Source organism: Streptomyces viridosporus T7A, assembly GCF_008704515.1.
GTDB classification, from domain to species: domain Bacteria; phylum Actinomycetota; class Actinomycetes; order Streptomycetales; family Streptomycetaceae; genus Streptomyces; species Streptomyces viridosporus.
The window spans coordinates 1,375,793-1,488,669 of record NZ_CP023700.1; the positions used below are offsets into that span (position 1 = coordinate 1,375,793).

A 112,877-nucleotide genomic window follows, 5' to 3' on the forward strand; every position below is an offset into this window, starting at 1 on the left:
TCGCGACCGGCTTCAGGGCAGGACCCCCGCGCAGGAGCGCTCTCGCACATCCGCTTGAAGGAAGCCCCGCGCTCTCACGCCCTCACGACGTCACAGCGTGAAGACACAACGGATTCAGGCCCGGTTTCAACTATTGACCTCGCTCCAAGTATTGACACGTGCATTACATGGACTTTACGTTCCGGCCATCTGAGAGCGCTCTCAGCCCTCCTCCCGCAATGACCCGAGGTGCCCCATGCCATCCCCCCACACCAGACCGGCAGTGGTCCTGCTTCTGGCCTGCGCCCTCGCCGTCGTCGGCCTGGGCCCGGCCGCCGCACCGGCGGCCGCCGCCACCGTCCCCGTAGGCTCCGGCAGCTACTCCGACACCCGGCCCCCCGGTACGTCGGGCCCCACCACCAACACCGGAACACCGGTCACGCCCAAGCTGACCGCCGCCGCCCGCAACCGGCCCGTGCCCACCAACGACTGGTGGTCCTCCCTCGCCTTCCAGCGCTACGGCGACAACCCGTACTCGACCCCCATGTACGGGCACCCCCTCACCTACCAGGCCACGGCCGGCGGACTCGACGTCGGCTACCCCACGTCCCCCGCGATCGTCGGTGACGGCCGCCAGTACGAGTACGCCCACAAGCGCGACCTCACCATCGGACTGACCGGCCTCGACTCACCCGACACCAAGGCCGACGACTGGTCCGACTGGACGGTCACCCCCCAGTGGTCCGACGGCGCCCGTACCCTGCGCACCACCATCGGCCACGGCTCCCCGTTCGTGTACGCCGAGGGATCCGGCGGGAACGCCCAGGTCACCACCGCCGGCGCGCCCACCGTCTTCGCCGACCAGGGCAACGTCCTCGGCATCACCGTCGCCGGGCACCACTACGCCCTCTTCGCGCCGACCGGCAGCGACTGGAACGTCGCCGGCTCCACCGTCACCGCGGCCCTCGGCTCCAAGGACTACTTCTCCGTCGCCGTGCTGCCCTCCACCGGCGCGCTGGCGACCTTCAAGAAGTACGCCTACAGCTTCGTCACCGACTCCAAGGTCACCTGGAACTACACCGGGGGCACCGTCCGGGCCACCTACACGCTGACCACCGAGGCGAAGGAAGGCACCGAGCGCGGCACGCTCCAGGCGCTCTACCGCCACCAGTGGCTGCACACCACCGACCCCCTCACCTCCTACACCTACGTCTCACCGCGCGGCACCATGAAGGTCCGCGAGTCGGCCTCCTTCACCACGAGCCAGAAGGCAGCGGCGGTGCTGCCCGCGCCGCCCAGGTCGAACGGCGTGGACGCCGCCAGGCTGCGCGGGTACCTGAACGAGGTCGTGAACGCCGCCGACCCCTTCTCCGGAGCCTCCGACACCTACTGGACCGGCAAGGCCCTCGGCCGCCTGGCCCAGCTCGTCCCGGTGGCCGACCAGATCGGCGAGACCGGCACCCGGGACCGGCTTCTCGCTCTGATGAAGGGCAAGCTCCAGGACTGGTTCACGGCGGGAGGCGCGAACGGGTTCAGCTACGACAAGGACTGGAAGACGCTCACCGGCTACCCCGCCTCCTACGGCAGCGACACCGAGCTGAACGACCACCACTTCCACTACGGTTACTTCGTCTACGCGGCGGCGATCATCGCCCAGTACGACCCGGGGTGGGCCGCCGAGTCCGCCTGGGGCGGCATGGTCAGGACCCTCGTACGGGACACCGCCAACCCCAGCCGCACCGACACCGCCTTCCCCTTCCTGCGCGGCTTCGACGTCTACGCGGGCCACAGCTGGGCCTCCGGCCACCAGGGCTTCGCGGCCGGCAACAACCAGGAGTCCTCCTCCGAGTCCACCAACCTCAGCGCGGCCCTCGTCCTGTGGGGTTCCGCCACCGGCGACACCTCGCTGCGCGACCTCGGCACCTTCCTGCTGACCACCGAGGCGGAGTCGATCGCCCAGTACTGGTTCGACGCCGACGAGCAGGTCTTCCCCTCCTCCTTCCGTCACGACACGGCCGGCATGGTGTGGGGCAGCGGCGCCGCCTACGCCACCTGGTGGACCGCCAACCCCGAGGAGATCCACGGCATCAACGTCCTGCCCGTGACCGGCGGATCGCTCCACCTCGGTGGCGAGAAGGCCGCGATCCGGCGCAACATCGCGGAGATGGAGCGGGAGAACGGCGGCCCGGCCGTCGAATGGCGCGACATCCTCTGGGAGTTCCAGTCCTTCGCCGACCCGGCCGCGGCCAAGGCGAAGTGGGACGCGGGCCACGCCGGCTACACGCCGGAGCAGGGGGAGTCGAAGGCGCACACCTACCACTGGATCAACACCCTCGACGCCCTCGGCGCCCCGGACGCCACCGTGACCGGTGACATTCCCGCCTCCGCCGTCTTCACCAAGGGAACGACCCGGACCTACGCGGCCCACAACCACGGGTCGACGGCCCGCACCGTCACCTTCTCCGACGGCAAGACCCTCTCCGTGCCGGCCCGTTCCACCGCGACCGGCACCGGAACCGGTTCAGGAGAGCCCGACCCCGACCCCGACCCGCCGACCGGCAACACCTTCCAGCTGCGCAGCGGTGGCGCCCTGACCACGGCGACCGGCGGCACGGCGGGCAGTGACACCATCGCCTCCGCCGACGGCGCCAACCACGACGGCACCCCGTACCGGCCCCTCGTCTACGAGGCCCGCGGCGTCAACGGCACGCTCGCCCCGGGCGCGCAGACCGCCTTCCGGCTCCAGGTGGACGCGGGCAGCACGGTCGGGCTCGGCCAGCAGGCCCGGATCAGCTACGACTTCACCGGCGACGGCACCTTCGACCGGACCGAGACGTACCGCTACTTCGCGACCGACCCGGTCACCGGATGGGAGGAGTACACCCAGGCACGCGGTCTCCAGGCGTCCACGGGCGCACCGGGCGATCTGAACGGCGGCACCGTACGCCTCGAGGTGTGGAGCGCCATCGGCAACGGAGCCTCGAAGCTTCAGACGGGCACGGACAGGTCCGTGCTGGTGATCCCCTACAGCTGAACCGGCAGGAACCCACGGCGGCGGGCACCGGCGGCATACCGGCGCCCGCCGCACCGGCGTGGCCGGGGACGGCCGGTGCGACCGCCGCTCGGGCCCGGGAAGCGGATCGGCGGCGGTGAACGTACGGCCGGGAACCTGCGGATGAACGGCCGCCCATGCGTCGCGGTGGCACGCGCTCATCCCGTCCAGTGACCGCCGGCCACACCGGAACCGCACGCTCGCGCAGTCCGGGGCGGCATCGAGGTCGCCGAAAGCAGGGCGTCCCGCACTTCTCCCTCCCGGGCGGTTCGGACGTCCACCGTCCGGGCATCGACCTGCGCGGGGAGGGCGATCCCGGCGCCGGCCATCCCGTGGTCGAGGGCGACGGCCCCGGCGCCTGCGACAGGCTCGCACGCCGCGCGCTGGAGTGACACGGCACGCTGCGCCGCACAGCCTTCCGTCCGTGTGCGGCGTCACCACCGCCCGCTGCGGCCAAACCGGCCCTTTCGTGCCCTGTGACCTGCATGGAAGGGGTTCGGACGGGGCAAGCGGTCTGCCTGGGACGGGGAGGATGCCATGACGATGACGGAGCAGCCGGTCGAACGGGTGGGAGAGGACGCCACCTGCTGCGCGCGCCACGACGACCGCGGTCCGGGGCCCGGGGGCGAAGCTCCGGAAACACCGCGTGAGCGGGTCAACCGCCGCTGGAACGAGGTCCTGCAGGAGACCCGGGTCACCCAGACGGGCGTGCAGATCCTCTTCGGGTTCCTGCTCAGTGTGGCGTTCACCCCGCTGTTCCGGGAGCTGGAGACGTTCGACCGCGTCGTCTACGTCATCACCGTGGTGCTCGGCGCGGCGGCCACCGGGTCGCTCATAGCGCCCGTCTCCCTCCACCGCCTCCTGTCCGGCCAGCGCATGAAGGACGAGATAGTGGAGGCCGCCTGCCGCTTGATGCGGTGCGGCATGGTCCTCCTCGCGCTGACCATCGGCTGCACGCTCCTGCTGATCCTCCGTGTCGTGGTGCCCGGCGTCCTCGCCGAAGCACTCGCCGCCGGGGTCATGCTGTGGTTCGGTCTGTGCTGGTACGCGCTGCCGCTGTACCTGCGCCGCCGCGCCGCCCGACGCGCGAGCGCCGGGCGGTGCACAGCGCACCCGGGGCGCGAGACGGGCGAGGCACCGTGAGCGGATGACGGCAGCGGGTCGCAGCGCCGCGGACACGACCGGCCCGGTGCGCCGAACGGAACGCTCCTGGCCCGCAGGGCCGCGGTTCACCCGTCACCGGTCTCGGTGTCGGTCCGCAGCACGCCCAGGCGCCCCACGCCGTCGGTGACGGCCACCCACCACCGTCGCCGACCGTCCGGTGCGTCGCCCGTCGTCGGCTCGGCGAGCAGATCCACGCGCTGGTACGCCTGACCGGGCAAGGTCCCCTGGCCGGTGAACTCCTGCCTACCGGTCCCGGCGTCCGGGCCGTCGCCCGTGATCCTGCGCAGCACCGTCTCGCGGATGTCGACGACGAAGACGGCCGTGTCGTACGCCCCGGCACCGGCGGCGTACTCGGCGATGAGGTCCGGCAGTTGTTCGAGCGTGGCGGTGTGGCCGGCCTGCATCAGCCGTACCAACGCCGGCGTTGCCCTGCCTCTGTCAGCCACGACCCACATCCAGCGGGGAGCGACCGTCCCGGCCGGCCGGGCACAGAACGAACGAGGGGCTGCGCATCCGGCGCGGATTCACTCCGCCGCTGTCGGCCCGGACCGCACCGGCAGACGACAAGCGTTCCCTGGGGACAGGACGTACAGCGCTCCTCCGGACATCACCGGCTCCACGGTGGCCGTGGGGCATGTGGGGCGGGGAACGGGGTAACCGGGCGGCGACCCCGCCCCGGATCTCGTGGCGGCGCGGAAGGAGAATTCCTGATGTTGATGGCCCACCCTGCAGTGCTGCGGGATCTGATCGAGCAGTACGAGGCCCTGGTGGCTCTGGACGCCTCCGAGGCGGACAGCGCGCGGGGGCGGCAGCGGATGGAGGACGTCGCCTACACCCTGTGCGTCTCCACCGGCACCCGCGACATCGACGCGGCCCTGATCGCGGCCCGTCACCAGTTGCCCGGCGCCCGGCCCCAGGACGACTCTCTCCTGAGCGGCAACTGACCCCTCCCGAGCCGCACCCGTACGCGTGCCCGTGCCTCCGGACCGAACAGAACGGACGAAGACGTGAAGACCGCTGGAAGAGCTGCCGCGCCGATCTACGACCGCTTGATAGCCGAACGCGGCGACGTCGTCGCGGCGGCCGCGCTCACTGCGGAGGAGACCCGCCGTGAGGTCGCCGAAGTCCTGGACTTCGGCTTTTCGAGCACGGGCGGCGAGACGGGCGAGGACGAGTAGCGTCGGCTGCCCCGGGACGGGCGGAGCCCCCCCCCGCGGCGGTGGACGCCCCGCGCGGCACCGGCCGTATCGACGCGGGCAGACGACGGGGGGCGGCCGTGGCCACGAACCGCTGTGTCACGGCGTACGGCTCGGCGTCGCCCCGGAAGAACGCAACCGGGGCTCTCCACGCTTCTCGGGTTCTCGGCGGCCGATCACCGTGATCATGCCGCGGCCCTGGTCGATCGCCGACCGGGGCCCGTGCTTCCCCGGCCGAGGGCGCGAGGACGGCTCGCAGGCGCGCACGCCGCCCTCCGTCCGGCGCCCGCCCGGAGCGAGTGACGTCCTCGGTGACGCGATCGCACCGCTCGGGCGGTGTGTGCCGTACGGATTCGCGGTGCCGGGTGCCGTCGGCACCGCGAGGGCCGGGCCGTACCGCTGCCCCGGCGTCTCGTCTCCCGTGCGCGGTCCGGGCCGCACAGGAGCCGTCCGGGTCATTCGTTCTCGAACACGGCCTTCTGGACGTCGTTCGGGCCGTCGAACTCGTCCGCGGGGGCGTCGACGAGCTTCTTGACGAGGGTGTCGTCCGCACCGTTGTCCTTGGCCAGCGTGACCAGGTCGTCGCGGCTGGCAGGGTACTCGGCGCCCTTGAGCGCCTTCTGCAGGTCGATCGGGCTGATGCTCGCCATGGTGGTCTCCTCGCTGTGCTGGGGATTCTCCGGTGGGGCCCGTCGTACCGGGCCGGTAGACAGGTACATCGTGTCCACAGCGGAGGGGGCGGCGCATGTCGGCCCGCCCGCCCCAGCGCCCCGGCGAAGCGGGCGACACCGCCCGCAGCACGGGCCGGCCCCGGTTCCGCGGAGGCCCCGGCCCGCCCGGAGTTGCCCGGGGTTGCACGGAGCCGTGACGGCCGGTCGCACGCTGCGGGTCCCGCGTGATCACTCAGGGGCCACCGAGGCAGCGCACGGTCACCGGGCGGGCACGCCTCCACGCGTGCGGCAACCCGGTCCGGCTCCCCGCACCGACATCCAAGACGACGCGGGAGCGAGGGGGCCCGTGCTTGGCCGACTGGGAGCAGCCACCTCGGCACGGCGCATTCGCTCCGCGTCGTCCGGGAGCGCACCGGACGTGTCGCACCGGTGCGCCGGTGGAAACCCGGAGGTGTCGCGGCGCCCGGTTGATGGCACCCGGTGGTGCACGAAGCGAGGACCCGCGACCGCACCTTGATCCGAGGAGGCCAGGTGGCCCGTACGCCTTCCGGCGACGACGTGAATGCCGACGTCCACGACAGGCTGCGCGTGGAGGTCGCGAAACGGGCGGATCTCCTGTGGGAGGCCGCCCTCGAGTTGCACGCCCACCCCGAGCACGCCTTCTCCGAGCACCGGGCCGCGGCGCTGCTGACCGGCGCGCTGGAGAGTGCCGGTTTCGAGGTCGAGCGCGGGGCGGCCGGGATGCCCACCGCGTTCACCGCCCGCTCGGGTCACGGCCGTCCCGCCGTGGCCCTGCTGCTGGAGTACGACGCCTTGCCGGGCCTCGGCCACGCCTGCGGGCACAACCTCATCGCAGCCGCCGGTCTGGGAGCGGCGCTCGCGCTGAACGCGGTGCTGGACGCCTCGACCGGGCGGGTCCTGGCGGTCGGGACGCCGGCCGAGGAGGGCGGGGGCGGAAAGGTCCTGGAGGTGGAGGCCGGCGTGTTCGACGACGTCGACGCCGCGCTGATGTTCCACCCGGGCGTGTACGACTGGACGCGGGCGCCGCTGACCGCGCAGGTGCAGTACCGGGTGGCCTTCCACGGCCGCGCCGCGCACCCCACCGGCAACCCGACCGAGGGCGTCGACGCTCTCCTGGCGCTGGTCGAGCTGTTCAACGTCCTGACCGCCCTGGGCAGGCGTCTGCCGGCAGCCTCCCACATCCAGGGGATCGTCACCGACGGGGGCAAGGCCACCAACATCGTCCCGGAGTACGCGGAGGGGCTGTTCGGCCTGCGCGCGGCAACCACCGAGGCGCTGGAGGACCTGACCGGGCAGTTGCGCGCCGGCGCCGAGGGCGTCGCCCACGCCACGGGCACCAGGGTCGAGGTGGAGCGCGCCACGCTCCGCTACGAGCACTTCCGTGACAGCGGCCCGCTGTCCGAGACGTTCGCCGGGCACCTGTCCGGGGCGGGGATCGAGTTGACGCCGCCTGCGCCGGGCGTCTACTTGGGATCGTCGGACATCGGCAACGTCAGTACACGCGTGCCCGCCATCCACCCCTTCGTCGCCATCATGGACGAGGGGTCCGACCACACCCCCGAGTTCGCCGCGGCAGCCGCCTCCCCCCGGGCCCGCGACGTACTCGTCGCCGTCACCGGCGCGCTGGCCTGCACGGCCGCGGACCTGCTCCTCGACGCGGACCTGCGCGAGGAGGCGTGGAGACTGCACCGGGAGACGGGACGCTGAGCCGTGTTCCGTGGTCAGCACCGCACCAGCACGGGAATCGGCACGACACCTTGACCCCATGACGGCAGCGCGCACTTCGGACAGGCTCCCTGGCGGCCCTGTCGAAGCCCTCGTGGAGGCCCATGCCCGGCCTCCACAGTGCCCGCGCGCAGGGCGGAGAACATCGGTCACTACGTGATCACGGCGCTCGCCCTCGTGCACGCCAACACCGCCGCCGACGTCTCGAAGCAGACCGCGCTCAACGCGGTGCTCATCGCCTCGGCCGTCCACTTCGCCGCCATCCCGGCCCGGGGCGCGCTGTCGGACCGGATCGGCCGCCGCCCCGCGTACCTGATCGGCGCGGTCGGCGTGGGGCTGTGGGTGCGCCCCTTCTTCTCCCCGATCGACACCGGCAGTTTCGGGAACCTGCTCCTCGCGGTGACCGTGGGTCTGGTGCTGCACGGGGCGGTGTACGCGCCGCAGGACCCCCGTACGCGCGGGCGTACGGGGGTCAGTGCGGTGCGGGCGGTGTCCCCGCCGACAACCGGTGCAGGCGCAGGGCGAGCTGGATCTCCAGCGCCCGGGCGGGGCTCTGCCAGTCGCCGCCGAGGAGGCGGCCGATGCGCTCCAGGCGCTGGGCGACGGTGTTCACGTGGACGTGCAGGTCGTCCTTGGTGCGGGCGGGGCTCATGCCGCTGGCGAAGTACGCGTCGAGGGTGCGCAGCAGCTCGGTGCCGCGTCGTTCGTCGTACGCCACGACCTGGCCGATGGTGCGGTCGACGAAGCCCGCGATGTCCTGCTCCCCCGCCAGCAGCAGCCCCAGGAAGCCGAGGTCCTCGGCGGCGGCGCCGTCACCGGAGCGGCCCAGCCGCCGCAGGGCGTCGAGGCAGCGCCGGGCCTCCGCGTAGGCCGCCGCCACGGTGTCGGGGCGGTCGGTGAGCCGCTCCACCGGGGCGGACGCGCCGACGGTGACCGGTTCGTGGACGGCCGTGCCCAGGTGCCGGGCGGTGCGGCGGGCCAGGTCGGTGGCGGTGTCCCCGGGGGTGAGGGGCAGCAGCAGGACGGTGCCGCCGTCGCGTGCGGCGGCGAGGCCCTGCCGGGTGGCCGCGAGGTGCGAGGCCGCGGCCCACAGGCGTCTGCGGGCGTCCGCCTCCTGGTCGGCGTCGGCGGCGCCGCCCTCCAGCCGGGCCGCGAGCACCGCGTGGGTGGCGTCGAGGTCGGCCTGCAGCCGGGCCGCGCGCTCGCGCAGCAGGCGCGGGTCGCGGTCGCGGGCGTCGAGCAGGTCGTCGAGCAGCTCGCCGCGGACGCGCTGCTCGGCCTCGGCGGCGGAGCGGCGGGCGAGCAGCAGCAGTGAGGTGACCATGGCCGCGCGCTCCAGGGTCCGCTGGTCGACGGGGTCGAGGCCGGGGTGGCCACGCAGGACGAGGGCGCCGAGGAGTTCGTCCCCGGCGGCCACGGCGGCGATCCAGTCGTCCCCGTGCCGCACCGCGTGCCCTTCGGCCCGCGAGGACTCCAGGGCCCGGGCGGGCGCCGCGGCGGCCTCGGTGAACTCGACCGTGCCGTCCAGGACCTGGGAGACGGCGGCGGCGACGTCGTGCACCCCGCCACCGCGCAGGACCAGCTCGGCCAGCCGGTCGTGGACGTCCGAGGCGCGCTCGATGACCCCGCTGCGGTCCTGGATGATCTCGTTGGCGCGTTCCAGGTCGGCGAGGGCCGAGCGGGTCTCGGCGAGCAGGTTGGCGGTGTCGATGGCGGCCGCGGCGAGGGCGGCGAAGGAACCGAGCAGGGCGATCTGCTCCCGTTCGAAGAGCCGGGCCCGCCGGTCGGCGGCGAACAGGACGCCGATGACGTGGTGCCCGAGCATCAGGGGCACCCCGAGGATGGCCACGAGCCCCTCGTCCCGCACGCCGGTGTCGATGGTGCGGGTGTGCTGGAAGCGGCCGTCGCGGAAGTAGTCGTCGGTGACGTAGGGGCGGGCGGTCTGGGCGACCAGGCCGCCGAGCCCCTCCCCCATGCCGAGGCGCAGCTGCTGGAAGCGGGCGGCGACCGAGCCCTCGGTGACCCGCATGTAGGTGTCGCCCCTGGCCGGGTCGTTCAGGCTGAGGTAGGCGACGTCGGTGCCCAGCAGCGAGCGGGCGCGCTGCACGATCGCCTGGAGCACGGCGTCCAGGTCGCGCAGTCCGGCGAGGTCGTGGGCGGTCTCGAAGAGCGCGGACAGCTCGGCCTCCCTGCGGCGCCGGCCCTCCAGCTCCGAGCGCACGCGCAGGGCGAGCAGCTTGGCCTGCTCGAGCGCGGCGATGCGCTCGGCGGGCTGCCTTTCGGCCCGGGCGAGCAGCACCGGCTGCTCGTAGGTCTCGGCGGGCGCGCCCCGGGCGAGCAGTTCCAGGAACGGGGTCTCGACGCCGGCGGGCGCGGGGCGGGCGCCGGAGCGTGCCCGGCCGGACGTCGCGGCACCGGGGACGGCATGCTCGGCGGACTGCACGTGATCACGGGACATGCTCACAGGATTCCTCATCCCACGGCCGCTCCGGCAGGCCTGTGGACGACGCGGCCGGGGCCGTCGTCCCACGCCTCAGTGGGCGGTCCAGCCTCCGTCCAGGACCAGCGACGTGCCGGTCACGAAGGACGCCTGCGGGCCGCACAGGTAGGCCACCGCCTCGGCGACCTCCTCCGGCTCGATGAGCCGTTTGACGGCGCTGTCCTGCAGCAGCACCTCGGACAGGACGCGTTCCTCGGGGATGCCGTGCGTGCGGGCCTGGTCGGCGATCTGCCGCTCGACCAGAGGGGTGCGCACATAAGCGGGGTTCACACAGTTCGAGGTGACACCGTGGGGTGCGCCTTCGAGGGCGGCGGTCTTGGACAGTCCCTCCAGGCCGTGTTTGGCGGCCACATAGGCGGACTTGTAGGCCGAGGCGCGCAGGCCGTGCACCGAGGACACGTTGACGATGCGGCCCCACCCCTGGCCGTACATGTGGGGCAGGGCTCCGCGGATGAGCCGGAACGGCGCCTCCAGCATCACGGTGAGCACCGTGTGGAAGGCGTCGGGCGGGAACTCCTCGATGGGGCGGACGAGCTGCAGCCCGGCATTGTTGACCAGCACGTCCGTGCCGACGGCGGCGAGTTCGGCGGCGTCCAGGTCGGTGAGGTCGAGGACGTGCGGCTCGACCGCGCCGGCGAGGCCGTGTGCCTCCTCGGCGAGTGCCTCCAGCCCTCCGGCGTCCCGGTCGACGGCTCTCACCTTGGCCCCGGCGTCCGCGAGCCGCAGCGCGCAGGCGCGGCCGATGCCGCCGGCGGCACCGGTGACGAGGGCGGTGCGACCGCCGAGGTCGAGCGGGGAAGGGTGGGGGGCCGGGAAGGCAGGGGGCGCGGTCATGGCTCGAGCCTAGGCAGCGCCCGTCCCCCACCACATATGGTCAGGCCCTACAGTTCAGCCGATTTCAGTGGGGTCGAACCATGTGGGTGCATCCGCCATGGCTTGTTTGATCCGGAAGCGGCCGAACTCGTCCAGCTCCGGCAGCGCGTCCACGGCGAACCAGCCGACGTCCAGCGACTCGTCGTCGTTGACCCGCGCCGTCCCGCCGACGGCCCGGCAGCGGAAGGTGATGTCCATGTACTGGCAGATGTCGCCGTTGCCGTACGTCACCGGCTCCAGCGCCTGGACCAGTACGACCCGCTCGGCGACACAGCGCACCGCGGTCTCCTCCTCGACCTCCCGCACCGCACAGGCCGCCGGCTGCTCCCCCGGGTCGGGGATGCCGCCGATCACCGACCACCGGCGGGTGTCGGACCGTCGGTTCAGCAGCACTCTGCCCTCGTCGTCGAAGACGATCGCGGTGACCCCGGGGAGCCACAGCAGCTGGTGACCGGCAAAGGCGCGCAGGGTGCGGATGAAGTCAGGAGTAGCCATGCCCCGACCCTAACCGCCCGGTCAGGGCCCTCCCCGGCACTTCGGGAGGTGTGCGGCAGGCGTACTACCGCACGCCACCGGCGCGTCGCCCGCGCACACCGGCGCCGACGGCCCAGCCGAGTCCGCCCGCGGCGACGAGCACCAGGGCGGCCTCCGGGAGGACGCCGAGACGGGTGGCGGGGGTCTGCGAGGAGCGCAGCGGCACCTCCTGCACCAGGGAGTCGGCGACGAACATGCCGGTCCTCTGCGTGATCCGTCCGTCCGGCATGATGATCGCGCTGACGCCGCTGGTCACCGGGACGGTGACGGCGCGGCTGTGCTCGACGGCACGGACGCGGGACATGGCGAGCTGCTGGTGGGTCATCTCGCTGCGGCCGAAGGTGGCGTTGTTGCTGGGCACGGAGATCATCTGGGCGCCGGCGGTGACCGTGTCGCGCACGGCCCAGTCGAAGGCGGCCTCGTAGCAGGTGACCAGGCCGACCCCGGCGCCGCCCATGCGGAAGACGCCCGGCTCGTCGCCCCGGCTGAAGTCCTGGCGGACCATCGACGTCCAGTCCTCGTTGATCGCCCCGACGAGCGAGCGCAGCGGGAGGTACTCGCCGAACGGCTGGATCTGCCGCTTGTCGTAGGTGTCGACCGGACCCTTCACCGGGTCCCACAGGATCTGCTCGTTGAGCAGCCTGCCGTCCCTGCCGACCACGCCGCCGACCGAGACGGGGGCGCCGATCGCCTTGGCCGCGCGGTCGATGACGGAGCGCGCGTCGGCGTTGGCGAAGGGGTCGATGTCGGAGGAGTTCTCCGGCCACAGCACGATGTCCGGCCGTGCGGCCCGGCCGGCCTCCACCTCGGCGGCCAGACGCTCCGTCTCGCGTGCGTGGTAGTCGAGGACGGCGCGCCGCTGGGAGTTGAAGTCGAGGCCCAGCCGCGGCACGTTGCCCTGGATGACCGCGACGGTCACGGTGCCGTTCTCGGCCCGGTCGCCGACCAGCGGCCGGGCGGCCACCGCCGCCACCACCGGGACGGCGACGCAGAGCGCGCCGCCGACGGCCGCGGCCCGCCGCACGGTGCCGGTGCGCCGTGCCCGCAGGGACAGCCGCACGACCTCGTACAGGCCGAAGCCGCACAGCACGACGGCGAAGCCGAGCACGGGGGTGCCGCCGAGCGCGGCGAGCGGCAGGAAGACACCGTCCGCCTGGCCGAACGCGATCTTGCCCCAGGGGAACCCGTGGAACGGCGCACGCGCGCGCACCGCCTCCCCGGCGGTCCACAGCGCGGCCGCCCACACGGGCCACCCGGGCAGCTTCGACACCGCGGCGACGCCCGCGCCGACCAGCGCGACGAAGACCGCCTCGATCACCACGAGGGCGAGCCACGGTCCGGGGCCCACCTCCACGCCGGTCCACACCAGCAGCGGCAGCAGGAAGCCGAGGCCGAAGAGGTAGCCGAGGCCGAGCCCCGTCCTCCAGCCGCGTCCGCGCAGCGCCCAGCCGAAGACGGCGAAGGCGGGCAGGGCCAGCCACCACAGGGTGCGCGGCGGGAAGCTGACGTAGAGGAGCAGGCCGGAGAGTGCGGCCGCGGCGGCCGGGAGGAGGCGGACGAGTCGCCTGCCCCGCGCCGTGGGCGCGGTCTGCGGCGGCGACGGGTCCGACTCACCGACGGATGTTGCGGTGACGGTCACTCCGGGAGTCTACGGGGAGTGACATCGGGGCCGACAGCTCGGCCGCCCGGAGCCGGCACGCTCAGGGCGGCGGGCGGCGCGGCGCGCGCCGGATCGTTTCCGCGGGAGGTGTCCCGGCACATCCCGCGGAAACGGCCGCCGGCCGTCGCGGTGTGCCGGCGCCTCCGCCGTGCGGCCGGGCGCGGCGCCGGCGGCCGGGGTCCGCCGCGGGCCGGTGGCGGCCGGCCCCCGCGCGGTTCAGCGCGGCGCGCCCGGCCGGTGCGGACGGAGCCGGTCGCGGATGACGCGCACCGCCGCCTCCGCGTCGTCCACGGTGACCGTGAAGGTGTGTCCGTCCCACAGCCGCAGCACGACGCCCTCACCGCGGCGCACGACGACCGCCGTGCCCTTCTCGGGCCGCCAGCGGTAACCCCAGCCTCCCCAGTGACGCGGGGTGACGTGCGGGGCGAACTCCGCGCCGGCCACCTGGGAGAGCGGGATGCGCCGGCGCGGCACGCCGATGTGGCCGCAGCGCACCTCCAGGTGGTCCTCGTCCACCCGCAGCGCGACGTGCACGAAGGCGAGGGTCCCGAACAGGACGAGCAGCCCGGCGGCGATGCACCCGACGACGGCCATGACCAGGGGCGCGATGCCGGTCGTCCAGGCGGAGTCGACGGCCAGCGTGATGCCGAGCGCCAGGCAGGCGGCGCCGATCAGCGCCAGCAGCCACTGGTAGCGGTTGGTCGCGCGACCGGTCCAGACCTCGGAGCGAGGGGCGTGCTTGCCGTGGCGGTGGTCCCTCATACGTTCGAGGTTACTCAGGATTCGTTCCGCAGGGGCCGCGTGGCACAGCGTCACTGGGCCGACCGGGCGGGCGGCGGCCCGGCCCCCGCCCGCAGGCCCTGCCCGCGGACGCCCCGTCCGCCGGCGGCCCGGTGCCGGTTCACCCGGTGGTGGTGACCTGCCGGAGCAGCCGGCCCTCCGCGTAGGTGAGGGCGGGCCTGGGGAGCGCGCCCTCGCGTCCGCTCAACAGGACCGTCAGGGTGCCGCCCGCCGGGGCTCCGGGGGCGGGCCGCTCACCGATGCGGCGCAGGGCCTGGGCGGCCACCGCCCCGGCGGAGCCGTACAGGGCGATCGGCGGGCCGGCGGGGCGCTGCACGGCGGCCCGGATGCGCTCGGCGACCAGTTCGTAGTGGGTGCAGCCCAGGACGACGGCCGTCACGTCCTTCGGGGTGAGCGCGGCGGCCGCCGCGACGGCGGCGCCGATCGCCCTCTCGTCGGCCCGCTCCACGGCCTCGGCGAGTCCCCAGCACGGCACCTCGGCGACGGCCACGCCGTCGGCGAAGTCCTGGATCAGGTCCTTCTGGTAGGGGCTGCCGGTCGTGGCCGGGGTGGCCCAGATGGCCAGCGGTCCGCCGCCGGCCGCGGCGGGCTTGATCGCCGGGACGGTGCCGATGACCGGCAGGTCCGGTTCGAGGCGGGCGCGCAGGGCGGTGAGCGCGTGCACGGTCGCGGTGTTGCAGCCGACGATCAGCGCGTCGGGCCGGTGCGCGGCGGCCGCCTCGGCGACGGCCAGGGCGCGCCCGGTCAGGTCCTCGGGCGTCCTGGGTCCCCACGGCATGCCGTCGGGGTCGAGGGAGAGGACGAGATCGGCGTCGGGGCGCAGGCGCCGTACCTCGGCGGTGGCCGCCAGCAGGCCGATTCCGGAGTCCATGAGCGCGATCTTCACCCGGCCACGATAGACGATGAGCCGCTCCGGGCCGCTCCCGTGGGGCAGACTGCGCACGTGAGCGCCGTTGTGTGGACCGCCGCCGGATCACTCGCCGCCTGGCTGTGGCTGTTGCTCTGCCGGGGCTTCTTCTGGCGCACCGACGTACGGCTCCCGCCCTCGCGCGACCCGGGGACGTGGCCGTCGGTGTGCGTGGTCGTCCCCGCGCGGGACGAGGCGGCGGTGCTGCCCGCGAGCCTGCCGTCCCTGCTCGCCCAGGAGTACCCGGGGCGGGCCGAGGTCTTCCTCGTCGACGACGGCAGCACCGACGGCACCGGAGAGCTCGCGCGCGAGCTCGCGCGCCGGTCCGGCGGGCTGCCGCTCACCGTGGGTTCCCCGGGCGAGCCGCCCGCCGGCTGGACCGGCAAGCTGTGGGCGGTGCGGCACGGCATCGCCCTGGCACGCGCGCGCGACCCCGAGTACCTGCTGCTGACCGACGCCGACATCGCGCACGCCCCGGACGGTCTGCGCCGGTTGGTGGCGGCGGCGCGGACCGGGGGGTACGACGTCGTGTCGCAGATGGCCCGGCTGCGGGTGGAGAGCCTCTGGGAGAGGCTGGTCGTGCCGGCCTTCGTCTACTTCTTCGCGCAGCTCTACCCGTTCCGCCGGATCGGGAAGGACGGGACGCGGACGGCCGCCGCGGCCGGCGGCTGTGTGCTGATGCGCGCCGAGACGGCCGGGCGGGCGCGGATCCCGGACGCCATCCGGCACGCCGTCATCGACGACGTGGCCCTGGCGCGGGCGGTCAAGCGCGCCGGCGGACGCGTCTGGCTGGGGCTGGCGGACCGGGTGGACAGCGTGCGTCCCTACCCGCGGCTGCGCGACCTGTGGCGCATGGTGGCGCGCAGCGCGTACGCGCAGTTGCGGCACAGCCCGGTGGTGCTGGCCGGTACGGTCGCCGGGCTGGTCCTGGTGTACCTGGTGCCGCCCGTGGCGGTGGTCGTGGGGGCGGGGGCCGGGAGCCCGGTCGCGGCGGCCCTCGGTGCGGGGGCCTGGCTCGTGATGGCGGGGACGTACGTCCCGATGCTCCGCCATTACCGGCAGCCGCTGTGGCTCGCTCCCCTGCTGCCGTTCACCGCGTTCCTGTACCTGCTGATGACGGTCGACTCCGCGGTGCGGCACCACCGGGGGCGCGGTGCGGCCTGGAAGGGCCGCACCTACGCCCGTCCGGACACCGTGCCCGACGAGGGCTGACCGGGCGGTTCCCCGCGGCTCACTTCCGGCCCGGCGTCCAGTTCATGCCCCAGCCGTAGGCGTGGTCGACGGTGCGCTGCGGGCTCACGCCCCGTTCGGGCACCAGGTAGCGGGCCTCGCGCTGGACGACGAGGTCACCGCCGCCGGTGTTGGTGATCAGGGCGAGCGCGCACACCGTGGAGGGGACGGTGCACTCGTCGAGCGAGAAGTCGATCGGGGCGCCGTGCTGCGGCTGCAGGGTGACCGTGGCGTTCAGGTCGGCGAAGGAGCGGGCGCCCTCGTAGATGGTGACGAAGACGAGGATGCGCCGGAAGAGGTGCTTGTGGTCGAGGCTGACGGTGAGGTTCTCGCCGGTCGCCACGGCGCCGGTGCGGTCGTCTCCGTCCAGGTGGATGAACGGGGGCTGGTGCAGGGACCCGAAGGCGTTGCCGAGGGCCTGGACGACTCCCTTCCTGCCGTCGGTGAGTTCGTACAGGGCGCACAGGTCGAGGTCCAGGTCGGAGTGCATGGCGGCCGGGCGGCCCAGCTTGGCGGCCCAGCCGGAGAACTGCTTGCGCACCTGCCAGTTGAGGTTCACGTGCAGGGTCCCCGAGGTGCCGCCCTGCTTGGTCAGCGAGACCGCGGGGGCCGCCTTGGTGAGCGTCACCTTGGTCAGCCGGACGGGGGCCGGCGCGGAAGGCGCCGCGGGCTGCGGCGGGGCGACCGGACGGATCGCCGGGGAGGGGGGCGGGGCCACCGGGGGCGGGGGCGCGGCGACCGGGGGCGCCGCGGCCGCCGGAGGGGCGGGAGCGGTGTGCTGCGGCTCGTCCACGGTGATGCCGTAGTCGGTGGCCAGGCCCTCGAGGCCGCTGCTGTAGCCCTGGCCGACGGCGCGGAACTTCCAGGCGCCCTGGCGCCGGTAGAACTCGCCGAGCACGAACGCCGTTTCGGTGGTCGCCCCGGTGCTGTCGAAGCGGGCCGCCGCGGCGCCGCTCGCGGCGTCCTTGACCTCGATGTACAGGTCCGGGACCCGTCCGAAGGCGCCGCCGTCGGAGGAGGCGGCCACGATCACGGTCTCGATGCCGGGTTCCACGCGGGCGAGGTCGACGAGCAGGGTGTCGGTGACCCGGCCGCCCGCGGTGCGCTTGCCCTCGTGGCGGACGGCGCCGGAGGAGTGGGCGGGCTGGTTGTAGAAGACGAAGTCGCCGTCGGAGCGGACCTTTCCGCCGACCAGCAGGAGCGCCGAGGCGTCCGCGTCGGGTACGCCGGGGCCGGACCGCCAGCCCAGTTCCACCCGGAGCGCCGTGGTCGGCACCGGTGTGTTCGATCCTTTCGGCATTGACATGTCCGCCCCCATCGCAGGTCGCCGCGCCGAGCAGCCGTGTCCCGGCATCCGTCGGGTTCTCGTCCGCCCAACCTATGCCCCGCGGGCGGGGAACTCCCACGGGGATGCGCGAGGACCGCTGGTCAACCAGCGGTAACCCGCCCGGAACTCGGCCTTTACACGAAATCCGACCGGCGGATTGACCGTTTCCCCCAAGTTCGCTCGTATTGGGGATGCCAGGACACGGCGGGCACGGAAAACAACCCTCTTATCGGTCTCCCCAACCAGCACATCGTGGGCTTAACTTATGTGCCATGACCTCCCCCCGCTCCACTTATGGTGGCGGCTACTACTCCGCCTCCTTCCCGGACACCCCGATCTACGACTCGCTCGTGGCCGAGCGAGGCACTCCGCAGATCGCCCCGATCCGGGTCCCCTCCGCGTACGAGGCACCGGCCAGTCATCTGCCCGCGCTCCCCTCGGCGTTGCCCGCCCTCCCGGCGGCCCCGTCCCAGCCCTCCTACGGATACCCGCAGCCGCCGCAGCCGGCTCCGCTCCAGCAGGCGCCCGCGGCGTACATCCCGCAGCAGGCCACCGCGCCGCGCGGCTACCCCGGGCCCCAGCCGCAGCCGCCGCGTCCGGCCGCTCCCGGCGCGGGCTACGAGGCGATGCGCCCCGCGGCCCCCCGGCCCGGTCCGGCCCCGTACCAGGATCCGTACCAGAACCAGCAGCAGTACCGGGGGTACTGAGTCGGCCATGGGGCCGTCGGCGCCGTCCGGCACGATGGCCCCATGGGGAACGCGCGTCTGCACTCGATCCACATTCATCCGGTCAAGGCCTTCCGGAGCCTGCCACTCCGGGAGGTCGTCGTGGAGCCCTGGGGGCCGGCCGGAGACCGGCGCTGGATGCTGGTCGACGACGGGGGAAAGGTCGTCACACAGCGCCGCCGACCGCGCCTCGCACTGGCCGTCGCCGAACTCCTGCCCGGCGGCGGCGTCCGGCTGTCCGCACCGGGGGCGGAGCCGGTGACGGTGTCCGTCCCCCGGCCCGGCAGGACGGTCCCGGTGGTGCTCTTCCGCGACAGGTTCGAGGCGGTTCCGGCCGAGGACGACGCCGTGCACGCCTGGTGCAGCGCCTACCTCGGCACCGACGTGCGCCTCGTGCACCTGGACGATCCGGCCACGCGCCGGCCGGTCGACCCGCAGTACGCACGGCCGGGCGAGACCGTCACCCTCGCGGACGGCTACCCGCTGCTGCTCACCACGACCGCTTCGCTCGACCGCCTCAACTCCCTGATCGCCCGGGGCGACCACCCGGCCGAGGGTCCGCTGCCGATGGCCCGCTTCCGGCCGAACGTGGTCGTCGAGGGCACCTCCCCCTGGGAGGAGGACACCTGGACGCACGTCACCGTCGGCGAGGTCGCCTTCCGGGTCGCGAAGCCCTGCGGCCGGTGCGTGGTGACGACCACCGACCAGGGGACCGCCCGGCGCGGGAGGGAACCGCTGCACACGCTGGCCGCCCATCGGAAGACCGACGGCGAACTCCTCTTCGGACAGAACCTGGTGCCCCTCTCCACCGGCACGATCCGCGTCGGCGACCCCGTGGAGGTCCTGGCGTAGCCGGTGCCGTCCGCACGGACGGGAACCGGCATCCGGGCCCGCGCGTTGGCCTCTCATGAGAGGTTCGTGAGAAACCGGGCGGGTGACCGGGGGGTGGACGGTGCGGGCGATCGGCGGACTCTGGCGCTGGCGGCACAACCCGCTGTGCCGCAGGACCGACCTGGCCGAGGCCTGGGTGGCGCTCGCGGCGCTGCTGCTCGCCCTCGTCGCCGCCCCGGTGGCCGGCTGCCTCGTCGGCGGCACCACCCACACCGCGTTGCAGCGGTCCGTCCGCGCCCAGCAGCAGACCCGGCACCCGGTGCAGGCCACGGTGGTGCGCACCCTGCCCCCGTCCCCGCTGGAGATCGCCCCGGAGACCGCCTCCGGCCAGGAGCCGCGCAGCCGGGTCCTGGCCCGCTGGACCGCGCCGGACGGCACCGGGCGGAGCGGGCCGGTGCCGACGCTGCTGAAGGACCCGCGGCCGGGCGACCGCTTCGGGATATGGACCGACGGTCAGGGACGCCTCACGCCCCGCCCGCTGGACACCGCGACGGCGACGACGCACGCCGTGCTCGCCGGGTCGGGCGCGGCCCTGGCGGCCGCGGCCCTGGTCGAGGGCGGCAGACGGCTGATCGTCCGGTGGATGGTGCGCCGCCGGTACGCCGGTTGGGACCGGGCGTGGGAGAAGGCGGGCCCGGACTGGGGCAGGACGGGCACCGGCAACTGACCGCGTTCCGACTCCGGTCAACCGCGCGTCCGCGCGCACGCTACGGTGGTCCGGCCGAACCGATCGGCGACGGACCGGGCGCGAGCCGCGGGGTCGGCTGCGGCGTCCGGCGGGCGAACGAGCCACAGGCACGACGAGGTGGGGGCACGGCTACACCATGGCACAGGGCACGGTCCAGGTGACGCACACCGGCACATCGAGGTGGCGCCGCCGCACGGGTGAGTACGCATCGCTCGCCGCCGCCCTGGAGGCCGCGGCCGACGGCGACGTCCTCACCGTCACTCCCGGCACCTACCGGGAGAACCTCGTCATACAGCGGGCGGTGACCCTGCGCGGCCCCGAGGGCTCCCCCGGATCGGTGCGCATCGCGCCCGCGGACGGCGTCCCGCTGACCGTGCGCGCCTCGGCGGTGGTGCAGGACCTGCACGTGGAGGGCCAGGACGCCGCCGCCCCGGCGATACTCCTCGAGGAGGGCACCCCGGAGCTGCGCGACGTCCGCGTGGTCACCCGCTCCGCGGCCGGCATCGAGGTGCGCGGCGGTGCCCGGCCCACGGTGCGCCGCTGCACGGTCGACAACCCGGCGGGCGTCGGCATCGCCGTGCTGGACGGCGGGGGCGGGGTCTTCGAGGAGTGCGAGGTGGTCTCCGCGGGGCAGGCCGGCGTGGCCGTGCACGGTGGCGGCCACCCCCGGCTCGAGCGCTGCCGGGTGCACCACGCCTCGGGCTCGGGGCTCACCGCGACCGGGGAGAACTCGGCGCTGGAGGCGGTGGGGTGCGAGGTCTACGAGGTGCGGGGCAGCGGTGTCCAGGTGACGAACCGCGCCACCGCCCATCTCACCGACTGCGAGGTGCACCGCACCACCGGCGACGGCGTCACCCTCGACACGGACGCGGTGCTGACGCTGGCCGACTGCCGGATCCACGACATCCCGGAGAACGCGGTCGACCTGCGGTCCCGGTCGGTGCTCACGCTGACCCGCACCAGCGTGCGGCAGTTCGGCCGCAACGGCCTGTCGGTGTGGGACCCGGGCACGCGCGTGGACGCCAACCAGTGCGAGATCTTCGACAGCACCGGCGACTACCCGGCGGTGTGGGTGAGCGACGGCGCCACCGCCGTACTGGACTCCTGCCGGGTGCACGACGTGCCGGACGCGCTGTTCGTCCTCGACCGCGGTTCGCGCGCGGACGTGGTCGACAGCGATCTGTCGCAGGTGCGCAACACGGCGGTGTCGGTGAGCGACGGCGCCACCGCGCAGCTCGACGACTGCCGGATCCACCAGGCGGCGACCGGCGCCTGGTTCCGGGACCACGGCAGCGGCGGCACGCTCAACAACTGCACCCTGGACGGCACGCAGACCGGCGTGATCGTCACCAAGGGCGCCGACCCGACCGTCGAGCGCTGCACGATCGACTCCCCGGCCGAGGCCGGCGTCTACGTCTCGGCCGGTGGCCGCGGCACCTTCCTCGGCTGCCGGGTCACCGGCAGCGGCGGCTACGGCTTCCACGTGATCGACGGCAGCCGTACCACGCTCAGGAAGTGCCGCACCGAGCGCTGCGCGCGCGGCGGTTACGAGTTCGCCGAGAGCGGCGCGGACGCGGCCCCCGGCGCGGGCGGCCCGGTCGTCGAGGACTGCACGAGCGACGAGAGCGGGAGCCTGCGGACCCCGGCTCCGGAACCGGAGCCGGTCGTGCAGACGGCGGACGGCTCCCCGGGTCTGCTGGGCCCGGTTCCCGATCAGCGCGCCGCATCCGCACCGTCCGCGCCGCCGGCCCCGGCCCCCGAGCCGGAGCGGGAGGCGCGCGCCTCGCAGGACGTCCTCGGCGAACTCGACGCGCTGGTGGGCCTGGAGAGCGTCAAGCGCGAGGTCCGGGCCCTCATCGACATGATCGAGGTGGGCCGGCGCCGGCAGCGGGCGGGGCTGAAGGCGGCCTCGGTCAAGCGGCACCTGGTGTTCACGGGTTCTCCCGGCACCGGCAAGACCACCGTCGCCCGCCTGTACGGCGAGATCCTCGCCTCGCTCGACGTGCTGGAGAAGGGGCACCTGGTCGAGGTGTCCCGGGTCGACCTGGTCGGCGAGCACATCGGCTCCACGGCGATCCGCACCCAGGAGGCGTTCGAGAAGGCCCGCGGCGGTGTGCTGTTCATAGACGAGGCGTACGCGCTCTCCCCCGAGGACGCCGGGCGCGACTTCGGCAAGGAGGCCATCGACACCCTGGTGAAGCTGATGGAGGACCACCGGGACGCGGTGGTGGTGATCGTCGCCGGCTACACGGCCGAGATGGAGCGGTTCCTCTCGGTCAACCCGGGGGTGGCGTCCCGTTTCTCACGGACGATCACCTTCGGCGACTACGGCCCCGGGGAACTGCTGCGGATCGTGGAGCAGCAGGCCGAGGAGCACGAGTACCGGCTGGCACCGGGTGCGGGCGAGGCACTGCTGAAGTACTTCGCGGAGATCCCCAAGGGGCCCGCGTTCGGCAACGGGCGCACCGCGCGGCAGACGTTCGAGGCGATGGTCGAGCGGCACGCGAGCCGTGTCGCCCAGCTCGACGAGCCGACCACCGACGACCTGACCCTCCTCTACGCCGAGGACCTGCCCGCACTGCCCTGAGCACCGCCGCCGCTACGCCGAGGGCACGGGGGGACCGGCCGGGCCGCCGCCGGGGTCCGCCGTGTGCCGCGGCGCCGGTACGTCCGGCCGCAGCCGGGCGAGCAGCCGCCGGCGCTCCTCGGCGAACGCCGGGTCCGCCTGGTAGTCGGAGTGGCCCAGGATCGGCGCGGGCAGCGGATGGGCTTCGGTGCGGCCGTAGGCGAGGGGGTCCCTGAGCGGGGCGCGGTCCACCTCGGGGCCGTGGTCGCCGGGCAGCCGCACCGGGCCGCCGATGGGGTCGGTGGGCCGGTACAGGTTGCGCCAGCAGTCGACCTCCCGGTGCAGGGAGTCGAGCGCGGCCGGACCGAAGTGGGCCGGGAACCAGCGGCCGTACAGCCGCTCCAGCGGGGAGCCGTAGGTCAGCAGGGCGACGCGTCCGCGGATGGACGGCGGGAGCTGCCAGGCCGCCGCGGCGGCGAGGACGCTGCCCTGGGAGTGGCCGGAGATCACCAGCCGTCCGCCGGTGGACCGCGTCCAGGTGGCGATCCGCCAGGTCAGGTCGGGCACCGCGCGCTCGGCGTAGCAGGGCGGCGCGAAGGGGTGGGCGGCGCGCGGCCAGAAGGTGCCGACGTCCCACAGGATGCCGATGGTGCGCCGCGCGGAGGCGTCCTTGTAGGCGCGCCGGCCGCAGGCGACGAGGAGGACGAAGCCCAGCCCGATCAGCCAGGAGCCCAGCGCCTGCGCGGTCTCGGCGGCGCCGTGGACGACGGCGTACGAGTCCCGGGCCGCCGCGCCGGGCGTCCGGTCGGTGAGCGTGGCGCCGGCGAGGGCGCCGGCGCCCAGCAGCAGGGTGGTGGCGGAGACGACGGCGACGATGCGCGGCGCGCGGTCGGTGAGGGCGGCCATGGTGCGGGCGGTGACGATGCGGCGGGTGCGGCCGGTGTCCCCCGTCTCGCCGGGGTACTCGCGTTCCACGGCGGCGCGCTCGGCCCGCGCGATGCGCCAGGCGCGCCGGGCCAGCCAGCCGCACAGCACCAGCAGCAGCGCCAGCAGCGGCGGGATCACGGACGCCTGCCAGGTCAGCAGTACCGGCGGCCCGGGGATCGACGTCCCGGTGCCGTCCAGCCAGTCGGACATCCGCTGGGACACGCCGCCGGACATCACCCCGCCGAGCGCGCAGGCGAGCATGGCGACCGCCGGTCCGGCCAGGCCCCGCATCGCGGCGCGCCGGTCGGGGGCGGAGCGGTACAGGACGCGGGCGACCCCGGCGAGGACGACCACCAGGAGGCCCTGGACCAGGACGAGGGCGCCGAAGGCCGGGTCGCCGGGCAGCCGGCCCGCCGACTCCCACCCGTCGCGCTCCCACCCGGCGTACAGGAGGGTCAGCGCGAGCAGCACGAGGGCGGCGAGGGGCAGGCCGCGCACCAGGCCCGCGTCGAGCGCGTCGTCCAGGCGGCGGTCGGTGCGGCCCCGGCGGCACACCACCCACACCACCGCGCACGCCCCGGCCACCAGCGCCACCCCCAGGAGCACGCCGAGCACGCCGAGCACGCCCGGGACGGCGGGGCCGCCAGGCCCGCGGTCGTACCGGGCGGCGGCGGAGCCGACCGCGGCGGCGACCGTCAGCAGTCCGGCGGCGGTGTGCGCGGCGCGCAGTCGCGCGACCAGGCGCCGGCCGTACCAGAAGCCGGGCCGGCCCAGCGCGGTGCGTCCGCCGGCCTCCTCGGGTTCCGGGTCGTGGGTCATCGGCTGCTGGGACTCGTAGGCGTTCCAGGTGCGCAGGGACAGGTACCACAGCAGGCCGGTCAGGGCGGTGGGCACCAGGGCGGCGAGGGCGAGCCTGCGGCCCGGAAGGCTCCACCAGCCGCCGTCGGAGACCTCGGGCGAGAGGAAGCCGAGCCAGGAGTGCCGCTCGGCGCACGCGCGCGTGCCCGCGCACTGCCAGGCGGCCAGGTCGAGGGCGACCTCGCAGGCGGCCGCGACGAGCAGCACCGTCAGGCTCAGCCCGGCCAGCCGGACCAGCAGCCCGTACAGCCGGACCGTGCGGGTACGGCCCCGGCTGGAGGGGCGCATCCAGTGGGCGAGGTTGACCACCATGAAGGGCAGCAGCAACAGCCACAGGGCACGGGTGCCGTTCCCGGAGGTGAGGTTGCACCAGACGTAGGCCTCGGGGACGGGCCCGTCGCGGCGGTCGTCGGGCCGCCGCTCCGCGTCGGCGTCGTCGGCGCGCCGGAACACGGCGGCGATGTCGTCACCGGTGATCCGGACCGTGCGTGGATCGTCGAGCATCTCCTCGGGGGTGGTGCCGCCCACCCCGTGGACCAGGAGTTCCAGGGCGGCCCCGGACGGGCCGGGCCGTGCGGAGGTGCCGTCGCTGCTCTCGGCCGGTCCCTGTGCTCCCGGTTCTCTCGATTCCTGCGGTTCTCGCGGTTCCCGCGGTTCTCTCGTACGTTCCACTGCTGCGCACTTCCCCCGGTGACACGTCGTCGGCTCCGTCCGTGCGGGCACAGGATCTCCCCCCGCCGGAACGGCTCACACCTCTCGTCACGGAATCTCCCCGGTCCGTGCGACGGGCAAGCAACTTACGCGACATTGCTGACATGCGCGCGACGATTCACCGGAGGCGCCGCCCCGGGTCCCGGCATGCGAGGATGGGACGCCCGCGCACCGGCGACGCGCTCGTCACGACGATTGCGCGGGGCGGCGTGTCGGACGGCTTTGAGGCGAAAGGACCGGAGCGTACGTGAGCGAGAATCAGAACCTCCTCGCGGAGCAGCGGCGCGCCCTGATCCTCGACGAGGTCCGGCGCCGGGGCGGAGTCCGGGTCAACGAGCTGACCCGCAAGCTCGGCGTGTCGGACATGACCGTCCGCCGCGACCTCGACGCGCTGGCCCGGCAGGGCGTGCTGGAGAAGGTGCACGGCGGGGCGGTCCCCCTGGTGGAGGCGAGCACGCACGAACCCGGTTTCGAGGCCAAGTCGGGCCTGGAACTGAGCGCCAAGGAGGACATCGCGCGGGCGGCGGCCGAACTGGTGTCCCCGGGCGCGGCGATCGCGCTCTCGGGCGGTACGACGACGTTCGCGCTGGCGCACCAGCTGCTCGACGTCCCCGATCTGACGGTGGTCACCAACTCGGTGCGGGTGGCCGATGTCTTCCACGCGGCACAGCGCACCTCGGGCCCCCGGCAGGGGGCGGCCACGGTGGTGCTGACCGGCGGGGTGCGCACCCCGTCCGACTCCCTGGTGGGGCCGGTGGCCGACCAGGCGATCGCGACGCTCCACTTCGATCTGCTGTTCCTCGGGGTGCACGGGATATCCGTCGAGGCGGGCCTGTCGACGCCGAACCTCGCGGAGGCCGAGACCAACCGCCGGCTGGTGCAGTCGGCGAGGCGCGTGGTGGTGGTCGCCGACCACACCAAGTGGGGCACGGTGGGGCTGAGTTCGTTCGCGTCCCTGGATCAGGTCGACACCCTCGTGACCGACTCCGGGCTGCCGGACGGGGCACGCGCGGAGATCGCGGAGCACCTGCGGCGGCTGGTGGTGGCGGGCGGGCCCGAGGAGCCCGACGAGGAGCCCGACGGGGAGTCCGCGGACGCCTGACGGGCCGCCGTCCGGGGTGTACGCTGCTCGGCCCGCCGCAACTCCGGCTTTCGTCAAGGGAGTCGTGCCCATGGCTCACCGTCTGCGTCCCGTGGGGCCCGGCTTCGTCCGGGCCGCGCCCGTCCGTCCGGTCTTCGCCCGGGAGATCTCCGCCGCGCCGGAGCCGGTCTTCCGCGCGCTGGCCGAGGACGTGACCGGCTGGAGCGAGTGGTTCGGGGCCGTCACGCCGGCCCGCCCCCTCGACGGCGGCGCGGGGCGCGAGATCCGGTTGAGGGGCGGCACCCGCTTCCGCGAGACGATCCTCGCGGCGGAGGAACCCCAGGTGTACGCCTACCGCGTCGACGTGACCAACGCGCCCGGCGCACGCGCCCTGGCGGAGGAGTGGCGGCTGGAGCCCGCCGGGACGGGCACGCGGGTGCGGTGGACGTTCGCCGCCGACGGGACGGCACCGTTCCGCCTCGCGCTCAGGGCGGCGCGACCGGGGCTCGGGCGGGCGTTCCGCTCCGCGGTGACCTCGTTGGACCGGCGGCTCACGCGGTAGGGCCGCTCCGCCGCCCCTCGACGCGGGACCGGCCGTCCTCCGGATCGGCCGGCACCGCGTAAGGGAACGCTCCGGGGTCCGGGGCCCCGGACCGTGCTGCCGGTCGGCGCGCCGTGCGCCCGGAGCGACCGGGCGGCCGGCCCCTTCGCCGAAATCGCGGCCGCCCGTGCGGCGGCCGCCGCGCCCGGCGCCGGAACCCGGCCGTCAGTCGGGCCAGACCCCCGTCCGCAGCAGCGAATCGATCGCCGCCGTGTAGGGCGCGAGGTCCAGGCCCTGCTCGGCCAGCCAGGCGTCCGAGTAGTACTTGTCGAGGTAGCGGTCCCCCGGGTCGCACAGCAGCGTCACCACGCTCCCCCGCCGTCCGTCGGCCACCATCTCCGAGACGATCTTCAGCGCGCTCCACAGGCCGGTGCCGGTCGAGCCGCCCGCCCTGCGGCCGATGACCCGCTCCAGGGCCCGCACGGCGGCCACACTGGCCGCGTCGGGCACCTTCATCATCCGGTCGACGGCGCCGGGCACGAAGCTCGGCTCCATGCGGGGCCGTCCGATGCCCTCGATGCGGGAACCGCTGTCGCAGGTGACGTCCGGATCGCCGGTGGTCCAGCCCTCGAAGAAGCACGAGTTCTCCGGATCGGCGACACAGATGCGGGTGTCGTGCTGCATGTAGTGCACATAGCGCGCGAGGGTCGCCGAGGTGCCGCCGGTGCCGGCCGTGGCGACGATCCAGGCGGGCTCCGGGAACCGCTCCAGCCTCAGCTGCCGGAAGATCGATTCGGCTATGTTGTTGTTGCCGCGCCAGTCCGTGGCCCGTTCGGCGTAGGTGAACTGGTCCATGTAGTGGCCGCCGGTCTCCGCCGCGAGGGCTGCGGACGCCTCGTACATCGTGCGGGGGTCGTCCACGAAGTGGCACCGTCCGCCGTGGAACTCGATCAGGCGGCACTTCTCGGCGCTCGTCGTGCGCGGCATGACGGCGATGAAGGGCACGCCGATCAGCTTCGCGAAGTACGCCTCGGAGACGGCCGTGGAACCGCTGGACGCCTCGATCACCGGCCGGTCCGGACGGATCCAGCCATTGCAGAGCCCGTAGAGGAAGAGGGAGCGGGCCAGCCGGTGCTTGAGGCTGCCGGTGGGATGGGTCGACTCGTCCTTCAGGTAAAGGTCGATGCCCCACCGCTCGGGCAGGGGGAAGCGCAGCAGGTGGGTGTCGGCCGAGCGGTTGGCGTCGGCCTGGACCCTGCGCACGGCTTCTTTCAGCCAGGCGCGGTAGGCGGGGTCGCTGCGGTCGACATCGAGGGTGGTGCCGGTCAGGGCGGATGGTGAAGTGCTCACGACGGGGCTCCTTACGCTGAGCGCCGACGGCGTCTCGCGCGGCCGGTGCACCGATCATAGGCACCCTCCGCACCGCTTCCCACCTGCATAAACGCTTCTTTGAGCGACTCAAAGGCACCCCTGGGGCACAGGGGGCGCGGGGGCGCGGGGACAAAGGGGCGCGAGTGCTCCGGGCGCCCCTGGGAACGAGGACGCGCGCACTGGTGCTCGACGGCGGGCGGGGGCAGACTGCAGCGGCGGGAGCAGGGCCCCGTACCGGGGCACACTGAATCTGGACACGGGCCGGCCCGCGGAGCACGGTCCGGCACACCGACGCGCAAGGGGGCGGGCGGCATGACGGAGCCGGAGTTCACGGCCACGGGCGTGCGGATCGGCAAGCGGCTGCGGTCGCTCACCCGGGCCGGCCAGGTCCGGATCAGCGACGGCAGGCTGGAGTTGCTCACCAGCTACGGCAGCGAGATCGACAGCGCGCCGGTGCAGGCGGTACGCGCCTCCCGGCCCTGGTTCGCGCCCGAGGACCGGGCGTTGGCGGACCTCAACGGCAAGCGGTACCTGCTGACCCTGGGCGACCACGATCCCGCGCCGGGTGAACCCGGTCCGCCCGCGGCCCGCCGTTTCATCGAGGCCGTCCGCCGGGCGTCGGGGCGTGGCGCCTGAGATGTCCGTGACTTGCGTCACTTCACCTCGTGCGTCACGCTGGTCTCACGTCACTCTGGGTTTACCGGCGATAACGCTGCGAACCAGCCCGCCGGCCACGACAGCGGGCGGCAGCGTCACGCAGGCGCCCTGCTGGATCCGTACTCCGTGTTCTTCCGGACCTCACGTCGGGGAGTCGCAGCCGTGATCAGTCATCCGAGCAGGCACTGCGCGGTGGAGCTCCAAGCCCTGCCGTCGCGGATCGGCCAGGTCCGCAGAATCGTATCTGCGCAGTTGCGCTACTGGCACATGGATCCCCTGATAGACCGGGCCTCGCTCGGTGTGACGGAGTTGCTGTCCAACGTCCACCGACATGCCCGGCCCGACAAGACGTGCACCGTCGAGATGGAGCTGCTGCTCGACCGGCTCAAGGTCTCGGTGCGCGACCGCGACCCGCGTCTGCCGGTCGTGGAGGACGCCGGCCTGCTCGCCACCTGCGGGCGGGGGTTGGCCATGGTGGCCGCGATGAGCGAGAGCTGGGGCGCGCTGCCGGAGGGCGACTCCGGCAAGGTCGTGTGGTTCACCCTGCCGACGCCCTCCGCGACCGTCCCGACGGTCTGGGACCGGTATCCGCGGCTCGCGGCCGGCGAGCGTGCCGACCACCGGTTCACGCAGGTGGCGCTCGTCGAGCCCGCCGAGGACCACCGGCCCGAACCCGCTCCCGCCCGGTCCGTCGTCGCCGGCTGACCGGGCGGTCGCGCCGTTCCCGGCCCGGCGGGCCGGCCGTCTCCGAAGTGCGCCAGGGTCCGCACGGCCGGTCAACTCCTCGGGTGCGACGCCTCGTTGCTCGTGTGCGGCGCCGTGCGTGTGCGGCGCCGTCTCGTGCGTCGCTTCCGCGGGTCGCTCCGGAGAGGGCCCGCCGTCGTCGTGCGGCCGGCGGCGGTGCGCGTGCCTCCCGAAAAGGACGCGGGCGGACCGACGGCCGCTTCCGGAGTCCCGGCCGGGCCGGCGGTGGTCAGGTGGCCGCCTGATCGCTGTCCTTCAGGGCGCCCCAGCCGTGCCAGCGGTCGACCTCGATCCAGGCGCTGACCCGGGCCCGCTTCCGTTCCGGGTAGGCGTCGCCGGTGTAGTGCCGGGAGAGGCGGTCGATGTCGGTCAGACCGTCGTCGTCGTGCAGATCGACGACGCGGCCGATCAGGGTGACGTGGGTGTACCAGTCGTCCCCGGCCAGGACGGTGAGGGTGACGCGCGGGTCGCGGCGCAGGTGCTTCAGACGTACCCGGCCCTCGTCGAGGCTGATCAGCGCGCGGCCGTCCTCCCACAAGTACCAGGTGGGGGTGGAGACGGGCGCGCCGTCGGAGCGGACCGTGGCCATGACGCAGGGGTTGGGGCGGCGCAGCAGGGCGTCGGCCTCGGGGGGCAGTGGGGGCTTGGACACGGCGGTCTCCTCCGGGTGCCTTCGGGGGTGGGGGTCCCGCACGCCGCGTGCGGGGGGCTCAGGGGGTGGGCTCGTCGAAACTGGCGTAGTAGGCGGCGGCCATGTCCTCGTCGCCGTGGCCCCGGGCGGCGGCCCGCTCCAGGCGTGCGGCAGTCGCGGCGGCCACGTCCAGGCGGGCGCCGTGCTGCTCGCCCGCCCGCATGATCAGACGGGCGTCCTTGGCGGCGGTGGTCACGGCGAACTGGGCCGGGGACAGCCGCCCGTCGAGGATCAGTCCGGCCTTGGCCCGCAGGTAGCCCATGTCGAGCGGGCCGCCGGCGATGAGGTCGAAGAAGCCGTCCGGTGCGACGTCGAGCGCCTCGGCGAGGGCGAGGGTCTCGCCGGCGGCGGCGGTGACCGCCAGCACCCAGCTGTTGGCGACCAGCTTCAGGCGGGTCGCGCTGCCCGCCGCCCCGTCCTCCCCGGTCCACACGGTGCGTGCGCCGACCGCGTCGAACACCGGCGTCACCCGGTCCCGGCCCTCGGCGGGACCGGCGGCGAGCACGGTCAACCGCCCTTCCTCGGCGGGCTGCCGGGTACCCAGGACCGGGGCGTCGTAGAAGTGCAGGCCGTGCTCGCGGGCGAAGCCGGCCAGTTCGGCGACGCTCTCGATCCCGGCGGTCGTGGACTGCGCCCAGACCGTCCCCCGGCGCAGGGCGGGAGCGGCCCCGCGCATCGTCTCCAGGGTGGCGGGGCCGTCGTACAGCATGGTCAGCACGGCGTCGGCGGACTCGACCGCCTCGGCGGGTGTGCCGGCGACGTGCACGCCGTCGGCGGCGAGCGGGTCGGCCTTGGCGCGGGTGCGGTTCCAGGCGCGGACGGTGTGCCCGGCACGGGCGAGGTTGCGGGCCATCGCCGCGCCCATGATGCCGGTGCCCAGGACGCTCACGGTGAGCTTGTCGGTCATGACGTCGGCTTCCTGTCCGTCGGGCCGCCTTCTGCGGTCGGTGCTCGTGGATCATTGTGCGCCGTCGGTCGTGGCGCGGGGGCCGGTTGCGGACCGACCCGCCGGGCCGGGTGCCCACTTCCCCGGAAGCGACGCGGGCGGGCCCGTCCGGCCGGGCCCGTCGGGCGGGCCGCTACGCCAGTGCCGCCAGCGGATCGTCCAGCACCGGCTGCCAGGCCAGCTCGGCGGCGCCGACCAGGCTGTTGTGGTCCAGGGTGCAGGCGAGGATCGGGACACCGCCGCTGCGGCCCCACAGACTGCGGTCGGCGACGACGGCGCGGAGCCGGTCGGGGTCGGCCTCCAGGAGGGTGCGGTGCAGGCCGCCCAGGATGATCCGGTCGGGGTTGAGGATGTTGACCAGGCCGGCCAGCCCGAAGCCGAGGCGGTCGATGAGGGCCTCGACGGCCGCGCGGACGGCCGGGTCGGCGTACTGTCCGCGGATCAGGTCGTCGGCCTGCTTCAGCAGGGACATCTCGGGGCCCGGGGCGCGTCCCGCCGCGGTGAGGAGGGCCAGCGGGTCCGTCTCCACGTCCAGGCAGCCGTGGCTGCCGCAGTGGCAGGGGCGGCCCTCGGGGTTGACGGCGAGGTGGCCGACCTCCAGGGCGAGGCCCGAACTGCCCGAGTGCAGGCGGCCGTCGAGCACCAGCGCGCCGCCCACACCGCGGTGGCCGGTGGCCACGCACAGCAGGTCGCGGGAGCCGCGCCCGGCGCCGTGCCGGTGTTCGGCCAGGGCGGCGAGGTTGATGTCGTTGGCCGCGAAGGCGGGTCCGGGAAGGCCGGCCGCCCGCACCTGCTCGGTGAAGATCTCCCTTACCGGTGCGCCCGCGGGCCAGGCCAGGTGCAGCGGGTTGAGGGCCAGCCCCTCCGGCTCGGTCACCGCCGACGGCACCGCGAGGCCGGCGCCCACGCACCGCCGTCCGGTCTCCCGCAGCAGCTCCGCACCGGCCGCGACGACGGAGCCCAGCACTTTCGCCGGGTCGGCGTCGACCGCCTCGCAGCCGGGCGCCGTGGCCACGATACGGCCGCCGAGCCCGACCAGGGCCGCCCGGAAGCCGTCGGCGTGCACCTGCGCGGCGAGCGCGACGGGCCCGTCCTCGGCGATCGAGAGCCGGTGCGAGGGGCGCCCCTGCGAACCGGCCGCGGCGCCGGGACGGGCGTCCACCCGGATCAGCCCGAGCGCCTCCAGCTCGGCGGCGACCGCTCCGGCCGTGGCCCGGGTCACCCCGAGCTCGGCGGTGAGGACCGCCCGGGTCGGCGCGCGTCCGGTGTGCACGAGCTCCAGCGCGGGGCCGAGCGCGCCGCGTCCCCGGTCCAGCCGCGTCCTCGAGGTGGTCCCTTTCCCCGCCGGCCGGGGGTCCGCCTTCCCGCTCATGAGGGCGAGTCTCCCATGATCCGCCCCCGGCGCCGACTGCAGCCCGTTCCCCCTCGGAGTGATGTCCGGCCGCCCGATCCCGCCCCAACTCCCCCGGTGCCGCGCCCGGGTGCGCCTTCGGGACCTCGTGGTGGGCGGCCCGGCCCGCCGGGTGGGCGCCGGGAAAGGTCGCGCCGGGGCCCCGTCGGCAGGCGTCGGACGGTTCGCGCGGTCCCCGGGCGTCCGGCCGGGTCCGGCACGTGCACCGCGCCGGGCGCCACCTGCGTACGGGTACGGGGGGACGGCCCGGCGTCCCCGCCCCCTCCTGTTCCTGCCCGACACGCCCTGAGCTGCGGCTCGGCTAGCCTGGTCGCACGATGAACGACCGTATGACGACTCCGTGGGGCGAGCCGGTGCTGACCCGCTTCCCCGAGGACCCGCGCGAGAGGCTGCGCGCCTGGGACGCCGCCGACACCTACCTCCTGGGGCACCTCGCCGAGCGGCAGGTCCCGCTGTCCGGCACGGTCGTGGTCGTCGGGGACCGCTGGGGCGCGCTGGTCACGGCGCTCGCGGCGCACCGGCCGACGCAGATCACCGACTCGTGGCTCGGACAGGAGGCGACCCGCGCGAACCTGGCCCGCAACGGCGTCGAGCCGGGCACGGTCCGGCTGCTCACCACGCAGGACCCCCCGCCGGCCCGGGTGGACGTGCTGCTGGTGCGCGTGCCGAAGAGCCTGGCGCTGCTGGAGGACCAGCTGCTGCGGCTGGCCCCCGCGGTGCACGAGGGCACGGTCGTCGTCGGCACGGGCATGGTGAAGGAGATCCACACCTCGACGCTGAACCTCTTCGAGCGGATCCTCGGTCCGACCCGGACCTCGCTCGCCGAGCGGAAGGCCCGGCTGATCTTCTGCACGCCGGATCCCGCGCTGGAGCGTCCCGCCAACCCGTGGCCGTACCGCTACACCCTGCCCGACGGCATCGGCCCGGTCTCCCACCGGCCCGTCGTCAACCACGCGGGCGTCTTCTGCGCCGACCGCCTCGACATCGGCACCCGGTTCTTCCTGCGGCACCTGCCCGCCGGCCGGAACGGCGGCCGGGTGGTGGACCTGGGCTGCGGCAACGGCGTGGTCGGTACGTCGGCGGCGCTGGCCGACCCGCGGGCCGAGGTGCTGTTCGTGGACGAGTCCTTCCAGGCGGTGGCGTCCGCCCGGGCCACCTACCGGGCCAACGACGTCCCCGGGCACGCCGAGTTCCGGGTCGGCGACGGCCTGGCGGGCGTACCGGCCGGCAGCGTCGACCTCGTGCTCAACAACCCGCCCTTCCACTCCCACCAGGCGACCACCGACGCCACGGCCTGGCGCATGTTCACCGGCGCCCGGCGCGCCCTGCGCCCCGGCGGCGAGCTGTGGGTGATCGGCAACCGGCACCTGGGGTACCACCTGAAGCTGCGCCGGCTGTTCGGGAACAGCGAAGTGGTCGCGTCCGACCCGAAGTTCGTGGTGCTGAAGGCCGTGAAGCGCTCGAAGCGCTAGGGGGTCGTTCGGATCAGGCCGGCTCGCGGACCGCTCGGGGGGCCGCGGGGGCCGGGCCGAGTGCCTCGATGATCGCCGCCACCGTCCGGACCATCGCCTCCCGGCCCACCGTCAGGTAGCCGCGGGAGTCGACCGCCTCGGGGTGGGCGGCGAGGAATTCCCTGATCGCACCGGTCATGGCGATGTTCAGGGCCGTGCCGACGTTGACCTTGGCGATGCCGCCCGTGACCGCCGCGGCGAGCTCCTCGTCCGGCAGGCCCGAGGAGCCGTGCAGGACGAGGGGGACGTCGAGGGCCGTACTCAGGCGCTTGAGGAGGGCGCGGTCGAGGGCGGCCGTGCGGGTGGTCATGGCGTGGGTGGTGCCGACGGCGACGGCCAGCGCGTCCACGCCGGAGTCGGCGACGAAGGCGCGGGCCTGGTCGGGGTCGGTGCGGGCGCCGGGGGCGTGGGCGTCCAGCGGGGGCTCTCCGTCCTTGCCGCCGATCTGCCCCAGCTCCGCCTCGATCCAGAGGCCGTGGGCGTGGGCCCATTCGGCGGCGGCCCGGGTCGCGGCGAGGTTCTCGGCGTAGGGCAGCCGGGCCGCGTCGTACATCACGGAGCCGAAGCCGGCGTCCGGCGCCTGGCGCAGCAGGGCGTCGCTCCGTACGTGGTCGAGGTGCAGGGCGACGGGGACGGCGGCGCGTTCGGCGGCGGCGACGGCGGCGCGGGCGAGCGGCAGCAGGCGGCCGTAGCGGAACCTGACGGCGTTCTCGCTGACCTGCAGCACGACGGGGGCGTGCACCGCTTCCGCGCCGGCGATGACGGCCTCGACGTGTTCGAGGGTGATGACGTTGAACGAGGCGACCGCCGAGCGGTGCGCGGTGGCACGGGTGACGAGCTCACCGGTGGACGTGAGGGGCACGGCCTGTCCTTTCCGACGGTGTCAGGGCTCGAGGACGACCGAGCGGGTGAGGTGGCGGGGGCGGTCGGGGTCGAGGCCGCGGGCCGCGGCGACGGCGACCGCGAGGCGCTGGACCCGGACGAGTTCGGCGAGCGGGTCGAGGGTGCCCTCGATCCACCGTCCGCCGGTGTCCCGGACCTGCCGGGCCAGGCCGTCGGGGGCCGGTCCGAGCATCCAGGTCGCCGTTCCCCGTGTGGTGATGCTGATGGGACCGTGCCGGTACTCCATCGCCGGGTAGGACTCCGTCCACGCCAGTGCGGCCTCGCGCATCTTCAGCCCGGCCTCGTGGGCCAGGCCGACGGTCCAGCCGCGGCCGAGGAAGGTGAACTGGGCGCAGTCCACGAGCCCTTCGGGCAGGGGTGCTTCGAGGGCCGTCCGCGCGTCCTCGACGACCGCTTCGGTGTGCAGGCCCAGGTGGGCGCGGAGCAGGGTGAGGGCGGTGGTCGCGAACCGGGTCTGGACGACGGAGCGTTCGTCCGCGTGGTCGAGGACGACCGGCTCGTCGGCCAGCGACATCACGGGTGTGGCCGGGTCGGCGGTGACCGCCGTGGTGCGGGTGGTGCCCTTCAACCGCCCGAGCAGGTCCAGTACTTCGGTGGTGGTGCCGGAGCGGGACAGGGCGACGACCCGGTCGTAGGCCCGTCCGTGCGGGAACTCCGAGGCGGCGAAGGCGTCGGTCTCTCCCTGGCCCGCCGTCTCGCGCAGGGCCGCGATCGCCTGGGCCATGAAGTACGAGGTGCCGCAGCCGACGACCGCGACCCGCTCGCCGGGGGCCGGCAGCGCCGGGGCGTGCTCCGCGGCCTGCGCCGCGGCACGGCTCCAGCACTCGGGCTGGCTGGTGAGTTCGTCCTCGACATGGGTCATGTCGCACCCCCGGCGGCTCGGTGATTGTTGTTGCAAGATAGAGCGATCTTTCGCGCAGAATCAAGCACACGGGGAGGAGAGGAGGGGTGCGTTAGGGTCGCCGGAGGACGGGGAACGGCCGGGAACGGGAGGGCGGATGTCGCGGGACGCCCGCTGGAAGGCGCTGCTGGAGCTGCTCGTCGAGCGCGGCCGGCTGGACGTCGAGGAGGTGGCCGCCGAGCTGTCGGTGTCGGCGGCCACGATCCGGCGCGACTTCGACCAGCTCGCCGAGCAGCAGATGCTGGTGCGCACCCGGGGCGGCGCGGTCGTGCACGGGGTGTCGTACGAGCTGCCGCTGCGCTACAAGACGGCGCGCCGCGCTTCGGAGAAGCAGCGCATCGCGAAGGCGGTGGCGGACCTCGTCGCGCCGGGCGAGGCGGTCGGGCTGACCGGCGGTACGACCACCACGGAGGTGGCGCGGGCGCTGGCCGTGCGCGGTGATCTCGGCTCCGGTTCGCCCGCGCTGACCGTGGTGACGAACGCGCTCAACATCGCGAACGAGCTCGCGGTACGGCCGCAGTTCAAGATCGTGGTGACCGGCGGGGTGGCGCGGGCCCAGTCGTACGAGCTCATCGGTCCGCTCGCGGACGGGGTGCTGGACCAGATCACCCTCGATGCGGCGGTGCTCGGCGTCGTCGCCTTCGACGTCGCGCACGGCGCCGCGGCCCACGACGAGGCGGAGGCCGCGATCAACCGGCTGCTGTGCGAGCGCGCCGAGCGGGTGATCGTGGCCGCCGACTCCAGCAAGCTCGGCCGGCGGGCGTTCGCCCGGATCTGCGCGACCGAGTCGGTGGGCACGCTGGTGACGGACGCGTCGGCGGACTCCGGGACGGTGCGCCGGTTCGAGGAGGCGGGGGTGCGGGTCGTCGTGGCCTGATCCGCCGTACCGTCTCCGGCGGCCGGCGGGGCGTGGGGTGCCTAAGCTGGCAGGGGGCGAGTGCGCCGGGCCGAGGAGGCTGCGATGAACGGTACGGCCGGGGAGCGGGGCGCGTCCGGGAAGGGGCGGTACGTGCCGATCGCCGACCACGGGCTGATCGGCGATCTGCGCACCGTGGCGCTGGTGGGGACCGACGGCACCATCGACTGGTACTGCTGCCCGGCCTTCGACGCGCCGAGCGTCTTCGCGGCGGTCCTCGACGCCGAGCGCGGCGGGTGCTTCGAGATGGCGGCGGCCGTGCCGGCGCGCACCAAACAGTTCTACTTCCCCGACACCAACGTCCTGATCACCCGGTTCTTCACCGAGGACGGCGTCGGCGAGGTGCAGGACTTCATGCCGGTCGTCGAGGAGACGGGCTCGGAGGGCCGGCACCGGCTGATCCGGCGGGTGCTGTGCGTGCGCGGCTCCGTGCCGTTCCGGACGCGGGTGGCGCCGCGGTTCCACTACGGCACCCGGCCGCACACCGTGCGGATCACCGGTGACCTGGCGGTCTTCGACAGCGAGGGGATGTCGCTGGCCCTCACCGCGACCGTCCCCCTGGAGGGCGCGGGCCCGGACGTGCGGGCCGACTTCAAGCTGACCGAGGGCGAGACGGCGGTGTTCGCGCTGGACCGGGTCGGCGGTGACGTGCCCCCGGGCCGGTGCCCGTGCGGCGAGGCGGAGGAGCAGTTCGGCGCGACGGTGCGGTACTGGCGGCACTGGCTGTCCTCCTCCCGCTACCGGGGCCGCTGGCGGGAGATGGTGCACCGCTCCGCCCTCACCCTGAAGCTGCTCACCTACGCGCCGACCGGGGCGATCGTGGCGGCGCCGACGACCAGTCTGCCCGAGGAGATCGGCGGGGAACGCAACTGGGACTACCGGTACGTGTGGGTGCGCGACGCGGCGTTCTGCGTGTACGCGCTGCTGCGGCTGGGCTTCACCGAGGAGGCCGAGGCGTTCATGGGGTTCGTCTCCCGGCACATCAGCCCGGGCCGCAAGACCCCCTCCGGCCCCCTGCAGATCATGTACGGCATCGACGGCCGCACCGACCTCCCGGAATCCGAACTCGGCCACCTGGAGGGGCACCAGGGCTCCGCGCCGGTACGCATCGGCAACGCCGCGGCCGACCAGTTGCAACTCGACATCTACGGGGCGCTGATCGACTCCGTCTACCTGTACGACAAGTGGGCCGAGCCCGTCTCCAGCGAGCAGTGGGACCACGTGTGCGCGCTGGTGGACTGGGTGTGCGCGCACTGGGACCAGCCCGACGAGGGGATCTGGGAGACCCGCGGCGGGCGGAAGAACTTCCTGTACTCGCGGCTGATGTGCTGGGTGGCGATCGAGCGGGCCATCCGCATGGCCAACCGGCGCGGCCTGCCCGCCGACCTGCCGCGCTGGCAGGCGATCCGCGACACCGTCTACCGGTGGATCATGAGCCGCGGCTGGTCCGAGGCGCGCCGGGCCTTCGTGCAGCACGAGGGCGGGGACGTGCTGGACGCGGCGGTGCTGATGATGCCGCTGGCGAAGTTCATCGCGCCGACCGACCCGAAGTGGCTGTCCACGCTCGACTCGCTCACCGAGGACCTGGTGTCCGACTCGCTGGTCTACCGCTACGACCCGCAGACGAGCCCCGACGGACTGCACGGCGACGAGGGGACGTTCTCCATCTGCTCGTTCTGGTACGTCGAGGCGCTGACCCGGGCCGGGCGGCTCGACGAGGCGTCCCTGGCCTTCGAGAAGATGCTCACGTACGCCAACCATCTGGGCCTGTACGCCGAGGAGATCAGCCGCAGCGGGGAGCAGCAGGGCAACTTCCCGCAGGCGTTCACGCATCTCTCCCTGATCAGCGCCGCGTTCACCCTCGACCGCGCCCTGGGCTGAGGCTCGTCGCGGGCCGGGGCTTCAGTGTGAAGTCGGCGTCGTGCTCGCGGCGGCACCCGGTGACGGGCCGGCCCTCTTCGTCCCGGACGGTGAAGCGCAGGTCGGTGCGGTCCGCGGCGGTGACGTGCGGGGTCTTCAGTTCGAGGGCGTAGCCGTCCTCGGAGATCCGGAGCCCGCCGACGGAGGGGTCCCGTGCTCGGCGCGGCCGCCGTCCCCCGCGGTCGCCGACGGTGACGGAACGTGTGGCTCCTCGTGTGCGGGCGCCCGGTCCGCGACCACCGGGTCGAAGCCCCGGCCGATGCCGTAGGCCGTGCCGAAGGTGGCGGCCAGGGCGGCCGCGAACGCGGTGATCCTCAGTCCGTTGTTCATGACCGTCTCTCCTCGGGAACGGGGGCCTTCGGCTCGAGCGAGCCGGCTTTCACGCGGTTCACCATACCCCCTAGGGGTATCGAGTCAAGCCTTTCACTCACGTGCGTCATGTACGGGGCGGGGGTATGCGTCGTCGAGGGTCACGCGGTCCTGGTGGGCCGCGCGCGGCTGCCGGCCGAGTGGGTCGTGGACCTGCCGGCCGGCCTGGCGCGCGCCAGGACCGGGGCGGAGGCCGCGGGCCGCACCGCGGTCGCGGTCGCCCGGGACGGCGGGGCCGGGGCGGTCCGGAGGTCGCCGACGCGGCCAAGCCCGCCAGCGCCGAGGCCGTCGCCCGGCTGCGCGCCCCGGGACCGACGCCGATCCCGCTCACCGGCGACCACCGGGCCGCCGCCGACGCCATCCGGCCGGCCAGCAGGACGCTGGGCACCATCCGGTCCCACCTGTTCTGGGCCTTCGCCTACAACGCCGCGGCCCTGCCGCCGGCCGCGGCCGGACTGCTCACCCCGATGATCGCCGGAGCCGCCACGGCGTTCTCCTCCGTCTTCGCCGTCGGCAACTCCCCGCGCCTGCGCACCTTCGGGGCCGTCCGGTCCCGGGGAGCCGGTCCGATACCGGGGCGGGCGGAGCCCCCCGTGTGGAGCGTGCGTACCGTGGGCACCTGGTGATTCCCGCCCCATGGTGCGGGAATCACCAGGCCCGGGCCCCTCCCGGGTCCTGCCCCACGACGCCACCGCGGGAGAGACGAGATGAGCGAGCCGACCAGCACCGACCAGGACGTCACCCGTCCGCTCACGACGCCCGTACCGCCCGCCGACGGACTGCGCAGAGTCGCCTCGGCCGTCTTCGGCGACCTCAGGGCCATCGACGGCGCCCTGTACGCGGCGGTGGCCGCCACGCCCACGCCGACCCTCGACCGGGCGCTGCGCCGGCTCTCCCACGCGGCCGACCACTCCAAGATCTCGTTCGCCGTCGCCGGGGCCCTCGCCCTGGGCGGACCGCGGCCGCGCCGGGCGGCGCTCGCCGGTGTCGGGGCCATCGCCGTGGCCTCGGCGTCGGCCAACCTGCTGGGCAAGCGCCTGGTCCGCCGGGCCCGGCCGGACCGGGAGGCGGCCCGGGTGACCGTGGACCGGCACGTGCCGATGCCGACGTCGGCGTCCTTCCCGTCCGGGCACACCGCCTCGGCCGTCGCCTTCGCCACCGCCGTCGGGACGGTGCTGCCCGCCGCGTCGGTCCCGCTGGGCGCGCTGGCGGGCGCGGTCGGCTACTCCCGTGTGCACACAGGAGTGCACTACCCCGGTGACGTGGCCGCCGGCGCGGTCCTGGGCATCGCCAGCGCGGCCACCGCCCTCGCCCTGGCGGCGGCCCGCCTCCCGGCCTCCTACGGCGGATCCGGCAGGGCGTTGTGGGGCCGACTGCGGTGACCGGTGGGCCCCCGCAGCCCACGGTCGGGGCGGCGGGCCGTGTGACGGCCGGAGGTCACTCGCCGCCGTACGGCACGGTGACTCCCGGCAGCGCGTACTCGTCCCGCCGCCCGCACATGCCGAAACCGCCGAGGCGGCTGGGCTCGGCCCGGTACGCCGCCGCCTCGCCGAGGTGGGTGAGGTCGCCGTCGGCCAGCGCGTCCAACTGGGCGCCCGTGCGCTCGGCGGCGGCCAGCGCGCCGGCCCGCCACAGCTCCCGCCACCGCGGCACCCGGTCGCGCACCAGCCGCGCGGCGGCGCGCTGGAACTCCCGGTACGGTCCGCCGTCCCCGGCGACGAGCGCCGCGCGCAGGGGGAGGTAGCCCTCGACGGCGAGGTCCCGGCGGCGCCGCGCGGCCGCCTCCGTCTCCGGTCCGGTGCCGGGCGGGAGCGTCGCGGCGGCGGCGTAGCGGCCGGGGTCGGCCAGCACCTCGGGCGGGAAGGTGAACACGGCGTCCCCGGCCTCGGGCAGGCCGCTGTTCTGCATCAGCACGGTGATCCGCAGGCCGTCGCCCTGCACCATCCGGTGCACCGTGCCGGGCGTGAACCAGGCGACCGTGCCCGGCCGCAGCGGGACGTCCCGGTGGCCGTCGGGGCTCAGCGTCTGCACGGCGCCGTGGCCGCCGGTGACGACGTACGCCTCCGTGCACACCAGGTGCAGGTGCGGACTGCCGCCGCACACCCCGTCGGCGGCCTCCCAGTCGTAGGGGCTCAGGTGCGACAGTCCGACCGCGCCGGGCAGCGGGGCCTCGGACGCGGGCCCGTTCACCACGGCACGCCCTCCAGATGGGCGCCCACCCGGTCCCGGTCCCAGGCGCCGTCCGCCACCACGATCCGGTAGCGGTAGGCGAAGGAGTCGCCCGGCGGCAGCGCGAACTCCTCGAAGAACGCCCAGGAGAACGCGACCGACGGGATCGGCTCCGCGCGGACGAACCAGTGCGACGCGTGGACGGCGCTCCGTTCGTCGAGGTTCTCCGGCGCGTGCGCGAAGACGAGCGTGGAGTGGCCGTCGTGCTCGTCGTGCTCGGCGGTGAAGGCGAGCCACGGGCTCTGCGTGCCCATGAGCCGTGCGGCGTCCGCGTCGGAGTCCGGGGCGAGGACCCTGCCGCCGGTGAAGTCGCGCGGCCCGCGCCACTGGAGCCCGGTGTAGCCGGCCATCTCCCGGCCGGCGGTGGTCGGGGAGCCGAACTCCAGTGGTACGTCACGGAGGTTGGTGAGCCGGATCGACCAGTCCAGCACCCAGGCGCCGGCCTCCTCGTCGACCGAGTGGACGCTCAGGCCCCGCTCCTCCCGGGCCCACTCGGCGCCGCCGTGCGCGACCCAGGTGAGGTCCTCGGTGCAGTCGAAGCGGTCCTCCCCCGCCTCGAACGCGGAGAAGCCCTCGTGCCGCATGGAGCCGACGCGTTCGGGCAGCGGGAGGTAACCCCGGCCGTGCACGTAGGAGTTGCCGCCCCAGAAGTTCTGCCCGGACAGGTGGCTGGCCGTCATCTGCAGCCCCTTGTGCCAGCGGTGGTCGTTCGGACGGTACCCGGTCACCGTGCGGCCGGCCAGGGTGCGCACCGGATGGGCGTACGGCTTGCGGGACTCGAACGGTTCGGGGTCGGGGCGGTAGACGTAGCGCAGGATCTCCGTGCCGCCCGCGGCCGTGACGGTGACGGCCTCGCCGTGGGCGTGGATGACGCGGACGCTCATGCCCGCTCCCCGGGTGCCCAGTCGGGGTGGCCGCCGTGCATGGCCGCGTGGAAGGGATCGCCGGGGACGATCTCACCGGCCCGCACCGGCCGGCCGGTGAACGCCGCCTTGTACAGGGCGGCGGCGAACTCGAGGGTGCCGCGGGCCTGCCGCCCGCTGCCCGGGGGCCTCGTGCCGGCGTCGTAGGCGTCGAGGAGGGCGCCCAACTGGGCCGTGTGCGAGCTCGGGACGTCGTGCGCCGGGGTGCGCCAGGCGGCGGCGCGCCCGGCGGGGACGTGCGGGGCCGGGGTGTAGGACCAGTCGTCGTTGCCGTGCCCGTAGAGGTGGGTGAGTTCGACCGTCGCGTCGGCGCAGTCGACGCGGACGCGGCTCACCTCGTCCGGTGAGAGCACGCTGTTGACGACCGTCGCCAACGCGCCGTTGGAGAAGCGCACCAGGGCGGTGGAGACGTCCTCGCTCTCGGTGTCGTGGACCAGGCGTGCCGCCATCGCCCGTACCTCGGCCCACTCGCCGAGCAGGTGCAGCAGCAGGTCGTACTGGTGGATGCCGTGCCCCATCGTCGGCCCGCCGCCCTCGGTGGCCCACCGTCCGCGCCAGGGCACGGCGTAGTAGGCGGCGTCCCGGTGCCAGGTGGTCTGGCAGTGCGCGACCAGCGGGGCACCCAGTTCGCCGCTCGCGATCAGGGCACGGGCGTGCACGGCGCCGGAGCCGTAGCGGTGCTGGAGGACCACGGACGCGTACGCCCCCGACGCCTCCTCGGCGGCCGCGATCTCGTCGTATTCGGCGAGCGACAGGCACAGCGGCTTCTCGCACAGCACCCAGGCACCCGCCTTGAGCGCGGCCACCGTCTGCTCCCGGTGCAGCGACGGCGGTGTCCCGATCAGCACCAGGTCCGGGCGCACGGCGTCCAGCATCGCGCTCACCGAGATGAAGGCGGCGACGCCCTCCCCGGCCGCGGCGCGGAAGGCGTCGAGCCGTTCCCGGTCCACGTCGACGGCCGCCACCAGTTCGGTGCGGTCGGCGTGGGCGCGCAGCGCGGGCAGATGGCCGCCGCCGACGACGGCGCCGGTGCCGACGACGGCGACGCGGCGGACGGGGGACAAGGACATACGGCGCTCCTCTGGCCGTCGGCGGGCACGGTACGGAAAGCGTGATCGCAAGGCATGAGTGGAAAGCGCGACGGGAAAGCGCTTTCTCCAGCCCGTCGACCCTAGGCCGGGACACCGACCGGGACAACCCCGCGGGGCCCGCACGGTCTTCGCGCGGGCACGTCCGGGCCCCATTCCGGCGGCGGACAGGAGGCGGCGGCGGAGCGAGCCACCTTCGCCCCAAGTCTTGACGCGTCAATGTCAATGATGGCTTGATGTCCTCATGGGAGCGCTCCCACCTCATCCAGGGAAGGGAACACCATGCGCGGCCTCCGTTTTCTGCGCTTACGCACGCTCACGGTTCGCGGCCTGCTGGCCACCCTGCTCCTGCTGCCCCTCGGCCCGGTCTTCGCGTCGGGTGCGGCGGCCGCACCGAGCGCCGAGCCGAGCGCCACCCCGGTGCGCGTCATGCCGCTGGGCGACTCGATCACCGGTTCGCCGGGCTGCTGGCGGGCGGTGCTGTGGAACCGCTTGCTGAACGCCGGCCACACGGACATCGATTTCGTCGGCACCCTGCGCGAGCAGGGCTGCGCCCTGGCGCACGACGGCGACAACGAGGGTCACGGCGGCGAACTGGTCACCCGTGTGGCGGACCAGGACCTGCTGCCCGGACGGCTGGCGGCGACCCGACCCGACATCGTTGTCATGCACTTCGGCACGAACGACGTCTGGAGCGGCGTCTCCCCCGACCGCATCCTTGCCGCCTACACGAAGCTCGTGACGCAGATGCGGGCCTCCGACCCGGACATGCGCGTCCTCGTCGCCCAGCTCATCCCCCTGAACCCCGCCGGCTGCGGCGCCTGCGCCCAGCGCGTCACCGACCTCAACGCCCGGATCCCCGCGTGGGCCGAGGCGACGAGCACCGGCCGCTCCCCCGTGACCGTGGTCGACCAGTGGAGGGGGTTCGACACGGCCACCGACACCTACGACGGCGTGCACCCCAACGCCGCCGGCGACGAGAAGATCGCCGCGCGCTGGTTCCCCGCCCTGTCCGCCCTCCTGGAGGAAGGCGTCCCGGGCGGTCCCGGCGACCCGGGGGACGGCGACCCCGTCTGCACCGCGTCCTTCCGGACCGTCGCCGCGTGGCAGGGCGGCTACCAGGCCGAGGTGACGGTGCGCAACGCCTCCGCGGCCCCCGTGTCGGGCTGGACGGTGACGGTCGCACCGACGGACGGCGCCCGCCTCACCCAGGTCTGGAACGGCACCCTCACCACGGCCGCCGACGGTACGGCGAAGGTCACCAACGCGAGCTGGAACGGCGCCCTCGCCCCCGGCGCGAGCACCGCCTTCGGCCTCGTCGCCACGGCCCCCGCGGGGTCCACCACCCCCGGGGCGGACGTCGGCTGCACGGCCACGCCCTGACACCCCGACACACGGCACGGAGCGACACCACCCCGCCCACCACTCCCTTGGAGCCGCCATGAGACCCCCTGTCCTCCGCACCGCCCCACGAGCGGCCGGCCTCCTCGCCGCCCTCCTGGGTCTCCTCCTCCCGCTCCTCGCCCTCGGCACCCCGGCCCACGCGGCTCCCACCGGCTTCCGCGTCGAGAACGGGCGGCTGCTGGAGGCGTCCGGGAACGACTTCGTGATGCGCGGTGTCAACCACGCGCACACCTGGTACCCCGACCGGATCGACGCCCTGGCGCACATCAAGGCCAAGGGCGCCAACACCGTGCGCGTCGTCCTCTCCAGCGGCGACCGCTGGACCCGCAACGACGCCTCCGACGTGGCGAACGTCGTCGCGCGGTGCAAGCAGAACCGGCTGATCTGCGTCCTGGAGGTGCACGACACCACCGGCTACGGCGAGCAGAGCGGAGCGGTCACCCTCTCCCGCGCCGCCGACTACTGGATCAGCGTGCAGAGCGCCCTGACCGGCCAGGAGAACCACGTCATCGTCAACATCGGCAACGAGCCCCACGGCAACAGCGGGTACGCCAACTGGACGGCCGACACCAGGGCCGCGATCCAGAAGCTGCGCGCCGCCGGCTTCGACCACACGCTGATGGTCGACGCCCCCAACTGGGGCCAGGACTGGGCGTTCACCATGCGCGACAACGCCGCCACGGTCTTCGCAGCCGACCCGGACGCCAACACCGTCTTCTCCATCCACATGTACGGTGTCTTCGACACCGCCGCCGAGATCAGCGACTACCTGGGCCGCTTCGTGGCCGCGAAACTCCCCATCGTGATCGGCGAGTTCGGCCACGACCACTCCGACGGCAACCCCGACGAGGACACCATCCTGGCCGTCGCCCAGCAGCTCCGCCTCGGCTACCTCGGCTGGTCCTGGAGCGGCAACGGCGGCGGCGTCGAGTACCTGGACATGGTCACGGGCTTCGACCCGGACCGGCTGACCGCCTGGGGACAGCGCCTGTTCAACGGCGCCGACGGCATCGCCGCCACCGCCGAGGAGGCCGAGATCTACTCCTCCGGTTCCGGGGGCGACACCACGGCCCCGACCACGCCCGGTGCCCCGGCCGCCTCGGCGGTGACCTCCTCGTCGGCCACCCTCACCTGGGGCGCCGCCACCGACGCGAACGGTGTCACGGGCTACGACGTCGTGCGGATCAGCGGTGGCGCGGAGACCGTCGTCACCACGACGGCCGGCACCTCCGCCACCGTCACCGGACTCGCCCCGGCCACGTCCTACACCTTCGCCGTCTACGCGCGGGACGCCGCCGGCAACCGCTCGCAGCGCTCCGCCGCGGTGACCGTCACCACCTCCCCCGGCGGGACGACGGGCGCCTGCGCGGTCGGTTACCGGGTGACGGGTGAGTGGCCCGGCGGCTTTCAGGGCGAGATCACCCTTCGCAACACCGGCGGCTCGGCGGTGAACGGCTGGACGCTGCGCTGGACCTTCCCCGGCGGCCAGCGGATCACCAACCTGTGGGGAGGCACCCCGACGCAGAACGGCGCCGAGGTGGGCGTGACCGCCGCCCCGTACACCGCGACGATCCCCGCGTCCGGTTCCGTCACCCTCGGCTTCACGGCCTCCCGGTCCGGAGCCAACCCCAGCCCCACGGCGTTCAGCCTGAACGGCGTCTCCTGTTCCGTGGCCTGACAGCGCACTGCCCGGAAGGGGCCGTCCCCTTCCGGGCAGTCGTCCCTCGTCCGCCTCAGACCAGGCGGCCGAAGACCACCAGGTTCTCGGTGTAGTCCTTGGCGGCACGGTCGTAGTCCCCCGCGCAGGTGATGAGCCGAACCTCGGCCCTGGGGACGTCGCCGTACACGCGCTCGTCGGGGAAGTTCTTCTTCTCGAACGACTCCGTGTCGTACACCTCGAACGTCGCCTTGCTCCCGTCGGCCCGCACCACCCGGAACCGGTCGCCCTCCTCCAGCTCGCTGAGCCGCGCGAACACGGCCGGGGACGTCGCCGTGTCCACGTGGCCGGCGATGATCGCCGTACCCGACTCCCCCGGGGAGGCGCCCTTGGCGAACCAGCCGACCAGATTGGTGTTGTGCGGCGGTGGGGCGTCGAGCTGCCCGCCCTTGCCGATGGCGAGATCGGTGAAGGGCGCGTCGACGCCGATCTCGGGGATGAGCAGCCGGGTCGGCTTGGACCGCGGCAAGTGCTTGCCGGACGACTCGCCCGCGGACGGCTCGCCCCCGGCCGGCTTGCTCGCGGCCGGACCGGAGGCGGTGGCGACCGCGGGCGGAGCATGCGGCACACGGGCGTCGTCGGGAGGGGCCTCCCCGCCGCCGAACAGCGTCATGGCCAGCACCAGGCCGGCCCCGCTCCAGAAGACCGCTGTCATGGCGGCACGCAGTCTTCGCCTCGTCGGCGTCGGCTCGGTTCCGGCCGGCTCGGTTTCGCAGGGGGATGGGGGACTGGCTGCCATCGGGGGGACCACCTCACTCGGACGCGGCAGCGGACACTAAGGGCTCAGGCAGCGAGCGGGGCCGCCATGACGCGCCACGCGCGTAGGGCGGCCCCGTCCGCTATCACGCCACACATGGCTCAGGCCACGTTTCCGGAGGCCTTCTTACGCCGCAGCGCGTACGCGCCGGTGCCGAGAACCGCCAGCGCGGCCAGACCACCCGCGGTGACACCCGGCTCGGAGAGCGAACCGCCGCCGGCGTGCACGCCACCGCGCGGCTTGTCGTAGTCGTCCTCCTTCTTGTACTTGCTGTCCCAGGACTCCTCGCCGTGCGAGTCACCCTTGTCCTTGTAGCTCTCGTGGTCGTACTTCGAGTCCTTGGAGCTGCCCCAGTCCTCGTCGTTCAGGGCAGCCAGGGCCCCACCGCCGGTGTGCACGCCACCGCTCGGCTTGTCGTACTCGTCGTCCTTGTAGTCGTCGTCCTTGTCGTCCTTGCCGTACCCGTTGTCCTTGTCGTCCTTGTCGTACCCGTTGTCCTTGTACTCGTCGTCCTTGTCGTCCTTGTCGTCCTTGCCGTACCCGTTGTCCTTGTACTCGTCGTCCTTGTCGTGCTTGTCGCCCTTGTCGTGCCCCTTGTCCTTGTACTCGTCGTGCTTGTCGCCCTTGTCGTGCCCGTTGTACTCGTCGCGCTTGTCGCCCTTGTCGTGCCCGTTGTACTTGTCGTGCTTGTCGTCCTTGTACTCGTCGCCCTTGTCGTGCTTCCCCTCCTTGTCGTACTTGTCGTCCTTGTACTCGTCCTTCTTGTACTCGTCCTTCTTGTACTCGTCCTTCTTGTACTCGTCCTTCTTGTACTCGTCGTCCTTGCCGTGCTCGTCGTCGTTGCCGTACTCGTTCGCGACGGTCAGAGCCCCACCGCCGGTGTGCACGCCACCGCTCGGCTTGTCGTAGTCGTCGTCCTTGTCGTCCTTGTCGTCCTTGCCGTACCCGTTGTCCTTGTCGCCCTTGTCGTAGCCGTTGTCCTTGTCGTCCTTGTCGTCCTTGTCGTCCTTGCCGTACCCGTTGTCCTTGTCGTCCTTGTCGTCCTTGCCGTAGCCGTTGTCCTTGTCGTCCTTGCCCTCCTTGTCGTACTTGTCGTCCTTGTAGTCGTCGCCCTTGTCGCCCTTGTGCTCGTCGTCCTTGTCGTACTCGTTCGCGACGGTCAGAGCCCCACCGCCGGTGTGCACGCCACCGCTCGGCTTGTCGTACTCGTCGTCCTTGTAGTCGTCGTCCTTGTCGTCCTTGTCGTCCTTGCCGTACCCGTTGTCCTTGTCGCCCTTGTCGTACCCGTTGTCCTTGTCGTCCTTGTCGTCCTTGCCGTACCCGTTGTCCTTGTCGTCCTTGTAGTCGTCGCCCTTGTCGTGCTTGTCGCCCTTGTACTCGTCGTCCTTGTCGTGCTTGCCGTCCTTGTCGTGACGGCTGTCCTTGTCGTACTTGTCGTCCTTGTACTCGTCGTCCTTGTCGTGCTCCTTGCTGTAGGAAGACTTGTCGTGGTCCCCGTCATTCGCGTGAGCGGCGAAGGTCGTGGGCGCGGCGATGGCGAGGGCCGCCGTGGCCGTCGCGGCGGCGAGCACCATGCGGGCAGAGCGCATTTGAGAGTCCTTCCCTCGGCGACCGGACTGCTGACGCCTCATCAGCACGATGAACCCGGCCGCGCGTGATCCACAGTCGGTCATGCAGCCCGCCCCCACCATTCGAGACGTTCACACGGGTTAACCCCCGCGTCCTTACGGGGCAATCGGCGGCCCCTGACCCGGTAGGACCGCATCCGGAAGCGGGAGGACCCGACAACCCCCGCGGCCCCTTCGCCGCCTCTCCCGACGGAAAGCGGAGGCGGTCTCCACCGGGAGCGAACCGCGGGAGGCACGCATGGCCGCGGCCGGCCCGCGCCGGATCACCGAGGACCCCGTGCACCCCGGGGGGCCAGCCCCACGCATCGGCCACCGCGGCCCGGCTCACCAAGGACGGCGTCGAGACACCGGGACCGCCCACGCGGCCCCGCCGGAATCACCCGGGACGTGAAACCGTGCGGCCCGCCCCGGGGTCGCACGGCCCCGCACGTCGCGACCGCCGACGTGCTCGTCCTTGCCTCTTGCGCCCACCTGGCTCGACTTTGTGCCGCACATAAATAAAACCCGATCGCACAGTGCCGTGCCGGGTACCGACCTCGCCCGACTCCGACTCGCCCTGACCCTCTTCTTCGCCCTCGACGGCTTCGTCTTCGCCGGCTGGGTGGTGCGCATCCCCGCCATCAAGGAGCAGACCGGCGCCTCCGCCGGCGCCCTGGGCCTCGCCCTGCCGGGTGTCTCCGCCGGGGCCGTCGTCACCATGGCGCTCACCGGCCGCCTGTGCCGTCGCTACGGCAGCCACCTGGTCACCGTCGTCTGCGCGGTCCTGCTCCGCCTCAGTGTCGGGCTGCCCCCGCTGACCCACTCCGCCCCCGACCTCGGCACCGTGCTCCTGCTGTTCGGCGCGGCCTACGGCGGAATCAACGTCGCCTTCAACAGCGCCGCCGTCGATCTGGTGGCCGTGCTGCGGCGGCCGATCATGCCCAGCTTCCACACCGCGTTCAGCCTGGGCGGCATGGTCGGCGCGGGCCTGGGCGCCCTGGTCGCGGGCTCCCTCTCGCCCACCCGGCATCTGTGGGACTCGCCGCTGTCGGCCTGCTCGTCACGGCCGTGGCGGGGCGGATGCTCCTGCGGTGCGAGCCGCACCCGTGGTCTGGTGATCGCCTTCGGGCTCATCGCGCTGTGCACCGCGTACGGCGAGGGAGCGCTGGCCGACTGGGGCGCGCTGCACCTGGAGCAGGGCCTCGGCGCCTCACCGGGTGCCGCGGCCCTCGGTTACTCCTGCTTCGCGCTCGCGATGACCGTCGGACGACTCACCGGGACGACGCTGCTCGAACGGCTGGGGCGGACCCGGACCGTGCTCGCGGGCGGCTCCACCGCGACGGCCGGGATGCCGCTCGGCGCGTTCGCGCCCTCCCCGTGGGCCGCTCTGTTCGGTTACGCGGTCACCGGGCTCGGCCTCGCCAACCTCTTCCCCGTGGCCGTCGAACGGGCCGGCGCGCTCGCGGATCCCAGCGGTGTCGCCACCGCCTCCACGCTGGGCTACGGCGGCATGCTCCTCGGTCCGCCCGCGATCGGGTTCCTGGCGGACCGGTTCAGTCTGCCGGTCGCGCTGACCAGCGTGGCGGTGCCGGCCGCGGTGGCCACGGTCATCGGCTTCGCGACGCGCCGGGTGAACACGGGCTGAGGCGACACGGGTGGCCGGCCGCCGCGGACGGCCGCCCGGACCCGGTCCGCACGGCTCTTCGGCCGTTCAGCCGTTCAGCCGTTCGGGAAGATCACCGGATCGGCCGGCCCGTGGCGGGGTACTCGGTGATCCGCGCCCGTCGATCATCCGTCGACGGGCGGCGCGGACGCGACCGACCTCGCAGAACCCCGCGAAACCCGCACATCAGGGAGAGATCGTGACCGAACAGCAGAACCCCGCCGAGCAGCATCCGACACCCGACTTCCCGTCCCAGGACCAGCCGCACCCCGGTTGGACCGGTCCCATGGACCCGCCGCCGGACCACGGGGAGGATTCCTACCGGGGCAGTGGCCGGCTCACGGACCGCAAGGCCGTGATCACCGGTGGGGACTCCGGGATCGGGCGGGCGGTCGCCCTGGCGTTCGCGCGGGAGGGGGCCGATGTGCTCTTCACCCATCTGGAGAGCGAGAAGGACGAGGCGGCCGAGACCGTGCGCTGGGTGGAGGAGGCCGGCCGGCGTGCCGTGCCCGTCTCGTGCGACATCCGGGAGGAGGAGAACTGCCGGGCGCTGATCGACCGCGCCGTGTCGGAGTTCGGCCGGATCGACGTCCTGGTGAACAACGCGGCGTACCAGATGTCGCAGCCGGACGGCATCGAGGCGATCTCCACGGAACAGTTCGACCGCGTGGTGCGCACCAACCTGTACGGCATGTTCTGGCTGTGCAAACTGGCGCTGCCGCACATGCCGGAGGGCGGCAGCATCATCAACTCGGCCTCCGTCCAGGCCTACAAGCCGAGCCCGCACCTGCTGGACTACGCGACGACCAAGGGGGCGATCGTCACCTTCACCCAGGGGCTGGCGCAGATGGTGATCGAACGCGGCATCCGCGTCAACGCCGTGGCGCCGGGCCCGGTGTGGACGCCGCTGATCCCGGCCACACTGCCGGACACGAAGGAGTTCGGCAAGCAGGCGCCCATCGGGCGGCCGGCCCAGCCGGCCGAGATGGCCCCGGCGTACGTCTTCCTCGCCTCCCAGGAGGCGTCGTACATCACCGCGGAGATCGTCAACGCGACGGGGGGGACGCCGTTGCCGTGAGGCGGCGCCCCGGACCGGATCCTCAGCCGTCCGAGAGCATCCGGGTCAGTACCGCGCGCTGCACCGGCAGCACCTCGCCGTGCAGCGCGCGCCCCTTCGCCGTGAGGGAGACCCGCACCCCCCGCCGGTCCTCCGGGCACGTCCCGCGCTCGACCAGCCCTTCCTTCTCGAGGCGGGCGATCAGCCGGGACAGCGCGCTCTGGCTCAGATGGACACGCTCGGAGATCTCCTGGACGCGGTAGGAGCAGCCGTGGGCGGCGGAGTTCGCGGCGAGGACGTCCAGGACCTCGAAGTCGCTGGCGCACACGCCGTGTCCGTGCAGTGCGCGGTCGAGTGCGCACTGGGTCCGCGCATGCAGCGCGAGCATGTCCCGCCACCGTCGCACGAGCGCCTGTTCGGCCTGCTTCGCCGCCATGGGCGCACCGTAGCAGGACCGACAGGTCCCTTGCTGCGGCCGATCCCTTCCGGGCATGATCCCGAAAGTGAGCGCTTACGGGGAACGCGTGTGACGGGCCGCGGGGGGCGGCGGACCCAGACCGAACGGGACGCGATCACCGTCGAGATCGGGTACGCGCTGTGCAGCGCGGCCTTCGCGGCGGCGGTCGTCTTCGGAGCCGTGGCGGGACCGGCGCTGCTCTTCTCGCTGCCGGATGCCCTGGAGACCTTGCTGCTCGGCGCCGGAACGGTGCTCGCGCCGGTGCTGTTCGCCGTCCGCACGGTCGGCGTGCTGATCCGCTTCGGACGGTCGGCCCGGACCGGCCGGTCCGGCCGCACCGAACCGGACTCGTAGGCCAGGACGACCAGGGGGCCCGGTCGCGGGCTCACGGCTTCACCGCGGCGCGGCTGACACGGGTCCTGGCGGTGAGGGGACGGGCCGGGCCCGCCCGGCCCGGCTCACTCCTGCCGCGACGGCACCAGGCCCACGGTGCGGGCCAGTTCCCCCACCGCGTGCCGGAAGAACGTCCCGCGGTCCTCCACCACCCGGTGGAAGTGCCCGAACACCTCGAACCCGACCAGGCCGAACAGCTGGGCCCAGGCCGCCACCATCACCGCGACCACCTCGGGCGGCAGGTCGGGCGCGAGGTCGGCGGCCATCCGCACGGCCTCGGGCCACAGTTCGTCCGGCAGCGGGGGACCGGCCAGGCCCGGGCCGCGCTGCGCCTCGCGGAGGATGCCGATGAGGACGAGGGCGACGCGGGAGGCGGCCGGGACGGTCGTCCGGGGGGCGGTGTATCCGGGCACCGGTGATCCGTAGATCAGCGCGTACTCGTGCGGGTGGGCGAGCGCCCAGTCGCGCACCCCCTCGCACACCGCCGTCCAGCGCTGGACGGGCCCGGCGTCGGCGGCCGCGGCGTGGGCCGTCTCGGCCGCCTCGCCGAGGGAGTCGTAGGCGTCGATGATGAGGGCGGTCAGGAGGTCGTCACGGCTGGGGAAGTAGCGGTACAGCGCGGAGGAGGCCATGCCGAGCTCGCGGGCCACCGCGCGCAGCGAGAGTTTCGCGGCGCCCTCCACCGCGAGCTGCCTGCGGGCCTCTTCCTTGATGGCCGCGGTGACTTCGATCCTGGCCCGGGCACGGGCGCCGTGTGCGGTGCTCATGGGAATCAGTGTTCCATGGAAGCAGAGCACCGCACACAAAAGAGAGCGGCGAACACAAGCGAGAGCAGTGCTCTTGCTCCGGGGCGCGACGTCCGGCAGACTGGCATCCGTGAGCGAGAGCACTGCTCACACAAGAGAGCACCGCTCACTGAAATTCGCACCCCAGGGGGTCCCCGCATGTCCGCGTACGTCAAGAAGCCCGGCTGGTTCACCGTCCACGTCCTCAACCGCCTCGTCGCATGGCTGACCCACCGCGGACTGAGCGTCCGGGGGTCGCGGGTCCTCGCCGTCCGCGGCCGCAGCAGCGGGCAGTGGCGGACGACCCCGGTCAACCTCCTCACCGTGGACGGCGAGCGGTACCTCGTCGCGCCGCGCGGCCACGTCCAGTGGACGCACAACATGCGCGCGGCCGGCGGTGGCGAGCTGCGCCTGGGCCGGGACGTGGAGGTCTTCACCGCGGCCGAGGTGGCCGACGACGACAAGCCGCCGCTGCTGCGCGCCTACCTCGCGCGGTGGAAGGCGGAGGTCGGGGCCTTCTTCCACGGGGTCGGCCCCGATTCCTCCGACGACGAGCTGCGCCGCATCGCCCCCGACCACCCGGTCTTCCGGATCACGACCGGGAGCTGACCTCGCCCTCCGCGGAGCGCCGGTCCAGTGCCGTCAGGGCCCGGTGCGCCAGCGGATGCGTGCGGACCAGTTCACCGAGGGTCGTCGAGCCCTGGGTGATGTCCTTGAACGCCTTCCAGGCCGGGCGGAAGCCGGTGAGAACCGCGTGGAACACCCCGGGGCGCCGTTCGAACGCCGCGAGCATCCGCTTGCCGACACTCATCTCCACACCGAGGCCCGCCTTGACGGCGAAGGCGTAGTTCAGCGCCTGCCGGCGCGTGTCCACGGCGTCGTGGGCCTCGGCGATCCGCACCGCCCACTCCCCCGCCAGCCGGCCCGAGCGCAGCGCGAAGGAGATGCCCTCGCGGGTCCACGGCTCCAGCATCCCGGCCGCGTCCCCGCACACCAGCACCCGCCCGCGCGACAGCGGCGAGTCGTCGGTGCGGCAGCGGGTCAGGTGGCCGGAGGAGATGCTCGGTTCGAAGCCGGCGAGGCCGAGCCGCCCGATGAAGTCCTCCAGGTACCGCTTGGTCGCGGCGCCTTCCCCGCGCCGGGAGATCACGCCGACGGTCAGCGTGTCGCCCTTGGGGAACACCCAGCCGTAACTGCCGGGCATGGGGCCCCAGTCGATGAGCACCCGGCCCTTCCAGTCCTCGGCGACGGTCTCCGGCACCGGGATCTCCGCCTCGAGGCCCAGGTCGACCTGGTCGACCTTGACCCCGACGTGCGCTCCTATCCGGCCCGCGCTGCCGTCCGCGCCGACGACGGCCCGCGCGAGCACCGTCTCGCCGCCCTGCAGCACGAGGGCGACCGTGCGCCGGTCCGGTACGGCCGAGCCGTGCTGCTCGACCCGCTGCACGGTGACGCCGGTGCGCAGTTCGGCGCCCGCCTTCTGTGCGTGCTCCACCAGTTGCTGGTCGAACTCGGGCCGGTTGATCAGCCCGAACAGCATCTGCCGGGAGCGGCGGGTGCGGCTGAAGCGCCCGTTGTGGGAGAACGTCACCGCGTGCACCCGGTCCTTCAGCGGAAGCTCGAAGCCGGGTGGGAGCGCGTCGCGCGAGGGGCCGATGATGCCGCCGCCGCAGGTTTTGTAGCGTGGCAGCTCCGCCTTCTCCAGCAGCAGCACGCGCCGCCCCGCGACCGCCGCCGCGTAGGCGGCCGAGGCCCCCGCGGGTCCCGCGCCCACCACGACGACGTCCCACACCTGCCGCACGTCGTCCGCCGAAGAGTTCTCGCTGCTCACGATGGTTTACTGCTCCCGATCAAGCCGCCTGCCTCCCCCAGCTCCCGGCTTCGTTCGAGCAGGGGGTACCCCCATCTGTCCCCCGCATCCTACGGCGGTGATCGTCGCAGGCCGCTGTGGGAGGATCGGCGAGGTGAGTGCCCCGTACACGGGACCTCGCACACCCCGCACGATCGTCGCGTACCCGGAGGTACGCGAGAAGTACAACGTCGCACCCACAAGGAGCGTGCCCATGTCGTCGCATCCGGTCGCCGCCACCGTCGCCTCTCTGATGCCCAGGGCGAAGGAGGAGCTCGCCGAGCTGGTGGCCTTCAGGTCGGTGGCGGACTTCGACCAGTTCCCGCGCAGCGAGAGCGAGGGCGCCGCGCGCTGGATCGCGGACGCGCTCACCGCCGAGGGCTTCCAGGACGTGGCGCTGCTCGACACCCCGGACGGCACCCAGTCGGTGTACGGCCACCTGCCCGGCCCCGAGGGCGCGAAGACCGTCCTCCTGTACGCGCACTACGACGTGCAGCCGCCGTTGGACGAGGCCGGCTGGGCCACCCCGCCCTTCGAGCTGACCGAGCGGGACGGCCGCTGGTACGGGCGCGGGGCCGCCGACTGCAAGGGCGGCGTGATCATGCACCTGCTGGCGCTGCGCGCGCTGAAGGCCGACGGCGGTGTCCCCGTGCACGTCAAGGTGATCGTCGAGGGCTCGGAGGAGCAGGGCACCGGCGGTCTGGAGCGGTACGCCGAGGAGCACCCCGAGCTGCTGGAGGCCGACGCCGTCGTCATCGGCGACGCGGGCAACTTCCGCGCCGGTCTGCCGACGGTCACCTCCACCCTGCGCGGCATGACGCTCGTCCGGGTGCGGATCGACACCCTGGAGGGCAACCTGCACTCCGGCCAGTTCGGCGGTGCCGCGCCCGACGCGCTGGCCGCGCTCGTCCGCGTCCTGGACTCGCTGCGCGCCGAGGACGGTTCCACGACCGTCGACGGGCTGACCGACGACACCGCCTGGGACGGACTGCAGTACGACGAGGAGCAGTTCCGCAAGGACGCGAAGGTGCTCGACGGCGTGCGGCTGATCGGCTCCGGCACGGTCGCCGACCGCATCTGGGCGCGCCCGGCGGTCACCGTGCTCGGCATCGACTGCCCGCCGGTGGTCGGCGCCACCCCGTCCGTCCAGGCCAGTGCCCGTGCGCTGATCAGCCTGCGGGTCCCGCCGGGCGTCGACGCGGCCGGGGCGACGAAGCTGCTGCAGGCGCACCTGGAGGCGCACACGCCGTGGGGCGCGCGGGTGAGCATCGAGCAGATCGGCCAGGGACAGGCGTTCCGCGCGGACACCACCAGCCCGGCCTACCGGGCCATGGCCGACGCGATGGCGGTGGCCTACCCGGGTCAGGAGATGCAGTACGCGGGTCAGGGCGGCTCCATCCCGCTGTGCAACACCCTCGCCACCCTCTACCCGCAGGCGGAGATCCTGCTCATCGGCCTGAGCGAGCCGGAGGCGCAGATCCACGCGGTGAACGAGAGCGTCTCCCCCGACGAACTGGAGCGGCTGTCGGTCGCGGAGGCGCTGTTCCTGCGCGCCTACGCGTCCGGCGCGAGCTGAGCGCGGCGCTCCACCGCGTCGCCCGCGGCGGAGCCCACCGGTGCCGCGGTACCGGCCCACCGGCTGGCCGCACCGCACGTGCGCGGCGAACCCCCGGGCCCGCCCGCGGTGCTCGAGGGCCGGGAGCGCCCCCTGCACGAGCGGGCGGCGCGACTCCTGCCCCCGGGCTTCGAACGCCCCGCCCGGGTCACGGAGTTGTCCGGCGGTGACGTCCTCGGCCTCGGCGGCGGGGCGCGCGTCGGGCACGTCCCGGGAGCCGACCGGTGGGCGCGGGCCCCGCGCTCATCCGACCGGCACCCCGGCCTCCAGGTACACCGCCTTCCCGCGTTCCCGGGCCCGCAGCGCCCGGCGCAGCCGCTCGTAGCGGACCGGCGGCAGCAGTTCGGCGGCCTCGGCCTCGGAGGCGAAGCGCCAGTCGCGCAGCTCGGGCCCGGGCAGCAGCAGCCGTCCGGCGTCCGCGGCGTCGAGACGGCCGCCGTCGAAGAGCAGGCGCAGACCGCCGAATCCGGGCGGTGCGGGCGGCTCCCAGTCGACGACGAGCAGCGCCGGTACGTCGTCGAGGCGGATACCGGTCTCCTCGGCGACCTCGCGCATGCCCGCGCGCGCGGGCGCCTCCCCGCGTTCCACGACCCCGCCCGGGAACTCCCAGCCCGCCTTGTAGGTGGGGTCGACGAGCAGCACCCGGTCCTGTTCGTCGAACAGGAGGACCCCGGCGGCGACGGTCTCGGCGGTGGGCTCGGGCGTCTGCACGATGTCGCAGGCGGGCACCGCCCCGCTGCCGACCGCCTCGGCGATCCGCAGGGCGGCGTCGTACGGACTCAGGGCGCCGGTGTCGATCGGGTAGGCGTCGGCGGTGAGCCAGGAGGCGAGGGCGGACTTGTACGGTTCGATGTGGTCGTAGGACCACTGCCGGACGCGCGTCTCGCCGTCGGGGAGGTCCTGCGGGACGTCGCGGCCGGCTATGCGCTTGCGCAGGATCGTTTCCGCCGGAGCGAGGAGGACATGACGGACCGGGATGCGGCGGGCGGCGAGGCCGCCGAAGATCTCGTCGCGGTACTCCTGGCGCAGCAGGGTCATGGGGACCACGAGGGTCCCGCCGAGCTCGGCGAGCATCGCGGCCGCCGTGTCGACCACGAGTCGTCGCCAGATCGGGAGCTCCTGGAAGTCGCCGACCTCGGCGAGGTGTTTGGGCGGCAGCAGACGACTCAGCGCTCCGCCGATGACCTCGGGGTCGAGGAGCGTGCTGTTCGGGATCAGCTCGATCAGTTCGCGTGCGGTGGTGGTCTTCCCCGCACCGAACGCGCCGTTGATCCAGACGATCACGGTTCCCCCTCTTCTGTTGGCCCCCTGAGGCTTGCCCGCTCCACCCTGCCACGGAAACCAGATCCAGTTGAGAGCGCACGGCAACGGCGCCGTCGCCCCTTCGGCCGAGGGGCGACGGCGCCGTGCGGTCCTGCCGCGGGTCAGGTCAGTCCTTGTCCTTCTGCCGCCCGTCCAGGTCCGGGAGGGCGTCGGCGTCGGCGGCCCGGTCCAGGGCGCTGAGGGCGTCGTCGGTGCCGAGGCCGCCGAGGCTCTCGCCGAGCGCGTGCGACGGGGTGACCGCCGCGACGACGAAACCGGTGGCGAGGGAGGCGATGGCGAGCATGCTGCGCTTCTTCATACCGGGCTCAACGGCCGGGACGGCCCCGGGGTCACGCGGACGTTCACGCGACCGCACCGGCGGCCGCGTCCGTCCGGCCGGCCAGCGCCGCCGCCGCGGCGCCCACGAGACCGGCGTCGGTGCCCATCCGCGCCGGAGCCACCACGAGGCGCTGGACGAAGGACAGGGTGGCGTACTCGGTCAGGGCCCCGCGCAGGGGGGCGAAGAGGACCTCGCCGGCCTTGCCCACTCCCCCGCCGATCACGGCGATGTCGATCTCGACGAGGGTCGCGGTGGCCGCGATGCCGGCGGCCAGCGCCCGGGCGGCCCGTTCGAAGGAGGCGACCGCCACCGGGTCCCCGGCTCGGGCGGCCGCGGCCACCGCGGCGGCGGAGGTGTCGCCGTCCGGGCCGGGCCGCCAGCCGTCGGCCAGGGCGCGGCGGGCGATGTTCGGGCCGCTCGCGATGCGCTCCACGCAGCCGCGCGAGCCGCACGGGCACCGGTCGCCGTCCAGGTCGACGCTGATGTGGCCGATGTGGCCCGCGTTGCCGGTCGGTCCGGGGTGCAGCCGGCCGCCCAGCACCAGGCCGCCGCCGACCCCGGTCGACACGACCATGCACAGCGCGTTGTCGTGGCCGCGGGCGGCGCCCTTCCAGTGCTCGGCCGCCGTGATCGCCACACCGTCGCCGATCAGCTCCACGGGCAGGCCCCCGGCCGTGTCCCGCACCCGGGCGACGAGCGGGTAGTCGCGCCAGCCGGGCACGTTCACCGGGCTCACCGTGCCCGCGGAGGCGTCCACGGGGCCGGCGCTGCCGATGCCCACGGCGCGGGCGCCCCGCCACAGCGGGGACGCGCGGAGTTCGCCGAGCACGGCCTCGACCGCCCGCATCACGGTCTCACCGTCCTCCCGCGCGGGCGTCGGCCGCTGGGCGCGGACCAGGATCCGGCCCTGGCCGTCCACCAGCGCGCCGGCGATCTTGGTGCCGCCGATGTCGAGCGCGGCCACGAGGTCGGTGTGCATCAGTGTCGGATCTCCCCCTCAACCGTCGGAAAACGTCCGGAAGAACCATGTACGGCCGGAAGACGGCACATGGGGCGGACCACATCCCCGGTCTCACTGCGACGCGCGGGCCGAAGGGTGCGGTGGACAGTGTCCCCCGAGTCTGACAACGTTGTCCAGGCTCTATGCTCGACGCCACATCCTCATACAGACCCACGGCCCCACGCATCCCCGTGGACGACAGGACAGGACAGGACACCGTGCCGGAGACGCACCGCCGCACCGACCGCCTCCCAGGGACCCGTTACGGCAGCCGTCCGACGATGAAGGACGTGGCCGCCCGCGCCGGGGTCGGGCTCAAGACGGTCTCCCGGGTGGTCAACGGCGAGCCCGGGGTCACGCCGGAGACGGAGCGCCGCGTCCAGGAGGCCATCGAGGCGCTCGGCTTCCGCCGCAACGACAGCGCGCGGGTGCTGCGCAAGGGCCGCACCGCCAGCATCGGACTGGTCCTCGAGGATCTGGCGGACCCCTTCTACGGGCCGTTGAGCCGGGCGGTCGAGGAGGTGGCCCGCGCGCACGGCGCCCTGCTGATCAACGGCTCCAGCGCGGAGGACGCCGACCGTGAGCAGGAGCTGGTGCTGGCGCTGTGCGCCCGCCGGGTGGACGGGCTGGTGGTGATCCCCGCGGGCGACGACCACCGGTACCTGGAGCCGGAGCTGAAGGCGGGCGTCGCCACCGTGTTCGTGGACCGGCCGGCCGGGCGGATCGACGCGGACGTCGTCCTGTCGGACAACTACGGCGGTGCCCGCGACGGCGTGGCCCACCTGATCGCGCACGGGCACCGCCGGATCGGTTTCATCGGTGACATGCCCCGCATCCACACCGCGGCCGAGCGGCTGCGCGGCTACCGGACCGCCCTGGAGGACGCGGGCATACCGGTGGCGGAGTCCTGGATGTCGCTGGGTGTCACCGACCCCGAGCGGGTGCGCCGGGCGGCCGAGGAGATGCTCTCCGGCCCGGACCCGGTCACCGCGATCTTCACGGGCAACAACCGGGTGACGGTCACCGTGATCCGGGTGCTGGCCGAGCACGCGCGCCGGGTCGCGCTCGTCGGCTTCGACGACATCGAACTCGCCGATCTGCTCCGGCCGGGGGTCACGGTCGTCGCCCAGGACGCGGCGGCCCTGGGCCGGACCGCCGCCGAGCGCCTCTTCCGCCAGCTGGACGGCACCCTGCTCCGTCCCGGGCGCATCGAGCTGCCGACCCGGCTGGTCACGCGCGGCTCCGGCGAGCTGCCCCCGGCGGACTGACCGGCGCGCGGCGCCTTTTCCGGACCGGACACCGTCCCGCGGGACGGTGTCCGGTCCGGAGCGGTACGCCCCGCCTCAGCAGACGGGAAGCCCGGGCACCGGCCCGTCGTCGCCGTCCCTGACCGTGCGTGCCCCGCACCCTGAGGGGCGTGGCGGGAGGGGGCGTTCGCGGCATCCGCGGCGGATCCGCCGCGCGGGGACCGGGAACGCCCCCTCAGCCGCGGGCCGGCGTCACGGGCGGCCGGCGCCGCCCACGAGGGACGCCTGCGCGTCCTCGTCGGGGCTGTCGGGTTCCCAGCGCAGCAGGTCGCCCGGCTGGCACTCGAGCACCTCGCAGAGCGCGGCGAGCGTCGTGAACCGCACCGCCTTGGCGCGGCCGTTCTTGAGGACCGCCAGGTTGGCGGGGGTGATCCCGACGCGTTCGGCGAGCTCGCCCACGGACATCTTCCGCCGGGCCAGCATCACGTCGATGTCGACGGCGATCGGCATCAGATCACCTCGGCCAGTTCGGCCCGCATCCGCGACGCCTCGACGTCGCGCGCGACGGCCTGGGCGAGCAGCATCCGCAGCACGAGCACGACGAGCGCGACGCCCAGGACCGCCAGGCCGACTCCCCCCAGCAGGAGCACGACGCCCGGGGCCACGGCCTCACCCGGGGCCAGGAGCACCCCGAGCGTGAACACCAGGAGCGCGGCGGCCACGAACGCGCCGATCACGAGGTGCACGTACCGGAAGGCGGCGTGGGAGAACACGGTTCCGCGCCGCACCATCGTCACCAGCCGCCAGACGCAGACCAGGACGACCTGGGCCGTCACCACTCCCAGCACCACGACGAGCAGGAACGGGGTGCGCAGGTACGCGTAGTCCGGGTCCAGTCCTTCCAGGTCGCTCGCCAGCAGCGGCACCATCACCGTCTGCACGGCCACCGAGCCCGCCAGCAGTGCCCCGAGCACGGCGCGCAGTGCGAGCACCGTCAGCTGTCCCATCGCCTCTCCTTCCATCGAACCACGATGGAAATCTATCGAGATTCGATAGGTAGGGCAAGCGGGCGACCCGGTCCGCGACCGCGCGGCCGCCGCGGACCGGGTCGCCGGGCCGGCTACCGCACCGGGTCCGTGCGGCCGTGCCGCCGGGGTGTCGCGAAGCCCTCGAGGTCGGCACGGGTCAGGCCGGTCGCCCCCGCCACCTCGGCGGCGTCGAGGGCCCCGCAGTCCAGCCCGCGCAGCAGGTGGCCGGCGAGGGCGCGGGCGGTGGCGGGCTCGTCCATGACGTCGCCGCCGGCCCGGGCGGCGTACCGGGCGAGACGGGCGGCGGCCTGTTCGAAGCCCTCGCGGTAGAAGGCGAAGACGGCCGCGTAGCGGGTGGGCAGGTGGCCGGGGTGCATGTCCCAGCCCTGGTAGTAGGCACGGACCAGGGCACGGCGGGTGAGCCCGTGGTGCAGGCGCCAGGCGGCGTGCACCTTCTCGGTCGGCCCGACGGGCAGGACGTTGGTGGAGCCGTCGCAGACCCGCACCCCGGTGCCCGCCGCCGCGACCTGCATGACGGCCTTGGCGTGGTCGGCGACCGGATGGTCGCCCGCCTGGTGGGCGGCGGAGACGCCGAGGGCGGCGCTGTAGTCGAAGGTGCCGTAGTGCAGAGCGGTGGCACGGCCCTCGGCCGCCTGGATCATGCGGGCGACGGCGGCGGTGCCGTCGGCGGCGAGGACGGACTGGCTGGTCTCGATCTGGATCTCGAAGCCGATCCGGCCCGGTTCGAGGCCGCGCGCCTGCTCGAAGGCCTCGAGGAGGCGGACCATGGCCGTGACCTGCTCGGGGTAGGTGACCTTGGGCAGGGTCAGGACCAGCCCGTCCGGCAGGCCGCCGGCCTCCATCAGACCGGTGAGGAAGATGTCCAGGGTGCGGATGCCCCGGTCGCGGACGGCGGCCTCCAGGCACTTCACGCGGATGCCCATGTACGGGGCGGCGGTGCCGTCGCCGTACGCCTCGGCGATCAGGCGTGCCGCGCGGGCGGCGGCCTCGTCCTCCTCGGCGTCGGGCCGGTCGCCGTAGCCGTCCTCGAAGTCGACGCGCAGGTCCTCGACCGGCTCGCGCTCCAGCTTGGCGCGGACGCGGCCGTACACGTCCCCGGCCGACCCGCCGTCCGGACCGAGCGCGGCGGCGAACGAGGCGGCGTCGGGAGCGTGTTCGTCGAGCGCGGCGAGGGCCCGGTCGCCCCAGGAGCGGAGGGTGCCGGCGGTGAAGGCGTCAGCGGGGACGTAGACGGTGTGGACGGGCTGACGGGTGCCGGGGTCTCCGGGGTAGCGGCGCTCCAGCTCGGCGTCGACGGACGCGAGACAGGCGCCGATCTCCTTGCTGACGGCACCCGCGAGAGTCGTCGCCACCCGCTCCTGCCCCATGCCCCACGCTCCCCACTTCCGCCATGCGGAATAAACAGTCCGTATGCGAAGCTAGCGGGCGGCTTTCCGCCGGTCAACACCCGTCCCGCGTCCCGCTCTCCCCTCCACCGTCTCGGCATGTTCGCGTGTCTCTGGCATCGTCTGGGCGGAGGCGCGGCCCTGTCGCGCCTCCGCGCCCCCTTCGGCACCCCGCCGTACGCACGACTCGCCCGGAAGCCGCCGCGCCGCGCCACCGAAGGAGTTCCCGTGCCGCACCCCAGCCATGTCACGCGCCGCCTGGGACTGAAGGCCGCACTGACCGCCTCCGTCGCCCTTCCGCTCGCCAGTACGGCACTGCCCCCGGGGCCCGCCTCGGCGAAGGAACGTCCGGACCGCCCCCTGGAGGTCATGTCGTTCAACCTCCGCTTCGCGAGCGCGGCGGAGCCCCACAGCTGGGCCGTCCGCAGACCCGTGATGCGGGACCTGCTGCGCCGCGAACGCCCGCATGTCATCGGCACCCAGGAAGGCCTCTACCCGCAGCTGCGGGACATCGAGGCGGACCTGGGCCCGGCCTACGACTGGATCGGCACCGGGCGGGAGGGCGGCAGCCGGGACGAGTTCACGGCGGTCCTCTACGACACCCGCCGGCTCGTCCCGCTGGAGTACGACCACTTCTGGCTCTCCGACACCCCGGACGTGATCGCCTCGAACACCTGGGGCAACGCCTTCGTCCGCATGGCCACCCGGGTCCGCTTCCGCGATCTGCGCGCGGGCGGGCGGGAGTTCCACGTGCTCAACACCCATCTGGACAACGCGAGCCAGTACGCCCGCGAGCGGGCCGCCGCCCTCATCGCCGACCGCGTCGGCGGGCTGGGCCGTTCCGTGCCCGTGGTGGTGACGGGGGACTTCAACGTCGCCGCCCACGAGAACCCGGTGTACGACACGCTGCTGGGTGCCGGTCTCGTCGACACCTGGGAGGCGGCGGCCGAGCGCGGTGAGCCGTACGGGACCTTCCACGGGTACCGGCCGCCGGTGCCGGGCGGCCCCCGCATCGACTGGATCCTGGCCACCCCCGGGGTCACGGTGCACCGGGCGTCCGTCAACACCTTCGCGCCGGCCGGGCGGTTCCCGAGCGATCACCTGCCGGTGCAGGCGGCGCTGACGCCCGGACCGCCCGAGACCCCCGCGACCACGTAGGTCGCGGGGGTCTCGGGCGGTCCTGAGCGTGGTGCGATCAGCCCTTGCGGGTCTTGATCTCCTCGGTCAGCTGCGGGACGACGTCGAACAGGTCGCCGACGACGCCGTAGTCGACCAGCTCGAAGATCGGGGCCTCGGCGTCCTTGTTGATGGCCACGATGGTCTTCGAGGTCTGCATGCCCGCGCGGTGCTGGATCGCGCCGGAGATGCCCGAGGCGATGTACAGCTGCGGCGACACGCTCTTGCCGGTCTGGCCGACCTGGCTGGTGTGCGGGTACCAGCCGGCGTCCACCGCGGCCCGCGAGGCACCGACGGCCGCGCCGAGGGAGTCGGCCAGCGCCTCGATGATCGCGAAGTTCTCCGCGCCGTTCACCCCGCGGCCGCCGGAGACCACGATCGCGGCCTCGGTCAGCTCCGGGCGGCCGGTCGACTCGCGCGGCGTGCGGCCGGTGACCTTGGTGCCGGTCGCCGCCGCGGAGAAGGTCACCGACAGGGCCTCGACCGCGCCGGCGGCCGGCGCCGGCTCCACGGCCGCGCTGTTGGGCTTGACCGTGATGACCGGGACGCCCCGGGAGACACGGGACTTGGTGGTGTAGGAGGCGGCGAACACCGACTGGGTGGCCACCGGGCCGGCCTCGCCGGCCTCCAGGTCGACGGCGTCGGTGATGACGCCGGAGCCGATGCGCAGCGCCAGGCGGGCGGCGATCTCCTTGCCGTCGGTGGAGGACGGGACCAGGACGGCGGCCGGGGAGACGGCCTCGACCGCGGCCTGCAGCGCGTCCACCTTCGGCACGACCAGGTAGTCGGCGTACTCGGCGGCCTCGTGGGTGAGGACCTTGACCGCACCGTGCTCGGCGAGGGTGGCGGCGGTGTCCGCGGCGCCGCTGCCCAGCGCGACGGCGACCGGCTCGCCGATGCGGCGGGCCAGGGTCAGCAGCTCCAGGGTGGGCTTGCGGACGGCGCCGTCCACGTGGTCGACGTAGACGAGAACTTCAGCCATGGGACTTCTTCTCTCCTGCTTGCGAAGGGGTGAGGGGCGGGAAGCGAGCTCGAGCCCGTGGGGCTCAGATGAACTTCTGGCTCGCGAGGAACTCGGCGAGCTGCTTGCCGCCCTCGCCCTCGTCCTTGACGATCGTGCCGGCGGTGCGGGCCGGACGCTCGGCCGCCGACTCCACGACCGTGTAGGCGCCCTCCAGGCCGACCTCCTCCGCCTCGAGGTCGAGGTCGGACAGGTCCCAGGACTGCACGGGCTTCTTCTTGGCCGCCATGATGCCCTTGAAGGACGGGTAACGGGCCTCGCCCGACTGGTCGGTGACCGACACGACCGCCGGCAGGGACGCCTGGAGCTGCTCGGAGGCGGCGTCGCCGTCCCGGCGGCCGGTGACCGTGCCGTCCTCGACCGAGACCTCGGACAGCAGCGTCACCTGCGGCACGCCCAGGCGCTCCGCGAGCAGCGCCGGGACGACGCCCATCACGCCGTCGGTGGAGGCCATGCCGGAGATGACCAGGTCGTAGCCGGCCTTCTCGATCGCCTTGGCCAGGACCAGGGAGGTGCCGATGGCGTCGGTGCCGTGCAGGTCGTCGTCCTCGACGTGGATCGCCTTGTCCGCACCCATGGACAGCGCCTTGCGCAGGGCGTCCTTGGCGTCCTCCGGGCCCACCGTCAGGACGGTGATCTCCACGTCGTCGTCGGAGTTCTCCGAGATCTGCAGCGCCTGCTCGACCGCGTACTCGTCCAGTTCGGAGAGCAGACCGTCCACGTCGTCCCGGTCGACGGTCAGGTCATCGGCGAAGTGCCGGTCGCCAGTGGCGTCGGGCACGTACTTCACGGTGACAACGATCCTCAAGCTCACGCCGGCTCTCCTACTGCATCGTCATTTCTGGCTGCCTGCCTGCAGGCAGCATAGGCGCCTGGAGCGGGCGATCCCGGTCGGGGCGGCCCACGCTCCGAACGAAATATTACTCGTCAGTACACCCAGTTCGTTCCCGCTAAGCAAGCGCTTTGAACTGTGACCTTCGCAACGCAGCGTAACCGGAACTCGACGGGCCCGCAGCAGGGGACGGGAGCTCCGGCTCAGTCCCGCAGCCCGCCGAAGCGCCCCTGGTGGTAGAGGAGCGGACGGCCGTGACCGGTGGGGTCGCCCATCAGGATCTCGGCGAGCACGATCCGGTGGTCCCCGGCGGGCACCCGCGTCACCACCCTGCACACCATCCAGGCCGGCACGTCGTCCAGCACGGGAACGCCCTCGGGCCCCTCCCGCCAGGCGGTGGCCGGACCGAACCGGTCGGCCCCGCTGCGCGCGAAGGTGGCCGCCAGCTCCTGCTGGTGCTCCCCGAGGACGTGCACGCCGACATGGTCGCTCCCCGCTATCGCGGGCCAGCTCGACCCCCCGGTGCCGACGGAGAAGGACAGCATCGGAGGGTCGGCGGAGACGGAGGCGAGGGAGGTGGCGGTGAAGCCGACCGGACCCGACCGGCCGCGCGCGGTGATCACGGCGACGCCCGCCGCGTGCTTCCGGAACACGGAGCGCAGCAGGTCGGGCGAGGCGGGCCGGGCGGCGCCGAGGTCGGACGTGGCCGTCATGAAACCGTCCTTCTGCGGGGAGACGATGGGGCGGCCGGGTACCCGCCGGTGGCGAAGGGGTTCCGACGACATGCTGTCAGGCTGACGATAGCTGTACGGCACAGTCAAGTCGGTCCCGGGATGTGCGAGACGGCTCACGCCGGAGTTCCGGGCCCTCACACGGCCTCCCCGAGGGCGGCGATCACATCGGCCTTGCGCGGCTGGCCGGCCGCGCGCCGCACGACACGGCCGCCGGCGTCGAGCACCAGGACCGTCGGGGTCTTGAGGACCTCCAGCCGCCGGACGAGGTCCAGCCGGGCCTCGGCGTCGATCTCCACGTGCGCCACGCCCGGGACCATCCCGGCCACGTCCGCGAGCACCCTCCGGGTCGCCCGGCAGGGGGCGCAGAACGCGCTCGAGAACTGCACGAGCGTCGCGCGCTCCCCGAGTCGTGCGCCCAGTTCCGCCGCCTCCAGCCGCTCGCCGTCGTCCCGCCCGCGCACCCGCACTCTCCCGCTCTTTGTCGTCCGCGCCGCCACCGCGGCCCTCACCAGCCTGAAGCGCTCACGCCGCCTCGGAGATTCCCGCTCGCGCGGGGGCGGTGCCGTACGGGGCGGTCCGCTCCGCCGGAGGTGCCGCCGGACGGCGGCAGCCGGGTCCCCCGGAGTAATGACGACGCAAAAGCCCGAGGTGGATCAGGTGGGTGGACGTGACGAGAATCTCGCCGCCGTCGGGCACCAGGGCTGGTTCACGGGCCGTTCATGGGGCACCATCTGCGACAAGCCGTAAACCTACGGCTGCGTAACTTTCGACTGGGAGCTTCCCCCTTCCCAGGCAGAGCAGGAAGGGTTCCACCTCGCCCATGGCAGAACTCGTCTACCGTCCGGTCATCGGTTTCGCCCAGACTCTGTTCAAGGTGTGGGACCTCAAGATCGACTGCCAAGGCTCGGAGAACATCCCCCGCTCGGGCGGCGCCGTGCTGGTGAGCAACCACATCAGCTACCTGGACTTCGTCTTCAACGGCCTGGCGGCGCTCCCGCAGAAGCGGCTCGTGCGCTTCATGGCGAAGGAGTCCGTCTTCCGGCACAGGATCTCCGGTCCGCTGATGCGCGGGATGAAGCACATCCCCGTGGACCGCAAGCAGGGCGACGCTGCGTACGCGCACGCGCTGCAGTCGCTGCGGTCGGGCGAGGTCGTGGGCGTCTTCCCGGAGGCGACGATCTCGCAGTCGTTCACGCTGAAGAGCTTCAAGTCGGGTGCCGCGCGCATGGCGCAGGAGGCGGGCGTCCCGCTGATCCCGATGGCGGTGTGGGGCACCCAGCGGCTGTGGACCAAGGGCCATCCGCGCAACTTCAAGCGCAGCCACACCCCGATCACCATCCGCGTCGGCGAGGCGATCGAGGCGTCCAGGGACAAGTACGCGGGCGCCCTCACCCGGCAGCTGCGGGAGCGGGTCCAGGAGCTGCTGGAGGCGGCCCAGCGCGCGTACCCGGTACGGCCCAAGGGGCCGGACGACACCTGGTGGATGCCCGCGCACCTCGGCGGTACCGCCCCGACGCCGGAACAGGTCCGCGCGGCCGAGGCGCGCTGACCGGGCGGGGCGGCGGCCGTCCGGGCCCGCTCACACCGGCGGGTGGACGGTGATCCGCGCGCCGGGGCTGAACTTCTCCAGCAGTTCCGCGAGTTCGCCGGCGGCGGCCTCCAGGTCGGCGACCGGCATCGGCGCCATGCCCTCCAGCAGGAAGACGCCCGCGGTCGTCCCCTCGGTGAGCCGGGTGCGCGGGCCCTGGCGCCAGTTCCAGCGGCGGCAGGTCACGCCTGCGTCGTCGCGCCACACCACCTCGCCGGCGTCGGGGTGCTCGACGCTCTCCTCTCCCCCGGAGACGGTCACGAAGTCCTCCTCGCCGGTGGCCCGCACGAGCCGCATCGCGCCCCGGATCCGGTCGAGGTCCTCGCCGCCGACGGGGATCAGACGGGCGACGCTGACGGCGTTGTAGAGGTCGACGAGGAGGTTGATCCGGGGCAGCCCGGCCTCCGTCAGGGCCCGCCGGGCCAGCGCCTCCGCCGAGTTGCGGGTGCGGGACGGCTTCGAGCCGAACCGCGTGTAGACCTCGCGCCAGGCCGCCATGTGCGGGTCCTCGTGCGGGGCCCGTCCGCCCAGGCGGGCGGCCAGCCGCCGGGCCGCGTCGTCGAGCAGGGCGGAACTCGCTTCCGTGGTGGGCGCGTTGACCAGGTCGTGGGCCTCGACGGCGACATGGGTGAAGCCGGGTGCGAGGGCGCGCACCTCGTCGGAAACGGTCGGGGTGAACGTCATGGTCCCGCCTTGGCTCAGAGTGCGGTGGGGAGTGTCCGCCACAGGTGCGGCCGGTCGGGGGCGGCCCTGAGGGCGTTCAGCACGACCGGATGCGGTGCAGCATACAAGACCGGGTAGTCCATCTCGTTGGATGCGGCGTCGGGCGTGAAGGCCAGGCGCTCACCGTCCAGGGAGAACCGCGCGTCGACCCCCGGCTTGTTGCCCCGCGGGTCCTGCCGGTGCCAGGCGCCGTGGAAGCGGACGGCGACCAGTGCGTGCACGACCCCGAGGTTCTGGTAGCAGAACGCGGTCGGGATGTCCTCGGCCCGCAGCAGCGCCGCCAGCGCGTGGGCCTTGGCGTAGCAGATGCCGGTGCGCCGGCCCAGGACGTCGGAGGCGCGCCAGGTGACCCGGAGGTCACCGAAGTCCTGCGAGTGCGGGATGGCGTCGCGCACGAACTCGAACGCCATCCGCGCATAGTCATACGAGTCCACCGCCCGCTCGACCAGGCGCGCGGCCGTCTCCCGAACCAGCGGATGATGGTGGTCGACGACCTCGTCGGCGGCCAAGTAGGAGGAGAGGTCGGGAGTTTCCTGGATCAGCTGCATGCGGCCAGAGCATAGGCATGCGACCGATCGGCGGTCAATGCATTTCCGATCGGTCGCATATCTATGCATCCGGTGCTACCGGGCCATCTCCTCCTTGAGCGCCGCCACGAACAGGTCCACGTCGTCCTCGGTGGTGTCGAAGGCGCACATCCAGCGGACGTCACCCGCGGCCTCGTCCCAGAAGTAGAACCGGAACCGCTTCTGCAGGCGCTCGCTCACGTCGTGCGGCAGGCGCGCGAAGACCGCGTTGGCCTGCACCGGGTGGAGGATCTCCACGCCGTGCACGGCGCGCACGCCCTCGGCCAGGCGCTGGGCCATCCCGTTGGCGTGCCGGGCGTTGCGCAGCCACAGGTCCCGGGCCAGCAGCGCCTCCAGCTGCACCGACACGAAGCGCATCTTGGACGCGAGCTGCATGGACAGCTTGCGCAGGTGCCTCATGTGGCGGACGGCGTCCTGGTTGAGCACGACGACCGCCTCGCCGAACAGGGCGCCGTTCTTGGTGCCGCCCAGGGAGAGGATGTCGACGCCGGCCGCGTTGGTGAAGGTGCGCATCGGCACGTCCAGCGTGGCGGCGGCGTTGGCCAGCCGGGAGCCGTCGACGTGCACCTTCATGCCGCGGTCGTGGGCGTGCTCGCAGATGGCGCGGATCTCGTCGGGCGTGTACACCGTGCCCAGCTCGGTGGCCTGGGCGAGGGAGACCACCTGCGGCATGGCGCGGTGCTCGTCCTCCCAGCCGTACGCCTGCCGGTCGATCAGCTCGGGGGTGAGCTTGCCGTCCGGGGTGGGCACGGTGAGCAGCTTGATCCCGGCCACCCGCTCCGGCGCGCCGCCCTCGTCCACGTTGATGTGGGCGCTCTCGGCGCAGATCACCGCGCCCCAGCGGTCGGTGACCGCCTGGAGCGCGACGACGTTGGCGCCGGTGCCGTTGAAGACCGGGAACGCCTCGGCGGTGGGTCCGAAGTGGCTGCGGATCACCTGCTGGAGGTTCTCGGTGTACGCGTCCTCGCCGTACGCGACCTGGTGCCCGCCGTTGGCCAGGGCCAGGGCGGCGAGCACCTCCGGGTGGGCCCCCGCGTAGTTGTCGCTGGCGAAACCGCGGACGTCCGGATCGTGGTGACGACGCGCGTCGGTCCTCGGTGGGTTCACGGCTTCTCGGTCAGCCACAGACGGTTTCCGTTCACTTCCGCGGCGGGCTTCTCCCAGACTCCGACGATGGCCTCGGCCAGGTCGTCGACGTCCGTGAAGCCCGCGAACTTCGCGTTGGGGCGGTCGGCGCGCATCGCGTCGTGCACCAACGCCTTCACCACCAGGATCGCAGCCGCCGACGTCGGCCCCTGCTCGCCCCCGGCCTTGCGGAAGTAGTCGGCCAGGGCGAGCGTCCACGCCTCGGCGGCGGCCTTGGCGGCGGCGTACGCCGCGTTGCCCGCGGTGGGTTTGCTCGCGCCGGCCGCGCTGATCAGGACGTACCGGCCGCGGTCGCTGCGCTGGAGCGCCTCGTGGAAGGCGAGGGAGGTGTGCTGCACGGTGCGCACCAGCAGCAGTTCCAGGAAGTCCCAGTCGTCCAGGCTGGTCTTGGTGAAGGCCTCGCTGCCGCGCCAGCCGCCGACGAGGTGGACCAGACCGTCGACGCGGCCGAACTCCTTCTCGGTGCGGACGGCCCACTCGCGGGTGGAGTCCAGGTCGAGCAGGTCGACCGTGTCACCGGTGACGGTGGCGCCGCCGTGCGCGTAGCGGGCCGCGTCGACCGCCTCCGCCAGCCGCTCCGGGTCGTTGTCGGAGCCGACGACGGTCGCCCCCGCCTCGGCCAGCCTGAGCAGTGCCGCACGCCCCGCGGGTCCCCCCGCGCCGGCCACCGCGATCACTGCACCGTCGAGCGCGCCGTTCCCCATGGTCCTCGCCTCCTGAGCAGTTGTGGACACGCGATCGCTCACGCGGCGACCCGCTCGGCGCCGTCCGCCGTGATGCCCTTGGTGGAGGCAATCACGTTCTTCAGCTTCTTGGACAGTGCCTCATAGAACATGCTCAGCGGAAACTCGTCCGGAAGCACGTCATCGACGAGCTTGCGCGGCGGCTGCGAAAGGTCCAGGGCGTCGGGACCCTTGGCCCACTTCGAGCCCGGGTGCGGGGAGAGGTAGGTGGACACCAGCTCGTAGCCGGCGAACCAGTGGACGAGCTTCGGGCGGTCGATGCCGTCGCGGTACAGCTTCTCGATCTCGGCGCACAGCTGGTTGGTGATCTGCGGGGCGCGCTCCCAGTCGATGGAGAGCTTGTTGTCGGTCCAGCGCACGACGTCGTGCCGGTGCAGGTAGGCGAAGAGCAGCTGGCCGCCGAGGCCGTCGTAGTTGCGGACCCGCTCGCCGGTGACCGGGAAGCGGAACATCCGGTCGAAGAGCACCGCGACCTGCACGTCCCGGGCCTGCGGGATGCCTTCGTCCGCGAGCTTCACGGCCTCCTTGAAGGCGGTGAGGTCGCAGCGCAGCTCCTCCAGGCCGTACATCCAGAACGGCTGGCGCTGCTTGATCATGAACGGGTCGAACGGCAGGTCGCCGTGGCTGTGGGTGCGGTCGTGGATCATGTCCCAGAGCACGAACGCCTCTTCGCAGCGCTTCTGGTCGTGCACCATCGCGGCGACGTCCTCGGGCAGCCGCAGGCCCAGGATGTCGACGGCGGCGGCGGTGACCCGGCGGAAGCGGGCGGCCTCGCGGTCGCAGAAGATGCCGCCCCAGGTGAACCGCTCGGGAGCCTCGCGCACGGCGATGGTCTCGGGGAAGAGCACCGCGGAGTTGGTGTCGTAGCCCGCGGTGAAGTCCTCGAAGGTGATGCCGCAGAACAGCGGGTTGTCGTAGCGGGTGCGCTCCAGCTCGGCCAGCCAGTCCGGCCAGACCATGCGCAGCACGACCGCCTCCAGGTTGCGGTCCGGGTTGCCGTTCTGCGTGTACATCGGGAAGACGACCAGGTGCTGCAGACCGTCCTCGCGGTGCGCGGCCGGCTGGAAGGCCAGCAGCGAGTCGAGGAAGTCGGGCACCTCGAAGCCGCCCTCGGCCCAGCGGCCCAGGTCCCTCACCAGGGCCTCGTGGTAGGCGCGGTCGTGGGGCAGCAGCGGTGACAGCCGCTCGACGGCCTCGGCCACCTCACGCACCGCGCGCTCGGCATCGGCGCGGGCCGGGGCGCCCTCGGCGTCGAAGTCGATCGACCCGTCCTTGGACTGCCAGGGCCGGATCCGCTCCACGGCATCCTTGAGCACGGGCCACGCCGGGTGCTCGACCACCCTGCTTACCGAAGGAACCTTTCCCTCCGCACCCACCTGCACAAGAATTTCCGTCATGACCCCATCCTCCACGGGAGAACCTGCATAAGCAGACCGTATCCACAGGAGGTTTCTCCCAGCAAGGGGACCTCAGAAAATTATCCTGCCCCACCCCAGGCTTCACCGCACTTTTTCCTGTCGATCATGCATATGGGGGAGGCTCCGTGTGAACGGGGTTCAGCCTCTGGACGGAGCGGGCACAGGCGATACGGTCCAGGAGGGCCGTGGGGACACGGCCCGCCGCCGTCGACGGAAGCGAGTCCCCCTTGAACTTCCTCACCATCGGTCACCGCGGAGTCATGGGTGTCGAACCCGAGAACACCCTCCGGTCCTTCACCGCCGCCCAGGAGGCGGGCCTCGACGTCATCGAACTCGATCTGCACCTGAGCAAGGACGGCGTGCTCGTCGTCATGCACGACACGGACGTGGACCGCACGACGGACGGAACCGGCCCGATCGCCGACAAGACCCTTGCCGAGCTGCGCGCCCTGGACGCCGGGCGCGGCGAGCGGATCCCCGTCTTCGAGGAGGTGGTCGACGCCGTCCGGACGCCCCTGCAGGCCGAGATCAAGGACGTCCGGGCGGCCCGGGCGCTGGCCGAGGTGATGAACGGACGGGACCTGGCCGGCCGGGTCGAGGTGTCCTCGTTCCACGACGAGGCAATCGCGGAGATCGCCCGCCTGGTTCCCGGGGTGCGCACGGCACTCATCGCCGGCCGCTACGGCACCGACGTCGTGGAGCGGGCGGTCGGGGCCGGCGCCTCGACCGTCTGCCTAGACATCCGCCGGCTCACCCTGGAGATCGTCGAGCACGCGCGCAAGGCCGATCTGAGGATCATCGGCTGGGTGGTGAACACCCAGGACCACCTCAGACTCGTACGGGCCCTGGGGCTCGACGGGGCGACCACCGACTACCCGGAGATCAAACGCACCGGGCGCTTCACCGCGTGACGGTCAGGCCAGCTCCTTCACCAGCAACTCGAACCGCAGGTCGTCGCGGAGCGGAACGCCGAAGCGCTCGTCGCCGTACGGGAAGGGGGACGTCCTTCCCGTACGGCGGTAGCCCCGCCGCTCGTACCAGGCGATCAGGTCCTCGCGCACGGAGATCACGGTCATGTGCATCTCGCGCACGCCCCAGGTCTCACGGACCTGCCGCTCGGCCTCCGCGATGACCGCCCGGCCGAGTCCGGCGCCCTGGAGGGCGGGGCTGACCGCGAACATCCCGAAGTAGGCGTGTTCACCGCGGCGCTCGAGCTGGCAGCAGGCGACGATCCGGCCGTCGCGCTCCACCGCCAGCAGCCGGCTGTCCGGGGACGCGACGACCTCCCGCACGCCCTCCGGATCGGTCCGCTGCCCCTCGAGGATGTCCGCCTCGGTGGTCCACCCGGCGCGGCTGGAGTCCCCCCGGTACGCCGACTCGATCAGCGCGACGAGGGCGTCCACGTCGGCGTCGGTGGCGTCGCGGAAGGTCAGTTCGGTGGTGGCGGATTCCATGGGGCGCTTCTCCGGTTCCTCTGCTGTGTCTGTGTCGCGCTCCGGCGCGGTTCGGCCGGGGACGAGACTAACCCGGGCACTACGCTCTGCCGCATGGTGCACGTACTGAGCAGCCGCGTCCTGCTGCGCCCCACCGACCCCGAGCGTTCCCGCGTCTTCTACGGCGAGCGGCTCGGCCTCGCCGTCCACCGCGAGTTCGGCACCGGGCCGGAACGCGGCACCGTCTACTTCCTCGGCGGCGGCTTCCTGGAGCTCTCGGGCCGCTCGGACGCCGTGCCGTCCCCGGCGGTACGGCTGTGGCTCCAGGTCGAGGACGTGGCGGCGGCGCACGAGGAGCTGCGGGCCGCGGGCGTCGAGATCGTCCGGCCCCCGGTGAAGGAGCCCTGGGGGCTGGTCGAGATGTGGATCGAGGACCCGGACGGCACCCCGATCGTGCTGGTGGAGATCCCGTCGGACCATCCCCTGCGGTACCGGCCGGGGATCTGAGCCCGGCCGTTCGGGCGCGGACGCCGGGCACGACGGCGGCCACCCGCGTGCCGGCCGGACCGGTGGGCCGATCACGGCCGCCGCGCGGTGCGGCCGGGCCCGGCGGTACGACCGCACCGCGCGGCCCGCACCGGCGGGTTCCGCGCCGGATGGCCCGGGTCCGGCACCGGGCTTAGCGTGCTGGCAGGGGCGCACCCGGGAGGGACCGCCGTGGAAGGAGAGCCATGGAGCTGACCGCACCGGTGACCGGTGGCCCGTGCTGGGTCGAGCTGGGGACCGGCGACCCGGAGTCCGCCCGGCGGTTCTACACGCGGCTGTTCGGCTGGCGTCCGACGGTGGACGCGCGTGAGGAGGCGGGCGGTTACACGGTCGCGCACCTCGGCGACGCGGCGGTCGCCGCGCTGGCACCGCTGGACCGGCCGTCGCAGCCGGTCGCCTGGAACGTGTCGTTCGCGGTACCCGACGCCGAGGCCGCCGTCCGCGCGGTGACCTCGGCGGGCGGGGCGGTGCTCCTCGGCCCGGTGGACGTGTTCGACCTGGGCCGTTCCGTGGTGGCCGCCGACCCCTCCGGTGCCCTCTTCCAGCTGTGGCAGCCCGGCGCCTTCCCGGGCGCCGGGCTGTTCAACGCCCCCGGGTCGCTGGGCTGGGTGGAGCTGCTGACCCGCGCGCCGAAGGAGGCCGTGGCCTTCTACACCACCGTGTTCGGCTGGAGCGTGGGCCCCTCCCCGCGCTACCCCCGGTGGGGCGTCGGCGGCGCGGACTTCGGCGGCATGGTGACGATGGACGACAAGTTCCCGCACGAGGTGCCGGCGCACTGGCTGCCGTACTTCGCGGTCGAGGACGTGGACGCCGCCGCCGTGACGACGACGCGGGTGGAGGGCACCGTGCTGATGGAGCCCACCTCGCTGCCCGACGGCCCGCGGAGCGCGGTGCTCCGGGACCCGCAGGGGGCGATGTTCGGCGTGTACCGGGCGGGCGGCCGGGGCTGAGGCCCGGCGGGGCGGGCGCGCGGCGCGCTCCGGGCGCGGCCCGGCCCGGCCCGGCGGTGTCCGCGGGGCCGGGTGCCGCGAGCGGTTTCAGGCCCGCAGGGTGCCCGGGCGGCCTTCCAGTTGTCCGAGCAGTTCGCCCAGCAGGGCGGCGAGTTCGCCGCGTTCCGGCCCCTCCAGGCCGGACAGCACGGCGGTCTCGTAGGCGAGCTGCGCGGGCAGGACGCCGTCGACCAGGTCGCGCCCGGCGTCGGTGAGGCGGACGTGCGCGACGCGGCGGTCACGGGTGTCGCCGCGGCGTTCGACCAGCCCGCGCTCGGTGAGCTGTTTGAGGCGCTTGGTGACGGCGGCGCCCGAGGAGAAGGTCTCCCGGGCCAGCTCGCTCGGGGTCAGTTCGTGGCCGGTGCGGCGCAGCGCGCCGAGCAGGTCGAACTCGGGGCGGGTCAGGCCCGCCCGGCGCAGCGGGGCGTCCTCGGCCTGCTGGAGGAGGGCGGAGCAGCGGTTGATGCGGCCGATCACCTCCATGGGGCCGGTGTCGAGGTCGGGGTGGACGGCCCGCCACTGCCGGACGACCTCGGCGACGGTGTCGCCCCGCCTGCGGGCGGGCTCGGCCCGGACGGCCGTGCCCGTCCCCTCGGCGTCCGTCCGGCTGTCGCCGCGCGTCACCGGTGCTCCTTCGCCGGCCGATGGTCCTTCGGTCGCCGTCATGGCCGTGCGTCCTCCGTGTGCGTGCTCGTGCCGGGGTCCGGGAGCAACCCCTGGCGTCGTACCGTCGCCGCGAGCGTACGGTGTGCCGCCTGCTCGGCGAGCACGACCCGCTCCTGCGGCAGGGCGCGCTGCCACCATTCTCCGGCCGCGGCGTCGGCGGTGGCCCGCAGGTCGACCAGTGCGGCCGCGAGGCCGCGCCGGGCGGACTCCAGGGCCGCGGGTGTGCTCCGCGGGTCGGCCGACAGGCGGGCGGCGCGCTCCCGGGCGTGGTCGACGGCGGCGAGCGCCCGCTCGACGTGCCGGCCCGCCCGCCGGTTGGTGACGGCCACGGCGGCGACGAACCCGACCAGGGCGCCGACCAGCGTGTCCACCACGCGGTCGGCGACCAGGTCGCCGGTCGGCTGGTAGCCGGGGAACTCGGTGACGAGCAGGGCCAGCGGGGTCACGCAGACGCTGCCGAGCCAGTAGTTGCGGCCGATGAGCGCCTCGGCCCCGAAGTTGCAGACCAGGCAGCACAGGACGAGGGCGAGCGGACCGAGGTGGGCGATCGGGGCGATGGCCGCGAAGAGCAGGACGCCGACCAGGTTGCCGACGACGCGCTGCACGGCCCGGCTCCAGGTGAGGGTGATGTTGGCCTGGTAGATCGAGGCCGCGGTGACCAGGGCCCAGTAGGGGCGGCCGACGCCGAGGGCGAGGGAGGCGTAGCCGGCGAGCGCGCAGCCGAGCCCGGTGCGGACCGCGATCGGGGTGAGCGGTCCGAGCCTGCTCCACAGCGGGCGCGGCGCCGTGGCGCGTTCCGCGGCCGCGCCCAGGAGTTCGTCGGCGTCCGTGCGGGGCTCGTCGGTGTGCGGGACGCGGCCCGTGCCGCGCAGGGCACGGGCCCAGGCGCGCAGGCGTACGGGGTCGGTGCCGGCCGGGGCGGCGAGCGCGACCTCGGCGCGGACCACGAGCCGTTCGAGGGCGCGGCGGGTGGCCGAGGGACGGTTCCCGGCCGCCAGCAGCGTCTGCCAGGCGGCCTGGACGGCGGCGTAGGCGGCGGACCGGGCCCTCGGGTCGCCGTCGCCGTCGCCCGCGGTCTCGGCGTACGCGGCGGTGGCGTTCAGGGCGTGGGCGGTGGCCCGGCGCTCCGGGCCGTGCGGCCGGAGCGGCGCGGGCGCCATGCCGACCAGCCAGGCCCACGCGCCGGCCGCTGCGGCGAGCGCGAGGTGGCCGGGGACCTGGCCGAGGGTCTGCGGGACGAACAGCGAGGCCGAGCTGACGAAGGTGAGGATCACATGGGCGGGCGGCCCGATGCGGGTGGCGTCGCACAGCACCTTCTGGACGGCGGCCAGCACGGCGCCGACGGTGACCAGGACGACGGCGTTCTCGGTGAGGGAGGCGGCGACCAGGGCCGCGGCGAGGCCGCCGAGCATGCCCAGGACCACTCCCGCCAGCACCCTGGCCCGGGCGACGTACGGACGGTTGTGGGCGTACAGGGCGCACAGGGACCCGGCCATCGTGTACGCCGCCAGGTCGAGCCGGCCGAGCGCCACCAGGATCAGGCTGGGCGGTGCGACCGCGACGACCACGCTGAGGGCCGGCTTGAACCAGATGTCGGAGGGCCGCCCGAGGCGCAGCACACCGGCGACCGGGAGGCGCCGGGCACGTGAGGGGGTGGGGGTCGCACTGCTCATGGGGAACCATGCTAACAGGTAATTTACTAGTAAAAGATTTTCTCGCCCCCCTCCGGCCCCCTCCGCCTCCTCCGGCTCGCCGTGCTCCCCCCGAACGCCCCCGAGTACCCCCTCGCGCTCGCGTGCGCGCCGTCGGGCCGGGGCATCCCTTGACCGACCGTTGAAGCGGATCGAGGGGGGCTCGCGTGCACGGACCGGCATCGTCCGGCTGGCTGCTGGTCGCGCTCTGCGCGGCGACCGGGGCCTACTGCCTGCTGCGGATGCGCAGCAGCGTCGAGGAGCAGCGCCGCGCCGCGGGCGGTGAGGCGCTCATGGGCTTCGGCATGGCCGCGATGGCCGTGCCGGCCGCGGCCTTCACCCCGCCGTCCTGGGCCTGGCCCGCCTACGCGGTGGTGTTCGGCGCGGCCGGGCTGCACGCGCTGTGGGCGGCCCGTACGCACGTGCGTCACCTGCACCACCTGGTCGGGGCCGGGGCCATGGTCTACATGGCGGTGGTGATGGCCACCTCCCCCGGTCACGGGCACGGCGGCTCGGGCGTACCCCTGCTGACCGGGATCCTGCTGCTCTACTTCACCGCGTACGTGCTGGCGACGGGTGCCCGGCTGGTGCCCGTGCCCGCCGCGGCGGGCACGGGCGGGTCCGCCCGGTGGGGCGACCGGCCGGAGCTGGCGCGGGCCTGCCGGCTCTGCATGGGGGTGGCGATGGTGGCGATGCTGCCGGCGATGTGAGGCGGGCCGGGAGTCCCGCCGACCGGAGCACCGGACCGTTGGCTGCGTCACTTTGCCCGACGGGCCGTACCCACGCGCGGTACCGCGCTCATAGGCTGCACGCATGATGCTCCCCGCGGCCCTGCTGCTGCTCGGCGTGCTGATCGCCGCCGCCGGTCCCCGGCTGCTCGCCCGGGCCGACTGGCCGGACCGGGAACCGGTGGTGGCGTTGTGGGTGTGGCAGTGCGTGATCGCGGCGGTCCTGCTGTGCTGCGCCCTGTCGATGACGTTCAGCGCGGCGGCGGCCTGGCAGGCGGTGGGCGGCCACGTGTTCGCCACCGCGCCCCGCGCGGTCGCCGAGGCGTACGTCCTCGGGACGGCCGGGCTCTGGGCGGCGACCACCGCGGTGGCACTGGCGTGCGGCGGGATGTGGAGCGCGGCGATGCTGGTCCGGGAGATCGCACGGGCCCGTGCCCGGCGCCGGGCGCGGCGGGCCGAACTGCGGCTGCGGGCCCCGCTGCTGCCCGGGGAGGAGCCGCGCTCCGAGCGGCTGGTGGTCCTGGAGGGAGAGCGGCCCGATGCCTGGTGGCTGCCCGGCACCCCGCCCCAACTGGTCGTCACCACGGCCGCCTTGCGCCGGCTGAAGGGCCGGCAGCTGGACGCCGTCCTCGCGCACGAACGCGGGCACGCGCAGGCCCGGCACGACTGGCTGCTGCACTGCTCCTCCGCGCTGGCCGACGGGTTCCCGCAGGTTCCGGTGTTCGCCGCGTTCCGCGACGAGATGCACCGGCTGGTCGAACTCGCCGCCGACGACACCGCCTCCCGCCGCTTCGGCCGGCTGACCACGGCCCTCGCCCTGGTGGAGCTCAACGAGCACCGGGGGGTGTTCGGACCCTGCCCTGCCTCGCAGGCGAACGTCCCGGCCCGGGTGCGCCGGCTGCTCACTCCCCCGGACCGGCTGACGGCGGGACGGCGGCTGCGGCTGACGGCCGCGGCGGCCCTGGTGCCGGTGATCCCCGTACTGGTGGCGTTCGTGCCGGGATTGCGGGCACTGGGATAGCCGGCGGACCCGGAACGGGCCGGGTACGCCTTCCGGGCGGTCCGACGGATACGGGTGGCCGGCTCCGGGCAGCAGGACGGAGACGGATGACCGGCCCCGAACCCCGCCGGTCGGCAAGGATCACCTCATGCACACCCCCCATGTCGATTCCCCGCCCCGGTCCACGGACCGCCCTCCCTCCACCCTGCCCACCGGCGTACTGGCACTGTGCTCGGCGCTGCTGCTGGCCCTGGTCGCCGTCGGATGGCGCCCACTGCTCGATCTGGACGGCGACATCTCCCGCACCACCCACCGCTGGGCGGTCGAGGAACCCGGCTGGACGCAGACGGCCCGCATCCTGACGGACTGGGTCTGGGACCCGTGGACGATGCGGGTGCTGTGCGGCGTGGCAGCGGCGCTGCTGGCGTGGCGGTACGCGGCCCGGTGGACCGCGACGTGGCTGGTGGTGACGGTCGCCCTGGCAACGGCCGTGCAGCAGGGCCTGAAGGCCGCGGTGGACCGTGCCCGCCCGGTCTGGCCCGACCCGGTCGACTCCGCGCACTACGCGGCCTTCCCGTCGGGACACGCCATGACCGCCACGGTCGTCTGCGGGCTCCTGGTGTGGCTGCTGCACCGCCGCGGCGTGAGCCGCCTGGTGCGGCGCGTGGCGCTGGCCCTGGCAGTGCTCTCGGTGACCGGCGTCGGCCTCACCCGCGTCTGGCTCGGCGTCCACTGGCCCACGGACGTCCTCGGCGGCTGGCTGCTCGGCGCGCTGGTGGTGGCCGCGGCGGTGCGGGTCCACCGGCGCCGGCACCCGTGAGCCGCACACCCCGTCGTGGGGCCGGGCGGCGGTGGCCCGGGGCCACCGCCGGAACCCTGCCGTCCGTCTCGGACGATCCCCCGCGTCGCCCGAGACGGACGGCAGCCCGGAGAGGGCCCCAAGGGCCCCGGCCGGACGCGCTGAGTATAGTTGGCTGCCAACCAGTCAACGCAGGAGTCAAGCATGTCCCCGCGCAGCCCCCTGGTCAATGAAGAGTTGCGGAGACGTTCGAAGGAGCGGCTTCTGCACGCGGCCGTCGAGCTGGTGAACGAGCACGGATACGAGGCGACCACGCTCGGCGACATCGCCGACCGGGCGGGCTCCGCGCGCGGTCTGGTCTCGTACTACTTCCCGGGAAAGCGCCAGCTGGTGCAGTCCGCCGTGCACCGGCTGATGCACCGCACCCTGGAGGAGGCCCTGGAGCGCGAGCCGCGCACCGAGGACGGCCGGGAGCGGTTGGCGCGGGCCATCGACGCGATCCTGGGCCTGGCGCGGGACCGGCCGGTCCTGATGCGCCAGCACATGGCCGGGCTGCTGCAGGCCGAGGGATTCGTCGTCTGCCCCGAGCAGCGGCGCCTGGCCGAGCTGCTGCGGGACACCGTCGTCCGGCACGGCTCCCAGGACGTCGACGCCGACTATCCGATGCTGCGCGCCCTGCTGATGGGCGCCGTGTTCGCGGCCCTGATGCCGGGTGCGCCGATGCCGGTCCCGGCGCTGCGCGCGGAGCTCTTCAAGCGCTACCGGCTCGACTGGGAACTGGGCGTCCCGCCGGACACCGAGGTGCCCGGCGGGACGGACCTGGCCCGGTTCTTCGCGACCGGGCCGGGGCTGGGCCGTCCGGCCCCGGCCCTCCGGCCGGAGCCGGGCGCTCAGTCGAAGTAGTCCGGCTGCGTCTGCACGTTGAGCTCACGCAGCTGGACCTTGCGGGCCGGGTCCGTGCGCCGGTCGTCGATCCTCAGGACGTCGAATCCCTTGGCCATGTCGTTCGAGTAGATGTAGCCGTTGTAGTAGTACGCCGACCAGGAGCCGCCGGTGACGTTCTGTTCGGTGGACAGCGGCCCGCGCTCGAAGTAGGCGATCTCCTTGGGCGCGGAGGAGTTCGTGAAGTCCCAGACCGAGACGCCGCCCTGGTACCAGGCCTGCACCATCAGGTCCTTGCCCTTGACCGGGATCAGCGAGCCGTTGTGGGCCACGCAGTTCTCGGTGTCGGCCTGGTGGCGGGGGATCTTGAAGTAGCTGCGGAAGACCAGCTTGCGCTTGTCCCCCTTGCCGACGATGTCGTAGATGCCGTCCGCGCCGCGGTTCGGGCCGACCTCCGCGTTGCAGGTGGCGCCGCCTCCGCCGCCCAGCTCGTCGGTGAACACGACCTTGTTCGCCTTCTGGTTGAAGGTCGCCGAGTGCCAGAACGCGAAGTTGACGTTGTCCTGCACCTGGTCGATCACCTTCGGGCGCTCCGGGTCCTTGATGGAGAACAGGATGCCGTCGCCCATGCAGGCTCCGGCGGCCAGGTCCTCGGACGGCAGCACGGTGATGTCGTGGCAGCCGGTGGTCTTGGAGACGCCCGGGTTGGTGGGCGCGCCCGGGTTGCCGCCGCCGTCCGGGCCCTCACCCGGGAACAGCACCGGGAAGCCGACGACCGCCGCCTTGTGCGGGGCCTTGCGCGGCACCTTGATGACGGAGATGCCGTCGTGCGGCGGCTGGCAGTCGGGGTAGGCCGCGTTCGGCGAGTACGAGGAGACGTAGACGTAGACGTTCTTCCGCTCGGGCACCAGCGTGTGGGTGTGCGAGCCGCAGGCGGTCTCGACGGCGGCGACGTAGCGCGGGTTCCGCTTGTCGCTGATGTCGAAGACCTTCATGCCCTCCCACGAGGACTTCTCGGTCACCGGCTGCGTGGTGCTGTTGCAACTGCTGTCGCTGCGCGAGGAGTCGGTGGACAGGAACAGCAGGTCCCCGGAGACGGAGATGTCGTTCTGCGAGCCGGGGCACAGGACCTGGGCCACCGTCTTCGGCGACTTCGGGTTGCTGATGTCGAAGATGCGGAAGCCGTCGTAGTTGCCCGCGAAGGCGTAGCGGCCCTGGAACGCCAGGTCCGAGTTGGTGCCGGGCAGCGCGTCCTTGGGGATGTTGGCCACGTGCCGGATGTTGTCGGAGTGGACGACCTCGTCCTGACCGGGGATCTCGCCGGCGGCGATGGCCTCCCGCGCCTCGGCCTGGTCGCTCCGCGAGACCTCCTTCGGGGCGGCCGGCGCGTCCCCGGGGTCGGGGATCGCCGCGGCCGGGGCGGCGGTGAGGAGCGCGGCCAGCAGCCCACCGGCTGCGGCGGCAACTCCCAGACGTCTGCGCCGGGTCCGGGAAACTCTTAACAGGATCACTGTTTTCCTCCCTGGTTCCGTTCGCCTCGGAACGGTTTTCGCTCCGGCAGTATCGTCTTCGGCATGCACATACCAACAGGGGGCAACACACTTGCAATGAAGTTTTCCGATCATCGACGCGCGGAAGCGTGCTAGGACGGTCGTCAGCACTCACGAGGTGTTCCGCGCCCCTCCCGGAGGGGACACCCCCAGCCACAGGAGGTCCTTGTGCTCCACCGCCGTGTGCCACGTGCGTCCGTCGTCGCGGCCGGGCTGACCGCCCTGGCCGTACTGGGGCTCACGGGCTGCGACTCCGACACGGACGACACCGGGTCGGCCGCGACGAGCGGACCCTCGGTCATCGCGCCGGGCGGACCCGGGGAGGCGAACCGGACCCTGTCGGCCGAGGAGGCCGCACGGCAGCGCGCGGAGGACGACTCCCCCAACTCCGCCGACGTCTCCTACGTGCGGATGATGATCGAGCACCACGCGCAGGCCCTGGAGATGACCGACCTGGTCCCCGACCGCGCCGAGTCACCGAAGATCGTCAAACTGGCCGAGCGCATCGCCGCCGCGCAGCGGCCGGAGATCGGGGCGATGAAGGGCTGGCTGAAGACCCACGGCAAGGCGGCGGGGGGCGGCGGACACGACCACGATCACGCGACGATGCCCGGAATGGCGACGCAGGCCCAGTTGAAGAACCTGCGCGCGGCCGACGGCAAGGCCTTCGACCAGCTCTTCCTCACGCTGATGATCACCCACCACGAGGGGGCGATCACCATGGCCACCGAGGTGAAGGGGCAGGGCAACAACATCCGGGTCGAGGAGATGGCCGACGACGTCGTGGCCCAGCAGACGAGCGAGATCACACGGATGCGCGACCTGCTGTGAGACGCGTCGGCCGCCGACGGAGCCCGCGCCGCGGGACGGGGAGCGTCCGTGGGACGGGGAGCGCCGGTGGGGCGGAGCGCGTCGGCGGGGCGGGGCGGGGGGCGGCGCCCGGCCGGTCCGTTCACCGCCGGGCATGACGCGGGGACAGCAGGCCCGCGTCGCGCGCCCGGCCGATCAGCCGGAGCGCCCCGCGCCGGCTGTGTCCGGTCGCGTCCATCACGGCGAGGACCGGATCGGCGCCCCGTTCCCGGGCCGCCCGGTACTCCCGGGCCGCGAGCCGCCACCCCTCCGGCCCCGGCGGCCAGGTCGAGCGGCCCCGGTGCGCCCCCGTGCCGGTGACGTCCCCGTCGGCCGGCCCGGCCCCGGCGCCGCACGCCCGCGCCAGCGGTCCCTCGATCCAGTCGGCGAACACCGCCAGGTCCTCCAGGGCCAGCGCGGGCCGGGCCCGCACGTCCTCGACGCACACGCACCCCTCGGACACCACCGCGAGCGCGTCGACCCGGGCCCCGTCGCCGAAGGCCAGCCGCACATGGAGCCAGCGCGTCGTGCGCTCCCCCTCCCGCACCTCCCACGCGGGCCACACGGACACCGCCCCCTCCGCCGGAGAGCGATCGGAAAGTTGAAAAGAAGACGCCTCAAGCACACACGCAACGTAACCGTGTGATCACTTCCCTTCCGGGGGAACACGCACCCCGAGCGGTGGACGGCACCCTGTCAGCGGAGCGCCGACGGTGCGATGCTGGAGACGTCAGCGGTCCCCTGTCGGTCTCCCGGCGTGAGGAGTTCGGCCGTGCTGCATGTCGCCGTCGTCGGTTCCGGGCCGAGCGGGTGCTACACCGCCCAGAGCCTCGTCCAGCAGGACCCCCGGGTGCGCGTCGACGTCCTGGACCGGCTGCCCTGCCCCTACGGCCTGGTCCGCTACGGCGTGGCACCGGACCACGAGAAGATCAAGTCCCTGCAGAACACCCTCCGCACGGTCCTGGAGCACGAGCGGGTGCGCTTCCTCGGCGGAGTACCGGTCGGCCCGGACGGCGTGCCGGCCGCCCGGCTGCGGGAGCTGTACCACGCGGTGGTGTACTGCGTGGGCGCCGCCGCGGACCGGCGGCTGGGGATCCCCGGCGAGGACCTGCCGGGCAGCTGGTCGGCGACCGAGTTCGTGTCCTGGTACAGCGCGCACCCGGACTCCCCCGGACTCCCGGCTCCTCCCTCGCTCCCGGCTCCTCCCTCGCTCCCGGCTTCTCCCTCCGAGCAGGGAGAAGCCCCCGCCGACGACGGCTTCCTGCGGGGCGTCCGGTCGGCCGTGGTCATCGGCGTCGGGAACGTCGCCGTGGACGTCGCGCGCATGCTGGCCCGGGGCGTGACGGAGCTGAGCCCGACCGACATGCCGCACGCCGCCCTGACCGCGCTCGCCGCGAGCGGGGTGACGGACATCCACATGGTGGGCCGACGCGGCCCGTCCCAGGCCCGCTTCACCACCAAGGAACTGCGCGAGCTGGGCGCGCTGCCCGACACGGGAGTCGTCGCCGATCCGGCGGAGCTGGCACTGGATCCGGCGTATCCGGACCCCTCCGCGCTGCCCGCCCCGCAGCGCCGCAACGTCGAGGTGCTGCGCGGCTGGGCCGGGCCGCCGGCCTCGGACGTCCGCCGCCTGATCCGGCTGCGCTTCTTCCTCCGCCCCGTCGAACTGCTCGCCCGGGCGGGCCGGGTGGGTGCGGTGCGCTTCGAGCGGACGGTTCCGGACGGGCGCGGAGGAGTGACGGGCACGGGGCGCTTCGAGGACGTCGAGGCTCAGCTGGTGCTGCGCTCGGTGGGCTATCGGGGTGTGCCGCTGGAGGGCCTTCCGTTCGACGCCGTCACCGGCACCGTGCCGCACCTCGCCGGGCGCGTGCTGCGCGAGGGCGTCGTCGCGCCGGGCGAGTACGTGGCGGGCTGGATCAAGCGCGGCCCGACGGGCGTCATCGGCACCAACCGGCCGTGCGCCAAGGAGACGGTGACGTCCCTGCTGGAGGACGCCCCCGTCCTCGCGGGCCGCGACGTGGCCGGCGATCCGTCGGCGGCGCTGCGGGCCGAGGGGATCGAACCGGTCGAGTGGGCCGGGTGGCGGGCGATCGAACGGGCCGAGGCGGAGCTGGGCGCCTCGCTCGGACGGAACGTGGTCAAGCTGCCCGACTGGGAGTCGCTGATGGCGGCGGCGCGGAACGCCGGCGCGTGAAGCCCCCGGACGGCGGCCGGGTCAGCCCTCGCCGTGGCGCGCGGCCTGGCGGGCGGCGGCGGTGAGCAGGCGGTCGAGCAGCCCCGGGAAGAGCTCGTCCAGGTCGTCCCGGCGCAGGTCGTTCATCTTGGCGGTGCCCTCGTAGACCTGCCGGATCACGCCGTTCTCCCGCAGCACCCGGAAGTGGTGCGTGGTGGTGGACTTGGTGACCGGCAGGTCGAAGTGCGAGCAGGACAACTCGATCCCCTCGGCGGCGAGCTCGCGGACGATCCGCAGCCGCACGGGGTCGGAGAGCGCGTGCAGCACGCCCTCCAGCCGGATCTCCTCGCGCGCCGGATGCGGCAGGTCGCGGCTGCTGGGGACGGGGGCGACGGTCGTCACGGCGGCTCCACATTCGGTCCGGGAGCCCTCATTGTACGAGAGTCCTCGTAGTTTGACATCCCCCGTACTACGACGTCTATCGTACGAGTCGCACCTGCCCCGACCCCTGCCGAGTGGAGTCCACCGTGAGCTTGCTGTTCGAGCCGTACACCCTGCGCGACGTGACGATTCCCCACCGGGCGTGGATGGCTCCGATGTGCCAGTACTCGGCCGCCCCTGAAGGCCCCGAGACCGGCGCGCCCGGCGACTGGCACCTCGCGCACTACGCGGCCCGCGCGACCGGCGGCACGGGCCTGATCATCGTCGAGGCCACCGCCGTGTCCCCGGAGGGCCGCATCTCGCCGTACGACCTCGGCATCTGGAACGACACCCAGGTCGAGGCCTTCCGGCGGATCACCCGCTTCCTCGCCTCCCAGGGCACGGTACCCGCCGTCCAGCTGGCACACGCCGGACGCAAGGCGTCGACCGACCGCACCTGGAAGGGCGGCGCCCCGCTGGAGCGGGGGGCGTACGGCTGGCAGCCGGTGGCCCCGAGCCCGCTCGCCTTCACCGAGCGGCACCCGGTGCCGGACGAGCTGACCGTCGAACAGATCCGTGACGTCGTGGGCCAGTTCCGCGCCGCGGCGCGCCGGGCGCTCGCCGCCGGGTTCGAGATCGCCGAGATCCACGGCGCCCACGGCTACCTGATCAACGAGTTCCTCTCCCCGCACTCCAACCACCGCACCGACGCCTACGGCGGCTCGTACGAGAACCGGACGCGTTTCGCGCTCGAGGTCGTCGACGCCGTGCGCGAGGAGTGGCCGGACGGCAAGCCGCTGTTCTTCCGGATCTCGGCCACGGACTGGCTGGAGGGGGCCGGCTGGACCCCGGACGACACCGTCCGCTTCGCCACCGAGCTGCACGCCCACGGCATCGACCTGCTCGACGTCTCCACCGGGGGCAACGCCTCCGGCGCCCGCATCCCGACCGGGCCCGGCTACCAGGTTCCCTTCGCCGCGCGGGTGCGCAACGAGACGCCGATGCCGGTCGCCGCCGTCGGGCTGATCACCGACGCCGCGCAGGCCGAGAAGATCCTGGCCAACGGCGAGGCGGACGCGGTCCTCCTCGGTCGCGAGCTGCTCCGCGACCCCTCGTGGGCCCGGCGCGCGGCCCGCGAGCTGGACGGCCAGGTCCACGTGCCGGACCAGTACCACCTCTCGGTCTGACCGCGTACCGCCGATGCCGGTGGTCCGAGGCGCGCATCGCACCGCGGACCACCGGCATCGGCCTTTCCGGGGAAGCCCTCCCGCGGCAGGGCGGGAGCACGCGCTCTCCGTCACCGGACTGGCCGAATGTGATGCGCGCAGGGCGTTGACTAGAAAGCGCTTACCCCATACCTTCCGTTCAGCGACGTGACCCGTTCAGGTCATCTAGGCGATGAACGTTCACGTACGTGAGCCCTCCGGTGCCCCGAAACCACGCACGGCCACCGGAGGGCTCCGACACCCCCACACCACGACAGAAGGAACGGCATGACTTCTGCGACACGGCCACGCGCCCGCGGACGGGCGCTGACGGGTGCACTGGCCACCCTCGGACTCTCTGTTGGCATGCTCATGTCCGTCGGGTCGTCCCCGGCGAGCGCCGCCACCTGGCCGACCCCCAACGGCAGCCAGGGCGTCTCCTCCACCATCTCCGTGTCCGGCACCAAGGACTACGGGATGAAGCGCCTGTACGGCACCGGCGACCTGGGCTCCGGCAGCCAGGACGAGGACCAGGGCCCGATCCTGGAACTGGCGGACGGCGCGGTCCTGAAGAACGTCGTCCTGGGCGCACCCGCGGCCGACGGCATCCACTGCCTGGGCTCCTGCACGCTGCAGAACGTGTGGTGGGAGGACGTCGGCGAGGACGCCGCCACGTTCAAGGGCAAGTCCTCGTCGGCGGTCTACACCGTCAGCGGCGGCGGCGCCAGGGAAGCCGGCGACAAGGTGTTCCAGTTCAACGGCGCCGGAACGCTGAACGTGTCGAACTTCGCGGTGCAGAACTTCGGCACCTTCGTCCGCTCCTGCGGCAACTGCTCCACGCAGTACAAGCGGACGATCAACCTCAACACCATCGAGGTGACCTGGAAGGGCAGCAGGCTGGCCGGCATCAACACCAACTACGGCGACAGCGCGACCCTGCGGAACATCACGATCATCGGGGACAGCAGCAAGAAGATCGTCCCCTGCCAGAAGTACATCGGCAACAACAGCGGCAAGGAGCCGAGCACCAACGGCTCGGGCCCCGACGGCACGTACTGCAAGTACGCGTCGTCCGACGTCACCTACCGGTAGTCCCCGGGCACGGTCCCCCCACGGTGGAGGCGGCCGTACGGGGCGCCCCGCGCGGCGCCCCGTACGGCCGCCGCGTCATGCGCCGCCCGTCCGTGCGCGCACCCGTCCCGTCAGCTCCTCCCGGTAGTCGGCGTAGGCGGCCCGCAACGCGTCACCGGGCCAGTCGGCGGGCAGCAGGCCGGGCGGCAGGACCGGGTCGGCCAGCAGGTGGCGCACCACGGCGGCGAACAGGGCGAGCCGGTCGGCGGGGCGGGCGGCGCGGTCGACGCGGGCCAGGAGCGCACGGGCCGTGCCGGCCCAGGCGTCCAGCGGCCAGAGGTCCGCGGCCAGTTCCCGGGCGGGCCCGGCGGGCCGGGCGGTGCAGAGCCGGGCCACCCGGTCGAGACCGGCGGGCAGGGGGCGGCTCAGGTTGGCGGGGCGCAGCCAGACGCCCTCGCGGAGTTCGGCGAGCCGGAGGGCGGCCAACTGCGCGCGTGTATCCGCGCGTTCGGCGGGTCCGCGGCCCGTCGCGGTGATGACGACCATCTCCCAGTCGCCGTCCCACTCGCGCGTGCGGGGCCGCACGGCCTCGTCCTGGCGGTGCTGGCGCCGCACCAGCCGGTCGCTGAGGCGGTACCCGGTGTCCGTGCGCAGCAGGTCACCGGCGGCGACCATCCGGCTGAGCGCCGCCCTCAGGGTGGATCCGCCGACGTCGAAGCCCTCCACGAGCCGTCCGAGCTCCCGGGTCGCGAGCTCCGGCGGGTGCGTGCCGAGCAGCAGGCTCAGCACGACCGACCGCGCGGACAGGGGGCGCGGGCGCGGGTCGTCCGGGGGTGTCGGGTCGTCCATCCGCATGGGTCCGTACTGTACGGCGGACCGTGTGTTGCATCATTGCTACGACCGCAGGACGAGTGCAACACTCGGCGCATGGTCACGACATCTGTGGACGAGCGGCACCCGGGCTTCGGCGAGCGGGGCGACGGGCACGGCGGACACGCCACGCACGACGTCGCCAACCAGCCCGCTCCGCTGGCCCCGTACGACGCGTCCGACGACATCCCCCTGCTGGAGGGCCTGCGCCGGGAGGGCGCCGGCTGGGCCGAGGAGGACCTGCGGCGGCTCGGCAGGCTGGCCGGCAGCGCGCAGGTGCAGGAGTGGAGCGAGCAGGCCAACCGCCACGAGCCCGAACTGCGCACGCACGACCGGTACGGGCACCGGATCGACGAGGTCGAGTTCCACCCGAGCTGGCACCACCTGATGCGCACGGCCGTCGCCGAGGGGCTGGCCGCCGCGCCCTGGGCGGACGACCGGCCCGGCGCGCACGTCGCCCGCACCGCGGGCGGCCTGGTGTGGGGCCACACCGACGCGGGACACGGCTGTCCGACGTCCATGACGTACGCGGCGGTGCCCGTCCTGCGCCGGCAGCCGGAGCTGGCGAAGGTGTACGAGCCGCTGCTGACCAGCCGGGAGTACGAGCCGGGCCTGCGCGTGCCGACCGAGAAGCGCGGGCTGCTGGCCGGCATGGGGATGACCGAGAAGCAGGGCGGCTCCGACGTCCGGACCAACACCACCACGGCGACGCCGACCGCCGAGCCCGGCGTGTACGCCCTGCGCGGGCACAAGTGGTTCACGTCGGCGCCGATGTGCGACGTGTTCCTGGTGCTGGCGCAGGCCCCGGGCGGGTTGTCCTGCTTCCTGGTGCCGCGCGTGCTGCCCGACGGGACGCGCAACACGTTCCGCATCCAGCGGCTGAAGGACAAGCTGGGCAACCGGTCCAACGCCTCCTCCGAGCCCGAGTTCGACGGGACCGCGGCCTGGCTGGTCGGCCCGGAGGGGCAGGGCGTGAAGACCATCATCGAGATGGTCAACTGCACCCGGCTGGACTGCGTGATGATGTCGGCGGCGCTGATGCGCAAGACGCTCGTCGAGGCGGGGCACCACGTGCGGCACCGCAGCGCGTTCGGGGCCCGGCTGGTGGACCAGCCGCTGATGCGCAACGTCCTGGCCGATCTGGCGCTGGAGTCCGAGGCCGCCACCACCCTCACCCTGCGCCTGGCCGGCGCCGCCGACCGCGCGGTGCGCGGGGACGCCGGGGAGGCCGCGTTCCGCCGGATCGCGACCGCGGTGGGCAAGTACTGGGTCACCAAGCGGGGCCCGGCCTTCACCGCCGAGGCCCTGGAGTGCCTGGGCGGCAACGGCTACGTCGAGGAGTCGGGCATGCCCCGGCACTACCGTGAGGCCCCGCTGCTGTCGATCTGGGAGGGCTCGGGGAACGTCAACGCCCTCGACGTGCTGCGGGCGCTCGGCCGGGACCCCGCCACGGCACAGGCGCTCCTCGACGAGCTGGCCCTGAGCCGGGGGGCGGACGCCCGGCTGGACGCGGCCGTGGTCCGGCTGAAGGACCTGCTGGCCGAGGGGGCGCAGGTGAACGCCCGCCGGCTGGTGGAGCGGATGGCCCTGGCCCTCCAGGGCTCCCTCCTCGTCCGGCACGCTCCGCCCGCGGTCGCCGACGCCTTCTGCGCGACGCGGCTCGGCGGCGACTGGGGGCACGCCTTCGGCACGCTGCCCGCGGCGGCCGGGCTCGACGCGCTCGTGGACCGTGCGCTGCCGGACACCGCCTGACCCCTTCGCAGAGCGGCTCCCGCGGGGCCCCGCGGGAGCCGCCGCACCGGCGCTGACCTGCGACGCGGCCTGATCCAGACGTGACTGTCAGTGGTCGGGTGCAGACTGGCCGGTGTTCGGGACGAGGACGTCGACGAAGACGTCGCGGAGGTGATCGGCATGTCCGAGGTACTGCTCGCCGTGGGGACCCGCAAAGGTCTGTTCATCGGGCGCCGGCGGGGTGGCGTCTGGGAGTTCGACGAGAGTCCGTACTTCAACGCGCAGGCCGTGTACTCGGTCGCCATCGACACCCGCGGGGCGAGCCCGCGGCTGCTGGTCGGCGGTGACAGCTCGCACTGGGGCCCGTCGGTGTTCCACTCCGGCGACCTGGGCCGCACCTGGACCGAACCGGCCCGGCCCGCCGTCAAGTTCCCCAAGGACACCGGGGCTTCGCTGGAGCGGGTCTGGCAGCTGCACCCGGCCGAGGCCGAACCGGACGTGGTGTACGCGGGCACGGAACCGGCGGCGCTGTACCGCTCGGAGGACCGCGGGGAGACCTTCGAGCTGGTCCGGCCGCTCTGGGAGCACCCCACCCGCTCGCGGTGGATGCCGGGCGGTGGAGGCGAGGGCCTGCACACCGTGCTCACCGACGGGCGCGATCCGCGGGCCGTGACGGTGGCCGTGTCGACGGCGGGGGTGTTCCGCACGCTGGACGGCGGCGCGAGCTGGTCCCCGTCCAACTCCGGGGTCTCCGCGGTGTTCCTGCCGGACCCGGACCCGGAGTTCGGGCAGTGCGTGCACAAGGTGGCCCGGGACGCGGCGGACCCGGACCGGCTGTACCTGCAGAACCACTGGGGGGTGTACCGCAGCGACGACGCGGGCGGGCACTGGACGGACATCGGCGAGGGCCTGCCCTCGACGTTCGGCTTCGCGGTGGTGGCCCACCCCCGCCGCGGCGGCACGGCGTACGTCTTCCCGATCAACGCCGACTCGGACCGGGTGCCCGCGGGCCGGCGCTGCCGGGTCTTCCGGACCGCGGACGCCGGCCGGAGCTGGGAGCCGCTCACGGCGGGCCTGCCGCGGGAGGACCACTACGGCACGGTGCTGCGCGACGCGATGTGCCACGACGGCGCGGATCCGGCGGGCGTGTACTTCGGCAACCGCAACGGCGAGGTGTACGCGTCGGCCGACGACGGCGACAGCTGGCGGCTGTTGGCCTCCCACCTGCCGGATGTGCTGTGCGTACGGGCCGCGGTCGTCGGATGAGCCCGAGGAGGAGCCCGTCCGGTCCCGGCGGTCCCGATCGCGGGTTGATCTCCGCCGCCGTCACGGCAGTAGGGTGACGTCCGTGGCACCACGACCCTTGCATGAGATCGTCGAAGCGGGCTGGGCGAAGGCCCTGGAACCGGTGGCCGGGCGGATCGCCGGGATGGGGGACTTCCTGCGTGCGGAGATCGCCGCCGGACGCACCTACCTGCCGGCCGGGCCGAACGTCCTGCGGGCCTTCCAGCAGCCCTTCGAGGAGGTACGCGTCCTGATCGTCGGGCAGGACCCGTACCCGACCCCGGGACACGCGGTGGGACTGTCGTTCTCGGTCGCGCCCGAGGTGCGGCCGCTGCCCGGCAGCCTCATCAACATCTTCCGCGAACTGACCACCGACCTGGGCCTGCCCCAGCCGTCCAGCGGTGACCTCACCCCGTGGACCGAGCAGGGCGTGCTGCTGCTCAACCGGGCGCTGACGACGGCACCGCGCAAACCGGCCGCCCACCGCGGCAAGGGCTGGGAGGAGGTCACCGAGCAGGCGATCCGCGCGCTGGCCGGGCGGGGCAAGCCCCTGGTCTCCATCCTGTGGGGGCGGGACGCCCGCAACTGCCGCCCGCTGCTCGGGGATCTGCCGGCGGTCGAGTCCGCCCATCCGTCGCCGATGTCCGCGGACCGCGGTTTCTTCGGCTCCCGCCCGTTCAGCCGGGCCAACGACCTGCTGGTCCGTCAGGGCGGCCAACCGGTGGACTGGCGCCTGCCGTGACCGGCTCCGGGTTCCTCGCCGTGGACTCCGGGGGCTCCGGTGTGCGGGTCGTCGTCGGTGCCGCCGGGCACCGCGCGCCGGCCCGGGGGGCCTCGAAGGAGCCGGTGCGGACCGGTGCCCGGGGGATCGACCCCGGGCACCTCATGGAGCAACTGGTGCCGATGGCGCGGGCCCTGTGCGCCGAGGCCGGGATCGGGCGGCTGGAGGCGGCCGTCGTCGGCGCGGCCGGGCTGGCCAGCCTGGGGGACGCACTGCGCGCCGAACTGCCGGGGGCTCTGGCCCGTGAACTGGGCGTGCGGCGGGTGGTGTTGGCCGCCGACGCCGTCACCGCCTATGTCGGCGCCCTCGGGCCGCGGCCCGGTGCGGTGATCGCCGCGGGGACGGGACTGATCGCGATCGGCACCGATCTGACCGGGTGGCGCCGGGCGGACGGCTGGGGGCACCTGCTCGGCGACTGCGGCGGCGGCGCCTGGATCGGGCGGGCGGGGCTGGAGGCGGCGCTGCGCGCCCACGACGGGCGCGAGGGCGGCTCCCCCCGGCTGCTGGCGAGCGCCGAGGCGGTGTTCGGCCCCGCGGCGGGGCTGCCCGGCCGGCTGTATCCGCGCGCCGACCGGCCAGCCGTCCTCGCCTCCTTCGCCCCCCGGGTGGCCGAGTGCGCGGCCGACGGCGACCCCGTCGCCGCGGACGTGCTGCGCGCGGCGGCCCGGCACATGGCGGACTCGGCCGCGGCCGTGTGCCCGGACGTGGAGGAGCCGTTGGTCGGTCTCACCGGCGGCCTGTTCGGGGTGGGCGACCCGCTGCTCGTACCGCTCGACGAGGAACTGGCGAAGCGGCTGCCGCGGGCACGGCGGGCCACGGCCGAGGGGGACCCGCTGCACGGGGCGGTGCGGATCGCCACCGACCTCACGACGGGCACATTCACCCTTCCGAGCGACGGAAGGATGCTGTGCGTGACGAGCCCGGCGGCCGAGGACGTCACCCGAGCGGCCGATCCCGAGAAGTAACCCGTCAGACAAATCCGGACGGATACCGCTCACCCGGCCCCTCCCCGAACGGGGGAGCCCGGGAAGCCACTAACATGCCGCAACATGAGCACCCCCACTGGGCCCGCGTCCGGCCTGCCAGTACGAATGCCGCGCCCCCGCCAGCCCGGGCGGCACCGCCGCCCCGAGCCCCTGGTGGCTCCCGAGGACGCGCCCGCGCTCGTTCTCGCCGTGCCGGGTGCGCCCAGCAGTACCGTTCGCTCCCTGGCCGAGGAGGTCGTGAGCATCGCCCGTTCCGAGCTGCCCGGCCTGGACGCCCGGATCGGCTACCTCGACGGCGACGACGAGGAGTTCCCCTCGCTGCAGTCGGTGCTCGCGTACACCGGTGAGGAGCGCACCGCCCGCTTCGAGCAGGCCCGCGCCGCCGGCGCGGACGTCAAGGCGCCCGACGGTCCCGTCGCCGTCGTCGTGCCGCTGCTGGCCGGCCCGGACAGCGCGCTGCTGCGCCAGGTCCGCCAGGCCGTGATGGACAGCCGCGTCGCCGCGGAGCTGACCGACGTGCTCGGCCCGCACCCGCTGCTCGCCGAGGCGCTGCACGTGCGGCTGTCGGAGGCCGGGCTGGCCCGCGCCGACCGTGCCCGCCTGTTCACCGTGGCGACCGCCGCGGACGGCATCATCCTGGCGTCCGTGGGCGGTGACGAGGCCGTGCAGGCGGCCGGGATCACCGGCATGCTGCTCGCCGCGCGCCTCGCGGTGCCGGTGATGGCCGCCGCCCTGGACCAGGAGGGGTCCATCGCCTCCGTCGCCGAGCAGCTGCGCGACTCCGGTTCGCAGCAGCTCGCGCTCGCGCCGTACCTGATCGGCCCGGAGATCGACGCGAGCCTGCTCGAGGAGGCCGCGAAGGAGGCGGGCTGCTCCGCCTCCGAGGCGCTCGGCCCGTACCCGGCGATCGGCAAGCTCGCCCTGGCCAAGTACACGACCGCGCTGGGCATCGCGCCGCAGCAGGCGCAGAGCTCCCCGGTCCGCTGACGCGGCCGACTCGCACCGCCCCGTCGAACGGGCCCGCTCCGGTGACCGGAGCGGGCCCGTTCGCCTCTGTGCGAAGGGACCGGCGGGCCGGTCCCGGTCAGCCGACGACCACGCAGGACGCCGCGGGCACCGGGATCGAGCCGCCGCGTCGCGGCACCCCCGTGTCCGCGTCGACCGCGAACCAGGTCACGTCCCCGGAGCGCTCGTTCGCGACGTACAGGAAGCCGCCGGACTCGGTGACCGCGCGCGGCCAGTGACCGCCGCAGGGCACGGTGGTGAGCGGGCTCAGCTTCTCCCCCTCGACCGCGAACACCGACAGCACGTCCTCGCCGCGGGTCGCGGTCCACACGAAGCGGCCGTCGGGCGAGACGGCCACGCCCGACGGATAGGCGTCGCCGGCCGGGGCGCCGGGCAGGACCGGGACCTCGGTGAGCGGCCTCAGCTCGCCGTCGGCGGCGTCCCAGCGGCAGACGACGAGGGTGGGGCTGAGCTCGTTGAGGACGTACGCGTGCGCACCGTCCGGGTGGAAGGCCAGGTGGCGCGGGCCCGACCCGGGGCGCAGGGCGAATTCCCGGTGCGGGCGGAGGGTGCCGCCGGTCAGGGTGCACACCCGTACCGAGTCCGTGCCGAGGTCGACGCCGACCACCCAGCGACCGCTCGGGTCGGGCTGCACCTGGTGGGCGTGCGGGCCCCGCTGGCGCTGCGGGTGGGGGCCCGAGCCGCTGTGCCGGAACACCCCGGACGCGGACCGCGCGAGGCCGCCGTCCGCGCGGACGGGGACGGCGGTGACACTGCCGGAGCCGTAGTTCGCGGTGAGCAGGTGCCCGGCGAAGAGACTGAGGTGGGTCGGTCCGTTCGCGTCGACCGGTACCGGGGGCCCGGCCGGCTCCGGTCCGTCCCCGGTCACACGGAACGCGGCCACGGCGCCCTCGGCCGTCTCGCTGACCGCGTACAGCATGCGGCGGTCGGCCGACAGGGCCAGGAAGGAGGGGTCGGGTACGCCGTCCACGGTGCTCAGCACGGTCAGCGCGCCGCTGTCGGGGGCGACGGCCGCGGTGACGATGCCGGGTCCTCCCGCCGCCGTGAACGACCCGATGAACGCACGCCGCTCGCCATCCGCCACCACTGTCCCCTCTCGTCCGGTACCGGTCCGGAGCGACGGTAGCAGCCGCCCCTTCAGGTCTAGACCAAAAGCCGCCGACCCGGGTGTGTGTCCGTGTGTGCTTCAGGCGCCGACCAGGGGGGATCCGGAGGACGCCCGCAGCGGCGCCGCGAGTTCGGCGAGGGCGCGTTCCAGACCGTGGAGATGGGCCAGTGCGGGTTCCGTCCCGGCCGCAACCGTGCGCACCGCGACGTCCCGGCCGCCGGTGAGCGCCTCGACCGCGACCTCCACGCGCCGGCAGGCGGCGGCGAGGCGGGCGTCCTGCGAGGCCTCCGGGTCGGCCACGACGGCGACGAGGCCGCGGATCTCCCGGGCGCAGTCGTCGAGCAGGGCGAGCACCCGGCGGGCGCGCCGCTTGCGGCCGCGCATCGGGTTCAGCGGATGCACCAGCGGGGCGACCGAGAGCCGCACCCGGGCGAGGAGTTGCTCCAGCTCCGCCGCCTTCGGCGCGGGGTCGGCGTCCGGGGCCCCGGCCAGCCGCGCGGCCGCCTGGGCGGTGCACGCGTGGACGCAGTGCAGGGCCCGCTGGATCCAGGCGTCGGTGACGCGGTGGGTGGTCACGGGGAGGACGAGCGTCACCGCCAGCGCGGCACCGAGCGCGCCGACGCCGGTCTCCACCAGCCGCAGGGCCAGCAGACCGGGGTCGAGCACGCCCAGGAGGCCGTAGAGCACGGCGGCGAGCAGGGTCACCCAGAGCATCATCCAGGTGTAGGACACCGCGGCCGTGTAGAAGATGCCGAAGACGGACACCGCGACGATCAGGGCGGCGGGGAGGGCGTCCCCGTGCACGGGGACGACGAGGAGCAGCGCGAGACCGATGCCGATGACCGTCCCCAGCACCCGTCGGAAGCCGCGGACCAGGGTCTCGCCGCGCGAGGCGGTGTTGACGAAGACCCACCAGGTGGCGCCGACGGCCCAGTACCAGCGCTGCCCGGACACCAGCTGGCCCACGACGAGGGCGAAGCCCGCGCCGGCCGTCGCCTGGACCGCCTGGCGGGTGGTCACGCGGGCCAGGCCCGTGCCGCCGGGCGGAGCCGGCACGGCGGCGGGCGGCAGGCGGCGCTCGTAGCACCACAGCCCGAAGCGCACTACGGCCGCGGCGAGCACGGACAGCACCACGGAGGCGTACAGCTCGGGGAGCCGGTCCGTCCTCGCGTGCAGGAACTGCGCCGCGAAGTAGGTCATGAACGCGAAGACCCCGAGGCTGTGCCCGCGCGGGCCCCAGCGCCGCGCGTACACGCCCAGTCCGACCACGGCGAGGAAGGCGAGGTCGCGCGCCACGGGGTGGTCCTGCAGCCCCGCGGCGGCGGCGAGCACCGGCAGGCCGACGGCGGGCAGCAGCGCGGTCGTGACGGCCTGCCCGCGGACCGTGGGGTCGGTGACGGTGAACAGGGCGAGCAGCGCGGCGAGCCCACCGGTGACGGTGCCCGTGAGGGAGTGGCCGGCCAGGCCGCACACGACGACCGCCAGCCCGATGCCGAGCACGGCCCGCGCCGCGAAGCGCAGCCGGGTCCGGCCCGGGTCCGCAGCCGTGAACACCCTCTTCAGCACCGCTTACCGCCCCCTGGGAATCGACGAAGTGCACCGTGGCACGAAAAAGGCGCCGCGGGTTCGCAGCGCCATCGACAGCTCCATGGGAGCATCCGGGGCACCACTGGCTCAACAGGCCGCTCCATCACTGGGCCATTGGCCCAGCGCTCGTGCCACGGGAACGTCCGCCGGGGTGCCAACGGCCGACGGCCTGCGGCTCGGCGGTCCGGCACGCCCCGTGCCGTTGCTAGAGTCGGAAACGATCACTGGAGGACGAGGAGACCGGGCGTCATGGCCGTGGACGAGCTCGACACCCGCATCCTGCGGCTGCTGCTGGAGCAGCCGCGCACCAGCGTGCGCGAGTACGCCCGCATCCTCGGGGTCGCCCGCGGCACCCTCCAGGCGCGGCTCGACCGCATGGAGCGCGAGGGCGTGATCACCGGTACCGGTCCCACCCTCTCCCCCGCCGCACTGGGCCATCCGGTGCTCGCGTTCGTGCACATCGAGGTCACCCAGGGGCACCTGGACGAGGTGGGCGCCGCCCTGGCCTCCGTGCCGGAGATCGTCGAGGCGTTCTCCATCACGGGCGGCGGCGATCTGCTGACCCGGGTCGTGGCGCGCGACGCCGGGCATCTGGAGGACGTGATCCAGAAGCTGGTCGGCCTGCCCGGCGTGGTCCGCACCCGCACCGAGGTGGCGCTGCGCGAGCGCGTCGCGCACCGGCTGCTGCCGCTGGTGGAGTCGATCGGCCGGACGGCACGGAAGTGATCGCGTACCGGGTGCCGGCCGCCCCGGCGGCCTTGGCATCCTGGACCCCATGAGCACCCTCGGCACCCTCTCGGTCATCTTCGATCTCGACGGAACGCTCGTGGACAGCGAGCCGAACTACTACGAGGCGGGCCGTCAGACCCTCGCCGAGTACGGCGTCCCGGACTTCTCGTGGACCGAGCACGAGCGCTACGTCGGGATCAGCACGCGGGAGACGATCGCCGACTGGCGGGAGCGGTATGGGCTGCGGGCCGGCGTGGAGGAACTGCTCGCGGTCAAGAACCGCCGCTATCTGGAGCTGGCCCGCGCCTCCACCCGCGTGTACCCGCAGATGCGGGCGTTCGTCGAACTGCTGGCGGGCGAGGGGGTGCCGATGGCCGTGGCCTCCGGCTCCTCGCCGGAGGCCATCGAGGCGATCCTGTCGAGCACGGGCCTGGACGCGCATCTGCGCACCGTCGTCTCGGCCGACGAGGTGGCGCGCGGCAAGCCGGCCCCCGACGTCTTCCTGGAGGCGGCCCGCCGGCTCGGCGCGGCCCCCGGCGACTGCGTGGTGCTGGAGGACGCGGCCCCGGGCGCCGCCGCCGCGCACGCGGCCGGGATGCGCTGCATCGCGATCCCGTACGTCGCCGCGCAGGCCGACGCCGCGGAGTTCGCCACCGCCGGTCTGCTGCTGCGCGGCGGGCAGCGGGAGTTCACGGCGCGGGCGGCGCACGCCTGGCTGACACGGTCGGCCGGACCCGCCTGACCGTGGCCCGCACCGCCCCGCCCGCCCGACACGGGCGGGGCGGCCCGGCCGCCCCGGCGCGCTCCCTGCGTCCGCGCCCCGCGGAGAGCCTCCGGAACCGATCACTCCCGACCCGTTGACGCCCTCCCCTCCCCTTCCTGTCGCCTGGCCGACTACTCGCACGGCATTCGTCATGTCGAGCATTGAGTGGAGGAGCATCCACGGCACGGCTCCTCTCCCGGCCCGGGCCGGTCGAAAGTTCTTTCCGAAACGGTGATTGTTTCGCGTCTCCCGTCCGTACTCCCTGCTGTTGGGCCGTTCATATCCCAGGAGGCACGATGCGCATCTCGCGCAGCACGGCAGGAACCGCGTTCGTGGGCGGAGCAATGATCCTCACCCTCACCGCGCTCGCCTACCCCACCATGCTGGGCGTGCAGAACACCTCGACCCAGCAGGACCGGGTGGTCGCCAACACGAACTACGGTCCGCTGACCGAGGCGGACCGCGACTTCGTGGTCAAGGTGCGCGCGGCCGGACTCTGGGAGCACCCCCTGGGTCTGCTGGCGATGGAGCGGGGGACGACGCCGGAGATGAAGGAGGCGGGCGTGCACCTGGTCGTCGGACACGGCCGACTCGACGCCAGCTGCCGCAAGATCGCCCTGGAACTCGGGATCACCCTGCCGAACCAGGCGTCACCGCAGCAGCAGGGGTTCGTGGAGACCATCAGGTCCACCAATGGAAAGGAGTTCGACTCCACCGCGGTGAACATCATGCGGGTGACGCACGGGCAGATCTTCTCGGTCATCGCCAAGGTACGCGCCAACACCAGGAACACCCTGGTCCGGCAGCTGGCCGACCAGGCCAACGACACGGTGCTCGACCACATCACGGTGCTGGAGAAGACGGGACTGGTCAATCACGAGCAGGTCAACTTCCAGCAGACCAGTCCGCCCAAGATGCCTCAGGAGCAGGTGACCCCGCCGGCGCCGCAGGCGGGCGCGCCGATCCTCGTGCTGGAGGTCCCCAAGGAACTGGAGGACCTGAACACGGCTTCTCCGGCGCCCACCCCGTCCCCCACCGTGGGGTAGCTCCGGAGCGTGTCCGCAGGTCACCACCCGCGGCGGGGCCTGCCCCGCCGCGGGTTCTTCGACGAGCCGCCGGTGCCCTTCCGGCGGCCCCCGCCGGTCGGTCGGCCCGCCGCCTGCTGCTTGCGGGCGCCCTCCCGGCCGGCGCGCCGGGGCTTCTCCGGCGCCTGCTGCTGTGCGCGGCCCCGGGTGCTGTTGACGGTCCGGCCGCGGACGATGCCGATGAAGTCCTCCACCTGGTCCGTCGTCGCGTCCTCGGGCCAGGCCAGCGCCACGCTCGACTCGGGGGCGTCCACGAGGGGCCGGTGGGTGAGGTCCTTGCGGTGGTGCAGCCGGGCGAGGGACAGCGGTACGACGAGCACACCGATCCCGGCCGCGACCAGTTCGACGGCGTCGGCGGTGGTGGCGGGACGTTCGAGGGCGGGCCGTCCGGGCAGGGCCTCCCAGTCGAGGACGTCGTCGAGCGGGTGCAGCACGATGTCGTCGGCCAGGTCCTCGGGGGTCACCTCGTCGGCCGCCGTGACGAGGTGGTCCTTGGGGACCACGACGACCGTCCGCTCGGTGTAGAGGGGGATCGCGCTGAAGACCGTCCGGTCGACGGGCAGCCGGACCAGCCCCGCGTCCGCGTCCCCGCTCAGCAGCAGTCCCTGCGCCGTTCCGGCGGGCACCTGCGTGAGGGTCAGTGGGACGTCGGGCTGCCGCTCGTTCCAGAGGCGCACCCATTTGTCGGGCATCACCCCGGGTGCGTACACGAGCCGGAACGAGGAGGGTGCTTCCGAGCCTGTCACCGGGCCAGGTTACCGGCCGTGGTCGGCGCTCGCGCACCCGCTCGATACCCTGGACACCATGACGTCGCACCAGAGCACCCAGACGATGAAGCCCGCGACCGCGGCCAAGAAGCTGGGTGTGTACCTCGAGGCCACCCCCGCCGAGTTCCGGGAGGGTGCCGTCTCACGGGCCGAGCTGAACGCGCTCCAGGCCGACCCGCCCCCGTGGCTGCGCGACCTGCGGCGCGACGGCCCGCACCCCCGCCCGGTGGTCGCGGCGAAGCTGGGCGTCTCCGTCTCCGGTCTCGCCCGCGGCGGAATCACCGAACCCCTCACCACCGAGCAGATCGAGGCGCTGAAGCAGGAGCGTCCCGAGTGGCTGGAGCGCGAGCGCGCCACCCAGGCGGAGGTCCGCAAGGAAGCCGCGCGGCTCAGGAAGCGCGACGCCGAGCGCGCCGAGCGCGCCGAGCGCGCCGAGCAGGGCGGCTGACCCGGCCGGGGTCGCCGAAGACCGCTCGAAGCCGGAAGACCCCCGGTGCGCCGCGCGTTGCCGACGGGCCGCGTGCTGCGGCGGGTCTCGACGCGGTGGTGGAGGCGTCTCCCGCCGAGGCGGCCGACGTCCACACGCACCGGGAGACGTCCGAGCGACTGAGCCCGGCCCCCGCGTCCCCACCCCGGAAACCCGGGCGACCTGATCCCCGCCTGCTTGCTACGGTTGGCCGCGGCGAGGCCATGAACGGGCTTCCTTCTCATCCTCCTCCAAAGAAACCAGTCCGTTCGCTCTCCTCGCCCTCGGCGTCGCACACCCCCGACCGGGTCCTCCCGGCTTCGGGGGTGTGCCGTTTCCACGGGAAGTCTCCTCGGGCGGTCTCCAGGAGAAGTGAAACGCCAGCCCGCGCCACCCTTTCCGGCGGATAGAAATATCTATCAGCATGGCCGTACAGCACGCGCCCGCAGCGGCGCAGCCGACCGCGCCCGGAGTGGGACATGCACAGCGTCAGATGGAAGCAAGCCGTCGAATGGCTGGCCGCGGCGGCCACGGACCCCCGGGCGTGCAAGCGCGAGTGGGACCACGGCACGGGCACGGCGCTGCTCGCGGCGGGCCGGTACTGGGACGTGCTCAGCGTGCCCGACCGGCTGGGGCTGCTCGCCCTGGACATCATGTGGCACGACCCGCTGGAGGTGCCCGGACCCACGCTGGTGGACGTCACGGCTCGCCGCGTGGGGTTCTTCCTGCCGCCCGATCCGGACAGCGAGTGGGTCGGATGCGGTGTGCGGCACGTCGGCCGCGGCTCCTGGGTCGCCGTACCGCCGCCGTACCGGCCCACCGGGCGCCTGGAATGGCTCGTCCCCCCGGACGGCACCGGCGCCCTGCACCCCCCGGACGCCCTCGAACTGGCCCTGCGCAAGGCCACCGGCATGCTGGCCGTGCTGGCACCGGTCAGCGCGGAGCCCGCGGGTCCGGAGGGCCGGTGAGGTCCTCGGGGGCCTCCGCCCCGGGAGGCGGCAGCAGGGGGACCGGCACCCGGAAGGGTACGGCCGGCACGGGGCCGCGCCCACTCGCCGCGGGGGCGGCGAGGGACGCCCACCGGGCCCCGTGGTGCTCCGGGACCGTACGGCCCCTGGCCCGCCACTCCGCGACGAGGGCCGTGTAGATCGGCGTACGGCCCGCGTACCCACCGGTGGGTTCGGCGTACGGCCGGTTCGCGGCGTCGTTCCCGAGAGGGCGCCGCGCCGTCCCAGTGCTGTCCATGCCGGGCCAACGCGCCTCCGTGCGCCGGTGGTACGCGGACGGCTCCGGGACCGCCGGGTCGGGTGAAGCCCTCACCCGTACGGAGGAACGCCCCGGTCGCCCGGGCAGCCGCGTGCCGCCGCCCGGACCCGCCGGTTCACCGTTCGGGCGTGCTCTCCTGCACCGGCTCCAGCGTCTCCGCGGCAGGCGTCGCGGCGTGCACGGGCCGGACGTCGGCGGACGCGGCGCGGCGGCGCGTCAGGCTCAGCGCGATGGGCTCGGTGTAACGGGCCGTGAGCGGTCCCAGGACGACCAGGATCAGGACGTAGGCCGTGGCCAGCGGGCCGAGGTCCGGTTCGATGCCCGCGGTGACCGCGAGGCCGGCGATCACGATGGAGAACTCTCCGCGGGCGACCAGGGTGCCGCCCGCGCGCCAGCGGCCCTTGGGGGAGATCCCGGCCCGCCGGGCGGCCCAGTACCCGGTGGCGATCTTCGTCAGCGCGGTGACCACGGCGAGCGCCAGGGCGGGCAGGATCACCGGCGGTATGGACTGGGGATCGGTGTGCAGGCCGAAGAAGACGAAGAACACCGCGGCGAACAGGTCCCGCAGCGGTGCCAGCAGGTTGTGCGTGCCCTCGGCGACCTCCCCGGACAGGGCGATGCCGACCAGGAACGCGCCCACGGCCGCCGAGACCTGCAACTGCTGGGCGATGCCCGCGACGAGCAGCGTCAGGCCCAGCACCACCAGCAGCAGCTTCTCCGGGTCCTCGCTGGAGACGACCCGGGAGATCACCCTCCCGTAGCGGACGGCGACGAACAGCACGAGCCCGGCGACGCCCAGCGCGATGGCCAGTGTGACGCTGCCCGCGGCGAGGCCGACCCCGGCCAGCAGGGCGGTGATGATCGGCAGGTAGACCGCCATCGCCAGGTCCTCGAGCACCAGGATGCTGAGGATCACCGGGGTCTCGCGGTTGCCGAGCCGTCCGAGGTCGCCGAGGACCTTGGCGATGACGCCGGAGGAGGAGATCCAGGTGACGCCGGCCAGCACCACCGCGGCGACCGGGCCCCAGCCCAGCAGCAGGGCCAGGGCGGCTCCGGGCAGGGCGTTCAGCGCCATGTCCACGAGGCCGGCCGGGTACTGGGTCTTGAGGTTGGAGACGAGATCGCTGGCCGTGTACTCCAGACCGAGCATGAGCAGCAGCAGGATGACGCCGATCTCGGCGCCGATCGCCACGAACTCCTCGCTCGCGCCGAGCGGCAGCAGACCGCCCTCGCCGAAGGCCAGACCGGCCAGCAGGTACAGGGGGATCGGGGAGAACCGAAGGCGCCCGGCGAGACGTCCCAGCAGACCGAGCCCGAGGATGATCGCGCCGAACTCGATCAGGAAGACCGCGGAAGAGTGCATGCGCTCACTCCCTTCCGAGTATTTCGGCGGCGGCCTCGATGCCCTCGCGGGTGCCGATCACGATCAGGGTGTCCCCTCCGGCCAGCCGGAAGTCCGGCGCGGGGGACGGGATCGCCTCCGCCCGCCGCAGCACGGCGACGATCGACGCGCCGGTGTCCGTGCGCATCCGCGTCTCGCCCAGCACCCGGCCGTTCCAGTGGGAGGTGGTGGACAGCTCGATGCGCTCGGCGACCAGTCCCAGATCGGTGGTGTGCAGCAGGTTGGGGCTGTGGTGGGCGGGCATCAGCGCGTCGATCATCGCGGCCGACTCGGCGACGGTCAGGCGCAGCGACTGGGCGCAGGCGTCCGGATCGTCGGAGCGGTAGACGTTGACCGTGCGGGCGCCGTCCCGGTGCGCGATCACGGACAAGTGCTGGTGCTCACGCGTGGTGAGGTCGTATTTCACGCCTATGCCCGGCAGCGGCGTGGCGCTCATCCGTGGAGCAGGCACGTCCCCTCCCCTTCTCTGTTCTTCTCGGTGCTTCGTACGGGTGGGAGGGACGCATCGCGCTGATGATCGACACCCACGGCGGACATGGTGCCATCCGGACTTTTGCCCGGGAATGGGTGGCGCCACGGATGGACACGGACCGCGAGGGGTCAGAGAATACCCGGGCTCTCCTGCGGCGCAGGTCAACGGGACGAGCCGGCGGCGCACGGACGAGCCGAACGCGCCGAACGGCCCTCGGTCGTGGCCCGTTGGACCTTGTCGGCGGCTCCCGGCGGTAGTCATCCTGAAGGTGTCGGGTACGGCTGTTACGGGAGGTGCGATGAGCGGTCTGGTCGTCGTGGGAGTGGACGGTTCGGCGTCGAGCCTGGCCGCCGTGGAGGTGGCGGCCGAGGAGGCGAGGCGGCGATCGGCCGACCTGCGGGTGGTCCACGCGTTCCTCTGGCCCGCGATGCACGTGCCGCTGGGCGCGTCACCGCTGGGGCCGCCCGACGGCGGTCTCCGGGCCATGACCGAGCGGCTGGTGACCGAGGCGGCGGCACGCGCCCGGTCCGTGGCACCGGACGTGGAGGTCTCGCAGGCCGTCGTGACGGGTGAGCCGCTGACCGTGCTGGAGGCGCAGTCGCGTTCCGCGGAGCTCGTGGTCGTCGGGTCGCGGGGCATGGGCGGGTTCGTCGGGCTGCTGGTGGGCTCCACGGCCGTGCACCTGGCGGCGCACGGGCGGTGCCCGGTGCTGGTCGTACGTGAGCAGGCCGTGCCGGAGGGGCCGGTCGTGCTCGGCGTCGACGGCTCCGCGGCGAGTGCGAAGGCGATCGGCTTCGCCTTCGCCGAGGCCGAGCTGCGCGGAGCGGACCTGGTCGCCCTGCACGCCTGGACCGGCTGGAACGCCCCGATGCCCGCCCCGCAGGACGAGCGGGCGCCGTACGCGAACGAGCCCGGCGCCCTGGCCGCGGGCGAGGAGCGGCTGCTCTCGGAGGCGTTGACGGGGTATCGGGAGCGGTACCCCGATGTGAAGGTGCGGCACGAGACCGTGCACGGCGGCGCCCGGGAGGCACTGATCGAGGCGAGCCGCACGGCGCGGCTGCTGGTGGTCGGGGCCCGTGGGCGGGGCGGTTTCTCCGGGCTGGTGCTGGGTTCGGTGAGCCAGGCCATGCTGCACCACGCGCACTGCCCGGTGGCCGTCGTGCGGGGCGGGGACGCGGACGGGGACGTCTAGGGGACGGGATGTCTGGAGACGCGTCCTGCCCCCGGTGCTCGCGCTCACCGGGGTGCCGCCCGCGGTGCTCCCGGGCCGGTGGGCCGCGGGCGGCACGCCGTGTGACGCGTGGGCGCCGTCGCCCGCGGGTACTCGGGTGCGCCGCCGGGGACCGGTGACGGGAGAGAGCAGTGAACGACACGGTCATGGTCGGAGTGGACGGCTCGCCCCCCAGTATCGCCGCGGTCGACGTCGCGGCCGAGGAGGCCCGCCTGCGCGGTGCGCAGCTGCGGATCGTGCACGCCTTCAGCCGCCGTGCCGACCTGGACCCGATGATCCACGGTGTGCTGGCGCAGGCCGAGCAGCGCGCCCGCGCCCTCGCGCCGGACCTGGAGATCACCCGGACCGTGGCGCCGGGCGAGACGCTGACGGTGCTGCGGAGCGAGTCGCGCCACGCGGTCCTGGCGGTGACCGGCGGGCGGGGCCGCAGCGGGTTCGGCGGGCTGCTGCTGGGCTCGACGGTCGTGCAGCTGGCCGCGCACGGCCACTGCCCGCTCATGGTGGTCCGTGGCCGCCCCGCCCCCCGGGGGCCGGTGCTCCTCGCCGTGGACGGCTCACCGGCCGGGGAGGCGGCGGCGGGGTTCGCCTTCGCCGAGGCCGAGCTGCGCGGCGCCCCGCTGACCGCGATGCACGTGTGGAACACCCGGAGCGAACCGACGCCCCACGAGGGGCCCGCCGACCCGCTGAACATCGTGGTGGACCTCGACCGGCTCCGCGAGAGGCATCAACGACTGCTGGAGGAGACGGTGGCGCCCCTGCGGCACGCCCGCCCCGGGGTCGCCGTGGAGCTGCGCCTGGAACGGGCACGGGTGCGCCACGCGCTGCTCGACGCCGCCCGGGAAGCCCAGCTGCTGGTGACCGGCGCCCGCGGCCACGGAGGCTTCACCGGGATGCTGCTCGGCTCGGTCAGCCAGGCGCTGCTGTACCACGCCGACTGCCCCGTCACCGTCGTCCGCGGGACGGAGTGAGCGGACCGCCGACCGGACACCCCCGGCGCCCGGCGTCCCGGCACCGCGCAGCGGAGCCGTGTGCACCACGCACGTGTCCGGCCGTGTGGACGCGCCCCGCCCGGCCGTCCACCGGTCGCACGGTGGCGGGCGCCCGCGGCACGCGCCGGGCCCCGGTCCGGATCGCCGCTTCGTGCGCCGGTCGCCTTCGGCAAGGATCGTGGGCGCGGGGAGGACGCCGGTAGGGTTGCCGACTGTGGACGTGGGGGCAGGAAACGAGATGGTTGCCGTCCCGCCGGGACGGGTGACGCTGTCGGACCGGCGGACGCGGAGCAGTTGGCAGACCGAGGTCGCGTCGTTCCGGATGTCGGCGTTCCCGGTCACGCAGTCGTGGTACGCACAGGTCACCGGTCAACGGCCGAGCAGCGCCCGGGGCGACCGGCTGCCCGTCGAGAACGTCTCGTGGTGGGACGCGGTCCGGTTCTGCAACGCGTTGTCCCGGCGCGAGGGGTTGACGCCCGCCTATGACCTCCGGGCCGACGCCGGCACGGCCGAATGGAACACCTCCGCGGACGGGTACCGGCTGCCGACCGAGGCCGAATGGGAGCACGCCTGCCGCGCGGGTACCACCGGCCCGCGCTACGGCCGGCTCGACGAGGTCGCCTGGTACCGGGACAACGCGGGTGGGCGGATCCACCCCGTCGGCGGCAAGCGGCCCAACGCCTGGGGCCTGTACGACGTGCTGGGCAATGTGTGGGACTGGTGCTGGGACGTCTACGACGCCGAGGTGTACGGCGCCTACCGGGTGCTCCGCGGTGGTGGATGGGCCGACGAGCACTGGAGCTGCCGGGCGTCTGTACGGCGCCGCAGCCACCCGACCTTCCGGATCGACGACGTGGGGTTCCGCGTCGCGCGCTCCACACCGCCGCACCGGCCGTGACGGCCGCGTTCCGGAACGGCCGGTGCGGCGACTCCGGGGCCGCTGGACACGCCGGACCCGGCACGGCTGCCGCCCGCCGTCCCGGGTCCGGCGTGTCCGTGCCCGGCCCCGTACCGGGAGCTGGGGCGGGGAAGCGAGGCCATGCCGTCCCCGGCCCCCGGTACCGCACGTCCCTCCCCTCCCCCGCGCCCCTCGTCCCCGGTGCGGCCGGATCCCCGGTGCGGCCGCGGGTCACTCTCCTCCCGCGGCTGTCGCGGGGCTACCCGAGGAACGACAGCCGCACCCGGCGGTCGGGATTGTCCCGGTTGGTGTCGACCAGGCACACCGACTGCCAGGTGCCCAGCTCCAGTCGGCCGCCCACCACCGGCAGCGTGGCGTGGGGCGGGACGAAGGCGGGCAGGACGTGGTCACGGCCGTGGCCGGGGCTGCCGTGGCGGTGCTGCCAGCGGTCGTCGGCGGGCAGCAGGGTGTGCAGGGCGGCCAGGAGGTCGTCGTCGCTGCCGGCACCGGTCTCGATGACGGCGATGCCGGCCGTGGCGTGCGGCACGAAGATGTTCAGCAGGCCGTCGCGGCCGGCCGCCGTCTCCCGCAGGAAGGCCTCGCAGTCGCCGGTGAGGTCGACGACCTTCTCCGAGGAGCCGGTGGCGAGGGTCAGGACTCGGGTGGTGAAGGCATCTGACATGCCCTCCATCCTGACCGATGCGCCGGGGATCTTCCGGCACCGCCCCCGGGGATCTTCCGGGACCGCCCCCGGGGAAGATCCACGACCCGCGGCCCGTTAGTAGAAATGTGAACGACATACGTGAGGTCGAGGTCGTCGTCGTCGGCGCGGGACAAGCGGGGCTGTCCAGCGCCTATCACCTGCGGCGGACCGGGTTCGAGCCGGACCACGACTTCGTGGTGCTCGACCACTCCCCCGGCCCGGGCGGCGCATGGCAGTTCCGGTGGCCCTCGCTGACGTACGGCAAGGTGCACGGGATGCACGCGCTGCCCGGCATGGAACTCACGGACGCCGATCCGGCGCGGCCCTCCTCCGAGGTGATCACCGCGTACTTCGACCGCTACGAGCGGACCTTCGACCTGCGGGTACGGCGCCCGGTGGACGTGCGGGCCGTGCGGGAGGGAACCGGGGGGCGGCTGCTCGTCGAGACCTCGGACGGCACCTGGTCGGCGCGGGCGCTGATCAACGCCACCGGCACCTGGGACCGGCCGTTCTGGCCGCGCTGTCCGGGGCAGGAGACCTTCCTGGGGCGCCAATTGCACACCGCGCAGTACCCCGGGCCCGAGGCGTTCGCCGGGCAGCGGGTGGTCGTGGTGGGCGGTGGCGCCTCGGGCACCCAGCACCTGCTGGAGATCGCGCCGTACGCGGCGTCCACCACCTGGGTGACCCGGCGGCCGCCGGTCTTCCGCGAGGGGCCCTTCGACGAGGAGGCGGGACGGGCGGCCGTGGCGCTCGTCGAGGAGCGGGTGCGGCGGGGGCTGCCGCCGCGCAGCGTCGTCTCGGTGACGGGGCTGCCGCTCAACGACGCGATCCGGCAGGGCCTCGCGGACGGGGTGCTCGACCGGCAGCCCATGTTCGACCGCATCACGCCCGACGGCGTGGAGTGGGAAGGGGGGTCCCCCCTGCGCGAACGGAGCGGAGAGCTCGGGGGAGGACGGCGCGTGGCGGCCGACGTCATCCTGTGGGCGACCGGGTTCCGTCCCGCCGTCGGCCATCTCGCCCCGCTGCGGCTGCGGGAGCCGGGCGGCGGGATCCGCGTCGAGGGAACGCGCGCGGTGGCCGATCCGCGCGTCCACCTGGTCGGCTACGGTCCCTCGGCGAGCACCGTCGGCGCCAACCGGGCGGGGCGGGCGGCGGTACGGGACATCAGGCGGCTGCTGACGCCGGAGGAGCGGGCCGCGGCGTGAGGTCCGGACCGGTTCACTTCTTGGACGGTTCGCCGCTCTTCGGCTGCCGGGCCTCGGACTCGGCGACGTTGCGCCGGTGCTCCTCCTGGTCGGCGGTGAAGCGGGTGTCGCCCGGCTTGACCGTGACGAAGTAGAGCCAGTCGCCCGGGGTCGGGTTGATCGCGGCCTGCATCGCGGCCTCGCCGGGGTTGTCGATCGGGGTCGGCGGCAGCCCCATGCGCTCGTAGGAGTTGTAGGGGCTGTCGAGCCCGGTGTCGGTCACCTTCGCGCGCAGTGTCGAGCGGCCCAGCGCGTAGTTGACGGTCGAGTCCATCTGCAGCGGCATCCCGCGCTCCAGCCGGTTGAAGATCACCCGGGCCACCTTGCCCATGTCGGCCTTGGTGGGGGCCTCCGCCTGGACGATGCTCGCGACGGTGACCGCCTGGTACACGTTCATGGCGTTGCGCTGCGCGCCCGCGGCGACCGGGGCTCCGTTGAACTTCCGGTTGGCCGTGTCGACCATCTGCGACAGCAGCTTCTCCGGGGTCGTCTTCTCCTCCAGCGGATACGTCGCCGGGAAGAGGTAGCCCTCCGGATTGCCCTCGGCCTCGATCGGCAGCTTGAGGCGGGCCTTCACGACGGACTTCTCCGTGGTGCCCGCGGGCAGTTCCAGGGCCTTGTCGACGGCCGTGTACACCTGGCTCGCGCGCCGCCCCTCCGGGATCTTCAGGGTGGTGGGGCGGGGGTCGCCGCCGTCGCCCATGGTCAGCAGCGGCACCGCCACGGCGGTGCCGGCCACGACGGCCCCGGTCGCGACGAGGGCGAGGCGGCCCCGGCGCGTCAGTCGGATCGTGCTCCGTGACGGAGTGTTCATCTGCATGCGGGCACGGTAACCCGCATACCGCCCCAAACCCGGCATATCTTCATCTTGTCGGCTCCAGTTGGGCGTCCCGGCGCACCAGAGCCGCGTAGCGCCCGCCCCGCCCCAACAACTCCTCGTGCGTGCCGCGTTCGACCGCGCGGCCGGAGTCGAGGACCACGATCTGGTCGGCACTCCGAATGGTGGACAGCCGGTGGGCGATGGTGAGCGTGGTGCGGTTGGCCGACAGCGCGTCGATGGCCGCCTGGACGGCGGCCTCGGTCCGGGTGTCCAGGGCGCTGGTGGCCTCGTCGAGCACCAGGACCGGCGGGTCGCGCAGGATGGTGCGGGCGATCGCCAGGCGCTGCTTCTCACCGCCGGAGAAACGGTGGCCGCGCTCGCCGACGACCGTGTCGTACCCGTCGGGCAGGGCGGCGATGTGGTCGTGGATCTGGGCCGCCCTCGCCGCCGCGTACAGCTCCTCGTCGGTGGCGTCGGGCTTGGCGAAGCGCAGGTTGTCGGCGACCGAGGCGTGGAAGAGGTAGGTCTCCTGGGAGACCACGCCCACCGCACGGGCCAGGGTGTCGAAGTCGAGGTCGCGGACGTCGACCCCGTCCAGGGTGACCCGGCCGCCCGTGACGTCGTACAGCCGCGGCACGAGGTGACCGAGCGTGGACTTGCCGGCGCCGGTCGGGCCGACCACGGCGAGGCTGCCGCCCGCGGGAACGGCGAGGTCGATGCTGTCGAGGACGGGGCCGCTCCCGCCGTCGTAGCGGAAGGAGACGTTCTCGAAGCGCACCTCGCCCTTGATCCGGTCGAGGCGCACCGGGTCCTCGCGCTCGGTGATGTCGATCGGGAGGTCCAGGTACTCGAAGATGCGCTGGAAGAGCGCGAGCGAGGTCTGGATCTGGACGCCGGTGGACAGCAGGCTCACCGCCGGGCGGAACAGGCCCTGCTGGAGCGAGACGAAGGCGACGATCGTGCCGATGGAGACCTCCGGGCCACCCGTCTGCAGGGCGATGCCGGCGGCCCAGTAGATGACGGCCGGCATGGCGGCCATGACGATCGTGATGACGGCCATGCGCCAGCGGCCGGCCATGCTGGAACGCACTTCCAGGTCGACCAGGCGCTCGGACTCGCCCGCGAAGGCACGGGTCAGGGAGTCGGACCGGCCCATGGTGCGGCCGAGCAGGATGCCGCTGACCGACAGCGACTCGGTGACCGTGGCGGCCATGGCGGCCATCTGCTTCTGGCGCTGGGTGGTGATCTTCTTGCGCTCGTTGCCGACGCGGCGGCTGATCCACACGAACACCGGCAGCAGGACGAGCGAGACGACGGTCAGCCGCCAGTCGAGCGCGAGCATCGCCACGACGGTGGCCACCACGCTGGTGAGGTTGGAGACGAGGGAGGTCGCCGTGGAGGTCACCGTGGCCTGCATGCCGCCGATGTCGTCGGCGATGCGGGACTGGACCTCACCGGTGCGGGTGCGGGTGAAGAAGGCGAGCGACATGCGCTGGAGCCGGCCGAAGACGGCGGTGCGCAGGTCGTGCATGACGCGCTGGCCGACGGTCGTCGAGATCAGGGTCTGCAGCACGCCGAAGACGCTGGTGAGGACCGCGCTGAGGATCATGCCGAGCGCGAGCAGGCTGAGCAGCCCGGTGCGGCCCTCGGGGATCGCGACGTCGAGGATCGCCTTCAGCAGGAACGGTGTGGCCACCGAGACCAGGGACGCGGCGCCGACGAGCAGGCCGACGACCGCGAGGCGGCCCCGGTAGGGACGGAAGAGCTTCAGGATGCGCCGCACCTGCCGGGGTTGCTCCTCGGTGCCGGCAGGTGGGGTCCAGGCGGGTTCGTGGTCGGGGTGCATGGTCTCCTCGGGGACGGG

Annotated in this window: 106 protein-coding genes and 4 pseudogenes; 55 read left to right on the plus strand and 55 right to left on the minus strand. The window is 73.7% G+C overall.

All coding sequences use genetic code 11. From position 1 onward, the window contains the following. Positions 1-235 precede the first annotated feature (235 nt). Complete coding sequence (locus CP969_RS06425; protein WP_026085374.1) at positions 236-3,013, plus strand: glycosyl hydrolase; 2,778 nt, start codon at positions 236-238, stop codon at positions 3,011-3,013. A 555-nt stretch (positions 3,014-3,568) separates the two neighbouring features. Continuing rightward, complete coding sequence (locus CP969_RS06430; protein ID WP_016827419.1) at positions 3,569-4,174, plus strand: DUF6328 family protein; 606 nt, start codon at positions 3,569-3,571, stop codon at positions 4,172-4,174. An 86-nt stretch (positions 4,175-4,260) separates the two neighbouring features. Here CP969_RS06430 and CP969_RS06435 read toward each other — a convergent pair whose 3' ends face one another. Beyond that, entirely contained in the window at positions 4,261-4,650 is a 390-nt protein-coding gene (locus CP969_RS06435; protein WP_039831307.1) for a hypothetical protein, read from the minus strand. Between the two features lie 255 nt (positions 4,651-4,905). On the opposite strand from CP969_RS06435, the gene CP969_RS06440 reads away from it, so the two are divergent. Then, entirely contained in the window at positions 4,906-5,139 is a 234-nt protein-coding gene (locus CP969_RS06440) for a DUF5133 domain-containing protein (RefSeq protein WP_026085373.1), read from the plus strand. Between the two features lie 63 nt (positions 5,140-5,202). Beyond that, entirely contained in the window at positions 5,203-5,373 is a 171-nt protein-coding gene (locus tag CP969_RS33165) for a hypothetical protein (RefSeq protein WP_016827416.1), read from the plus strand. 473 nt (positions 5,374-5,846) lie between these two features. Here CP969_RS33165 and CP969_RS06445 read toward each other — a convergent pair whose 3' ends face one another. After that, on the minus strand, positions 5,847-6,041 hold the full coding sequence (locus CP969_RS06445; RefSeq protein WP_016827415.1) for a DUF2795 domain-containing protein: 195 nt from the start codon (positions 6,039-6,041) through the stop codon (positions 5,847-5,849). 552 nt (positions 6,042-6,593) lie between these two features. Between CP969_RS06445 and CP969_RS06450 the strand changes: the two genes are divergently transcribed. Beyond that, positions 6,594-7,790, plus strand: a complete 1,197-nt coding sequence (locus CP969_RS06450; protein WP_016827414.1) for an amidohydrolase — start codon at positions 6,594-6,596, stop codon at positions 7,788-7,790. Positions 7,791-7,934: 144 nt separating this feature from the next. After that, positions 7,935-8,351 (plus strand): annotated as a pseudogene (locus CP969_RS33755) (MFS transporter); the annotation flags it as partial. Here the strand turns inward: CP969_RS33755 and CP969_RS06460 are convergent. From CP969_RS06460 to CP969_RS06485, 6 genes are all read right to left on the minus strand, one after another. Further along, complete coding sequence (locus CP969_RS06460) at positions 8,281-10,266, minus strand: helix-turn-helix domain-containing protein (RefSeq protein ID WP_016827412.1); 1,986 nt, start codon at positions 10,264-10,266, stop codon at positions 8,281-8,283. The pseudogene CP969_RS33755 and the gene CP969_RS06460 sit on opposite strands and share 71 nt — an antisense overlap. Positions 10,267-10,341: 75 nt before the next feature. Further along, the gene (locus tag CP969_RS06465) at positions 10,342-11,142 is read right to left on the minus strand and encodes a 3-hydroxybutyrate dehydrogenase (RefSeq protein ID WP_016827411.1); all 801 of its coding nucleotides are present in this window, start codon (positions 11,140-11,142) and stop codon (positions 10,342-10,344) included. A 54-nt stretch (positions 11,143-11,196) separates the two neighbouring features. Next, positions 11,197-11,676 (minus strand): NUDIX hydrolase, encoded by a 480-nt coding sequence (locus CP969_RS06470; RefSeq protein WP_004991505.1) that lies wholly within the window; start codon positions 11,674-11,676, stop codon positions 11,197-11,199. Between the two features lie 64 nt (positions 11,677-11,740). After that, entirely contained in the window at positions 11,741-13,354 is a 1,614-nt protein-coding gene (lnt, locus tag CP969_RS06475) for an apolipoprotein N-acyltransferase (protein ID WP_016827410.1), read from the minus strand. 237 nt (positions 13,355-13,591) lie between these two features. Then, positions 13,592-14,137, minus strand: a complete 546-nt coding sequence (locus CP969_RS06480) for a hypothetical protein (protein ID WP_016827409.1) — start codon at positions 14,135-14,137, stop codon at positions 13,592-13,594. 139 nt (positions 14,138-14,276) lie between these two features. After that, complete coding sequence (locus CP969_RS06485) at positions 14,277-15,062, minus strand: glutamate racemase (RefSeq protein WP_016827408.1); 786 nt, start codon at positions 15,060-15,062, stop codon at positions 14,277-14,279. A gap of 39 nt (positions 15,063-15,101) precedes the next feature. Between CP969_RS06485 and CP969_RS06490 the strand changes: the two genes are divergently transcribed. Beyond that, entirely contained in the window at positions 15,102-16,295 is a 1,194-nt protein-coding gene (locus tag CP969_RS06490) for a glycosyltransferase (protein WP_004991495.1), read from the plus strand. Between the two features lie 19 nt (positions 16,296-16,314). On the opposite strand, the gene CP969_RS06495 is transcribed toward CP969_RS06490, so the two are convergent. Further along, positions 16,315-17,613, minus strand: coding sequence for a TerD family protein (locus tag CP969_RS06495; protein WP_026085371.1), 1,299 nt, complete (start codon positions 17,611-17,613; stop codon positions 16,315-16,317). A gap of 299 nt (positions 17,614-17,912) precedes the next feature. Here CP969_RS06495 and CP969_RS06500 point away from each other — a divergent pair, with 299 nt between their 5' ends. From CP969_RS06500 to CP969_RS06515, 4 genes are all read left to right on the plus strand, one after another. Then, positions 17,913-18,347, plus strand: coding sequence for a DUF6643 family protein (locus CP969_RS06500; RefSeq protein ID WP_016827405.1), 435 nt, complete (start codon positions 17,913-17,915; stop codon positions 18,345-18,347). 42 nt (positions 18,348-18,389) lie between these two features. Then, the gene (locus CP969_RS06505) at positions 18,390-19,217 is read left to right on the plus strand and encodes an MOSC domain-containing protein (RefSeq protein WP_016827404.1); all 828 of its coding nucleotides are present in this window, start codon (positions 18,390-18,392) and stop codon (positions 19,215-19,217) included. A gap of 100 nt (positions 19,218-19,317) precedes the next feature. Continuing rightward, positions 19,318-19,923, plus strand: coding sequence for an Rv1733c family protein (locus CP969_RS06510; RefSeq protein ID WP_026085370.1), 606 nt, complete (start codon positions 19,318-19,320; stop codon positions 19,921-19,923). A gap of 157 nt (positions 19,924-20,080) precedes the next feature. After that, positions 20,081-22,531 carry a right-handed parallel beta-helix repeat-containing protein gene (locus tag CP969_RS06515; RefSeq protein ID WP_016827402.1) on the plus strand — a complete coding sequence of 817 codons (2,451 nt, stop codon included), beginning with the start codon at positions 20,081-20,083 and terminating at the stop codon, positions 22,529-22,531. 12 nt (positions 22,532-22,543) lie between these two features. Here CP969_RS06515 and CP969_RS06520 read toward each other — a convergent pair whose 3' ends face one another. Continuing rightward, complete coding sequence (locus CP969_RS06520; protein ID WP_051044443.1) at positions 22,544-24,967, minus strand: hypothetical protein; 2,424 nt, start codon at positions 24,965-24,967, stop codon at positions 22,544-22,546. A gap of 286 nt (positions 24,968-25,253) precedes the next feature. Between CP969_RS06520 and CP969_RS06525 the strand changes: the two genes are divergently transcribed. After that, positions 25,254-26,108 carry a DeoR/GlpR family DNA-binding transcription regulator gene (locus CP969_RS06525; RefSeq protein ID WP_004991462.1) on the plus strand — a complete coding sequence of 285 codons (855 nt, stop codon included), beginning with the start codon at positions 25,254-25,256 and terminating at the stop codon, positions 26,106-26,108. Between the two features lie 70 nt (positions 26,109-26,178). Then, a complete protein-coding gene (locus tag CP969_RS06530; RefSeq protein WP_016827400.1) occupies positions 26,179-26,649 on the plus strand; it encodes an SRPBCC family protein in 471 nt (156 codons plus the stop codon). A 204-nt stretch (positions 26,650-26,853) separates the two neighbouring features. On the opposite strand, the gene CP969_RS06535 is transcribed toward CP969_RS06530, so the two are convergent. Beyond that, positions 26,854-27,978, minus strand: a complete 1,125-nt coding sequence (locus CP969_RS06535) for an L-cysteine desulfhydrase Cds1 (RefSeq protein ID WP_016827399.1) — start codon at positions 27,976-27,978, stop codon at positions 26,854-26,856. A 333-nt stretch (positions 27,979-28,311) separates the two neighbouring features. Here CP969_RS06535 and CP969_RS06540 point away from each other — a divergent pair, with 333 nt between their 5' ends. Together CP969_RS06540 and CP969_RS06545 are read left to right on the plus strand one after the other, a co-directional pair. Beyond that, positions 28,312-28,635, plus strand: a complete 324-nt coding sequence (locus CP969_RS06540) for a hypothetical protein (protein ID WP_004991452.1) — start codon at positions 28,312-28,314, stop codon at positions 28,633-28,635. Between the two features lie 183 nt (positions 28,636-28,818). Next, entirely contained in the window at positions 28,819-29,361 is a 543-nt protein-coding gene (locus tag CP969_RS06545) for an ATP-binding protein (protein ID WP_078495451.1), read from the plus strand. 268 nt (positions 29,362-29,629) lie between these two features. Here CP969_RS06545 and CP969_RS06550 read toward each other — a convergent pair whose 3' ends face one another. The 3 genes from CP969_RS06550 to CP969_RS06560 all read right to left on the minus strand — a co-directional run bounded on the left by CP969_RS06550 (position 29,630) and on the right by CP969_RS06560 (position 32,409). Beyond that, the gene (locus CP969_RS06550; protein WP_016827397.1) at positions 29,630-30,052 is read right to left on the minus strand and encodes a PPOX class F420-dependent oxidoreductase; all 423 of its coding nucleotides are present in this window, start codon (positions 30,050-30,052) and stop codon (positions 29,630-29,632) included. A gap of 58 nt (positions 30,053-30,110) precedes the next feature. After that, positions 30,111-30,998 carry an NAD(P)-dependent oxidoreductase gene (locus CP969_RS06555; RefSeq protein ID WP_016827396.1) on the minus strand — a complete coding sequence of 296 codons (888 nt, stop codon included), beginning with the start codon at positions 30,996-30,998 and terminating at the stop codon, positions 30,111-30,113. A gap of 172 nt (positions 30,999-31,170) precedes the next feature. Further along, positions 31,171-32,409, minus strand: a complete 1,239-nt coding sequence (locus tag CP969_RS06560; protein ID WP_016827395.1) for an ROK family protein — start codon at positions 32,407-32,409, stop codon at positions 31,171-31,173. 368 nt (positions 32,410-32,777) lie between these two features. Here CP969_RS06560 and CP969_RS06565 point away from each other — a divergent pair, with 368 nt between their 5' ends. Continuing rightward, positions 32,778-33,920: a methyltransferase gene (locus CP969_RS06565; RefSeq protein WP_016827394.1), complete on the plus strand. Its 1,143-nt coding sequence runs from the start codon at positions 32,778-32,780 to the stop codon at positions 33,918-33,920. A gap of 13 nt (positions 33,921-33,933) precedes the next feature. Here the strand turns inward: CP969_RS06565 and CP969_RS06570 are convergent, their stop codons facing one another. Then, on the minus strand, positions 33,934-34,821 hold the full coding sequence (locus CP969_RS06570) for a class II fructose-bisphosphate aldolase (protein ID WP_004991441.1): 888 nt from the start codon (positions 34,819-34,821) through the stop codon (positions 33,934-33,936). A gap of 21 nt (positions 34,822-34,842) precedes the next feature. Continuing rightward, a complete protein-coding gene (locus CP969_RS06575) occupies positions 34,843-35,724 on the minus strand; it encodes an SIS domain-containing protein (protein WP_016827393.1) in 882 nt (293 codons plus the stop codon). A gap of 136 nt (positions 35,725-35,860) precedes the next feature. On the opposite strand from CP969_RS06575, the gene CP969_RS06580 reads away from it, so the two are divergent. Together CP969_RS06580 and CP969_RS06585 are read left to right on the plus strand one after the other, a co-directional pair. After that, positions 35,861-36,640, plus strand: coding sequence for a DeoR/GlpR family DNA-binding transcription regulator (locus tag CP969_RS06580; protein ID WP_016827392.1), 780 nt, complete (start codon positions 35,861-35,863; stop codon positions 36,638-36,640). An 84-nt stretch (positions 36,641-36,724) separates the two neighbouring features. Beyond that, positions 36,725-38,560, plus strand: a complete 1,836-nt coding sequence (locus CP969_RS06585; protein ID WP_016827391.1) for a glycoside hydrolase family 15 protein — start codon at positions 36,725-36,727, stop codon at positions 38,558-38,560. Between the two features lie 22 nt (positions 38,561-38,582). Here CP969_RS06585 and CP969_RS06590 read toward each other — a convergent pair. Then, positions 38,583-38,929, minus strand: a pseudogene (locus tag CP969_RS06590) (hypothetical protein); the annotation flags it as partial. 129 nt (positions 38,930-39,058) lie between these two features. Here CP969_RS06590 and CP969_RS06595 point away from each other — a divergent pair. Both CP969_RS06595 and CP969_RS06600 read left to right on the plus strand, forming a co-directional pair. Then, a pseudogene (locus CP969_RS06595) lies at positions 39,059-39,594 on the plus strand (hypothetical protein); the annotation flags it as partial. Positions 39,595-39,675: 81 nt separating this feature from the next. Next, positions 39,676-40,350, plus strand: coding sequence for a phosphatase PAP2 family protein (locus CP969_RS06600; protein ID WP_016827390.1), 675 nt, complete (start codon positions 39,676-39,678; stop codon positions 40,348-40,350). Positions 40,351-40,405: 55 nt separating this feature from the next. Here CP969_RS06600 and CP969_RS06605 read toward each other — a convergent pair whose 3' ends face one another. The 3 genes from CP969_RS06605 to CP969_RS06615 are packed head-to-tail and all read right to left on the minus strand — an operon-like array spanning position 40,406 to position 43,190. After that, positions 40,406-41,161: a cupin domain-containing protein gene (locus CP969_RS06605; protein WP_016827389.1), complete on the minus strand. Its 756-nt coding sequence runs from the start codon at positions 41,159-41,161 to the stop codon at positions 40,406-40,408. Next, a complete protein-coding gene (locus tag CP969_RS06610; protein WP_016827388.1) occupies positions 41,155-42,081 on the minus strand; it encodes a DUF6807 domain-containing protein in 927 nt (308 codons plus the stop codon). The genes CP969_RS06605 and CP969_RS06610 overlap by 7 nt, the downstream gene beginning before the upstream one ends. Next, on the minus strand, positions 42,078-43,190 hold the full coding sequence (locus CP969_RS06615; protein WP_016827387.1) for a Gfo/Idh/MocA family protein: 1,113 nt from the start codon (positions 43,188-43,190) through the stop codon (positions 42,078-42,080). Before CP969_RS06615 ends, CP969_RS06610 begins: the two co-directional genes overlap by 4 nt. A gap of 300 nt (positions 43,191-43,490) precedes the next feature. Between CP969_RS06615 and CP969_RS06620 the strand changes: the two genes are divergently transcribed. Continuing rightward, on the plus strand, positions 43,491-44,591 hold the full coding sequence (locus tag CP969_RS06620) for a GDSL-type esterase/lipase family protein (protein ID WP_016827386.1): 1,101 nt from the start codon (positions 43,491-43,493) through the stop codon (positions 44,589-44,591). Between the two features lie 58 nt (positions 44,592-44,649). Next, positions 44,650-46,290 (plus strand): cellulase family glycosylhydrolase, encoded by a 1,641-nt coding sequence (locus CP969_RS06625; RefSeq protein ID WP_016827385.1) that lies wholly within the window; start codon positions 44,650-44,652, stop codon positions 46,288-46,290. 55 nt (positions 46,291-46,345) lie between these two features. Here the strand turns inward: CP969_RS06625 and CP969_RS06630 are convergent, their stop codons facing one another. After that, positions 46,346-46,984, minus strand: coding sequence for a class F sortase (locus CP969_RS06630; protein ID WP_004991412.1), 639 nt, complete (start codon positions 46,982-46,984; stop codon positions 46,346-46,348). A gap of 203 nt (positions 46,985-47,187) precedes the next feature. After that, a complete protein-coding gene (locus CP969_RS06635) occupies positions 47,188-48,675 on the minus strand; it encodes a DNA primase (RefSeq protein ID WP_223887062.1) in 1,488 nt (495 codons plus the stop codon). Positions 48,676-49,234: 559 nt separating this feature from the next. Here CP969_RS06635 and CP969_RS06640 point away from each other — a divergent pair. After that, positions 49,235-50,338, plus strand: a pseudogene (locus CP969_RS06640) (MFS transporter). A 217-nt stretch (positions 50,339-50,555) separates the two neighbouring features. Then, positions 50,556-51,434, plus strand: coding sequence for an SDR family oxidoreductase (locus CP969_RS06645; protein WP_004991407.1), 879 nt, complete (start codon positions 50,556-50,558; stop codon positions 51,432-51,434). Positions 51,435-51,456: 22 nt separating this feature from the next. On the opposite strand, the gene CP969_RS06650 is transcribed toward CP969_RS06645, so the two are convergent. After that, positions 51,457-51,849: a MarR family winged helix-turn-helix transcriptional regulator gene (locus CP969_RS06650; RefSeq protein WP_016827383.1), complete on the minus strand. Its 393-nt coding sequence runs from the start codon at positions 51,847-51,849 to the stop codon at positions 51,457-51,459. Between the two features lie 90 nt (positions 51,850-51,939). Between CP969_RS06650 and CP969_RS06655 the strand changes: the two genes are divergently transcribed. After that, complete coding sequence (locus tag CP969_RS06655) at positions 51,940-52,224, plus strand: DUF6332 family protein (RefSeq protein ID WP_016827382.1); 285 nt, start codon at positions 51,940-51,942, stop codon at positions 52,222-52,224. Between the two features lie 104 nt (positions 52,225-52,328). On the opposite strand, the gene CP969_RS06660 is transcribed toward CP969_RS06655, so the two are convergent. Further along, complete coding sequence (locus CP969_RS06660; protein ID WP_004991401.1) at positions 52,329-53,030, minus strand: TetR/AcrR family transcriptional regulator; 702 nt, start codon at positions 53,028-53,030, stop codon at positions 52,329-52,331. 177 nt (positions 53,031-53,207) lie between these two features. On the opposite strand from CP969_RS06660, the gene CP969_RS06665 reads away from it, so the two are divergent. Continuing rightward, positions 53,208-53,657: a nitroreductase family deazaflavin-dependent oxidoreductase gene (locus CP969_RS06665; RefSeq protein WP_016827381.1), complete on the plus strand. Its 450-nt coding sequence runs from the start codon at positions 53,208-53,210 to the stop codon at positions 53,655-53,657. Here the strand turns inward: CP969_RS06665 and CP969_RS06670 are convergent. Continuing rightward, entirely contained in the window at positions 53,641-54,879 is a 1,239-nt protein-coding gene (locus CP969_RS06670) for a geranylgeranyl reductase family protein (RefSeq protein ID WP_016827380.1), read from the minus strand. The two genes, CP969_RS06665 and CP969_RS06670, sit on opposite strands and share 17 nt — an antisense overlap. 232 nt (positions 54,880-55,111) lie before the next feature. Between CP969_RS06670 and CP969_RS06675 the strand changes: the two genes are divergently transcribed. Then, positions 55,112-56,473: a dipeptidase gene (locus tag CP969_RS06675; protein ID WP_016827379.1), complete on the plus strand. Its 1,362-nt coding sequence runs from the start codon at positions 55,112-55,114 to the stop codon at positions 56,471-56,473. A gap of 282 nt (positions 56,474-56,755) precedes the next feature. Here CP969_RS06675 and CP969_RS06680 read toward each other — a convergent pair whose 3' ends face one another. The 3 genes from CP969_RS06680 to CP969_RS06690 all read right to left on the minus strand — a co-directional run bounded on the left by CP969_RS06680 (position 56,756) and on the right by CP969_RS06690 (position 59,133). Then, a complete protein-coding gene (locus CP969_RS06680; protein WP_004991393.1) occupies positions 56,756-57,796 on the minus strand; it encodes an NUDIX hydrolase in 1,041 nt (346 codons plus the stop codon). Positions 57,797-57,941: 145 nt separating this feature from the next. Then, on the minus strand, positions 57,942-58,133 hold the full coding sequence (locus CP969_RS06685; protein WP_016827378.1) for a hypothetical protein: 192 nt from the start codon (positions 58,131-58,133) through the stop codon (positions 57,942-57,944). A gap of 43 nt (positions 58,134-58,176) precedes the next feature. Then, the gene (locus CP969_RS06690; RefSeq protein ID WP_004991389.1) at positions 58,177-59,133 is read right to left on the minus strand and encodes an ROK family protein; all 957 of its coding nucleotides are present in this window, start codon (positions 59,131-59,133) and stop codon (positions 58,177-58,179) included. A 212-nt stretch (positions 59,134-59,345) separates the two neighbouring features. On the opposite strand from CP969_RS06690, the gene CP969_RS06695 reads away from it, so the two are divergent. Next, on the plus strand, positions 59,346-60,422 hold the full coding sequence (locus CP969_RS06695; protein ID WP_078495450.1) for a LacI family DNA-binding transcriptional regulator: 1,077 nt from the start codon (positions 59,346-59,348) through the stop codon (positions 60,420-60,422). Between the two features lie 231 nt (positions 60,423-60,653). On the opposite strand, the gene CP969_RS06700 is transcribed toward CP969_RS06695, so the two are convergent. The 3 genes from CP969_RS06700 to CP969_RS06710 form a co-directional block, all read right to left on the minus strand. After that, complete coding sequence (locus CP969_RS06700; protein ID WP_016827374.1) at positions 60,654-60,911, minus strand: helix-turn-helix domain-containing protein; 258 nt, start codon at positions 60,909-60,911, stop codon at positions 60,654-60,656. Next, positions 60,911-61,408: a DUF2975 domain-containing protein gene (locus CP969_RS06705; RefSeq protein WP_016827372.1), complete on the minus strand. Its 498-nt coding sequence runs from the start codon at positions 61,406-61,408 to the stop codon at positions 60,911-60,913. The genes CP969_RS06700 and CP969_RS06705 overlap by 1 nt, the downstream gene beginning before the upstream one ends. Before the next feature lie 113 nt (positions 61,409-61,521). After that, positions 61,522-62,817: a DUF6986 family protein gene (locus tag CP969_RS06710; protein WP_016827370.1), complete on the minus strand. Its 1,296-nt coding sequence runs from the start codon at positions 62,815-62,817 to the stop codon at positions 61,522-61,524. A 246-nt stretch (positions 62,818-63,063) separates the two neighbouring features. On the opposite strand from CP969_RS06710, the gene CP969_RS06715 reads away from it, so the two are divergent. Next, entirely contained in the window at positions 63,064-63,993 is a 930-nt protein-coding gene (locus CP969_RS06715; protein WP_016827369.1) for an endonuclease/exonuclease/phosphatase family protein, read from the plus strand. 37 nt (positions 63,994-64,030) lie between these two features. Here CP969_RS06715 and CP969_RS06720 read toward each other — a convergent pair whose 3' ends face one another. The 4 genes from CP969_RS06720 to CP969_RS06735 all read right to left on the minus strand — a co-directional run bounded on the left by CP969_RS06720 (position 64,031) and on the right by CP969_RS06735 (position 67,110). Further along, positions 64,031-64,993, minus strand: a complete 963-nt coding sequence (locus CP969_RS06720; protein ID WP_016827366.1) for an electron transfer flavoprotein subunit alpha/FixB family protein — start codon at positions 64,991-64,993, stop codon at positions 64,031-64,033. Positions 64,994-65,057: 64 nt separating this feature from the next. After that, a complete protein-coding gene (locus CP969_RS06725) occupies positions 65,058-65,846 on the minus strand; it encodes an electron transfer flavoprotein subunit beta/FixA family protein (RefSeq protein WP_004991377.1) in 789 nt (262 codons plus the stop codon). A gap of 221 nt (positions 65,847-66,067) precedes the next feature. Then, positions 66,068-66,577 (minus strand): flavin reductase family protein, encoded by a 510-nt coding sequence (locus CP969_RS06730; RefSeq protein WP_004991373.1) that lies wholly within the window; start codon positions 66,575-66,577, stop codon positions 66,068-66,070. A 155-nt stretch (positions 66,578-66,732) separates the two neighbouring features. After that, on the minus strand, positions 66,733-67,110 hold the full coding sequence (locus CP969_RS06735) for a thioredoxin family protein (RefSeq protein WP_191093709.1): 378 nt from the start codon (positions 67,108-67,110) through the stop codon (positions 66,733-66,735). 308 nt (positions 67,111-67,418) lie between these two features. On the opposite strand from CP969_RS06735, the gene CP969_RS06740 reads away from it, so the two are divergent. Continuing rightward, on the plus strand, positions 67,419-68,147 hold the full coding sequence (locus CP969_RS06740; protein ID WP_004991366.1) for a lysophospholipid acyltransferase family protein: 729 nt from the start codon (positions 67,419-67,421) through the stop codon (positions 68,145-68,147). 30 nt (positions 68,148-68,177) lie between these two features. Here CP969_RS06740 and CP969_RS06745 read toward each other — a convergent pair whose 3' ends face one another. The 5 genes from CP969_RS06745 to CP969_RS06765 all read right to left on the minus strand — a co-directional run bounded on the left by CP969_RS06745 (position 68,178) and on the right by CP969_RS06765 (position 72,782). After that, a complete protein-coding gene (locus tag CP969_RS06745; protein WP_004991362.1) occupies positions 68,178-68,870 on the minus strand; it encodes a B3/B4 domain-containing protein in 693 nt (230 codons plus the stop codon). 14 nt (positions 68,871-68,884) lie between these two features. Next, on the minus strand, positions 68,885-69,457 hold the full coding sequence (locus CP969_RS06750; protein WP_016827362.1) for a transglutaminase domain-containing protein: 573 nt from the start codon (positions 69,455-69,457) through the stop codon (positions 68,885-68,887). Between the two features lie 75 nt (positions 69,458-69,532). Further along, positions 69,533-70,603 carry a threonine aldolase family protein gene (locus CP969_RS06755; protein WP_004991358.1) on the minus strand — a complete coding sequence of 357 codons (1,071 nt, stop codon included), beginning with the start codon at positions 70,601-70,603 and terminating at the stop codon, positions 69,533-69,535. Beyond that, entirely contained in the window at positions 70,600-71,346 is a 747-nt protein-coding gene (locus CP969_RS06760; RefSeq protein WP_016827359.1) for an SDR family oxidoreductase, read from the minus strand. The genes CP969_RS06755 and CP969_RS06760 overlap by 4 nt, the downstream gene beginning before the upstream one ends. 38 nt (positions 71,347-71,384) lie before the next feature. Beyond that, entirely contained in the window at positions 71,385-72,782 is a 1,398-nt protein-coding gene (locus CP969_RS06765) for a DUF6421 family protein (RefSeq protein WP_004991353.1), read from the minus strand. A gap of 248 nt (positions 72,783-73,030) precedes the next feature. Between CP969_RS06765 and CP969_RS06770 the strand changes: the two genes are divergently transcribed. Further along, on the plus strand, positions 73,031-73,714 hold the full coding sequence (locus CP969_RS06770) for a glycerophosphodiester phosphodiesterase (RefSeq protein ID WP_004991345.1): 684 nt from the start codon (positions 73,031-73,033) through the stop codon (positions 73,712-73,714). A gap of 3 nt (positions 73,715-73,717) precedes the next feature. Here the strand turns inward: CP969_RS06770 and CP969_RS06775 are convergent, their stop codons facing one another. Next, entirely contained in the window at positions 73,718-74,257 is a 540-nt protein-coding gene (locus CP969_RS06775) for a GNAT family N-acetyltransferase (protein WP_004991343.1), read from the minus strand. A 93-nt stretch (positions 74,258-74,350) separates the two neighbouring features. Between CP969_RS06775 and CP969_RS06780 the strand changes: the two genes are divergently transcribed. Together CP969_RS06780 and CP969_RS06785 are read left to right on the plus strand one after the other, a co-directional pair. After that, positions 74,351-74,743 (plus strand): VOC family protein, encoded by a 393-nt coding sequence (locus tag CP969_RS06780; protein WP_016827354.1) that lies wholly within the window; start codon positions 74,351-74,353, stop codon positions 74,741-74,743. A gap of 224 nt (positions 74,744-74,967) precedes the next feature. Next, a complete protein-coding gene (locus tag CP969_RS06785; RefSeq protein WP_016827352.1) occupies positions 74,968-75,732 on the plus strand; it encodes a VOC family protein in 765 nt (254 codons plus the stop codon). A gap of 87 nt (positions 75,733-75,819) precedes the next feature. On the opposite strand, the gene CP969_RS06790 is transcribed toward CP969_RS06785, so the two are convergent. Both CP969_RS06790 and CP969_RS06795 read right to left on the minus strand, forming a co-directional pair. Next, positions 75,820-76,437, minus strand: coding sequence for a MarR family winged helix-turn-helix transcriptional regulator (locus tag CP969_RS06790; protein WP_063744524.1), 618 nt, complete (start codon positions 76,435-76,437; stop codon positions 75,820-75,822). Then, complete coding sequence (locus CP969_RS06795) at positions 76,434-78,110, minus strand: FUSC family protein (RefSeq protein ID WP_026085365.1); 1,677 nt, start codon at positions 78,108-78,110, stop codon at positions 76,434-76,436. Before CP969_RS06795 ends, CP969_RS06790 begins: the two co-directional genes overlap by 4 nt. A gap of 185 nt (positions 78,111-78,295) precedes the next feature. On the opposite strand from CP969_RS06795, the gene CP969_RS06800 reads away from it, so the two are divergent. The 4 genes from CP969_RS06800 (at position 78,296) to CP969_RS06815 (ending at position 81,558) form a co-directional block, all read left to right on the plus strand. After that, on the plus strand, positions 78,296-78,838 hold the full coding sequence (locus tag CP969_RS06800) for a DUF5134 domain-containing protein (RefSeq protein WP_004991332.1): 543 nt from the start codon (positions 78,296-78,298) through the stop codon (positions 78,836-78,838). A 103-nt stretch (positions 78,839-78,941) separates the two neighbouring features. Beyond that, the gene (locus CP969_RS06805; protein WP_004991330.1) at positions 78,942-79,877 is read left to right on the plus strand and encodes a M56 family metallopeptidase; all 936 of its coding nucleotides are present in this window, start codon (positions 78,942-78,944) and stop codon (positions 79,875-79,877) included. A 127-nt stretch (positions 79,878-80,004) separates the two neighbouring features. After that, on the plus strand, positions 80,005-80,676 hold the full coding sequence (locus CP969_RS06810; protein ID WP_016827346.1) for a phosphatase PAP2 family protein: 672 nt from the start codon (positions 80,005-80,007) through the stop codon (positions 80,674-80,676). A gap of 183 nt (positions 80,677-80,859) precedes the next feature. After that, positions 80,860-81,558, plus strand: coding sequence for a TetR/AcrR family transcriptional regulator (locus CP969_RS06815; protein ID WP_004991326.1), 699 nt, complete (start codon positions 80,860-80,862; stop codon positions 81,556-81,558). On the opposite strand, the gene CP969_RS06820 is transcribed toward CP969_RS06815, so the two are convergent. After that, entirely contained in the window at positions 81,546-83,048 is a 1,503-nt protein-coding gene (locus CP969_RS06820) for an LVIVD repeat-containing protein (protein WP_004991324.1), read from the minus strand. The two genes, CP969_RS06815 and CP969_RS06820, sit on opposite strands and share 13 nt — an antisense overlap. Before the next feature lie 207 nt (positions 83,049-83,255). On the opposite strand from CP969_RS06820, the gene CP969_RS06825 reads away from it, so the two are divergent. Continuing rightward, positions 83,256-83,918 (plus strand): DUF305 domain-containing protein, encoded by a 663-nt coding sequence (locus tag CP969_RS06825; RefSeq protein ID WP_004991320.1) that lies wholly within the window; start codon positions 83,256-83,258, stop codon positions 83,916-83,918. A gap of 121 nt (positions 83,919-84,039) precedes the next feature. On the opposite strand, the gene CP969_RS06830 is transcribed toward CP969_RS06825, so the two are convergent. Continuing rightward, positions 84,040-84,507, minus strand: coding sequence for a DUF6214 family protein (locus CP969_RS06830; protein WP_004991318.1), 468 nt, complete (start codon positions 84,505-84,507; stop codon positions 84,040-84,042). Between the two features lie 201 nt (positions 84,508-84,708). Here CP969_RS06830 and CP969_RS06835 point away from each other — a divergent pair, with 201 nt between their 5' ends. Further along, complete coding sequence (locus tag CP969_RS06835) at positions 84,709-86,130, plus strand: NAD(P)-binding protein (protein ID WP_016827344.1); 1,422 nt, start codon at positions 84,709-84,711, stop codon at positions 86,128-86,130. 21 nt (positions 86,131-86,151) lie between these two features. On the opposite strand, the gene CP969_RS06840 is transcribed toward CP969_RS06835, so the two are convergent. After that, positions 86,152-86,511, minus strand: a complete 360-nt coding sequence (locus CP969_RS06840) for an ArsR/SmtB family transcription factor (RefSeq protein ID WP_004991316.1) — start codon at positions 86,509-86,511, stop codon at positions 86,152-86,154. Between the two features lie 125 nt (positions 86,512-86,636). On the opposite strand from CP969_RS06840, the gene CP969_RS06845 reads away from it, so the two are divergent. Beyond that, on the plus strand, positions 86,637-87,716 hold the full coding sequence (locus tag CP969_RS06845; RefSeq protein WP_026085364.1) for an NADH:flavin oxidoreductase/NADH oxidase: 1,080 nt from the start codon (positions 86,637-86,639) through the stop codon (positions 87,714-87,716). Between the two features lie 306 nt (positions 87,717-88,022). Continuing rightward, a complete protein-coding gene (locus CP969_RS06850) occupies positions 88,023-88,826 on the plus strand; it encodes a pectate lyase (RefSeq protein ID WP_026085363.1) in 804 nt (267 codons plus the stop codon). A gap of 75 nt (positions 88,827-88,901) precedes the next feature. Here CP969_RS06850 and CP969_RS06855 read toward each other — a convergent pair whose 3' ends face one another. After that, positions 88,902-89,660, minus strand: a complete 759-nt coding sequence (locus CP969_RS06855) for a PaaX family transcriptional regulator C-terminal domain-containing protein (RefSeq protein WP_016827338.1) — start codon at positions 89,658-89,660, stop codon at positions 88,902-88,904. 72 nt (positions 89,661-89,732) lie between these two features. Here CP969_RS06855 and CP969_RS06860 point away from each other — a divergent pair, with 72 nt between their 5' ends. The 5 genes from CP969_RS06860 to CP969_RS06880 all read left to right on the plus strand — a co-directional run bounded on the left by CP969_RS06860 (position 89,733) and on the right by CP969_RS06880 (position 95,444). After that, the gene (locus CP969_RS06860) at positions 89,733-91,427 is read left to right on the plus strand and encodes an acyl-CoA dehydrogenase family protein (RefSeq protein ID WP_026085362.1); all 1,695 of its coding nucleotides are present in this window, start codon (positions 89,733-89,735) and stop codon (positions 91,425-91,427) included. A 90-nt stretch (positions 91,428-91,517) separates the two neighbouring features. Next, positions 91,518-92,672, plus strand: a complete 1,155-nt coding sequence (locus CP969_RS06865; RefSeq protein ID WP_016827334.1) for a WD40/YVTN/BNR-like repeat-containing protein — start codon at positions 91,518-91,520, stop codon at positions 92,670-92,672. Positions 92,673-92,754: 82 nt separating this feature from the next. Continuing rightward, complete coding sequence (locus tag CP969_RS06870) at positions 92,755-93,432, plus strand: uracil-DNA glycosylase (RefSeq protein ID WP_004991301.1); 678 nt, start codon at positions 92,755-92,757, stop codon at positions 93,430-93,432. Beyond that, positions 93,429-94,436: an N-acetylglucosamine kinase gene (locus tag CP969_RS06875; protein ID WP_016827330.1), complete on the plus strand. Its 1,008-nt coding sequence runs from the start codon at positions 93,429-93,431 to the stop codon at positions 94,434-94,436. The genes CP969_RS06870 and CP969_RS06875 overlap by 4 nt, the downstream gene beginning before the upstream one ends. An 84-nt stretch (positions 94,437-94,520) precedes the next feature. Then, positions 94,521-95,444 carry a sirohydrochlorin chelatase gene (locus CP969_RS06880; protein ID WP_004991297.1) on the plus strand — a complete coding sequence of 308 codons (924 nt, stop codon included), beginning with the start codon at positions 94,521-94,523 and terminating at the stop codon, positions 95,442-95,444. A gap of 97 nt (positions 95,445-95,541) precedes the next feature. Here CP969_RS06880 and CP969_RS06885 read toward each other — a convergent pair whose 3' ends face one another. Together CP969_RS06885 and CP969_RS06890 are read right to left on the minus strand one after the other, a co-directional pair. Then, positions 95,542-96,567, minus strand: a complete 1,026-nt coding sequence (locus CP969_RS06885; RefSeq protein WP_016827328.1) for a lactonase family protein — start codon at positions 96,565-96,567, stop codon at positions 95,542-95,544. Between the two features lie 102 nt (positions 96,568-96,669). Then, positions 96,670-98,157, minus strand: a complete 1,488-nt coding sequence (locus CP969_RS06890) for an FUSC family protein (protein WP_016827327.1) — start codon at positions 98,155-98,157, stop codon at positions 96,670-96,672. Positions 98,158-98,427: 270 nt separating this feature from the next. On the opposite strand from CP969_RS06890, the gene CP969_RS06895 reads away from it, so the two are divergent. The 3 genes from CP969_RS06895 (at position 98,428) to CP969_RS06905 (ending at position 100,716) form a co-directional block, all read left to right on the plus strand. Beyond that, positions 98,428-98,904, plus strand: a complete 477-nt coding sequence (locus CP969_RS06895; RefSeq protein ID WP_004991292.1) for an Lrp/AsnC family transcriptional regulator — start codon at positions 98,428-98,430, stop codon at positions 98,902-98,904. A 49-nt stretch (positions 98,905-98,953) separates the two neighbouring features. Beyond that, the gene (locus tag CP969_RS06900; protein WP_004991290.1) at positions 98,954-99,649 is read left to right on the plus strand and encodes an HAD family hydrolase; all 696 of its coding nucleotides are present in this window, start codon (positions 98,954-98,956) and stop codon (positions 99,647-99,649) included. 317 nt (positions 99,650-99,966) lie between these two features. Further along, positions 99,967-100,716 (plus strand): DUF4142 domain-containing protein, encoded by a 750-nt coding sequence (locus CP969_RS06905; RefSeq protein ID WP_004991289.1) that lies wholly within the window; start codon positions 99,967-99,969, stop codon positions 100,714-100,716. Positions 100,717-100,736: 20 nt separating this feature from the next. On the opposite strand, the gene CP969_RS06910 is transcribed toward CP969_RS06905, so the two are convergent. Further along, positions 100,737-101,501 (minus strand): LysR family transcriptional regulator substrate-binding protein, encoded by a 765-nt coding sequence (locus CP969_RS06910; RefSeq protein ID WP_026085361.1) that lies wholly within the window; start codon positions 101,499-101,501, stop codon positions 100,737-100,739. 58 nt (positions 101,502-101,559) lie between these two features. Here CP969_RS06910 and CP969_RS06915 point away from each other — a divergent pair, with 58 nt between their 5' ends. Continuing rightward, entirely contained in the window at positions 101,560-101,970 is a 411-nt protein-coding gene (locus CP969_RS06915) for a DUF5997 family protein (protein WP_016827324.1), read from the plus strand. 497 nt (positions 101,971-102,467) lie between these two features. Beyond that, positions 102,468-102,956, plus strand: coding sequence for a hypothetical protein (locus CP969_RS06920; protein WP_016827323.1), 489 nt, complete (start codon positions 102,468-102,470; stop codon positions 102,954-102,956). A gap of 413 nt (positions 102,957-103,369) precedes the next feature. On the opposite strand, the gene CP969_RS06930 is transcribed toward CP969_RS06920, so the two are convergent. Then, positions 103,370-104,617 (minus strand): cation:proton antiporter, encoded by a 1,248-nt coding sequence (locus CP969_RS06930; RefSeq protein WP_016827321.1) that lies wholly within the window; start codon positions 104,615-104,617, stop codon positions 103,370-103,372. A 4-nt stretch (positions 104,618-104,621) separates the two neighbouring features. Beyond that, positions 104,622-105,092, minus strand: a complete 471-nt coding sequence (locus CP969_RS06935) for a cation:proton antiporter regulatory subunit (RefSeq protein WP_016827320.1) — start codon at positions 105,090-105,092, stop codon at positions 104,622-104,624. 334 nt (positions 105,093-105,426) lie between these two features. On the opposite strand from CP969_RS06935, the gene CP969_RS06940 reads away from it, so the two are divergent. From CP969_RS06940 to CP969_RS06950, 3 genes are all read left to right on the plus strand, one after another. After that, complete coding sequence (locus tag CP969_RS06940; RefSeq protein WP_016827319.1) at positions 105,427-106,320, plus strand: universal stress protein; 894 nt, start codon at positions 105,427-105,429, stop codon at positions 106,318-106,320. Between the two features lie 170 nt (positions 106,321-106,490). Further along, entirely contained in the window at positions 106,491-107,327 is an 837-nt protein-coding gene (locus tag CP969_RS06945) for a universal stress protein (protein WP_016827318.1), read from the plus strand. Positions 107,328-107,586: 259 nt separating this feature from the next. After that, positions 107,587-108,246, plus strand: coding sequence for a formylglycine-generating enzyme family protein (locus tag CP969_RS06950; protein WP_016827317.1), 660 nt, complete (start codon positions 107,587-107,589; stop codon positions 108,244-108,246). Between the two features lie 259 nt (positions 108,247-108,505). Here the strand turns inward: CP969_RS06950 and CP969_RS06955 are convergent, their stop codons facing one another. After that, positions 108,506-108,928 carry a secondary thiamine-phosphate synthase enzyme YjbQ gene (locus tag CP969_RS06955; protein WP_004991266.1) on the minus strand — a complete coding sequence of 141 codons (423 nt, stop codon included), beginning with the start codon at positions 108,926-108,928 and terminating at the stop codon, positions 108,506-108,508. A gap of 107 nt (positions 108,929-109,035) precedes the next feature. Between CP969_RS06955 and CP969_RS06960 the strand changes: the two genes are divergently transcribed. After that, positions 109,036-110,154 (plus strand): NAD(P)-binding domain-containing protein, encoded by a 1,119-nt coding sequence (locus tag CP969_RS06960; RefSeq protein ID WP_016827316.1) that lies wholly within the window; start codon positions 109,036-109,038, stop codon positions 110,152-110,154. 13 nt (positions 110,155-110,167) lie between these two features. Here CP969_RS06960 and mltG read toward each other — a convergent pair whose 3' ends face one another. Beyond that, entirely contained in the window at positions 110,168-111,013 is an 846-nt protein-coding gene (mltG, locus tag CP969_RS06965) for an endolytic transglycosylase MltG (RefSeq protein WP_016827315.1), read from the minus strand. Positions 111,014-111,056: 43 nt separating this feature from the next. Continuing rightward, positions 111,057-112,859, minus strand: a complete 1,803-nt coding sequence (locus CP969_RS06970; RefSeq protein WP_016827314.1) for an ABC transporter ATP-binding protein — start codon at positions 112,857-112,859, stop codon at positions 111,057-111,059. Between the last annotated feature and the right edge of the window lie 18 nt (positions 112,860-112,877).

Bases quoted from the DNA above. Each gene is read 5' to 3' on its own strand.
- CP969_RS06730 (WP_004991373.1), bottom strand. From the start codon at position 66,577: ATGACGGCCACGTCCGACCTCGGCGCCGCCCGGCCCGCCTCGCCCGAC.
- CP969_RS06635 (WP_223887062.1), bottom strand. From the start codon at position 48,675: ATGCGCTCTGCCCGCATGGTGCTCGCCGCCGCGACGGCCACGGCGGCC.
- CP969_RS06675 (WP_016827379.1), top strand. From the start codon at position 55,112: ATGTCGTCGCATCCGGTCGCCGCCACCGTCGCCTCTCTGATGCCCAGG.
- CP969_RS06460 (WP_016827412.1), bottom strand. From the start codon at position 10,266: ATGTCCCGTGATCACGTGCAGTCCGCCGAGCATGCCGTCCCCGGTGCC.
- CP969_RS06915 (WP_016827324.1), top strand. From the start codon at position 101,560: ATGACGTCGCACCAGAGCACCCAGACGATGAAGCCCGCGACCGCGGCC.
- CP969_RS06785 (WP_016827352.1), top strand. From the start codon at position 74,968: ATGGAGCTGACCGCACCGGTGACCGGTGGCCCGTGCTGGGTCGAGCTG.
- CP969_RS06860 (WP_026085362.1), top strand. From the start codon at position 89,733: ATGGTCACGACATCTGTGGACGAGCGGCACCCGGGCTTCGGCGAGCGG.
- CP969_RS06935 (WP_016827320.1), bottom strand. From the start codon at position 105,092: ATGAGCGCCACGCCGCTGCCGGGCATAGGCGTGAAATACGACCTCACC.
- CP969_RS06625 (WP_016827385.1), top strand. From the start codon at position 44,650: ATGAGACCCCCTGTCCTCCGCACCGCCCCACGAGCGGCCGGCCTCCTC.
- CP969_RS06615 (WP_016827387.1), bottom strand. From the start codon at position 43,190: ATGTCCTTGTCCCCCGTCCGCCGCGTCGCCGTCGTCGGCACCGGCGCC.
- CP969_RS06720 (WP_016827366.1), bottom strand. From the start codon at position 64,993: ATGGCTGAAGTTCTCGTCTACGTCGACCACGTGGACGGCGCCGTCCGC.
- CP969_RS06940 (WP_016827319.1), top strand. From the start codon at position 105,427: ATGAGCGGTCTGGTCGTCGTGGGAGTGGACGGTTCGGCGTCGAGCCTG.
- CP969_RS06555 (WP_016827396.1), bottom strand. From the start codon at position 30,998: ATGACCGACAAGCTCACCGTGAGCGTCCTGGGCACCGGCATCATGGGC.
- CP969_RS06565 (WP_016827394.1), top strand. From the start codon at position 32,778: ATGACGACTCCGTGGGGCGAGCCGGTGCTGACCCGCTTCCCCGAGGAC.
- CP969_RS06630 (WP_004991412.1), bottom strand. From the start codon at position 46,984: ATGACAGCGGTCTTCTGGAGCGGGGCCGGCCTGGTGCTGGCCATGACG.
- CP969_RS06760 (WP_016827359.1), bottom strand. From the start codon at position 71,346: ATGGGGAACGGCGCGCTCGACGGTGCAGTGATCGCGGTGGCCGGCGCG.
- CP969_RS06810 (WP_016827346.1), top strand. From the start codon at position 80,005: ATGCACACCCCCCATGTCGATTCCCCGCCCCGGTCCACGGACCGCCCT.
- CP969_RS06900 (WP_004991290.1), top strand. From the start codon at position 98,954: ATGAGCACCCTCGGCACCCTCTCGGTCATCTTCGATCTCGACGGAACG.
- CP969_RS06795 (WP_026085365.1), bottom strand. From the start codon at position 78,110: ATGAGCAGTGCGACCCCCACCCCCTCACGTGCCCGGCGCCTCCCGGTC.
- CP969_RS06950 (WP_016827317.1), top strand. From the start codon at position 107,587: ATGGTTGCCGTCCCGCCGGGACGGGTGACGCTGTCGGACCGGCGGACG.
- CP969_RS06690 (WP_004991389.1), bottom strand. From the start codon at position 59,133: ATGCACACCGACCTCGTGGCCGCGCTCGACATCGGCGGCACCAAGATC.
- CP969_RS06660 (WP_004991401.1), bottom strand. From the start codon at position 53,030: ATGAGCACCGCACACGGCGCCCGTGCCCGGGCCAGGATCGAAGTCACC.
- CP969_RS06500 (WP_016827405.1), top strand. From the start codon at position 17,913: ATGACCTCCCCCCGCTCCACTTATGGTGGCGGCTACTACTCCGCCTCC.
- CP969_RS06895 (WP_004991292.1), top strand. From the start codon at position 98,428: ATGGCCGTGGACGAGCTCGACACCCGCATCCTGCGGCTGCTGCTGGAG.
- CP969_RS06930 (WP_016827321.1), bottom strand. From the start codon at position 104,617: ATGCACTCTTCCGCGGTCTTCCTGATCGAGTTCGGCGCGATCATCCTC.
- CP969_RS06580 (WP_016827392.1), top strand. From the start codon at position 35,861: ATGTCGCGGGACGCCCGCTGGAAGGCGCTGCTGGAGCTGCTCGTCGAG.
- CP969_RS06610 (WP_016827388.1), bottom strand. From the start codon at position 42,081: ATGAGCGTCCGCGTCATCCACGCCCACGGCGAGGCCGTCACCGTCACG.
- CP969_RS06880 (WP_004991297.1), top strand. From the start codon at position 94,521: ATGAGCACCCCCACTGGGCCCGCGTCCGGCCTGCCAGTACGAATGCCG.
- CP969_RS06425 (WP_026085374.1), top strand. From the start codon at position 236: ATGCCATCCCCCCACACCAGACCGGCAGTGGTCCTGCTTCTGGCCTGC.
- CP969_RS06710 (WP_016827370.1), bottom strand. From the start codon at position 62,817: ATGGGGCAGGAGCGGGTGGCGACGACTCTCGCGGGTGCCGTCAGCAAG.
- CP969_RS06905 (WP_004991289.1), top strand. From the start codon at position 99,967: ATGCGCATCTCGCGCAGCACGGCAGGAACCGCGTTCGTGGGCGGAGCA.
- CP969_RS06435 (WP_039831307.1), bottom strand. From the start codon at position 4,650: ATGTGGGTCGTGGCTGACAGAGGCAGGGCAACGCCGGCGTTGGTACGG.
- CP969_RS06850 (WP_026085363.1), top strand. From the start codon at position 88,023: ATGACTTCTGCGACACGGCCACGCGCCCGCGGACGGGCGCTGACGGGT.
- CP969_RS06495 (WP_026085371.1), bottom strand. From the start codon at position 17,613: ATGCCGAAAGGATCGAACACACCGGTGCCGACCACGGCGCTCCGGGTG.
- CP969_RS06920 (WP_016827323.1), top strand. From the start codon at position 102,468: ATGCACAGCGTCAGATGGAAGCAAGCCGTCGAATGGCTGGCCGCGGCG.
- CP969_RS06700 (WP_016827374.1), bottom strand. From the start codon at position 60,911: ATGCCGATCGCCGTCGACATCGACGTGATGCTGGCCCGGCGGAAGATG.
- CP969_RS06600 (WP_016827390.1), top strand. From the start codon at position 39,676: ATGAGCGAGCCGACCAGCACCGACCAGGACGTCACCCGTCCGCTCACG.
- CP969_RS06540 (WP_004991452.1), top strand. From the start codon at position 28,312: ATGACGGAGCCGGAGTTCACGGCCACGGGCGTGCGGATCGGCAAGCGG.
- CP969_RS06685 (WP_016827378.1), bottom strand. From the start codon at position 58,133: ATGAAGAAGCGCAGCATGCTCGCCATCGCCTCCCTCGCCACCGGTTTC.
- CP969_RS06855 (WP_016827338.1), bottom strand. From the start codon at position 89,660: ATGCGGATGGACGACCCGACACCCCCGGACGACCCGCGCCCGCGCCCC.
- CP969_RS06620 (WP_016827386.1), top strand. From the start codon at position 43,491: ATGCGCGGCCTCCGTTTTCTGCGCTTACGCACGCTCACGGTTCGCGGC.
- CP969_RS06440 (WP_026085373.1), top strand. From the start codon at position 4,906: ATGTTGATGGCCCACCCTGCAGTGCTGCGGGATCTGATCGAGCAGTAC.
- mltG (WP_016827315.1), bottom strand. From the start codon at position 111,013: ATGCAGATGAACACTCCGTCACGGAGCACGATCCGACTGACGCGCCGG.
- CP969_RS06480 (WP_016827409.1), bottom strand. From the start codon at position 14,137: ATGAGGGACCACCGCCACGGCAAGCACGCCCCTCGCTCCGAGGTCTGG.
- CP969_RS06740 (WP_004991366.1), top strand. From the start codon at position 67,419: ATGGCAGAACTCGTCTACCGTCCGGTCATCGGTTTCGCCCAGACTCTG.
- CP969_RS06505 (WP_016827404.1), top strand. From the start codon at position 18,390: ATGGGGAACGCGCGTCTGCACTCGATCCACATTCATCCGGTCAAGGCC.
- CP969_RS06585 (WP_016827391.1), top strand. From the start codon at position 36,725: ATGAACGGTACGGCCGGGGAGCGGGGCGCGTCCGGGAAGGGGCGGTAC.
- CP969_RS06650 (WP_016827383.1), bottom strand. From the start codon at position 51,849: ATGGCGGCGAAGCAGGCCGAACAGGCGCTCGTGCGACGGTGGCGGGAC.
- CP969_RS06775 (WP_004991343.1), bottom strand. From the start codon at position 74,257: ATGGAATCCGCCACCACCGAACTGACCTTCCGCGACGCCACCGACGCC.
- CP969_RS06575 (WP_016827393.1), bottom strand. From the start codon at position 35,724: ATGACCCATGTCGAGGACGAACTCACCAGCCAGCCCGAGTGCTGGAGC.
- CP969_RS06430 (WP_016827419.1), top strand. From the start codon at position 3,569: ATGACGATGACGGAGCAGCCGGTCGAACGGGTGGGAGAGGACGCCACC.
- CP969_RS06445 (WP_016827415.1), bottom strand. From the start codon at position 6,041: ATGGCGAGCATCAGCCCGATCGACCTGCAGAAGGCGCTCAAGGGCGCC.
- CP969_RS06780 (WP_016827354.1), top strand. From the start codon at position 74,351: ATGGTGCACGTACTGAGCAGCCGCGTCCTGCTGCGCCCCACCGACCCC.
- CP969_RS06955 (WP_004991266.1), bottom strand. From the start codon at position 108,928: ATGTCAGATGCCTTCACCACCCGAGTCCTGACCCTCGCCACCGGCTCC.
- CP969_RS06465 (WP_016827411.1), bottom strand. From the start codon at position 11,142: ATGACCGCGCCCCCTGCCTTCCCGGCCCCCCACCCTTCCCCGCTCGAC.
- CP969_RS06745 (WP_004991362.1), bottom strand. From the start codon at position 68,870: ATGACGTTCACCCCGACCGTTTCCGACGAGGTGCGCGCCCTCGCACCC.
- CP969_RS06790 (WP_063744524.1), bottom strand. From the start codon at position 76,437: ATGACGGCGACCGAAGGACCATCGGCCGGCGAAGGAGCACCGGTGACG.
- CP969_RS06515 (WP_016827402.1), top strand. From the start codon at position 20,081: ATGGCACAGGGCACGGTCCAGGTGACGCACACCGGCACATCGAGGTGG.
- CP969_RS06750 (WP_016827362.1), bottom strand. From the start codon at position 69,457: ATGCAGCTGATCCAGGAAACTCCCGACCTCTCCTCCTACTTGGCCGCC.
- CP969_RS06530 (WP_016827400.1), top strand. From the start codon at position 26,179: ATGGCTCACCGTCTGCGTCCCGTGGGGCCCGGCTTCGTCCGGGCCGCG.
- CP969_RS06705 (WP_016827372.1), bottom strand. From the start codon at position 61,408: ATGGGACAGCTGACGGTGCTCGCACTGCGCGCCGTGCTCGGGGCACTG.
- CP969_RS06765 (WP_004991353.1), bottom strand. From the start codon at position 72,782: ATGACGGAAATTCTTGTGCAGGTGGGTGCGGAGGGAAAGGTTCCTTCG.
- CP969_RS06665 (WP_016827381.1), top strand. From the start codon at position 53,208: ATGTCCGCGTACGTCAAGAAGCCCGGCTGGTTCACCGTCCACGTCCTC.
- CP969_RS06805 (WP_004991330.1), top strand. From the start codon at position 78,942: ATGATGCTCCCCGCGGCCCTGCTGCTGCTCGGCGTGCTGATCGCCGCC.
- CP969_RS06815 (WP_004991326.1), top strand. From the start codon at position 80,860: ATGTCCCCGCGCAGCCCCCTGGTCAATGAAGAGTTGCGGAGACGTTCG.
- CP969_RS06970 (WP_016827314.1), bottom strand. From the start codon at position 112,859: ATGCACCCCGACCACGAACCCGCCTGGACCCCACCTGCCGGCACCGAG.
- CP969_RS06470 (WP_004991505.1), bottom strand. From the start codon at position 11,676: ATGGCTACTCCTGACTTCATCCGCACCCTGCGCGCCTTTGCCGGTCAC.
- CP969_RS06560 (WP_016827395.1), bottom strand. From the start codon at position 32,409: ATGAGCGGGAAGGCGGACCCCCGGCCGGCGGGGAAAGGGACCACCTCG.